Source organism: Terasakiella sp. SH-1 (assembly GCF_004564135.1).
Classification (GTDB): Bacteria; Pseudomonadota; Alphaproteobacteria; order Rhodospirillales; family Terasakiellaceae; genus Terasakiella.
In genome coordinates, this window is sequence record NZ_CP038255.1 from 3,108,289 (window position 1) to 3,223,631 (window position 115,343).

The 115,343-nt window shown below is 48.8% G+C and carries 103 protein-coding genes and 1 riboswitch (2 of these 104 only partly in view); of the genes, 51 read left to right on the plus strand and 52 right to left on the minus strand.

Annotation, left to right across the window (positions count from 1 at the left end):
* Positions 1-1,402 carry the 5' portion of a nitronate monooxygenase gene (locus tag E4K71_RS14670; protein WP_135080883.1) on the minus strand. It extends 5 nt beyond the left edge of the window, so 1,402 of the gene's 1,407 nt are visible here — the first part of the coding sequence; the start codon lies at positions 1,400-1,402; its stop codon lies off the left edge, out of view.
* A 279-nt stretch (positions 1,403-1,681) separates the two neighbouring features.
* Between E4K71_RS14670 and E4K71_RS14675 the strand changes: the two genes are divergently transcribed.
* Positions 1,682-2,110, plus strand: a complete 429-nt coding sequence (locus tag E4K71_RS14675) for a thioesterase family protein (protein WP_135080885.1) — start codon at positions 1,682-1,684, stop codon at positions 2,108-2,110.
* Between the two features lie 10 nt (positions 2,111-2,120).
* Here E4K71_RS14675 and E4K71_RS14680 read toward each other — a convergent pair whose 3' ends face one another.
* The gene (locus E4K71_RS14680) at positions 2,121-5,705 is read right to left on the minus strand and encodes an AsmA family protein (protein WP_167730604.1); all 3,585 of its coding nucleotides are present in this window, start codon (positions 5,703-5,705) and stop codon (positions 2,121-2,123) included.
* 234 nt (positions 5,706-5,939) lie between these two features.
* Between E4K71_RS14680 and E4K71_RS14685 the strand changes: the two genes are divergently transcribed.
* The 4 genes from E4K71_RS14685 to E4K71_RS14700 all read left to right on the plus strand — a co-directional run bounded on the left by E4K71_RS14685 (position 5,940) and on the right by E4K71_RS14700 (position 12,010).
* On the plus strand, positions 5,940-7,640 hold the full coding sequence (locus E4K71_RS14685; protein ID WP_135080889.1) for a hypothetical protein: 1,701 nt from the start codon (positions 5,940-5,942) through the stop codon (positions 7,638-7,640).
* 462 nt (positions 7,641-8,102) lie between these two features.
* Complete coding sequence (locus E4K71_RS14690) at positions 8,103-9,959, plus strand: ribonucleoside-diphosphate reductase subunit alpha (RefSeq protein WP_135082089.1); 1,857 nt, start codon at positions 8,103-8,105, stop codon at positions 9,957-9,959.
* Positions 9,960-10,045: 86 nt separating this feature from the next.
* Positions 10,046-11,005, plus strand: a complete 960-nt coding sequence (locus E4K71_RS14695; protein ID WP_135080891.1) for a ribonucleotide-diphosphate reductase subunit beta — start codon at positions 10,046-10,048, stop codon at positions 11,003-11,005.
* A 114-nt stretch (positions 11,006-11,119) separates the two neighbouring features.
* The gene (locus E4K71_RS14700; protein ID WP_135080893.1) at positions 11,120-12,010 is read left to right on the plus strand and encodes a type IV pili methyl-accepting chemotaxis transducer N-terminal domain-containing protein; all 891 of its coding nucleotides are present in this window, start codon (positions 11,120-11,122) and stop codon (positions 12,008-12,010) included.
* On the opposite strand, the gene E4K71_RS14705 is transcribed toward E4K71_RS14700, so the two are convergent.
* Complete coding sequence (locus tag E4K71_RS14705; protein ID WP_135080895.1) at positions 12,007-13,401, minus strand: FAD-linked oxidase C-terminal domain-containing protein; 1,395 nt, start codon at positions 13,399-13,401, stop codon at positions 12,007-12,009. The two genes, E4K71_RS14700 and E4K71_RS14705, sit on opposite strands and share 4 nt — an antisense overlap.
* A 145-nt stretch (positions 13,402-13,546) precedes the next feature.
* On the opposite strand from E4K71_RS14705, the gene E4K71_RS14710 reads away from it, so the two are divergent.
* Both E4K71_RS14710 and E4K71_RS14715 read left to right on the plus strand, forming a co-directional pair.
* Positions 13,547-14,290: an MBL fold metallo-hydrolase gene (locus tag E4K71_RS14710; RefSeq protein ID WP_135080897.1), complete on the plus strand. Its 744-nt coding sequence runs from the start codon at positions 13,547-13,549 to the stop codon at positions 14,288-14,290.
* A gap of 72 nt (positions 14,291-14,362) precedes the next feature.
* On the plus strand, positions 14,363-16,165 hold the full coding sequence (locus E4K71_RS14715) for an ATP-binding cassette domain-containing protein (protein ID WP_135080899.1): 1,803 nt from the start codon (positions 14,363-14,365) through the stop codon (positions 16,163-16,165).
* A gap of 65 nt (positions 16,166-16,230) precedes the next feature.
* Here the strand turns inward: E4K71_RS14715 and E4K71_RS14720 are convergent, their stop codons facing one another.
* The 3 genes from E4K71_RS14720 to fdxA form a co-directional block, all read right to left on the minus strand.
* Positions 16,231-17,031 carry a hypothetical protein gene (locus E4K71_RS14720; RefSeq protein ID WP_135080901.1) on the minus strand — a complete coding sequence of 267 codons (801 nt, stop codon included), beginning with the start codon at positions 17,029-17,031 and terminating at the stop codon, positions 16,231-16,233.
* An 83-nt stretch (positions 17,032-17,114) separates the two neighbouring features.
* Positions 17,115-17,621, minus strand: coding sequence for a CarD family transcriptional regulator (locus tag E4K71_RS14725; RefSeq protein WP_135080903.1), 507 nt, complete (start codon positions 17,619-17,621; stop codon positions 17,115-17,117).
* Between the two features lie 376 nt (positions 17,622-17,997).
* Positions 17,998-18,333, minus strand: a complete 336-nt coding sequence (gene fdxA / locus E4K71_RS14730) for a ferredoxin FdxA (protein ID WP_135080905.1) — start codon at positions 18,331-18,333, stop codon at positions 17,998-18,000.
* 247 nt (positions 18,334-18,580) lie between these two features.
* On the opposite strand from fdxA, the gene E4K71_RS14735 reads away from it, so the two are divergent.
* Positions 18,581-19,183 carry a DUF938 domain-containing protein gene (locus E4K71_RS14735; protein WP_135080907.1) on the plus strand — a complete coding sequence of 201 codons (603 nt, stop codon included), beginning with the start codon at positions 18,581-18,583 and terminating at the stop codon, positions 19,181-19,183.
* A gap of 17 nt (positions 19,184-19,200) precedes the next feature.
* Positions 19,201-19,428, plus strand: a complete 228-nt coding sequence (locus tag E4K71_RS14740) for a hypothetical protein (protein ID WP_135080909.1) — start codon at positions 19,201-19,203, stop codon at positions 19,426-19,428.
* A 67-nt stretch (positions 19,429-19,495) separates the two neighbouring features.
* Here E4K71_RS14740 and E4K71_RS14745 read toward each other — a convergent pair whose 3' ends face one another.
* Positions 19,496-19,924, minus strand: a complete 429-nt coding sequence (locus E4K71_RS14745; RefSeq protein WP_135080911.1) for a MaoC family dehydratase — start codon at positions 19,922-19,924, stop codon at positions 19,496-19,498.
* Between the two features lie 102 nt (positions 19,925-20,026).
* On the opposite strand from E4K71_RS14745, the gene E4K71_RS14750 reads away from it, so the two are divergent.
* Positions 20,027-21,085: a M23 family metallopeptidase gene (locus E4K71_RS14750; RefSeq protein WP_135080913.1), complete on the plus strand. Its 1,059-nt coding sequence runs from the start codon at positions 20,027-20,029 to the stop codon at positions 21,083-21,085.
* A 74-nt stretch (positions 21,086-21,159) separates the two neighbouring features.
* Positions 21,160-21,513 (plus strand): carboxymuconolactone decarboxylase family protein, encoded by a 354-nt coding sequence (locus tag E4K71_RS14755; RefSeq protein WP_135080915.1) that lies wholly within the window; start codon positions 21,160-21,162, stop codon positions 21,511-21,513.
* A gap of 38 nt (positions 21,514-21,551) precedes the next feature.
* On the opposite strand, the gene E4K71_RS14760 is transcribed toward E4K71_RS14755, so the two are convergent.
* The 6 genes from E4K71_RS14760 to E4K71_RS14785 form a co-directional block, all read right to left on the minus strand.
* Entirely contained in the window at positions 21,552-22,856 is a 1,305-nt protein-coding gene (locus E4K71_RS14760) for a pitrilysin family protein (RefSeq protein ID WP_135080917.1), read from the minus strand.
* Between the two features lie 2 nt (positions 22,857-22,858).
* Entirely contained in the window at positions 22,859-24,187 is a 1,329-nt protein-coding gene (locus tag E4K71_RS14765; RefSeq protein ID WP_240796821.1) for a pitrilysin family protein, read from the minus strand.
* 84 nt (positions 24,188-24,271) lie between these two features.
* Positions 24,272-24,847: a DUF3035 domain-containing protein gene (locus tag E4K71_RS14770; RefSeq protein WP_135080919.1), complete on the minus strand. Its 576-nt coding sequence runs from the start codon at positions 24,845-24,847 to the stop codon at positions 24,272-24,274.
* A gap of 17 nt (positions 24,848-24,864) precedes the next feature.
* The gene (gene lspA, locus E4K71_RS14775) at positions 24,865-25,383 is read right to left on the minus strand and encodes a signal peptidase II (protein WP_135080921.1); all 519 of its coding nucleotides are present in this window, start codon (positions 25,381-25,383) and stop codon (positions 24,865-24,867) included.
* 85 nt (positions 25,384-25,468) lie between these two features.
* Positions 25,469-28,258 (minus strand): isoleucine--tRNA ligase, encoded by a 2,790-nt coding sequence (gene ileS / locus E4K71_RS14780; RefSeq protein ID WP_135080923.1) that lies wholly within the window; start codon positions 28,256-28,258, stop codon positions 25,469-25,471.
* Between the two features lie 19 nt (positions 28,259-28,277).
* On the minus strand, positions 28,278-29,228 hold the full coding sequence (locus E4K71_RS14785) for a bifunctional riboflavin kinase/FAD synthetase (RefSeq protein ID WP_135080925.1): 951 nt from the start codon (positions 29,226-29,228) through the stop codon (positions 28,278-28,280).
* A 128-nt stretch (positions 29,229-29,356) separates the two neighbouring features.
* On the opposite strand from E4K71_RS14785, the gene serA reads away from it, so the two are divergent.
* The 7 genes from serA (at position 29,357) to infC (ending at position 37,025) form a co-directional block, all read left to right on the plus strand.
* Positions 29,357-30,592, plus strand: coding sequence for a phosphoglycerate dehydrogenase (serA, locus tag E4K71_RS14790; protein ID WP_135080927.1), 1,236 nt, complete (start codon positions 29,357-29,359; stop codon positions 30,590-30,592).
* A gap of 185 nt (positions 30,593-30,777) precedes the next feature.
* The gene (folE, locus tag E4K71_RS14795) at positions 30,778-31,407 is read left to right on the plus strand and encodes a GTP cyclohydrolase I FolE (RefSeq protein ID WP_240796822.1); all 630 of its coding nucleotides are present in this window, start codon (positions 30,778-30,780) and stop codon (positions 31,405-31,407) included.
* A 160-nt stretch (positions 31,408-31,567) separates the two neighbouring features.
* A complete protein-coding gene (locus tag E4K71_RS14800) occupies positions 31,568-32,536 on the plus strand; it encodes an ABC transporter substrate-binding protein (protein WP_276321843.1) in 969 nt (322 codons plus the stop codon).
* Positions 32,537-32,627: 91 nt separating this feature from the next.
* A complete protein-coding gene (locus E4K71_RS14805) occupies positions 32,628-33,530 on the plus strand; it encodes an ABC transporter permease (RefSeq protein ID WP_135080931.1) in 903 nt (300 codons plus the stop codon).
* Positions 33,531-33,536: 6 nt separating this feature from the next.
* Entirely contained in the window at positions 33,537-34,331 is a 795-nt protein-coding gene (locus E4K71_RS14810) for an ABC transporter ATP-binding protein (protein WP_135080932.1), read from the plus strand.
* A 177-nt stretch (positions 34,332-34,508) separates the two neighbouring features.
* Positions 34,509-36,425: a threonine--tRNA ligase gene (gene thrS, locus E4K71_RS14815; protein ID WP_135080934.1), complete on the plus strand. Its 1,917-nt coding sequence runs from the start codon at positions 34,509-34,511 to the stop codon at positions 36,423-36,425.
* Positions 36,426-36,488: 63 nt separating this feature from the next.
* Complete coding sequence (gene infC, locus E4K71_RS14820) at positions 36,489-37,025, plus strand: translation initiation factor IF-3 (protein WP_135080936.1); 537 nt, start codon at positions 36,489-36,491, stop codon at positions 37,023-37,025.
* Positions 37,026-37,091: 66 nt separating this feature from the next.
* Here the strand turns inward: infC and E4K71_RS14825 are convergent, their stop codons facing one another.
* Both E4K71_RS14825 and E4K71_RS14830 read right to left on the minus strand, forming a co-directional pair.
* Positions 37,092-37,484 (minus strand): RNA-binding S4 domain-containing protein, encoded by a 393-nt coding sequence (locus E4K71_RS14825; protein WP_135080938.1) that lies wholly within the window; start codon positions 37,482-37,484, stop codon positions 37,092-37,094.
* Positions 37,481-39,979 carry a helicase-related protein gene (locus tag E4K71_RS14830; protein WP_135080940.1) on the minus strand — a complete coding sequence of 833 codons (2,499 nt, stop codon included), beginning with the start codon at positions 39,977-39,979 and terminating at the stop codon, positions 37,481-37,483. The genes E4K71_RS14825 and E4K71_RS14830 overlap by 4 nt, the downstream gene beginning before the upstream one ends.
* Before the next feature lie 152 nt (positions 39,980-40,131).
* Here E4K71_RS14830 and E4K71_RS14835 point away from each other — a divergent pair, with 152 nt between their 5' ends.
* Positions 40,132-40,761, plus strand: a complete 630-nt coding sequence (locus E4K71_RS14835) for an outer membrane beta-barrel protein (protein WP_135080942.1) — start codon at positions 40,132-40,134, stop codon at positions 40,759-40,761.
* Positions 40,762-40,904: 143 nt separating this feature from the next.
* Here E4K71_RS14835 and E4K71_RS14840 read toward each other — a convergent pair whose 3' ends face one another.
* The 3 genes from E4K71_RS14840 to E4K71_RS14850 form a co-directional block, all read right to left on the minus strand.
* Positions 40,905-41,309: a hypothetical protein gene (locus tag E4K71_RS14840; RefSeq protein ID WP_135080944.1), complete on the minus strand. Its 405-nt coding sequence runs from the start codon at positions 41,307-41,309 to the stop codon at positions 40,905-40,907.
* Positions 41,310-41,475: 166 nt separating this feature from the next.
* Positions 41,476-42,249 (minus strand): ferredoxin--NADP reductase, encoded by a 774-nt coding sequence (locus tag E4K71_RS14845; RefSeq protein WP_135080946.1) that lies wholly within the window; start codon positions 42,247-42,249, stop codon positions 41,476-41,478.
* A 267-nt stretch (positions 42,250-42,516) separates the two neighbouring features.
* A complete protein-coding gene (locus E4K71_RS14850; protein WP_135080948.1) occupies positions 42,517-42,876 on the minus strand; it encodes an HPF/RaiA family ribosome-associated protein in 360 nt (119 codons plus the stop codon).
* Between the two features lie 224 nt (positions 42,877-43,100).
* Here E4K71_RS14850 and htpG point away from each other — a divergent pair, with 224 nt between their 5' ends.
* Entirely contained in the window at positions 43,101-44,966 is a 1,866-nt protein-coding gene (gene htpG, locus E4K71_RS14855; RefSeq protein WP_135080950.1) for a molecular chaperone HtpG, read from the plus strand.
* Positions 44,967-45,025: 59 nt separating this feature from the next.
* Here the strand turns inward: htpG and E4K71_RS14860 are convergent, their stop codons facing one another.
* Entirely contained in the window at positions 45,026-45,700 is a 675-nt protein-coding gene (locus tag E4K71_RS14860) for a DUF1223 domain-containing protein (RefSeq protein ID WP_167730607.1), read from the minus strand.
* A 95-nt stretch (positions 45,701-45,795) separates the two neighbouring features.
* Between E4K71_RS14860 and E4K71_RS14865 the strand changes: the two genes are divergently transcribed.
* Positions 45,796-46,833, plus strand: a complete 1,038-nt coding sequence (locus tag E4K71_RS14865) for a hypothetical protein (RefSeq protein ID WP_135080954.1) — start codon at positions 45,796-45,798, stop codon at positions 46,831-46,833.
* On the opposite strand, the gene E4K71_RS14870 is transcribed toward E4K71_RS14865, so the two are convergent.
* The 10 genes from E4K71_RS14870 to pyrF form a co-directional block, all read right to left on the minus strand.
* Positions 46,830-48,134 (minus strand): hypothetical protein, encoded by a 1,305-nt coding sequence (locus tag E4K71_RS14870; protein WP_135080956.1) that lies wholly within the window; start codon positions 48,132-48,134, stop codon positions 46,830-46,832. The genes E4K71_RS14865 and E4K71_RS14870 overlap by 4 nt on opposite strands.
* Positions 48,131-49,129, minus strand: coding sequence for an ATP-grasp domain-containing protein (locus E4K71_RS14875; protein WP_135080958.1), 999 nt, complete (start codon positions 49,127-49,129; stop codon positions 48,131-48,133). The genes E4K71_RS14870 and E4K71_RS14875 overlap by 4 nt, the downstream gene beginning before the upstream one ends.
* Complete coding sequence (locus E4K71_RS14880) at positions 49,122-50,399, minus strand: folylpolyglutamate synthase/dihydrofolate synthase family protein (protein ID WP_167730609.1); 1,278 nt, start codon at positions 50,397-50,399, stop codon at positions 49,122-49,124. The genes E4K71_RS14875 and E4K71_RS14880 overlap by 8 nt, the downstream gene beginning before the upstream one ends.
* Positions 50,377-51,402 (minus strand): acetyl-CoA carboxylase, carboxyltransferase subunit beta, encoded by a 1,026-nt coding sequence (gene accD / locus E4K71_RS14885; RefSeq protein ID WP_135080962.1) that lies wholly within the window; start codon positions 51,400-51,402, stop codon positions 50,377-50,379. Before accD ends, E4K71_RS14880 begins: the two co-directional genes overlap by 23 nt.
* Positions 51,403-51,412: 10 nt before the next feature.
* Positions 51,413-52,240, minus strand: a complete 828-nt coding sequence (trpA, locus tag E4K71_RS14890; RefSeq protein WP_135080964.1) for a tryptophan synthase subunit alpha — start codon at positions 52,238-52,240, stop codon at positions 51,413-51,415.
* A complete protein-coding gene (gene trpB, locus E4K71_RS14895) occupies positions 52,237-53,448 on the minus strand; it encodes a tryptophan synthase subunit beta (RefSeq protein WP_167730611.1) in 1,212 nt (403 codons plus the stop codon). Before trpB ends, trpA begins: the two co-directional genes overlap by 4 nt.
* A gap of 156 nt (positions 53,449-53,604) precedes the next feature.
* Positions 53,605-54,246, minus strand: a complete 642-nt coding sequence (locus tag E4K71_RS14900; protein WP_135080966.1) for a phosphoribosylanthranilate isomerase — start codon at positions 54,244-54,246, stop codon at positions 53,605-53,607.
* Positions 54,230-55,057 carry a hypothetical protein gene (locus E4K71_RS14905; protein ID WP_135080968.1) on the minus strand — a complete coding sequence of 276 codons (828 nt, stop codon included), beginning with the start codon at positions 55,055-55,057 and terminating at the stop codon, positions 54,230-54,232. Before E4K71_RS14905 ends, E4K71_RS14900 begins: the two co-directional genes overlap by 17 nt.
* 6 nt (positions 55,058-55,063) lie before the next feature.
* Positions 55,064-55,771 (minus strand): hypothetical protein, encoded by a 708-nt coding sequence (locus E4K71_RS14910; protein ID WP_135080970.1) that lies wholly within the window; start codon positions 55,769-55,771, stop codon positions 55,064-55,066.
* Positions 55,771-56,469: an orotidine-5'-phosphate decarboxylase gene (pyrF, locus tag E4K71_RS14915; protein ID WP_135080972.1), complete on the minus strand. Its 699-nt coding sequence runs from the start codon at positions 56,467-56,469 to the stop codon at positions 55,771-55,773. The genes E4K71_RS14910 and pyrF overlap by 1 nt, the downstream gene beginning before the upstream one ends.
* A gap of 207 nt (positions 56,470-56,676) precedes the next feature.
* On the opposite strand from pyrF, the gene E4K71_RS14920 reads away from it, so the two are divergent.
* Positions 56,677-58,317: a SulP family inorganic anion transporter gene (locus E4K71_RS14920; RefSeq protein WP_135080974.1), complete on the plus strand. Its 1,641-nt coding sequence runs from the start codon at positions 56,677-56,679 to the stop codon at positions 58,315-58,317.
* Positions 58,318-58,500: 183 nt separating this feature from the next.
* Here the strand turns inward: E4K71_RS14920 and E4K71_RS14925 are convergent, their stop codons facing one another.
* Positions 58,501-59,589, minus strand: a complete 1,089-nt coding sequence (locus E4K71_RS14925) for a site-specific DNA-methyltransferase (RefSeq protein ID WP_135080976.1) — start codon at positions 59,587-59,589, stop codon at positions 58,501-58,503.
* Positions 59,590-59,705: 116 nt separating this feature from the next.
* Positions 59,706-63,440, minus strand: a complete 3,735-nt coding sequence (gene cobN / locus E4K71_RS14930) for a cobaltochelatase subunit CobN (RefSeq protein ID WP_135080978.1) — start codon at positions 63,438-63,440, stop codon at positions 59,706-59,708.
* Positions 63,441-63,502: 62 nt separating this feature from the next.
* Between cobN and E4K71_RS14935 the strand changes: the two genes are divergently transcribed.
* The 3 genes from E4K71_RS14935 to E4K71_RS14945 all read left to right on the plus strand — a co-directional run bounded on the left by E4K71_RS14935 (position 63,503) and on the right by E4K71_RS14945 (position 65,694).
* Positions 63,503-64,024, plus strand: a complete 522-nt coding sequence (locus tag E4K71_RS14935; RefSeq protein ID WP_135080980.1) for an N-acetyltransferase — start codon at positions 63,503-63,505, stop codon at positions 64,022-64,024.
* A 150-nt stretch (positions 64,025-64,174) separates the two neighbouring features.
* Positions 64,175-64,954, plus strand: coding sequence for a toll/interleukin-1 receptor domain-containing protein (locus tag E4K71_RS14940; RefSeq protein ID WP_135080982.1), 780 nt, complete (start codon positions 64,175-64,177; stop codon positions 64,952-64,954).
* 152 nt (positions 64,955-65,106) lie between these two features.
* Entirely contained in the window at positions 65,107-65,694 is a 588-nt protein-coding gene (locus tag E4K71_RS14945) for a rhodanese-like domain-containing protein (RefSeq protein WP_135080984.1), read from the plus strand.
* Positions 65,695-65,744: 50 nt separating this feature from the next.
* Here E4K71_RS14945 and E4K71_RS14950 read toward each other — a convergent pair whose 3' ends face one another.
* Genes E4K71_RS14950 through E4K71_RS14960 form a run of 3 tightly spaced genes read right to left on the minus strand, consistent with a single transcriptional unit; the run spans position 65,745 to position 69,470 of the window.
* The gene (locus tag E4K71_RS14950) at positions 65,745-67,358 is read right to left on the minus strand and encodes an ABC transporter ATP-binding protein (protein WP_135080986.1); all 1,614 of its coding nucleotides are present in this window, start codon (positions 67,356-67,358) and stop codon (positions 65,745-65,747) included.
* The gene (locus tag E4K71_RS14955) at positions 67,355-68,377 is read right to left on the minus strand and encodes an ABC transporter permease (RefSeq protein WP_135080988.1); all 1,023 of its coding nucleotides are present in this window, start codon (positions 68,375-68,377) and stop codon (positions 67,355-67,357) included. The genes E4K71_RS14950 and E4K71_RS14955 overlap by 4 nt, the downstream gene beginning before the upstream one ends.
* A 4-nt stretch (positions 68,378-68,381) precedes the next feature.
* Positions 68,382-69,470 (minus strand): microcin C ABC transporter permease YejB, encoded by a 1,089-nt coding sequence (locus E4K71_RS14960; RefSeq protein ID WP_135080990.1) that lies wholly within the window; start codon positions 69,468-69,470, stop codon positions 68,382-68,384.
* Positions 69,471-69,613: 143 nt separating this feature from the next.
* Between E4K71_RS14960 and E4K71_RS14965 the strand changes: the two genes are divergently transcribed.
* The 3 genes from E4K71_RS14965 to E4K71_RS14975 are packed head-to-tail and all read left to right on the plus strand — an operon-like array spanning position 69,614 to position 72,361.
* Positions 69,614-71,020 (plus strand): DNA-3-methyladenine glycosylase 2 family protein, encoded by a 1,407-nt coding sequence (locus E4K71_RS14965; protein ID WP_135080992.1) that lies wholly within the window; start codon positions 69,614-69,616, stop codon positions 71,018-71,020.
* Positions 71,021-71,524 (plus strand): methylated-DNA--[protein]-cysteine S-methyltransferase, encoded by a 504-nt coding sequence (locus tag E4K71_RS14970; RefSeq protein ID WP_135080994.1) that lies wholly within the window; start codon positions 71,021-71,023, stop codon positions 71,522-71,524.
* 45 nt (positions 71,525-71,569) lie between these two features.
* Positions 71,570-72,361 (plus strand): hypothetical protein, encoded by a 792-nt coding sequence (locus E4K71_RS14975; protein ID WP_135080997.1) that lies wholly within the window; start codon positions 71,570-71,572, stop codon positions 72,359-72,361.
* Between the two features lie 57 nt (positions 72,362-72,418).
* Here the strand turns inward: E4K71_RS14975 and E4K71_RS14980 are convergent, their stop codons facing one another.
* From E4K71_RS14980 to E4K71_RS15015, 8 genes are all read right to left on the minus strand, one after another.
* Positions 72,419-72,805 carry a polymer-forming cytoskeletal protein gene (locus E4K71_RS14980; RefSeq protein WP_135080999.1) on the minus strand — a complete coding sequence of 129 codons (387 nt, stop codon included), beginning with the start codon at positions 72,803-72,805 and terminating at the stop codon, positions 72,419-72,421.
* Positions 72,806-72,944: 139 nt separating this feature from the next.
* The gene (locus E4K71_RS14985) at positions 72,945-74,345 is read right to left on the minus strand and encodes a methyl-accepting chemotaxis protein (RefSeq protein WP_135081001.1); all 1,401 of its coding nucleotides are present in this window, start codon (positions 74,343-74,345) and stop codon (positions 72,945-72,947) included.
* Positions 74,346-74,528: 183 nt separating this feature from the next.
* Complete coding sequence (locus E4K71_RS14990; protein ID WP_167730613.1) at positions 74,529-75,926, minus strand: methyl-accepting chemotaxis protein; 1,398 nt, start codon at positions 75,924-75,926, stop codon at positions 74,529-74,531.
* A gap of 253 nt (positions 75,927-76,179) precedes the next feature.
* Positions 76,180-76,959 carry a succinate dehydrogenase iron-sulfur subunit gene (locus tag E4K71_RS14995; RefSeq protein ID WP_135081005.1) on the minus strand — a complete coding sequence of 260 codons (780 nt, stop codon included), beginning with the start codon at positions 76,957-76,959 and terminating at the stop codon, positions 76,180-76,182.
* A gap of 14 nt (positions 76,960-76,973) precedes the next feature.
* On the minus strand, positions 76,974-78,764 hold the full coding sequence (sdhA, locus tag E4K71_RS15000; RefSeq protein ID WP_135081007.1) for a succinate dehydrogenase flavoprotein subunit: 1,791 nt from the start codon (positions 78,762-78,764) through the stop codon (positions 76,974-76,976).
* A 6-nt stretch (positions 78,765-78,770) separates the two neighbouring features.
* Positions 78,771-79,151, minus strand: a complete 381-nt coding sequence (sdhD, locus tag E4K71_RS15005; protein WP_135081009.1) for a succinate dehydrogenase, hydrophobic membrane anchor protein — start codon at positions 79,149-79,151, stop codon at positions 78,771-78,773.
* Between the two features lie 10 nt (positions 79,152-79,161).
* Positions 79,162-79,542 carry a succinate dehydrogenase, cytochrome b556 subunit gene (gene sdhC / locus E4K71_RS15010; protein ID WP_135081011.1) on the minus strand — a complete coding sequence of 127 codons (381 nt, stop codon included), beginning with the start codon at positions 79,540-79,542 and terminating at the stop codon, positions 79,162-79,164.
* A 238-nt stretch (positions 79,543-79,780) separates the two neighbouring features.
* Entirely contained in the window at positions 79,781-80,356 is a 576-nt protein-coding gene (locus E4K71_RS15015) for an RNA methyltransferase (protein ID WP_135081013.1), read from the minus strand.
* Positions 80,357-80,489: 133 nt separating this feature from the next.
* Between E4K71_RS15015 and E4K71_RS15020 the strand changes: the two genes are divergently transcribed.
* Both E4K71_RS15020 and E4K71_RS15025 read left to right on the plus strand, forming a co-directional pair.
* The gene (locus E4K71_RS15020) at positions 80,490-81,464 is read left to right on the plus strand and encodes an NADPH:quinone oxidoreductase family protein (protein ID WP_135081015.1); all 975 of its coding nucleotides are present in this window, start codon (positions 80,490-80,492) and stop codon (positions 81,462-81,464) included.
* Positions 81,465-81,609: 145 nt separating this feature from the next.
* Complete coding sequence (locus E4K71_RS15025) at positions 81,610-82,974, plus strand: TrpB-like pyridoxal phosphate-dependent enzyme (RefSeq protein WP_135081017.1); 1,365 nt, start codon at positions 81,610-81,612, stop codon at positions 82,972-82,974.
* 44 nt (positions 82,975-83,018) lie between these two features.
* Here E4K71_RS15025 and arsC read toward each other — a convergent pair whose 3' ends face one another.
* A complete protein-coding gene (gene arsC, locus E4K71_RS15030) occupies positions 83,019-83,360 on the minus strand; it encodes an arsenate reductase (glutaredoxin) (protein WP_135081019.1) in 342 nt (113 codons plus the stop codon).
* A gap of 325 nt (positions 83,361-83,685) precedes the next feature.
* On the opposite strand from arsC, the gene E4K71_RS15035 reads away from it, so the two are divergent.
* The 10 genes from E4K71_RS15035 (at position 83,686) to ccmB (ending at position 96,482) form a co-directional block, all read left to right on the plus strand.
* A complete protein-coding gene (locus E4K71_RS15035; RefSeq protein ID WP_135081021.1) occupies positions 83,686-84,510 on the plus strand; it encodes a hypothetical protein in 825 nt (274 codons plus the stop codon).
* Positions 84,511-84,656: 146 nt separating this feature from the next.
* Positions 84,657-86,051: an argininosuccinate lyase gene (gene argH, locus E4K71_RS15040; protein ID WP_135081023.1), complete on the plus strand. Its 1,395-nt coding sequence runs from the start codon at positions 84,657-84,659 to the stop codon at positions 86,049-86,051.
* Between the two features lie 12 nt (positions 86,052-86,063).
* Entirely contained in the window at positions 86,064-86,228 is a 165-nt protein-coding gene (locus tag E4K71_RS18285; RefSeq protein ID WP_167730615.1) for a hypothetical protein, read from the plus strand.
* An 11-nt stretch (positions 86,229-86,239) separates the two neighbouring features.
* Complete coding sequence (lysA, locus tag E4K71_RS15045; RefSeq protein ID WP_135081025.1) at positions 86,240-87,502, plus strand: diaminopimelate decarboxylase; 1,263 nt, start codon at positions 86,240-86,242, stop codon at positions 87,500-87,502.
* Between the two features lie 58 nt (positions 87,503-87,560).
* Positions 87,561-87,670: riboswitch (TPP riboswitch) on the plus strand.
* A gap of 54 nt (positions 87,671-87,724) precedes the next feature.
* Positions 87,725-89,515 (plus strand): phosphomethylpyrimidine synthase ThiC, encoded by a 1,791-nt coding sequence (thiC, locus tag E4K71_RS15050; RefSeq protein WP_135081027.1) that lies wholly within the window; start codon positions 87,725-87,727, stop codon positions 89,513-89,515.
* Between the two features lie 290 nt (positions 89,516-89,805).
* On the plus strand, positions 89,806-90,960 hold the full coding sequence (locus E4K71_RS15055; RefSeq protein ID WP_135081030.1) for a patatin-like phospholipase family protein: 1,155 nt from the start codon (positions 89,806-89,808) through the stop codon (positions 90,958-90,960).
* Between the two features lie 118 nt (positions 90,961-91,078).
* Positions 91,079-91,813: a transporter substrate-binding domain-containing protein gene (locus E4K71_RS15060; RefSeq protein WP_135081032.1), complete on the plus strand. Its 735-nt coding sequence runs from the start codon at positions 91,079-91,081 to the stop codon at positions 91,811-91,813.
* 55 nt (positions 91,814-91,868) lie between these two features.
* Positions 91,869-94,853, plus strand: coding sequence for a bifunctional proline dehydrogenase/L-glutamate gamma-semialdehyde dehydrogenase PutA (gene putA, locus E4K71_RS15065; protein WP_135081033.1), 2,985 nt, complete (start codon positions 91,869-91,871; stop codon positions 94,851-94,853).
* A gap of 286 nt (positions 94,854-95,139) precedes the next feature.
* The gene (gene ccmA / locus E4K71_RS15070) at positions 95,140-95,811 is read left to right on the plus strand and encodes a cytochrome c biogenesis heme-transporting ATPase CcmA (protein ID WP_135081035.1); all 672 of its coding nucleotides are present in this window, start codon (positions 95,140-95,142) and stop codon (positions 95,809-95,811) included.
* 5 nt (positions 95,812-95,816) lie between these two features.
* Positions 95,817-96,482: a heme exporter protein CcmB gene (gene ccmB, locus E4K71_RS15075; protein ID WP_135081037.1), complete on the plus strand. Its 666-nt coding sequence runs from the start codon at positions 95,817-95,819 to the stop codon at positions 96,480-96,482.
* On the opposite strand, the gene E4K71_RS15080 is transcribed toward ccmB, so the two are convergent.
* The 4 genes from E4K71_RS15080 to E4K71_RS18480 form a co-directional block, all read right to left on the minus strand.
* Entirely contained in the window at positions 96,483-96,905 is a 423-nt protein-coding gene (locus E4K71_RS15080) for a rhodanese-like domain-containing protein (protein ID WP_135081039.1), read from the minus strand.
* A 49-nt stretch (positions 96,906-96,954) separates the two neighbouring features.
* Positions 96,955-98,577, minus strand: coding sequence for an indolepyruvate/phenylpyruvate decarboxylase (gene ipdC, locus E4K71_RS15085; RefSeq protein WP_135081041.1), 1,623 nt, complete (start codon positions 98,575-98,577; stop codon positions 96,955-96,957).
* 85 nt (positions 98,578-98,662) lie between these two features.
* Complete coding sequence (locus E4K71_RS15090; RefSeq protein ID WP_240796823.1) at positions 98,663-99,262, minus strand: LysR substrate-binding domain-containing protein; 600 nt, start codon at positions 99,260-99,262, stop codon at positions 98,663-98,665.
* Positions 99,263-99,297: 35 nt separating this feature from the next.
* Entirely contained in the window at positions 99,298-99,564 is a 267-nt protein-coding gene (locus tag E4K71_RS18480) for a LysR family transcriptional regulator (RefSeq protein ID WP_240796824.1), read from the minus strand.
* A gap of 149 nt (positions 99,565-99,713) precedes the next feature.
* On the opposite strand from E4K71_RS18480, the gene E4K71_RS15095 reads away from it, so the two are divergent.
* The 3 genes from E4K71_RS15095 to E4K71_RS15105 all read left to right on the plus strand — a co-directional run bounded on the left by E4K71_RS15095 (position 99,714) and on the right by E4K71_RS15105 (position 102,267).
* Positions 99,714-99,947, plus strand: coding sequence for a DUF1127 domain-containing protein (locus tag E4K71_RS15095; protein WP_206201917.1), 234 nt, complete (start codon positions 99,714-99,716; stop codon positions 99,945-99,947).
* Positions 99,948-100,064: 117 nt separating this feature from the next.
* Positions 100,065-100,979, plus strand: a complete 915-nt coding sequence (locus E4K71_RS15100; RefSeq protein ID WP_135081043.1) for a DMT family transporter — start codon at positions 100,065-100,067, stop codon at positions 100,977-100,979.
* A gap of 85 nt (positions 100,980-101,064) precedes the next feature.
* Positions 101,065-102,267, plus strand: a complete 1,203-nt coding sequence (locus tag E4K71_RS15105; RefSeq protein ID WP_240796825.1) for an MFS transporter — start codon at positions 101,065-101,067, stop codon at positions 102,265-102,267.
* 64 nt (positions 102,268-102,331) lie between these two features.
* On the opposite strand, the gene E4K71_RS15110 is transcribed toward E4K71_RS15105, so the two are convergent.
* The 4 genes from E4K71_RS15110 to hflK form a co-directional block, all read right to left on the minus strand.
* On the minus strand, positions 102,332-103,822 hold the full coding sequence (locus tag E4K71_RS15110; protein WP_135081047.1) for a DegQ family serine endoprotease: 1,491 nt from the start codon (positions 103,820-103,822) through the stop codon (positions 102,332-102,334).
* A gap of 146 nt (positions 103,823-103,968) precedes the next feature.
* On the minus strand, positions 103,969-104,160 hold the full coding sequence (locus tag E4K71_RS15115; RefSeq protein ID WP_135082094.1) for a DUF2065 domain-containing protein: 192 nt from the start codon (positions 104,158-104,160) through the stop codon (positions 103,969-103,971).
* A gap of 133 nt (positions 104,161-104,293) precedes the next feature.
* A complete protein-coding gene (locus E4K71_RS15120; protein WP_135081049.1) occupies positions 104,294-105,157 on the minus strand; it encodes a protease modulator HflC in 864 nt (287 codons plus the stop codon).
* Positions 105,157-106,269 (minus strand): FtsH protease activity modulator HflK, encoded by a 1,113-nt coding sequence (hflK, locus tag E4K71_RS15125; RefSeq protein ID WP_135081051.1) that lies wholly within the window; start codon positions 106,267-106,269, stop codon positions 105,157-105,159. The genes E4K71_RS15120 and hflK overlap by 1 nt, the downstream gene beginning before the upstream one ends.
* A gap of 154 nt (positions 106,270-106,423) precedes the next feature.
* On the opposite strand from hflK, the gene apbC reads away from it, so the two are divergent.
* The 8 genes from apbC (at position 106,424) to E4K71_RS15165 (ending at position 114,849) form a co-directional block, all read left to right on the plus strand.
* Positions 106,424-107,527, plus strand: a complete 1,104-nt coding sequence (gene apbC, locus E4K71_RS15130; protein WP_135081053.1) for an iron-sulfur cluster carrier protein ApbC — start codon at positions 106,424-106,426, stop codon at positions 107,525-107,527.
* Between the two features lie 129 nt (positions 107,528-107,656).
* Entirely contained in the window at positions 107,657-108,922 is a 1,266-nt protein-coding gene (locus E4K71_RS15135) for an MFS transporter (protein WP_135081055.1), read from the plus strand.
* Between the two features lie 20 nt (positions 108,923-108,942).
* Positions 108,943-110,142 carry an aminotransferase class I/II-fold pyridoxal phosphate-dependent enzyme gene (locus tag E4K71_RS15140; RefSeq protein ID WP_135081057.1) on the plus strand — a complete coding sequence of 400 codons (1,200 nt, stop codon included), beginning with the start codon at positions 108,943-108,945 and terminating at the stop codon, positions 110,140-110,142.
* The gene (locus E4K71_RS15145) at positions 110,143-111,024 is read left to right on the plus strand and encodes a DUF1848 domain-containing protein (RefSeq protein WP_135081059.1); all 882 of its coding nucleotides are present in this window, start codon (positions 110,143-110,145) and stop codon (positions 111,022-111,024) included. It begins immediately after the preceding gene.
* Between the two features lie 160 nt (positions 111,025-111,184).
* The gene (locus E4K71_RS15150; RefSeq protein WP_135081061.1) at positions 111,185-111,550 is read left to right on the plus strand and encodes a response regulator; all 366 of its coding nucleotides are present in this window, start codon (positions 111,185-111,187) and stop codon (positions 111,548-111,550) included.
* A gap of 232 nt (positions 111,551-111,782) precedes the next feature.
* Entirely contained in the window at positions 111,783-112,838 is a 1,056-nt protein-coding gene (locus E4K71_RS15155; protein WP_135081063.1) for a MaoC family dehydratase, read from the plus strand.
* A 135-nt stretch (positions 112,839-112,973) separates the two neighbouring features.
* Entirely contained in the window at positions 112,974-113,972 is a 999-nt protein-coding gene (locus E4K71_RS15160; protein ID WP_135081065.1) for a ParA family protein, read from the plus strand.
* A 4-nt stretch (positions 113,973-113,976) separates the two neighbouring features.
* Positions 113,977-114,849, plus strand: a complete 873-nt coding sequence (locus E4K71_RS15165) for a hypothetical protein (protein ID WP_135081067.1) — start codon at positions 113,977-113,979, stop codon at positions 114,847-114,849.
* An 89-nt stretch (positions 114,850-114,938) separates the two neighbouring features.
* Here E4K71_RS15165 and xth read toward each other — a convergent pair whose 3' ends face one another.
* Positions 114,939-115,343: the 3' portion of an exodeoxyribonuclease III gene (gene xth / locus E4K71_RS15170; RefSeq protein WP_240796826.1), read on the minus strand. 423 nt of this gene lie beyond the right edge of the window; only the last 405 of its 828 coding nucleotides appear in the window; its start codon lies off the right edge, out of view; it ends in the stop codon at positions 114,939-114,941.

Consider the following 115,343-nt stretch of genomic DNA (forward strand, 5'->3'; position numbering starts at 1 on the left):
CGCCTTTAAGAATTTGCTCAACCAATTGAGCAACTGTTGGGAAATTACCGTTACGGCCATCCTGGAACAGGGGATCATCAGCAAATTTAAAGGCATTATGCCCCGCAAACGCCAGATTGTTATCAACAGACCCGCCATGAGCAATATCTTGCAGGGTTTTCTGAATACAGAAAGAACGCGGATCCGCCAAACGGCCCGTTGTATTCTTTTCGTTATCCGCCCAGTTGGAGAAACCACAAGCCGACAAACAACCCATACAGCCCGCCTGATCCGCCAGAATTTCCTGCGAACGTTCCGGCGTGACAAAAATCATGGTTTCATCCGGTGTGCGCATGCCTTCTGTAAAGCCTGCTGCAATCCAGCCTTCCACATCGCCTTGCTTATCAGCCGGGACAAAAATGGAACGACCACGTGCGCCGACCTTGACTTCCCCCGTCAACTCTTCTGTTGCCTGACGCGAAAACGCCACCTGACGTGCAGCACGTTCACCAAGTTCTTTCAGGAAGTCGTTATTCAGCTGTGAAGAATAGAAACCTGTCGGGCTGTATTTATTGAGCGATACATCACCTTCTTTCAGGTTCAATAAGCGTTGCTTCCATTCATCCGGCACCGGGCTTTCTTTAGTCAAGAGCGGGCGCGAACCAAACTGGAAGGCCACCGGCCCGATCTCCGGATTATCAATCCATTGATCCCAATCACGCAGATACCAAACACCACCGGCCATCACAACCGGTACATCATTCAAGCCAACTGAATTCATGAACTTGCGGATTTCAGCCACACGTGGATAGGGGTCTTGCGGTTCATCATGACGTTCTGCATTAGACAGGCCATTGTGACCACCAGCTTTCCACGGGTCTTCATAAACCACACCGCCAAGCAAGCCGGCATGTTTGGAATAAGACCGTTTCCACAACGCACGAAAAGCCCGCATGCTTGAGACGATCGGGTAATAATACACATTATACTGGGCCGCAATTTCAGCCATTTTATAAGGCATACCCGCACCACAAGTTACCCCGTGGATCAGACCCTTGGCCCCTTCCAGAACACCATGGATGATGCGTTCTGTGCCGCCAGCTTCCCACAAGGTATTCATATGCAAACGGCCTTCACCATTAGACGCTTCATGAGCAATGCGCGCTTGGGCAATGCCGCCTTCAATGGCATAGGCAATCAGTTCTTCAAAACGTTCTTTACGGGTTTTGCTGTGATAAACCTGCGGGATCGCATTGCCGTCCGCATCATAAGAGTCAGGATTCACACCGGAGAATGTGCCCACACAACCTGCTGCGGCAAAGGCACCAGCGCTTCGTCCGTTAGAAACAGCAACGCCTTTCCCCCCTTCGATAATCGGGTGAACTTCGCGTCCGGAAATAAGTACAGGTTTAATCGCCTTCACAGCCTTCTCCAGCTAAAATATGATGCCGCCGCAAGCTGCGGCTATCCCCTAAATTTCATATGATTTATCAGTGTCACAAAACACTCATATTTCTTTGCGCCGGACACTATAGGAAATTCCCCGATTTTACCAGCCTCAAATCACCATTTCATACGATTTAAATGCCCATTTAACAGGAAACATTGCAACTCAAAGCACTTTTATCCTTTTTTGGAAGCGCTACATTCCATATAAACTTCAACTTGAAAGTTTCAAATGATATTGTAGAAAGCGCAAACAATGAGTGATCTAGAACTGACAAACCCGGAAGTCTATACCTACTGGACGGATGAAAAAATCCGCTTTGCCGATCTTGATCGCCTCGGCCATGTCAACAATGCCGCTTTTGCCACCTATTCAGAAAGTGGTCGGGTTGATTTCCTTGAAACCCTTTATCCCGGATGCACTGCAGGAACGGGCATCGGCTGGGTAATTGCCAAACTGACCATCAATTATCTGGCAGCAGCCTATTACCCCGGCGAGGTGCGCATTGGCAATGTGGTGCGCCGCCTTGGGAATTCTTCCGTCGTGATTGAACAAGGCTTATTCTGTAACGACAAATGTTTCAGCACCATCGAAAATGTTCTGGTTTGGGCTGATACTGAAAATGAAAAATCACGGCCCCTCCCCAATGATTTACGCGAAAAGCTTCAAGCTTACGTGAAATAAAGACCGCTTATCATCTGCGCAATAAATCCCCCAAGCCCTGCAATAACTGCTGTTCCATTGAAGGTGGCTGATTTTGTTGTTGTGAAGAAGACGGGGGTGGAGGGGGCGGTGCCATCGTTCCCCCAGATGCCGGTGGCTGAATGGGGGGTGTCTCTTGTTGTGGAGCAGATGTTTTGACCCCGCCTTTACCTAACAGCCCGCGAATAAGAGTCCCATACCCTTTTTGCTCAAGATTATCTGGTAAAGGAATAATCAAGCCCCCCCCACTGGAAACACCCCCTGTATCCAGCTTGACGTTAGGGACATCCAATTGTCCCTTAATGGAAAAAGGATAATCCTGTTTCATCTTCGCCTGTTGAGCGATTAATCCGACCAAGGCATTTTGCTGCATCTTCAACTGGCCTGATACATCCACGAACCAACGTGGCAAATCAACCGACCCTGTAGCCGACCCGTTTGCGATCTTGGATGACAAAACTGCCTGCCTTAACCGGGCCACACCTTGGGTAATATCGACTTTGGCATTCACATCTGCGAGCCCCTTGGCCGGATTTGTCCCGGACAAGACAGCCAAAAGATTCAGAATATCCAGTGGCGAGCCCTGTTTCCCTTTGCCCCCGACCGAGACTTTTTGCAAAGCCAAATCCGCTTGTCCTTTCAGGTTGGACACCAGATCAAACTCGCTTATTCCCACGGTTGATAAATGCGCTGTTCCAGAAACACCACCATCAGCCTGTGTCTTGGAACCTGTTTGCGTTAAGAACTGTTTGAGCTTTATCCCACGGGCCTTGAGCTGTGTTTCAATCTGTGCCTGTTGCTGTCCCACAATTTTGGAAGTGGCTGAAATCTCCCCACCAAAAACATCACCACGAGCCTGTTCAATCACCAGCACACCCTCTTTTTGCTGCGCTTTAATTTCCAGATTTTCCGCCTTCATTTTTTTGCGCAACAAGGCTGCAATTTTCAGATGAATATCCGCATCGACAGAGGACAGCATTGACAGGTCAATCGGCTCTTGCGACCAACGCGACGAAAGATTTGTGCTGCGCGGCACTGTAGAGGTAGAAGAGGGGCGATTATTATGTGCCACAGACCTGTTTTGAGGAACCGATGTTTGTTTTGCCATAAAGGGATCAAGGCGCAACTGCCCCATCTTTAAAGCCATATTAACATAAGGCTTTGTCCCTTGCTTATAAAGCATATCCCCACTTACACTGGTAGGCCCCACTTGCCCGGTGATATTTTTCAAAGAGACCTGTGAAAGATCAAAAATCACATCGCTATTCAGATCAATCCCGCCTACACGAGCAGAAGGCTGATAAGAAAGCCCCAATCCCCTTGTCAATTTTGACAAATCAGCAATTTGCAGGTTCACGCTTGCCTCGCCCTTAGGGACAGGCAAGGCATCTACCTGTCCAGCAACAATGACACTTGTCCCCAGCCCATTCAGATGTAAATCAACATCCGGTGCCAACAGGTTGCCATTCAATGTTGCCTTTGCAGAAAGCGGGCCTATCTTTTTCCAGTTCAGAACCTGCCCAGCCCCAAACATACGCGCAGCCCCGACAAAGCTTTTCCCCGAAGCACTGACACTGAGGTTGTCAGCATTCAAGCCATTTTCGTCCGGCTTTAATGCCCCTGATGCTGCAATCGACACCCCGGCTAAAGAGCCGACAGATGCCTTTTGAATTTCCACCCCGCCATTATAGATTGTCGCATTCAACACGACATTTTTTACATTCTGTTTTTGATAGGTAATCTGACCTGCGGTCAAATTTAAATTCGCATCAAATTCTTTCAGAAGCTTCAGGGCTTTAAACGGAGAAGCCGAAACAGGTGCCTGTTTGACAGAAGTCGGCTCAGCGGTTGTCGACGAACTGGTAACAGAAGAAGGCACCGGTTGAACCGATACGGGCGAAGCCAAATAGGCATCCGCATTTAAACGATCCAATGCAAGGCTTGCCCCAAAAGACGGGCGGCTGCGCAAGGCAATAGTTGAAGCCCCCTTGACTGTGGACCCATCCATCCGGGCCAGTACATCATAGAGACGAATATTCTCGCTATTGGCCGCAATTTGGGACGTCAGGGCCAGTTGTTGCAAACGACCTGCCTGCACAGAAGCAACATCTACATCCAGCCATTTCAACATACCGCGCAAATGGGTGATATTGACATCCAGCGAACCATCAAATTGCAGCTCTCCCTCACGCGCACCGGCCACACCGACCAGATTGACCTCACCAGCACCGGGCAATAGTGCCGAAAATCGTTCCAATGCAACCGCCCCCTCATTCAACGAGGCAGCAACCTGTAACTGACGCACCGCATCATCTTTCAGTATCAAGGCTTCCACATTCAAGGCAAGCCGAGCCTCAAGGTCTGTCGGCAATGAAAAGGAGGAAGCTTCTTTTTTTAGCGCTGGCATTTCACGTTTGGGGCTATCCAAGACAGCAGAAACACGTGAACCTGAACGTCCCTCTGATAAATTGGAAGGGGTAATCACCCTCTTAAGCGGGGCGGGCGCAATGACTTGATAAGGTTTGGCCTCAATCCAGGCATCTGCGTCAATTTTGCTGAAAGACGCTTGAGCCTCAAGGGTCTTTTGCCCCTCCTCCTTATAAGTGAGCTGCAACATCCCCCGGTCTTGCCCAAGGGAAAGCGTCAAACCATCTTCACCAAACGACAGGCTTTTAGAGGTTGCACTGATTTCGCCATCAAGACTAAAGGCACGATTTAAACCACCGGGCTGTTCTGTGCGACCATCAAAGGCGCTTAACATCCCCGCCAGACTTTCCCCTGTCATGGTGATTTTGCCCTTCACCTTCGGCCCCTCAGAAAGATTGACAAATGTTCCGGTAAAACGAGACGACACATTGCCATGTGCAAGCGTGATCTGGCTGGCAAAAGAAGCCGTGCGCCCATAAACAACCTGCCCAACAGACCCTTCAAGCCCCACAGGGATACCCCGGATTTTCATGGTGGCTGCGGCCTCAAACGGCCCGTTCAATGCACCAATGGCAAAACGGCTGTTAATATCAGTAATCTCTTCACGCACGGCTTGTGCCGGGTTGCTGAAAAACAAGGTGCCGTCTTCAATAATGAAGTCATCAATCTGAAGAGGGAGCGAATAATCTTCAACCTTTTCAGCATCCTGAAAAGAAGGTTCATCACTTCTGGTTGGCGTGCTGATCTTATCGCCGACATCAGCGGGCTCAAAGACCCAGTTCCCGCGCCCATCGGCCAAAATTTCCAGATTGATAACCGGCTTGATCATCCGGATGGATTGCACATGAATTGTACCGCCAAGCAGCGGCATCAACGCCACACGCACATCGACCTGACGGGCTGAAAACATATCCGGGCTTTGTGCCCCTTTTGCATTGGCAAAATGGACATCACTGACTTTTAGAACCGGGGAAGGCAGCAAGGAAAGTGAAATATCCCCACCAATCAGCAAATCACGCTGGGTTGCTTTTTTAACTTCCTGCGCGATTTGCGCCCGATAACCGGACCAGTCAATAAATCCGGGAACAACTAAAACAGCGACGGCGAATAAAGCAATAACACTGCCAAGACCAATCAGAATCTTTTTCACTTTTTTATGCATCCTAGCGTGAATATACCAGCGTCAAAACAGCACCCGATTGTGACGCCACTCAGAAAGAGAGTTAGATGATTAAAATCAATTATATACATCAATATTGCGAGAATATATGAATTAATAACTTTTTTCGGAATAAATTACCCGATAATGATCCAGTAAGGGTTGATAAAACCTTGTTTCAAGATCATAATTCTAGAAAACGAGATACTCTTTACAGGGATTGGGATGGAAACGACCACACCAAACGAAGACAAAAAAACGGCTACGCCTGCGTCTTCCGGCAACGGCAATGCAGCCTTTATCTCCCTTGCCAGCCTGCCCCCTGGCACCGACAAAAGCACCCTGATCACAACCATTGATGCTGCGGTCACGCAAGTCTTGTCTGAACTGTCCAATCATGAAGAAGGGGACTTGCCCCCTGCAACCTTGCTTAAGGTCCAAACCTCGCTGGGGTTTCTTGAACAATGCCTGAGTTTTAAAGACAAGGAATTTACCGACTTTGCCAAGAAACGGGCCAATGAACTGGAAATGGGCCTGACCAACACCATTGCCCGCATTCAAGAGGCCAAAAAGGTAGCAGCAGCCAAAGCTGAAGAAGAGAAGGCAAAATCGGCTTCCAACACACCTGAGCAAGAACCCCCTACCGCCGCAAACGAGGGTATAGAAGAAGAGGAAGAAGTTTTTGACCCCAAAGGCTTCCTTTACCCCCGTGAAGAAAAAATCCTCATTGACTACGCCTATAAAAAAATCTGTGAACGCCTTGCCTTCATGCGCGGGGATCATGTTGTTGCAGACGGGCGTAAACAAAAACTGGTCAGCGACATCCATGAAGATGGGGTACCCATTTTCTTTTTACTGTCCCCGGCTTTTCCTGAAATCCTCTATCAACCCTTTGTCGATCTGGTTGAAGAAAAACGCGACCTGTTTAGCCGTCGTGTCTATATTCACACAGACAAGGACGACAGCGATGATGCCATCCGCCAAATGTATAGCGAAGACTATCACCGCGATATTATGGGGATTATCGGTCTGGCCTTTGATGACTGGGCCGGGGAAATCGCACAGGCCGGAATTGCAGGCTTGCCCCAAGAAATTAAAATTATTGGTCCGAAGAAAACGCAGGATTCATCAGGTGGCATTGGCTCCAGCCTGAAAAAAGTCTTCTCCTTTGGGAAAAAGGAAACCAAAAAAGCCCCGGTTAAAAAGGCTGCAAACCTGCCTGATAGAAATCCCATTCGCATTCACAGGGAATGGCAATCTCTTGAGAGCAAGGGTGTCTTTGACCTGACCCAGCATTTCAGTTTCAGTCTGATTTCTTATGCCTTACAGCTCAGTGAAAAACAGTTTAATGCGGAATATGAATGTATTAAGCAGATTGTAAACCAGCAGGAAGAGCCCGATGTCGGCCCGGTGATCACCAATCTGAACCGGCTTTATAAATTCTATGACAACATCTTCTTTGATCTTGTCATTATGACCTTGTTCTGCCGCAAAAATCAGTTTGATGTGAATATGCTGCAAGCCGCCTGCATGTCTCAAAACTTTGTTGTCGACCGCCTGCCCCTGACCATGGATGAGCTGCGCCGTCGCCCCATGGAACATGCCAAATACCTTTTGGCTATTTTAAAATCTATCCCGATCAATTCAGAAACCCTGCATCAGGCCCTGACGGATTATTTCTTTGCCCATGAAACGATCCACTCTTCAAAAGTAGGCAAACGGATTCAGGCATCAGAGAATCTTTTAAAGCGTCAAGGTGAGAAATTAGACGGGAACGCCAAGGAAGTGATCCACGAAATTGACGCAATCCTCAGGGAAGTCGCCAATCTCAAGGTTAAACAGGAAGAAGATGGTGTCTTTTTGGGCGAAGAGATCCAAACAGAGATCGAAGAAGGCATCACACGCGCTGTCGCTCTTTTCAAATAAAGCAATTTTTCAAAACCTCAGGCTTTGTGCGCCCCGTTTTGAAAGCGGAATTTTATTGGCGTCAAAAAAATGGAAACAACCACTATAATTTGTTGACATTAAGCGCTCAGACACACAATATCTAGACATGAGGCCCGTTCATCATATGGACAGAGCAATAGAAAAAACCACCGAATTCCGCCGAATTTGAGTGGCTTTTTCCTTTTCAGATGCGAACATATTCGCGTCGATTAGACGACCGCCGTCTCACCATTTGGGACAGGCGGTCGATGCGTGAATCCAGCCCCCGTATGAACACCCCATAAAAACAATCAAGGTTTCGCCTTAAAACGAAACCACCCTTAAAATTTAGTGTTGCGAAACAAGGTGAATGAGGCGTCATTCATCCAACAGGTCGTTTCGTGCCTATGATTATGAATAAATACGTTATTTTTGCGGAGGCGTAAGATCGTGGAATCAAGTATGCTTGATGTGGTGCAGGTCCAAGGCGGAGCACAGGTTCATGTAGACCATGCTCGGGATGCTCATTTGACTGATTTCGGTAAATCAGTATTGGCAGACCGTTACCTGATGCCGGAAGAAAGCTATCAAGACCTGTTTGGCCGTGTTGCTTCTGCTTACGGCGACAATGATGCCCACGCCCAGCGTATTTATGATTATATGAGCCGCCTGTGGTTCATGCCCTCCACCCCGATCCTGTCCAATGGGGGCACGACACGCGGCTTGCCCATTTCCTGTTTCTTGAACGAAGCCAATGACAGCCTTGATGGTATCGTTGGCCTGTGGACGGAAAATGTCTGGCTCGCAGCCAAAGGGGGCGGCATTGGTTCTTACTGGGGCAATCTGCGTTCCATCGGGGAAAAGGTCGGTCGTGTAGGTAAAACATCCGGTGTGGTCCCCTTCATCCGTGTGATGGATTCCATGACGCTGGCGATTTCCCAGGGGTCCCTTCGTCGTGGTTCTGCGGCTGTGTACCTGCCGGACCACCACCCGGAAATGGAAGAATTCATCGAACTTCGCCGCCCAACGGGTGGCGACCCCAACCGCAAGACCCCAAATCTGCATCATGGCGTCTTGCTGTCTGACAAATTCATGCGCGCCGTTGAAAATGATGAGGAATGGAAACTGATCTCCCCGCATGATGGCACCGTTATGCGCACGGTCAAAGCGCGTGATTTGTGGATTCGTATCCTGACCGCACGCATTGAAACCGGGGAGCCTTATATCGTTTATTCCGATCATGTGAATATGGCCTTGCCGGAACATCACAAGCTGGCGGGCCTGACGGTAAAAACCTCCAACCTGTGTGCTGAAATTACCCTGCCCACCGGGATTGACCATCACGGTGAAGAACGCACAGCTGTTTGCTGCCTGTCTTCACTCAACCTCGCCAATTATGAGGCTTGGAAAGACAATCCACGCTTTATCGAAGATATCATGCGTTTCCTTGATAATGTGCTGGAAGATTTCATCCAGAATGCCCCGAATGAAATGGAACGTGCGAAATATTCCGCCATGCGCGAACGTAGCGTCGGTCTTGGCGTTATGGGCTTCCATTCCCTATTACAAAAAAATAGCGTGCCGTTTGAATCGGCCTTAGCCAAAGCCTGGAACCGCAATATCTTTGCCCATATCCAGAAAAAAGCGGATGAGGCTTCCGAAATTCTGGCTGATGAGCGCGGCTCCTGCCCGGATGCGGAAGAATACGGCATCAAGGCACGTTTTTCCTGTAAAACAGCTATTGCACCAACGGCCTCTATCTCCATCATCTGTGGTGGTTCAAGCCCAGGGATCGAACCAGTTGCAGCCAACAGCTATATGCACAAAACCTTGTCTGGGTCTTTCAATGTACGCAACCCGTATCTTGCCAAGGTTCTGGAAGAACATGGTAAAAATGATGAAGACACCTGGACATCCATCACCGTGAATGAAGGCTCCGTGCAACATCTTGATTTCTTGAGTGACGATGAAAAAGACGTCTTTAAGACATCCTTCGAACTGGATCAAATCTGGGTGGTTGATTTGGCGGCTGATCGTGCACAATTCATTGATCAGGCCCAATCCGTCAACCTGTTCCTGCCCGCTGACATCCACAAACGTGACCTGCATCAACTACATTATCAGGCATGGAAACGGGGCTTGAAGAGCTTGTATTACTGTCGCTCCAAATCCATCCAGCGTGCTGAAGTGGTTGCGACCAAGGATCATATGCCCGATACGCTCAAGACCTTGTTGGAAAAAGTTGAGACACCGGATAATCCGCGCTTGCCTTTAGCCAATGATGACAATAAATACGAAGAATGTCTGGCCTGCCAGTAATGTAAATGTCGCCCTCGTCTATGCGGGGGCCTTCTTCCCTGTTTCACAAGGTCCCCGTATATGCGAGGACGACCTGGAGATTTTCAATGTCCCTTCTGGATGCAAATCCCGTCTATAAGCCGTTCAGCTACCCCTGGTGTTACGAAGCCTGGGAAACCCAGCAGAAAATCCACTGGTTGCCAGAAGAAGTGCCGCTGGCTGACGATGTAAAAGACTGGCATAAAAACCTTTCAGAAGCTGAACGTCATCTGCTGACCCAGATTTTCCGTTTTTTCACCCAAAGCGACATTGAAGTAAACAACTGCTACATGCGTCATTACACCCGCGTGTTCCAACCCACCGAAGTGCAGATGATGCTGGCGGCTTTTTCCAATATGGAGACCATCCATATCGCCGCTTATTCCCACCTGCTGGACACCATCGGTATTCCTGAAGCTGAATATGCCGCCTTCCTTCAATATAAGGAAATGAAGGATAAATATGACTATATGCAAAAATTCGGCGTAGAGTCTAAAATTGATATCGCCACCACACTGGCCGTATTTGGCGGCTTTACCGAAGGGCTGCAACTGTTTGCCAGCTTCGCCATTTTGCTGAACTTCCCACGCCTTAATAAAATGAAGGGCATGGGTCAGATTGTCACCTGGTCGGTACGTGATGAGACCTTGCACTGCAATTCCATCATCAAGCTTTATAAAACCTTCCTCAAAGAAAACCCGGAAATTGATACTGAAGAACTGCATGCCCGCCTTTATGAGGCATGTGCGACCATTATCGAACATGAAGATGCCTTCATCGACCTGTGTTTTGAAATGGGCGCGGTTGAAGGGCTGACAGCTGATGAAGTGAAACAATATATTCGCTACATCGGGGATCGCCGCCTTGAACAATTGGGTCTTGAAGCGCAGCATAATATCGACAAAAACCCACTGCCCTGGCTGGATGCCATGCTCAACGCTGTTGAACATGCCAACTTCTTTGAAAACCGCGCAACGGAATATTCCAAGGCTGCCACCCGTGGCACATGGGATGAAGCGTTCGAATAAAGGGTTTACACCGCAAAGTCACAATCATAAATGGCATATACAGATGGGTAACTTGCTTTGTTTTTCATTTTTGTTAATTTACAAAGATTGGGGAACTTTCAGGGAAATATAGCCATGCGTAAGCTTTTTTTACATTGTGCCATCATTTGCAGTTCATTACTTCTAGGTGATTTTTCAACGCCTGCCAGCGCACAAGATGAAATTCAGATTAAAAAGCTGAACATTGCCGGGCGTCAGCGCATGTTGAGCCAACGCATCGCACGGGCTGCTTGTTTTATCGGGAACTATCATGACTTAAAAGGCCATCGTAAAATGCTGGCCCAAGCTATGAAAACCTTTGATGAAAGCCATGATCTGTTAAAAAATGGTCATGTAGCCGATGGCTTTCCAAAGGAAGCCGATCCCCAAATTCTTGCCGAATTGGAAAAGCTGGACCAACCCTGGACCATGCTTAAATTTGCAGCCTCTGTGTTAAGAGATAGTGCAAGCCAGCCCGGTCTGGATGTTGATATGATTGCTGCCCTGAATATGGCGGCTCTCAAACAAGCCCACAGTGTTGTTGAAACCATGGCCCGAACCTATTCAGGTGATCAAAAAGCAACAGGAAGCAGCCGTTCTATTGACATTGCCGGGCGCCAACGCATGCTGTCACAAAAAGCCGCCAAGGAATTTTGTCTGGTCTCCTATGGACTAAACATTGATCAGAACCGTCAAGACCTCTTAAAAACAGTGCAGATGTTTGACAGCGCACTGGATGATTTACGCAACGGCAACCCTGCCCGTAACATCCCGCCTGCTCCCAGTCTCAATATCCGCACCGAACTGACCCAACTTAAAACCCAATGGCAAACCCCACGCGCCATTATGCTGGCCGTCGCCAATGGAACTGATGCCCGTGAAAAAGACTTCGATGTCATTGCCCAAACCAATGACGATATTTTAAAACAGGCCAACAAGGTTGTTGAAATGCTGGTGGCTTATTATGGCAGGTTCGAAAAATCCTAAAGGCGGACGATCTTACCCGGATTCATAATATTATCCGGGTCCATCGCTTTTTTAATTGAACGCATCAGGTCCAAACCACCTTTCCCAAATTCACTTTCCAGATAATCTATCTTGCCATGACCCACACCATGTTCGCCTGTACAAGTCCCTTCCATGGCAATGGCGCGTTCTACAATACGGCCATTTAAGCGCTTGGCTTCCAATAATTCTTCTTCATTGTCGGGATCAAAAGCGAAAAGCGTATGAAAATTACCATCCCCCACATGGCCGACAATCGTACCATCCAGAAAAGACTCTTCAATGTCTTGCTTGGTTTGCATAATCGCCTCGGCCAAACGGGAGATTGGCACACAGGCATCTGAAGATACCCCCTTACACCCCGGCCTCAAGGCAAGAGCCGCATAATAGGCATTATGACGCGCATTCCACAAACGGTCGCGATCTTCGGCCTGACTGGCCCATTGGAAATTGGTTCCCCCAAATTCATCTGCGATATCTTTAACCAGCTCAACCTGTTCATCCACAGAAGAAGGCGAGCCATGAAATTCAAAGAACAGGGTCGGAGCCACCTCATAATTCAGTTTTGAATATTCATTCACCGCATACATCTGGCGGTCATCCAGCAACTCCATCCGGGCCACCGGAATGCCACATTGAATGGTTGAAATCACCATATTTACAGCGTCTTCCAAGCCGGGAAACGGACAGACAGCCGCCGTAATCTTTTCCGGAATACCATAAAGGCGCAAGGTCACTTCGGTAATAATGCCCAGCGTGCCTTCTGATCCCACATAAAGGTGCGTCAAATCATACCCTGCTGCCGATTTTTTAGATCGCGATGAAGTCCGCACAACATCCCCCGTCGGGGTAACAACGGTTAAGGACAGGACATTCTCACTCATGGTGCCGTAGCGCACCGCATTGGTCCCTGAGGCCCGTGTCGATGCCATTCCACCCAGTGAGGCATCTGCACCGGGGTCAATGGGGAAAAACAAGCCGGTATCGCGCAGATACTCATTCAAGGTCTTGCGCGTCACCCCGGCTTGAACCGTTACATCCAAATCCTGCGGGCGAACCTCCACAATCTCTGTCATTTGCGACAGATCAATACAGACCCCGCCATGCAGGGCAGCAACATGGCCTTCCAGTGAGGTTCCGGTCCCATAAGGGATGATCGGCACTTTCTGTGCAGCACATAATTTCACCACCTCAGCCACTTCTTTTGTAGAAAGTGTGAAGATCACCACATCCGGAGCCTTGGCTGTGTGGTAAGACTCATCAGTGCCATGTTGTTCGCACAAAGCTTGGGACGTTGAAACACGATCAGCGCTGGTCAAGGCCACTAACTGTTCAAGAAAAGCCTGATCAATTTGACCATAAGAAAGAGACATGTTTTACCACCGGGTTATTTCATCTTTTCCCAATAGTAAAATGCCCCCTTTAAAAGAACAACAGAGCATTACTGCGTAGAGAGGCTTGACTTCAAGCCCGGACCATGTTGCATTTAGTAATTAAAGACAAGAGGATAGAGCTGAAATGAGTCTCGTTGACATTCAGTTTTTAGGAACAGGAGACGCCTTTGGGACAGGCGGGCGTTTTAACACCTGTTTTCATGTTGTCGGGGCCAAAAACTCCTTTCTGATTGATTGCGGGGCAACCTCACTTGTCGCGCTTCGCAAATTTGAAATTAACCCAGACAGCATTGATATGATCTTCCTCAGCCATCTTCATGGCGACCACTTTGCCGGAGTGGTCTTCTTTCTGATGGATGCGCGTTATGTCTCTAAACGCAAGAAACCTTTGGTCATTGCCGGCCCCCATGGGGTGAAAAAACGCACTATTGAGGCCATGCAAGCCCTTTACCCTGGTTGCTGGGACAAAGGGATTGATTTCGAACTGATTTTTGTAGAACTCAAAATCGGTCATGAACAAGGAATTGCCGGGGTTAAAGTCCATCCCTATCAAGCCAAACATCTATTAGATGGCAATGATTTTATCTTGCGCTTTGAAGTGGATGGCAAAATCATTACCTACAGCGGTGATACCGGATGGACGGCAGAACTCGCCACCGCAGCCCATGGGGCTGACCTGCTCATTTGTGAATCCTATCACTTTGATGAAAAATGCGAATTCCATCTGGATTATGACACCCTTGTCCAAAATAAAGGCTATCTGCACACCCGCAAGCTGATCCTCACCCATCTTGGCCCCGAAGCCTTGGCACGAAAAGATGAGATGGAATTTGACGTTGCCTTTGACGGTATGCTGATTTCCGTTTAAGACATTTTGTCATATTTTAATGACAAAGGTCCCCGCCTTCGCGAGGACGACGACAGACGGAAATAAAAGACCATGGCCCAGCCTCCCCTTCTGACTTTGCGCGATATCCACGTCACATTTGGGGGCCGCCCAGTGTTTGAAGGGGTAGAATGTGCCATTCACCCCGGTGATCGCATCTGTCTGGTCGGGCGCAATGGTTCCGGCAAATCCACATTAATGAAAGTCATTGCCGGATTGGTGGAAAAAGATGACGGCGAACGGTTTGTTCAACCCGGTGTCACCGTCTCCTATCTGCCTCAGGACCCAATTATGCCCGAAGGTCAAACAGTCCATGATTATGTCCATGCGGGCCTACGCCATGAAGAAGAAGCCCACCGAGTCGATATCTGTCTGGAAGCCATGAAACTGGACGGCAACCGCGACACCTCCACCCTGTCTGGTGGGGAAGGACGCCGTGCGGCCATTGCCCGCGCCCTTGTGTCTGAACCCGATATTTTATTGTTAGATGAGCCGACCAACCACCTTGACCTCCCCACCATCCAATGGCTGGAAGAAGAACTACAATCTTTCCGTGGTGCCATGATGATGATCAGTCACGATCGCACATTCTTGCGTAAACTCTCACGCCAATTGCTGTGGCTGGATCGTTCCAAAATTCGCCGCACCGAACAGGGCTATGAATTTTTTGATGAATGGGTAGAGCAGGTCTTGCTTGAGGAAGAAAAAGAACTGACCCGCATCAATATCCAAATTGCCGAAGAAGAGCGCTATATGCTCAAAGGTGTCACCGCACGGCGCAAACGCAACATGCGCCGGGTGCGCAAACTCGCCGACCTGCGCCAACAAAAGGCTGCGCGCGTTCACATGCAGGGTACAGCCAATCTGAAAGTGGAAAGCGGGGAAAGTTCCGGCAAGCTGGTGATTGAAGCCAAAGACCTGCATAAATCCTTTGGGGACAAGGTCATTGCCAAGGGCTTTTCCACTCGTATTATGCGCGGCGATAAAATCGGTCTGATCGGTCCCAACGGAGCAGGCAAGACCACCTTGCTGAAAATGCTCACAGGTAAACTGGATCCAGATAGTGGCGACATCCGAATCGGCACTAATTTGACAGCGGCCTATTTCGATCAGAAACGCGATAACCTGCCCCAAGATGCCACCCCGTGGGATTACTTGGCCGATATGGGCGGTGATCAAATTATTGTCCATGACCAGCCCAAACATGTGGTCACTTACATGCGTGATTTTCTGTTTGAAGAGCGCCAGGCCCGCCAGCCCATCCATGCGCTCTCAGGTGGGGAAAAAAATCGCCTGATGCTCGCCAAACTGCTGGCAAGCCCGACCAATTTCCTCGTACTTGATGAACCAACCAACGATCTGGATATGGAAACACTGGATTTATTGCAGGAAGTTCTCGCAGAATATGATGGCACACTTTTGCTTGTCAGCCACGATCGTGATTTTCTGGACCGGGTTGTGACCTCCACCATCGCAGTGGAAGGCAATGGCGATGTGCAGGAATACCCCGGTGGGTTTGAAGATTACCTCAGTCAACGCCAAATCAAGGAACAGGCTGTAGCACCTATTAAAACCAAGACGGTTGAAAAACCAAAAGAACAACCGAAAAAGTCCAAAGGCAAACTCAGCTATAAAGACCAGCGTGAACTGGATATGCTGCCTTCAACCATGGAAAAGCTGACAGCAGAGAAAGAACAACTGGAAACCGCTATGGCTGATCCAGACCTGTTTGCGAAAAACCCGGATAAATTCCAAAAAACCAGTGATCGCTTAAATGAAGTCCAAGGCGAGCTTGATCATTGTGAAGAACGCTGGCTGGAACTGGAAATGTTACAGGAAGAATTGGCCGGAAATTAGGGGCAGGACCTATTCATTTACTGACCCTAGAAGATAATCATCATTCCCGCCTTACAAGAAACGAGTTAAACCTCAATCCGCTCAACCAAAGCGCCCTTATCTTCAAAACAGACGCAAACCAGTTTACCACCCAACCCGCAACCACCATCAATACAAAGCTGGTGTTTTGCCATATGGAATCCCTGATGGCGGTGATCATAGCCGCGAATCGTGCGCTCAAATCCATTATAAGGGTGATCCAGTTCACGAAATTCCTGCGTGCCCCACCAAAAGGCATCACTTTGTGCATCCAGCGGCATATCTGGCACCACATTGGCGTTTACAAAAAGAAGCTTCTTGTCTTCGCTGTAAGCAGCCCGCTTTAAAGCATCCATATATTGTTCATGCCCATCCATCTTATGCATGTTGTTTTTGAGCATCCCCATCCAGTTGCTCACGCCTTTCATGCCATCATGGGTGGCAGCAATCCCTTCCTCACAGCTGGTGCCATAAGCCCGAAGGGTGCTATCAACCCCTTGATTTGCCATCCAGACCAAAACTTCTTCCGGTTCCTTGGCAAAGGGGAGATGGCGCAGCTTATAGAGCATTTCTTCCTGACAGCCGCGCAAAAAGATCACATCATCCAGTTCTGCCCCATCCTGAAGAATAACAAGACGGCGAAAGTTGAGAATCTCGTTGATACATCCCGCCACATCCGGGCCACGGCCCATGATGTTTCCGGTATAGATCAACACATCACCGGGCAGGAAATGATTGGCAAGCTGCCCATGCACAGCCTTGAGCTGTTCCAGCTGACCATGCACGGCAGACACGGCCCAAATGCGCCGTTTCCCTACGATTTCTGCAAATTTACTACCCTGTGACATATCCGAATTCATTCACCATAAGAAAAGGCAGGAGGATCATTTGACCCGTCCTGCCCATCCAAAAGACGTTTAGCGTGAGAAGCTTATGCAGCTTTCTCCTTCTGGAGGACGCCTTCCAGTTTCTCAGTTGCTGCAACTTTGTCAATATTTTCAACAGCTGCAACTTCATGCGCCAGACGCTCAAGCGCGGCTTCATAGATTTGACGTTCTGAGAAAGACTGGTCCGGCTGGCCAACATTGCGATAAAGATCGCGAACAACTTCTGCAATCAAAACCGGGTCGCCAGAGTTGATTTTTGCTTCATATTCCTGTGCGCGGCGACTCCACATGGTGCGCTTCACTTTGGCTTTGCCCTTCAGCGTGGTCATGGCATTTTCCATGATTTTACCAGAACTGAGTTTGCGCAAGCCAGCAGCCTTGATTTTGCCAACCGGAACACGCAACGTCATGCGCTCATGTTCAAAGGTAATGACAAACAGCTGCAATTCGTGACCACCAATTTCCTGTGTTTCCACACCAACAACGCGGCCAACGCCATGTGTCGGATACACAACAAAGTCACCAGAATCGAACGGGAGGTTTTGAGCCATATTTTTTTCTCTCTTACTCTTCACACAGGCACTCACAAAACGCTCGTCACCAAAATGGCGACAAAAAAAACCATCTGCACATCTAGGCAGAAGGGTTCAAACGACAGTGAATGTCCATATGTTGTTAGTAGGCCAGTCCAGAATTCAATCAGGTTTGACAGGTCTAATTCGACTCTGGACGGTCAAAAACCGGCCCCCACGGAACCGGCTGTTGGCACAGTATATAGCACAAGATTGGTCAAAAATACAGACCTAAGTTACAAAAACATGACAGAAACCCGCCTTCTTACAGCTCTTTTCTCTAAATCTGAAAAGAGCTGTAGGCGAAAGCGGGGTCATTTTTGTAAAAAATGCTGCAAAGCAATAAACTTAGCGATTAATCGCCTGCACCCGGCTTTTCACTCAGGTCTGCTTTTTTACCAGCTTTACCGTTTTGTTCGTCTGCACCTTCCATCGGCTCTTTCTTCGACGTAATGTTCGGCCAAACTTCAGAGAATTTCTGGTTAATTTCCAGCCATTCTTCAATGCCGTCTTCTGTATCCGGCAAAATTGCTTCCGCCGGGCATTCCGGTTCACACACACCACAGTCGATACATTCATCCGGGTTAATCACCAGCGTGTTTTCACCCTCATAGAAACAATCAACCGGGCAGACCTCCACACAGTCGGTGTATTTACATTTAATACAGTTTTCCACGACAACGTAGGTCATTTATTTCTCCGTTCATAAGATCGTTTGCGCCCGATTCGGCCATGCAAACGAATCGTTGATCCTGTTATTCACCACGGCGAAGCCCGGCAAACAGTGCAATTCAGGTAGCATAATCCGATACACACAGCAACCATATGAATAATGTGGATATTGTTTTTTTGCCTGTATTTGCATTGCCTTAGAAAAGAATAATACTTGAACGAATTTGAACAAGCTCATACCTTTTTGAAAAAGAAGGAATTCATTAATGGCTGAACGACTTTTCTACCCTGCAACTGAACGCAACCGTGAACCGATTTTATCCGTTCTTCAAGAACACCTTCCCCCAAAAGGGCGTATTCTTGAAATTGCCAGCGGCAGTGGTGAACATGTCGTTCATTTTGCAAAATCCTATCCCCATATTACATGGCACCCCAGTGATCTTGGCCCAGATTGCCTCAACAGTATTAAGGCTTGGCGCGATCATTATGGGCTGTCCAATATCGAATCTCCTTTACAGCTGGATACCACCAAAGCTGAAAACTGGCCTGAATTTAAGGTCGATGCACTGATATGTATCAATATGGTCCATATCAGCCCCTGGCCGGCAACAGAAGGCTTGATGAAAAAAGCTTCCCAACTGCTCAAAAAAGAGGGGTTCCTCTATCTCTACGGCCCTTACAAGAAAAATGGTCAACATACCGCCCCCAGTAATGTGGCCTTTGACCAACAGCTTCAGGCCACAGATTCGCGCTTTGGCGTACGTGATATGGAAAGGGTCGTCAACGAAGCTGAAAAAAACGGTCTGAAACTGACACAAACCACCGCAATGCCTGCAAATAATTTTTCCCTATTTTTTCACACAGCGTAACGTTATATGCTTTGGGTATGAGCAAGCACCCCAGTTTCAAAGCCGACATGGCTGTTTTTGCCCTGATTATTTTTCTGCTGGGCAGCGTCTTTTCCTTTTTTGTTTTGGAAAAAGACCCGGATGCCCGGCTGGGCCTGTTTGGCATCAGCATCTGGGTGCTGGTGATTATCGGGGCAATTGTGTTTCGCAAACGTGCCGCCCAGCGCGACGAAGATGAGACAACTCACGACCAGCCCAAAAAATGAAAAGGCCCACCAAAACAGGTGAGCCTCTTTATCTTGATAGAGGTTCTACAGCCCTTGTCTGTAAACCTTAAGAGCGATCGGGAACCATGATGGTTGCCTCACCCTTGATCACAGTTGTGTCGCCAACACTACAGATGGTTTCAAACTTGATCATTTTCTTGGCATCGTCTTTTTCCAGTGCTGTCACACGCGCAACAACCGTATCGCCAATTTTAACAGGGGCTTTGAATTTCAGATTTTGTTCAATGTAAATACAGCCCGGACCAGGCAGCTTTGTCCCAAAAACAGTGGAGATAAAGCCGGAGCTAAGCATGCCATGGGCAATGCGTGTTTTAAACATGGTCTGAGAGGCAAATGCTTCGTCCAAATGAACCGGGTTTGTATCGCCTGATACACCTGCAAAAGCCATGATGTCAGCTTCTGTCACGGTTTTTGAAAAAACATCGGTCATGCCAACGTCGATCTCATCGTATGAATAGCCGTAAAGCTCTTCCATGGTCTTTTCCTCATCAACTTAATTATTAACTTGTGCAGCGCACTATATACGGAAGTAAATTTCTGCCAAAGTGAAAATTCCCCCTTTTCAGGATTGAAAAGAATGTTTCATAATGCGCCCGTTATGCTCAAGAGACCGTTTTTCATATTCGCCCTGATCTTTCTGGCAATCAGTCACCCTGTACAGGCCGAAAAAATATTGCCTGCCCCGTCCATGATCTTGCCCATCGAATGTGAACTGGGCTGGAACTGCTGGATTGCCAATTATGTCGATCATGAGCGCGGGCCACAAACCAAAGACTATACCTGCGGTACACAAACCTACAACGCCCACAAGGGAACGGATTTCATGATCCGGAATTTTCGTGATATGCAGGCCGGTGTCGTGGTGCGTGCCGTCAGCGATGGCATTGTTGTGGGCACACGCGATCACATGAAAGACATCGATTATCGCAAACTGCCTAAAGAAAAAATCGCCAAAAAACAATGTGGCAACGGGGTGCGCCTTGAACATAAAAACGGCTGGATCACCAAATATTGCCATTTGCGCAAAAACAGTGTGAAGGTCAAAAAAGGCGACCAGGTTAAGCAAGGCGATATTATCGGGTTGGTTGGACATTCCGGCATGGCGACCTTTCCCCACCTTCATTTTCAGGTGGAATATATCCCCAAAGGATCAACCCAACGCCAAGGATATGTTGTTGACCCCTTTGTTGGCATTTCACGCAGTGCCCCTTGCGAAATCGGGGCGAAACCTTTATGGCCCCCCTCACTCTTGCATGACCTCACCTATCGCAAACTCGATATTTTTGACATGGGTTTTGCCGCAACACAGCCTAAACAATCTGGCCTTGCCCAGGGTCTTTATGATGATGAAACCCTGTCTATTCGTTCGCCCAAGCTTTTCTTATGGGGGCGCTTTCTTCATGTGAAAAAAGGCGATAGCCTGACGTTTCAAATCACAGCTCCCGACGATTCTGTCTTGCTGGATTACACCAGCACCATTGATAAGGACCAAGCCTACCGCACTCTTCACGCAGGGCTTCGCAAACCTACCCTGAACTGGGATAGCGGGGTTTATCGGGGGTATATCAAACTGGTCCGCCAAGATGAAAACGGTGGACGAATTTATAAATCTGAGACCACAATCACCCTGAAATAAATCAAAATAATTGTTGAACGATCTAACAGTTTAATATATTAGCATATGCAAATATTTAGCGATGGAGATGAATAATGGATAAAAACTACCCCGCAATCGCCAAGGACCTGACAGGCGCAATCCGCACCCTGCGCGGTGCAATCCCCGATACAATGGCCGCCTTTTCCAATCTGGCGCAAACGGCCAGTGCCGATAGCGTTCTGGACCCAAAAGCCAAAGAACTTCTTGCCATTGCCATCGCCATCACCACACGCTGTGACGGCTGTATTGCGTTTCATGTCAAAGCGGCAATCAAATACGGTGCCACCCGTGAAGAAATTGCAGAAACAGTTGGCATGGCTGTTTATATGGGCGGTGGCCCTTCCATGATTTACGGTGCACAAACACTTGAAGCTTTTGACCAGTTTATGGAAAAAAAGGCCAAATAATCAAAAAAGCCCCTGTGAAATCAGGGGCTTTTTTGTTATCAGAACGGGAGCCCTTCCGGCTGGCCGACCACTACGGCTTTTAATTTGTCCGGTGTTAACAAAGACTTTGCAACCCGGTTCACATCTTCAACACTCACCGCCTCAACCTGCTGGTTTCGTGTTTCCAGAAAATCAATCGGCAAACGATCGCGCTGCATGCCTGCTAAAATACTGGCAATCCGATCACTAGATTTAAAACGCAACGGGAAAGACCCTGTCAGATAGGTCTTGGCATCGGCCACTTCCTCTGCACTAAAACCACTTTCCAATGCCTTTTGCCATTCTTCACGCACCACACCCAGCGTCTCTTTCACGCGGGCATTTTGCGTTCCTGCCCCCACCAGCCAAAGGGCTGCCTTGTCATAATTCACCAAATAGCTATAGACCGAATAAACCAATCCACGTTTTTCACGCACTTCTTCATACAGACGCGATGCAAAACCGCCGCCGCCCAGCATATAGTTCAAGACATAGGCCGGATAAAAATCCTCATGGTGGCGATCAATGCCCCCTTGAACCATCATAATACTGCTTTGCGGTATCGGCTTTGAAATCACCTGTGTCTTCTTATTCAAGGTCAACGATGCCTCAGGTAACTGCCACGCGGCTGCTTTATCCGGCAAAGAACCGAAAGTTTCGTCCAACAATTTTTGCAATGCCTGCGCGGTGATATCCCCGGATACGCCAATCACCAGATTGTCTTTCCCCAGACGCGTCTTTACAAAATGAGCTAAATCTTCCCGACTGACGTTTTGAATACCTGTAATTGTCCCTTTCGAACCACGTCCATAAGGGTGGAAACCTAAAACAGACTTGTAAAGCGCCAATGTCCCAAGTGTTGCCGGGTCTTCCTGACGCTGTCTCAGATCAGCCAGAATTTGCGAGCGCATACGTTCAACAGGCTCCCCATCAAAACGTGGGTGCATCAAGGCTGTTTTCAGCATGTCCATCGCCGCATCCATATTTTCACGCAGTGTCAAAACCCGCCCATTAAAATTATCCATCCCAGCCTCAAAGCGCAGGGTAATGGACAAAGCTTCAAGACGGGACTGAAAAGCCTGAGAATCCCATTTTCCGGCCCCTTCATCCATCGTGGCAGAGGCCAAACGCGCCAGCCCTTCTTTCCCGACAGGATCAAGGGCAGCGCCCCCGCGAAAGGAAAAATGCAAGGAAACAATCGGGTTGGTGTGATCTTCAATCAACCATGCCGTCACACCACTGCTGGATTTCACCTCCTGCACCGGAGCCAATGCATGGGCTGGAAGGCTGAACAAAAAGCCAAGGATCAAAAAAAGCAACCGCATGATTATTTATCCTCCAATCCCAGTAACAGGCCGGTCACTGTTTTCTGGTCTTTCAACACAGTGCGCAAAGCCCGATTCACATCCTCAACCGTGATGGCCTGAATGGCATCGGGCCAGCTTTCAATTTGATCAACTGAAAGACCAATCGCCATCGCCCCGCCAATCACTTGTGCCGCTGTCCCAAGATTATCCCGTGCAAAAACAGCATCATTAACCAAAGACTTTTGTGCACGTGCGACTTCATCAAAACTTACGCCTTTTTCAAGCAACACACTGATCTCTTTTAAAAGCGCCTCTTCCAGCACCGCCATGGAAACACCGGCCTGCGGGCTGGCCCAGAACGTCAATTCCGACATATCCAAACGACTGGGTGAATAGGACATTCCAGCAGAAACCGCCAGTTTCTGATCAATCACAAGCGAGGTATAGAGCCTGCTGGTCGCTGCCCCCCCCATGATATTTTCCAGAATTTCCAAGGCATAGGGCGCTTTGTCATCTTCTGTGCTGGTGCGATAGCTCGGCGCAAGATATGTCCGTTGCAAGCTGGGTTGACGCACCCGCTGGTCCCGTTTAATCACCCGGCGATCAGCATGGGCAGGGGGTTCAGTTGGGCGCAGGCGTATCATTTCTGGCCCACGGGGAATGCTGCCATAATGTTTTTCAGCCAGCGGCTTAAGTTCTGCCATGCTGACATCCCCTTCCACAATCAAGATGGCATTATTGGGCGCATACCAAGCCTTATAAAAACGATTAAGGTCTTCCAGGCTCAGGGCTTTAATCTCATGAGCCCAGCCAATAACAGGAATACGATAAGGGTGGTTCATATATTGAACCGTATCAATTTGTTCGCGCAACTGTGCCCCCGGATTATTATCCGTGCGTTGGCGGCGTTCTTCCAAAATGACCTGACGTTCTGGCTCAATCACCTCTTTGGTCAGGCTCAAATTGGTCATGCGATCCGCTTCCATCTCCATGACCAGCCCGAGGCGGTCTTTGGCAACGGTTTGGTAATAAGCGGTGTAATCATATGAGGTAAAGGCGTTATCCTGCCCACCGTTTTTTGCCACAATTTTGGAAAACTCACCTGCAGCCAGTTTCTTGGTGGCCTTGAACATCAAATGTTCAAAATAATGGGCAATACCGGACTTACCCGCAGGTTCATCGGCGGACCCTACCTTATACCACACCATATGGCGCACCACAGGCACCCGGTTGTTTTCGATAAGAACGACCTCCATCCCGTTATCCAGCGTGAAGGTCTTGGGATTAAACACACCCGCAGAAACAGGAAAGGCCAAAAGAAGACCGAGAATAACAAGCAGATAACGCAACGCGAACCTCACTACCCAATATAGAAATGACGTTCTTTTGATGTAATCTGAGAATATGGCTGCACAAGGGCACAGACTGTTCGATTAATCGAATAAGCCTTCAAGAATCGCTTTTTCTTTACGTTCAATCACAACGGAGCCACCGCCATCAACCGTTTCCCCCAAAGCCTGAGCTTCACGGATACGCTGCGCTTCCTTGGCCGCATCAATTTTGGAACCAAACGCTTCCTTATCGCGCCAAAACATCAGATCTTCGGTAAATGTTTCAGATTCAGCAATAAATGCACTGGTCTCACGATCAAGAGTTTGGCGAATGGACGGGTCCGCATTCAGCGCACCCGTTTGCTGCAACAAAGACTGCAGCCCCGGTGACATATTGGAATAAGATCCGGTCATATCTGTTTTTGCCGGCGCACGACGCCCTGTTAAGGCACGTTGCGCCTTATCACGCTGGTCTTCCACATCGGGACGCTCTGCCCCCGGTGTCGGCGGCTTAAGGGCATAATCCGGCGGCAAGCTTAGCGGTGCGCGCGAATAAACAGAAAATTCATCCGGTGCTGTTTTTTCCAGCCCCATCATTTCTTTTGCACCACTACATGCGCCCAACGTGACTGCCATAACAGCCAAAGCGCAGAGTTTTTGAAGGTTCGTCACAGACATGCTCATCGCCGTAAACTTCAATCCAGTTTGTCACTATCTTCTGTTTTAGAGGAATCTTCCTTACTAAACAAGCTATCTAAAATCAAAAAACACGCCCCACAGGTGATTCCGATATCTGCCACATTAAAGGCAGGCCAGTGATAACCGGCAATATGGAAGTCCAAAAAGTCAGCAACCGCCCCCCAATGCAGACGATCAATCCCGTTGCCAATGGCCCCACCGATAATGGCCCCGCACGGAATAGCAAAGACAATGCGCCCTTCACGGACCATCCAGATAATCAAACCAACAGCGGCAATAAAGGCCATCGCCGCCAGCACATAGATTTTAATTTCTGAATCCCAGCCGAACATGCCAAAAGACACACCCCGGTTCCAGGCCATGACGATATTAAAAAAGGATGTGACCTCAATAATACGGGGCGGCATCATGACGTCATAGACGATCTCCATCTTGGACCACTGGTCTAAAAGAAAGATGATCAAGGCCACGAGAAGGCCCGCCACATAGGGCTTTTTTTGAAAGAGTTGATTCATGATACACCGTCATTCCCAACTTGATTGGGAATCCAGAAAAACACGAGAAAAGACTGGATCCCCGTTTTCACGGGGATGACAGTTATTAGCCAATCGCGTCTTCACAACGTTTACAGATCGCACCTTCACCAGAAACTTCCGGCAGGATTTGCCAGCAACGCTCGCACTTGCCCCCGATAGCTTCTTTAAAGACAACGCCAACGCCAGCCACATCTTCCATAGTGAAAGACCCTTCTGGCACGTCACCTTCGCTCAAGCTTGCAGCTGAGGTAATGGAGATTTCCGCCAGATCAATGCCATTCATGGCGTCAATAAAATCAGCTGTGGCAAAAACTTCCGGTGCAGCTTGCAAAGAAGACCCGATGGTCTTTTCTTTACGTTTCAGCTCCAACGCACCTGTGACCACTTTACGCAGATCACGCACTTTCGCCCATTTAGCCGCCAGTGCCTCATCCTGCCAGCTTGCCGGAATATCCGGGAATTGACGCAAGTGAACAGAATCGGCATCTGCACCGAAGCGACAAGTCCAGGCTTCTTCACATGTAAACACCATGAACGGGGCCAGCCATGCGGTCAGTGTGTTGAACAATGTATCCAAAACCGTGCGCGCAGCACGGCGACGGATGCTATCGCCCGCATCACAATAAACCGCATCTTTACGGATATCGAAATAGAAGGCTGACAGTTCAACCGCACAGAAGTTATGCAGTTCAGCAAAGGCCTTGTGGAAAACAAAATCGTTACAAGCCCCGCGCAGCTGCTGATCCAGCTCAAACAGGCGATGTAAGACCCAGCGCTCCAGTTCCGGCATTTCTTCAAATGGCAGACGTTCTTCTTCGCTGAAACCTTCCAGATTGCCCAGCATGTAACGCAGTGTGTTGCGCAGGCGACGATACACATCAGACTGCTGCTTGATGATTTCCGGGCCGATGCGCAGGTCATCTGCGGTATCTGCTGAAACCACCCACAAACGCAGGATATCAGCACCATATTGATTATTCACATCTTGCGGAGAGGTCACATTGCCCAAGGATTTGGACATTTTGAAGCCTTTTTCATCCAGCACAAACCCATGTGTCAGCACCGCATCATAAGGGGCGCGATCACGGGTCCCACAAGAAGCCAGCAAGGAAGAATGGAACCAGCCACGGTGTTGGTCAGACCCTTCAAGGTACAAAGACGCAGGCCAGCTCAAGTCATCACGTTCTTCCATCACGAAGGCATGGGTCACGCCGGAATCGAACCATACGTCCAGAATATCCATGACCTGATCGTAATCTTCTGACCTGTACTTATCACCGAGGAAATCTTGCGGGTCACGACTGTACCATGCATCTGCGCCTTCTTCTTCGAAGGCTGCCACAATACGATCCACAACCTCTTGATCGCGCAGGGGTTCACCAGTTTTTTTGTCCACAAAGACAGTGATCGGCACACCCCAGGCACGCTGGCGCGACACACACCAGTCCGGGCGATCCTTGATCATGCCACCGATACGGTTACGACCGATTTCCGGCACAAAACGCGTATCATCAATGGCTTTCAAGGCTTTATCGCGCAGCTCGTTCGTCTCCATAGAGATAAACCACTGCGGTGTGTTACGGAAAATCAGCTTGGCTTTTGAACGCCACGAACAAGGATAGCTGTGGGTAATTTTACCAGAGGCGAGAAGGGAGCCCACTTCGGTCAATTGCTCCAACACATGCGGAGCAACTTTATAAACATGTTCGCCTGCAAAGATCGGCACATGCTCATAATAGCAGCCATCCGGGCCCACCGTATCAGGTACCGCAATGCCATATTCCATGGAGACTTCCCAGTCTTCCTGACCATGGCCCGGTGCGGTGTGAACGAAACCTGTACCAGCTTCTGTGGTGACGTGATCACCTGCAATACAAGGCACATCAAAGTCATAATCACGACCGCGCCATGGGTGGCTACAAATCGTGCCTTCCAATTCTTTACCCTTGAACTGGGCAACCTGTTTGAAGTCAGCCACTTTGGCGTCACCCATAACTTCGGCCACCAAGGCTTCGGCCACAGCGATTTTTTCACCCACACGTGCGAGCGAGCCATCATGAACGTCCACAACCTCGTAAACGCCATAATCAATCTCGTTACCATAAGCAACGGCACGGTTGCCCGGAATGGTCCAGGGTGTGGTTGTCCAGATCACGATTGTGGCATCTTTCACCGCATCCAGCTTGGTTTCTTCCACGCGGAAACGCACATGAATGGTGACGGATTCGTGATCGAAATATTCCACTTCGGCTTCGGCCAGTGCGGTTTTTTCAACCGGGGACCACATGACGGGCTTTGCGCCCTTATAAAGGCCACCGTTCATCAAGAAACGACACAGTTCCTTGGCAATAATAGATTCGGCCTTATTGGTCATGGTCAGATACGGGTCTTCCCAGTTGCCGACAACACCCAAACGTTTGAATTCTTCGCGCTGCACATCAATCCACTGTTTGGCGAACTGGCGGCATTCTTCGCGAAATTCCAGAACGGGAACCTGATCCTTGTCTTTCTTTTTCTTGCGATATTTTTCTTCGATCTTCCATTCAATCGGCAGACCGTGACAATCCCAACCCGGAACATAGTTGGCGTTTTTGCCCATCATCTGCTGGGAACGCACGATGATGTCTTTCAAAATCTTGTTCAGTGCGTGACCAATATGCAAGTGACCATTGGCGTAAGGAGGGCCATCGTGAAGCACGAACGGCTCACGGCCTTCGCCTGCTTTGCGCAATTGTTCATACAGACCAATTTTTTCCCACTTTTCCAGAATCTGCGGCTCTTTCTTGGCAAGGCCGGCACGCATCGGGAAGTCGGTTTTAGGAAGGAATACAGTCGATTTATAGTCCACAGTCATGGTCTGCTCGTCATATGGGTTAAAAAGGTTCGGTCTTCTTTAATATTTCTTTGGCCGAGATGCAATCTTTTGCGATCTGCGCTTTAATTTCATCTAAGCCATCAAATTTCTGTTCATGGCGGATAAATTCCACCAAGGCCACCCGAAGGTGTTTGCCATAAAGATCACCGTCAAAATCAAACAGGTGAGCTTCCAGCATAATATCGCGTTTATCAAAGGTCGGGCGCTTGCCGATATTGGCAACTCCATCATGCCAAACGGTCTTGGTGCCATCATCAACACCTGCACGAATGGCATACACCCCGAAAGAGGGTTTCAGATATTCATTCAGTTCCACATTACAGGTGGGAAAGCCGATATCGCGCCCGCGTTTATCGCCATCAACCACCCGGCCTTCAATCTCAAAAGGGCGCCCCAGCAAATCCCAGGCTTGGCGCGGGCCTGCGTTGGTCAGATATTCACGCACACGTGTTGAAGAATAAACCGTCCCGCCTGTATCTGAAACGGGGTTCACACAGGTAAAACCAAAGCCATGATCACGCCCCTTGTGCAGCAACATGTCCGGATTACCTTGGCGCTTGGCCCCAAAATAGAAGTCATAGCCACAAACCACATGTTTGGCCGCGAGCCCATCCACCAATACTTTTTGGATAAATTCTTCGGCCGGAAGTTTGGCAAAATCCATATCAAATTGCAGACAGACAAGATGATCAACTTCCAATTCTTCGATATGGCGGGCCTTGATACGAAACGGTGTGATGCGAAACGGGTCTTGATCCGGCATAAAAACCATGCGCGGATGGGGCTCAAACGTCAACACCACCCAAGGAATCCGATGGGCCTTGGCGATCCATCCGGCCTCGCCAATAACTTCCCTGTGTCCCAGGTGTACACCGTCAAAGTTGCCAATCGCGACTGCGCCCCCTTTGACCTCGGGCGGCAAGTCCTCAAAATGTCTGAAAATGCGCATGGCGCGAAGGTAGCGCGATTGTTCGCAGAATCAAGTAGAAAAGTGTTTTTCAAATTAATCATTGCCCAAAATGGACGGACCACTTAAAAAAGCTGTCCAAATTCCCTGTTTTGCTTAGGAGAAGTTCGTTGAGCAACCTGTCTCTGTCAAAAGATAAAATCCGTATTCTCTTGTTGGAAGGCGTGCATGAAAATGCCGTGCGTATTTTCGAAAATGCAGGCTATAAAAACATTGAGTTCCACAAGAAAGCACTTGATGAAGACGTTCTGAAAGAAAAGATTAAAGACGCCCATATCGTCGGCATCCGTTCCAGAACGCAATTGACAGAAGAAGTCATCAACTCCGCAGAAAAACTCTTCTCCATTGGCTGTTTTTGTATCGGCACCAATCAGGTTAGCCTGCGCACCGCCCTGTCCAAAGGCGTTCCGGTCTTTAATGCGCCTTATTCCAATACCCGATCTGTGGCCGAACTGGTTTTGGGTGAAGCCATCATGTTGATGCGCGGCATTCCGGCGAAATCTGCAAGCTGTCACAAAGGTGGCTGGATCAAATCTGCTACGGGTTCTTATGAAGTGCGTGGTAAAACACTGGGCATCATTGGTTATGGTCATATCGGTAGCCAGCTGTCCATTCTGGCCGAAGCCATCGGTTTGAAAGTGGTCTATTACGATGTGGTCAATAAACTGCCACTGGGTAACGCCACACCATGTGAAAGCATGGATCAACTGCTACAAATGTCTGATATTGTCAGCCTGCATGTGCCAGACACCGCGCAAACACGCAACATGATCGGCGCACGTGAGCTGGGCGAAATGAAAAAGGGCGCTCATTTGATCAACGCGGCACGTGGTCAGGTTGTCGACATCCCGGCATTAGCAGATGCGATCAAGGATGAACATCTCGCAGGTGCGGCACTGGACGTCTTCCCGGTTGAACCTAAAGGAGCTGATGACGAATTTGTGTCTGAACTGCGTGGTCTGGACAATGTGATCCTGACCCCCCATATCGGTGGTTCTACACAAGAAGCCCAAGCCAATATTGGTACAGAAGTGGCTGAAAAACTGGTCAAATATTCCGATGATGGCTCCACATTGGGCGCGGTTAACTTCATGGAAGTCTCCTTGCCGGTTAAAGGCGCAGGGACACGTTTCATGCATATCCATGAAAATAAGCCGGGTGTCATGGCTGCAATCGCTGAAATCATGGCCGAACACGGCTTTAACATCACAGGTCAATTCCTGCAAACCGATGGTGAATTCGGTTATGTGGTTGTGGATGTAGACGCTGATATCGCTCAGGGCCAAGGCATTCGCCAAGCGCTGAAAGATATTCCGGGCACCATCCGCCTTCGTTTCCTGCGCTAAGCCAAACAATCACTTCTCTATCATCCCTGTAAACAGCAGGGGTGATAGAGTGACCCAAATGAAGCCTTTACATTTACAGTGCATCGCAATAACACCTTAAGGAAGTACTTGATAAATTCCATCAGGTATTGTAATTCGTATCTGAACGACATACGTAAAGAATGTCCAAAAGAAAGGAATGTTTCGTGAGCACCAAGCCCAAATTAAATATTGTCGGTGGTAAACCCACCCGTGAAGAAGCCGAAGAAGCTGTTCGCACGCTGATCCGCTGGGCCGGAGATGATCACACTCGTGAAGGGTTGTTGGGCACACCAGACCGTGTGGTGCGTTCTTTCGAAGAATTTTTTGCCGGATACGACCAAAACCCGGAAGATATCCTGAAACGCACCTTTGAAGAAACCGACGGCTACGATGAAATGGTGCTGTTGCGCGATATCCGTTTTGAATCCCATTGCGAACATCATATGGTGCCGATCCTGGGTAAAGCCCATATCGCCTATATGCCAAAAAAACGTGTCGTTGGCATTTCAAAACTGGCCCGCATTGTCGAAGTCTATGCCAAGCGCCTGCAAATTCAGGAAAAAATGACCGCCCAGATTGCCAATGTCATTCAGGATGTTCTGGAACCCCACGGTGTTGCCGTCGTCATCGAAGCCCAACACCAATGTATGACCACACGCGGTGTTTATAAACCGGGCGTCACCATGGTGACATCACGTATGCTCGGGGCCTTTCGTGAGAATTCAGCAACCCGCAAGGAATTCCTCTCCATGATCGGCAATCCGGCCAATGGACAGTCGGTTAGTCCTTACTAAACAACGTCATTCCCAACTTGATTGGGGATCTTTATCTCCCCTGCAAAAGATCCCCGCTTTCTCGAAGGTGACGTCACGTTAAGAATTTCTTGCATCATTCGTTCAACTGTCTAACAATGGCAAAAAACTGACCATATAGACAATTTAGTAACTGGGATGAATGATGAAAAAAATTTTTACGGCAATGATGGGTGCTGCCCTGCTTGCAACGTCTGCAACAGCTGCGTTTGCTGACAGCAAAACGGTTAAAATCACCTCTATCGTTGAACACCCGGCTCTTGATGCCGCACGCAAAGGGGTCAAGGATGTTCTGGCTGAAAACGGCTATGTTGACGGCAAAAGCCTGAACTGGGAATTCCAAAGTGCCCAGGGTGATGTGGGCATCGCAGGTCAAATTGCCAAAAAATTCGTCGGGGCCGCCCCTGATGTCATCGTTGCCATTGCCACACCATCAGCTCAAGCTGCCGTGGCCGCTGCACGTGGTCGTATCCCGGTTGTCTTTTCTGCGGTGACGGATCCGGTATCGGCCAAACTGGTTAAACAATGGGAAAAGCCCGGTGGTGCCGTTACAGGGGTCAGCGACATGTTGCCGCTTGAAAAACATCTTGGTTTGATTACCGATGCCCTGCCTCATGCCAAAACCGTTGGCGTGCCGTATAATCCGGGTGAAACCAATGCGGTTGTTTTGGTCGAAGGCTTTAAGAAAATCGCTGAAAGCAAAGGCATCAAGGTGGTTACAGCCTCTGCCCCCTCCAGCGGGGATGTGTTAATGGCTGTGCGCAGTCTGGTGGGCAAGGTCGATGCGATTTATGTCACCACAGACAACACCATCGTCAGTGCCTTTGAGTCTGTTGTAAAAGTCGGTATGGATGCCAAAATTCCGGTTTTTGCTGGTGATACGGGTTCTGTTGAACGCGGTGCTGCGGCGGCCTTGGGCTTTAATTATTACGACATTGGTCGCCAAACAGGCCAGATTGTACTGGATATCCTCAATGGTAAAAAGGCAGGCGACATCAATGTTCAGGGTGTTGAAAAAACCAACCTGCATGTCAATACAGAGTCGGCTGCTAAAATGGGCCTGAGCCTGAGTGATGCCATGGTAAAAAAGGCCGAAAAGGTCGTTAAGTAATAAAAAGGTCCCCGCTTTCGCGAGGACGACACTTGCTTTTGTCATCCCCGACTTGATCGGGGATCTTTTTCCATTTTAAGGATAGAATGCCATGAGCTTGATTGCCTTTTTAGGCGCGATTGAAACCGGACTGCTGTTCGGTATTGTCGCCCTTGGTGTCTTCATCAGCTTTCGCGTACTGGATTTCCCGGACCTGACCGTCGATGGCAGCTTGCCACTTGGTGCCGCCACCGCTGCCACCTTGATTGTCAACGGTATGAACCCCTTTGCCGCCTGCCTCGCTGCGATGGCCGCAGGGGCTGCTGCCGGATTAGTGACCGCATGGCTGAATGTACGTTTGGGCATTCTCCACCTGCTGGCCTCTATCCTGACCATGATTGCGCTTTATTCAGTCAACTTGCGCGTCATGGGCAAACCCAATCAGGCCCTTTTAGGCGAAGAAACGGTCTTTACCCCGTTTGAAAATATGATCGACCTACCGTATTATTGGGTCACACCAATGGTCCTGCTTGGGATCATTCTGCTTATCCTTATTCTGCTGAACCTGTTTCTATCTTCTGAAATGGGTCTGGGCATGCGTGCCACAGGCGTTAATGGCCGTATGGCCGAAGCTCAAGGTATTAACACCAGCACCATGAAACTAACCGGCATTGCGTTGTCCAATGCCATGGTTGCCTTGGCTGGAGCCCTTTTTGCCCAAATTCAAGGCGGGGCCGATATCACCATGGGTGTGGGTGTCATCGTTGTCGGATTGGCAGCGGTCATTCTGGGTGAAGCCACCATTTCAACCCGCACCATTATTTTAGCCACCATTGGCTGTGTGGTGGGCTCCATCCTTTATCGTGTGGTGGTCGCCTTAGCCCTGAATGCCGATTTCATTGGCTTGCAGGCTCAGGACCTGAAACTGGTCACTGCTGTGTTGGTCGTGCTTGCCATGACCTTACCCGGTGCGCGCCAGAAATGGGCCAAACGTAAATCCATCAAGGGGGCGTAAAAGACCATGATCGAAGCCAAAGATATACGCGTCACCTTTAACCCCGGTACCGCCATTGAAAACAAGGCCCTGCGCGGTCTGAACCTGAGTATCCCGCAAAGCCAGTTTGTCACTGTCATCGGATCAAACGGGGCAGGAAAATCCACCTTTCTGAATGTGCTGGCTGGTGAGATCAAGACCGATAGTGGCACCATCAATATTGATGGGGAAGACGTCACCCGCTGGTCCACGGCCAAACGCTCCGGCCTTGTGGCTCGCGTTTTCCAAGACCCCTTGGCCGGGACCTGTGCCAGCCTGACCATTGAAGAAAACCTTGCCCTTGCCTTGGGTCGCGGGGCGAAACGGGGATTGGGCCATGCCGTAACAGCAGAGCGTAAAGAGCTGTTTCGTGAAAAAATTTCCGTCCTTGGCCTTAATCTGGAAAACCGCCTGGAAGACAAGATGGGACTTCTCTCTGGCGGGCAACGTCAAGCCGTCAGCCTTGTCATGGCAACCCTCAACCCTATGAAAATCCTGCTGCTCGATGAACATACCGCCGCGCTTGACCCCAAAACAGCAGCCTTTGTTCTGGAACTAACAGAAAAGCTGGTCAATGAAGGTCAACTCACCACCATGATGGTGACACATTCCATGCGCCAAGCCCTTGATCACGGCCAACGCACCGTCATGTTGCATGAAGGCCAGGTCGTACTAGATGTGGAAGGCGACCAACGCAAAGGCATGAAAGTCGAAGACTTGCTGCATATGTTTGAAAAAGTGCGCGGCGAAGAAGTCGATGATGATAAGCTCCTGTTGAGCTAATCAAGCCCCGTCATTCCCGCAAAAGCGGGAATCTCCCTCCCTGTCTGACAAAGATCCCCGATCCAGTCGGGGATGACGATAGAATATGTAAACTCCACAGTTTACCTTGACACAGTGCACAATCGCGTTACTTTGCCCCTCTTAATGTAATTCTAAATGTGAGTGAGTGCGAAACCCATGGTCGCGATTACGTTGCCTGATGGCTCTGTCCGTGAATTTGATGGTTCTGTAACTGGTGCGCAAGTTGCCGCCGATATTGGTGCGGGTCTGGCCAAAGCGGCTTTGGCTGTACGGATCAATGGTGAAATGAAGGACCTGTCTTTGGAAATTACCGAAGATGTGGAAATGTCCATTGTCACGGCCAAGGACGAAGATGCACTTGAACTGCTGCGCCATGACGCTGCTCACATTATGGCACAAGCCGTACAAGAACTGTTCGATGATGTACAAGTCACCATCGGCCCGGCGATTGAAAATGGCTACTACTACGATTTTGCCACCAAAAAGCCCTTCACCGAAGACGATCTGGCAAAAATCCAGAAAAAAATGGAAGAGATCGTTGATCGCGACTTGCCGATTGAACGCGAAGTCTGGGAACGTGACGAACTGATTGCCAAGTTCAAAGACATGGGCGAACTTTACAAAGCTGAGATCATTGAAAGCATTCCGGCTGGCGAAGACGTGACCGTTTATCGTCAAGGCGACTGGTTTGATATGTGTCGTGGGCCGCACCTGCCGTCCACAGGCAAGCTGGGCAAAGCGTTCAAACTGATGAAAGTGGCTGGTGCTTACTGGCGCGGTGATTCCAATAATGAAATGCTGCAACGGATTTACGGAACAGCCTGGGCAGATAAAAAGGCACTGCGTCAATACCTGCATATGTTGGAAGAAGCTGAAAAACGTGACCACCGTAAGCTCGGTAAGGAAATGCAGCTCTTTCATTTTCAGGAAGAAGCTGTTGGTTCTGTTTTCTGGCACCCCCATGGCTGGTCGATCTACCGCAAGGTTCAAGACTATATGCGCACCCGTTTGGAAGAAAACGGCTATGTCGAAGTCAACACCCCACAAATGGTAGACCGCAAGCTGTGGGAAGATTCAGGTCACTGGGAAAAATTCCGCGAAAACATGTTCATCACAGGTGCAGAAGACAAGGTTCTCGCCATCAAACCGATGAACTGCCCCTGTCACGTTCAAATCTTTAACCAGGGCTTGAAGTCTTATCGTGACCTGCCGTTACGTATGGCGGAATTTGGCTCCTGTTTCCGTAACGAACCGTCTGGTGCCTTGCATGGCTTGATGCGTGTGCGTTCCTTTACTCAAGATGATGCCCATATTTTCTGTAGCCCGGATCAAATCATTTCTGAAACCAAGATTTTCTGTGACCTGTTGAAATCCATCTATAAAGATTTTGGCTTTGAAGACGTCAAAGTGAAATTCTCAGACCGCCCAGAAGTGCGTGCCGGATCAGACGAGACTTGGGATAAAGCGGAAAGTGCTTTGAAAGAAGCCACTGAAGCCGCTGGTCTGGAATGGACATTAAACCCCGGTGAAGGTGCGTTCTATGGCCCGAAACTGGAATTCGTCTTGCGTGATGCCATTGGCCGGGATTGGCAGTGTGGTACGCTGCAAGTGGACTTCGTTTTGCCAGAGCGCCTTAATGCGGATTATATCGGTGAAGACGGCCAAAAACACAAACCTGTGATGCTGCACCGTGCGATTCTCGGCTCATTTGAGCGTTTCATCGGGATTTTGATCGAAAACTTTGCAGGTCGCTTCCCCTTATGGCTCGCCCCGCAGCAAATCATTGTCGCGTCCATCACATCTGACTTTAATGAATATGCTCAAGAAGTCTGTGATCAGCTAAAAGCCAAGGGTTTGTCTTGCGATACGGACTTTAGAAATGAGTCCATCAACTATAAAATTCGTGAACACAGCCACGCAAAAGTGCCTGTTATTCTGGTTGTTGGCGGCAAAGAAGCTGAAAACCGTACCGTTGCCATGCGTCGTTTGGGTGGAAAAACGCAAGAAATTCTTGCACTTGACGAAGTGGTAGCTAAACTAGAAGACGAAGCAGCAAGCCCTTCTTCAAAGTAGGGCGCGCTTTTGTGCATTTTGACGTAGGCAAATTATAGGAGAATTTCAATAGCTCGTCGTCCGATGAAGGCGCAACCGACCTCAGAAGGTCCACGCGTCAATAGAGAAATCAACGCCCCGCAAGTTCGGCTCGTAGATGAAAATGGTGAAATGGTTGGTGTGGTCTCAGTTGATGAGGCTTTAAAACGTGCGCGTAGCGCGGGCACAGACCTGATTGAAGTATCCCCGAACGCGGAACCGCCGGTTTGTAAAATCCTGGATGCCGGGAAATACAAATACGAAGCGCAAAAGCGTAAAGCCGAAGCCAAGAAAAAGCAAAAAGTCGTACAGGTTAAAGAAATCAAGATGCGCCCCGGCATCGACCAGCACGACTACGATGTTAAAATGCGCAATGTCTTCAAGTTTTTGGATAATGGCGACAAGGTGAAAGTCACCCTGCGTTACCGTGGCCGTGAAATGGCCCACCAGGAACTGGGTATGGAAATCCTCAACCGTGTGAAAGAAGATACGGTTGAAGTGGCAAAGGTTGAACACCAGCCGAAAATGGAAGGCCGTCAGATGATCATGATCCTCGGCCCAATCCCGGCAGGTGCCAAATAAGCCTGAAGCACTGCTTTACAGGTTTTAAAAACCCGATGATGGAAACGTCATCGGGTTTTTTGTTCCCTATTTTGTCTCAGTTCGCCATTGATCCATTTTGCGCCGTTCACGCTTGGTTGGGCGACCTGATCCCGGTTCACGTTCGGCCACCTTGGGCTCTTTGGGTTTCTTCGCCTTGGGCTGTGGTGGGTCCAGATCTTCATAAAGGGTTCTGGCCTCCGTCGCTGGACCACGGCGTAGTCCCATCTGGATGACACGGATCAGACGGATATGCGGACCAAGGGGGAAGGTCAAAACATCTTCGGACTTAAGCTGGACATGAGCCTTGGAAATCAAAGAGCCATTGACGCGTAATTTACCGGAAGTCACAAATTTCGCGGCCAGGGTGCGGCTTTTAAAAAATCGGGCGTGCCAAAGCCATTTATCGACACGTAAGCTTTCAGGGGCTTCTTTAGTCATGCTTTCCAGTTCTTTAATTGAGCAAACGGTGAATCTTCGTTGATTTTCACAGGGCGTTTCTTTTTCATCGTTTTCTTCTTTTTTATATGGGACTTCTTGCGTTTGACTTTAAGGTCATCGCCAGACTTTTCAATATGATAGCCGAGTCGTTTCAGAATATCGGCCATCACCTCATGAGAACATCCCGCCAAAGAGGTAAAATCCCCATCAATCAGGCTGGCAACTTTCTTGGTCCGCTCCCACGCAAGATCAGCGATACGTTCCACCATGTCAATGCGCACACATCGGCCATTAAAATTACGATACCCCAATGTCCGGTAAAACCCATCGGGCATGCCTTTTTCCGCCACAAAAGACATAAGTCCCTCACCGGGGTAAACTGGTGTAATTTCCGGCTGATAAAATAAAACCCAAAGGTCCGCACGCAAACGAATAGCTGCTGCCTTGAGCAGTTTGGGACAATAGATGGTGTGACGACCAATAATCACACCGTTTTGGCGCAATATTTTACGGACCTTTTGATCAATCTGGCCGACCAGTTCACTGACCTTTTTGCGTGGGATCGAACCAAGATGTTCACGAAGTTGAAACACAAGCCCACGCGCCGCCCCTTTAAGGTCGGCACGTTCCAGATCAAACAGGGGTTTAAATATTTTCCCGATATGATTTTCCAGCCACCGGCCCAAGCGCACCTTAACCCGTTGGCGCAAAGGTTCATCAATCAGGTCAAAGGGCAAACATTCAAGACGAGGGTGCAACATATCATGACCTTTAAACAGGCGTGCACAAGGATAATCCCGCCATAAAACCCGCCCGTCATCGCGTAACGTAAACGCCTCATCCCCTTCTTCTTCGAAAGCTGTGACCCGACGTTCCATTTCCTGACGCAAGGCTTTCAAAGCAGCGGAATTGACTGCCCGTTTGGCATGGGCATTATCAGCTTCATCAGCAGCAAAATGGAACCCTTCCAGGCGCCCAACAAAATGACCTTCCACCAGCACGTCACCGGATTTGGTCACTGCGGCAAGCAAATCATCCTGGTCCTTGAGCTTTTTCATCAACGTTGAGGTCCGGCGATCAACAAATCGTTTGGTCAGTTGTTCATGCAGCGCATCGGACAATTTATCTTCAATGCTGCGCGTCACATTCTGCCAGTGTTCAGGATCACGCAGCCATTTCGCCCGCTGGGAAATATAGGTCCAGGTGCGGATATTGGACAAACGCTGGGTCAGCGTGTCGATATCCCCATCGGTGCGATCCAGTCGCTGCACATGGCCTGCTACCCAATCGGTAGGCAGGGTATTTTTATTGGTGCGCAGATGAATAAAGATTTGGCCCAACAAACGCGGATGACTGTCAGACATGGTCTTGGCAAAATCCGGGATTTGGCAAACTTCCCACAGCAACTGTACGGCTTGCGGATTTTTGGCCAATGCCATCACATCCGGATTTTTCGCCAGAAACTCCAATGTGATTTCATCTTCACAAATACGTGGGCGGATCAAGCCACGGGTCTGCGGGCTCTTGCGCAAATCCATCTGCAAGACCTCAACCGAGGTAAAACGCAATCGTGAATTGCGCCAATAAATCTGTTCGAGACGATCAAATTCATGAGCCTCAAGGCGATCCACAATTTCTGGATCCATAATGGGACAATCAGCTGTCACGCCAAAGGTGCCATCGCGCATATAACGCCCGGCACGCCCGGCAATCTGTGCCATCTCACTGGCCTGAAGCCCACGCATCTGATGACCATCAAATTTGGACAGGGAGGCAAAGGCCACATGGTCCACATCCATATTCAGCCCCATACCGATGGCATCCGTTGCCACGATATAATCAACCTCGCCTTCTTGATAAAGTCCCACTTGTGCATTGCGCGTGCGTGGCGAGAGTGCGCCAAGCACAACAGCAGCCCCGCCTTTTTGGCGGCGGATGAGTTCTGCAATGGAATACACTTCGGAAGCTGAAAAAGCCACAATGGCACTGCGATTAGGCAAGCGGGTAATTTTTTTGGACCCGTTGTACGTCAGTTTGGAAAAGCGTGGCCGTTCTTCAAATTCCACCCCCTCAACCAAATGACGGATCAGCGGGGCAATGGACTGAGACCCCATAAACATGGTTTCTGAACGTCCACGGGCATTGAGCAAACGATCCGTAAAAATATGCCCCCGATCCGGGTCCGAACACAGTTGAATTTCATCAATGGCGATAAAATCCACATCGCGTTCCAACGGCATAGATTCAACGGTGCAGAGAAAATAACGCGCATGAGGCGGAACGATTCTTTCTTCCCCTGTGATCAGAGCCACTTGCTGGGGGCCTTTAATACTAACAACCCGATCATAGTTTTCACGCGCAAGCAGACGCAAGGGAAAGCCAATAATGCCACTGCCATGCGCCATCATACGCTCAAGGGCGAGATAGGTTTTTCCGGTATTGGTGGGGCCAAGCACGGCAGAAATACGTGCGCGTTGTGATGTGTCAATCTGCATAACGGCGACACAATGGCCCAGTTTTAAAAGATAGGCAAGGCAGACTTAAATGACACAATCAAAAGAAATATAATTGGATACATAAACATTTTATTGACGCATTCCCTATAACCTGAGAAACATCTTTTAGATGTAATTAATGGAATGATGTTATGAAAAATATACAGCGTTATTTGATCGCAGGCGCGATTGCATCAATGATTGGTGGCCAAGCTCTTGCTGATGATCATAAAACGATGGGTCCGCGCTTCTATGTCGGCGGGGCTGTTGGTAAAGCCAGTATTGATACTGGTGTGAGTGGTCTAACAGGCTCAGCAAAACTGGATGAAGATGATACTGGTTTTAAACTTTATGGCGGGGCCGACCTTAACCAGCTCTTTGGGATAGAAGCGCATTATGCCAATTTCGGTGAAGCGGTCTTAACGGGTAGCAACGGGGATAACTTTAACTATAAGGGTGCAACCTACGCCATAATAGCCGATGGCGTAAAAATTTCTGCATCTGCCAAATCGTTAGGGGCAGCAGTAACCGCTGGGGTAAACGTTACAAAATGGCTACGCCCGATGGCGAAGTTGGGTCTGCATCGTTGGGATTTAGATGCCAATGTGACCAGCAGTGCTGGTAGTGCATCTTTAAACGATAGCGGCACTGATGCCTTTTTTGGTTTAGGTCTAGAAGCAAATATTTATCAAGATCTCACCGTGCGTGTTGAAGCCGAACGCTTTAAATTCGAGGATGAAGACGTTGATTTCGTTTCTTTGGGTCTGAAGTACAAGTTCTAATTTTGACCTAAATATCTTTGAGAAAAGAGGGGTGTGCATAGGGGAAGCACACCCCTCTTTTCTTAGGTCTCACATAGATGAAATGCGCCTTAAAGAGGTGGCAAAAAGTTAAGGCCCTCTCACCTATAAGAGAGGGGAAAACCTTAACGAAAGGGCGGGGCGCGTGGAGCAGAGGGACGGGCCTTCAAGGCCGTTAAGAGACGCTCTGCATCAATTCCTTCATAGAGCTGGGGGAGCCCGTCTAGAGGATTGTGAAAAACGACATCGGGAAGGAAGTCGATCTCTTTAGGGGTGTCAATAGAACAGAGAATGCAAAGCTCACACACAAAACCATCGGTATGGCTAGGGGCTTTAGCCGGGTCGTCTGCGTTTAAAACATCAACACGGCAGATACTGGCACGCATCTGCGCTTCAAAATCACTGATTTCAGACCGTTCACCTGCCAGAACGACAACAGGGGTCAACAACTGAAACAGAAAGGCAATCAACAGCAGCGCAGAAATATCCGCACGCATTGCCTTGATCATTCTGTTTACAGTGAAAGACATTCAACATTCCAGCAAGAGTAACGTTAGAACTGCCTTATATAGGAAGCGGAGGAACTTATCAAGAAAAACACCCCGCCAACTCAAAGAGTGACGGGGTGTTGTCAAGAGTGACCTGAGGGGTATGAAGGGGGGAAGGGTTCAGGCCACCCTCTTTTTGAAATCTTGATCAGCGTTCCACGAAAGCACGCTCTAAAACATACTCAGCCGCATCACCGGTATGTTCCGAGGCACGAAAGCCCAGTTTATCCAGCAACGCACAGGTATCTTCATTCATCACCTGACTGCCACAAATCATGGCGCGGTCTGTTTCTGGATTCAATTGCGGCAGACCGATGTCTTCACACAGCTTGCCGTTCTCAATCAAATGCGTCAAGCGACCCTGGTTCTTATAGGGTTCGCGTGTCACAGTCGGGTAATAAATCAACTGGTTTGACACCATCTCGCCCAGATATTCATCGTTGGGCAGCTCGTTCATAATATAATCCTGATAGGCCAGTTCATTCACATAACGCACACCATGACACAGGATTACTTTTTCAAAGCGCTCATATGTGTTGAAATCACGAATGATGCTCAGGAACGGTGCCAGGCCCGTCCCTGTTGCCAGTAGATAGAGGTTCTTGGCCGGTGTCAGATCATCAATCACCAATGTACCGACGGGCTTTTTACTGACCAGAAGCTTGTCATCTTTTTTCAGATGCTGCAAACGCGATGTCAGCGGGCCATCCTGGACTTTAATGGAGAAGAATTCAAGATGTTCGGCGTAGTTCGGGCTGGCGATACTATAGGCACGCATTAACGGCTTTCCTTCAACTTCCAGGCCGATCATAACAAAGTGACCGTTCTCGAATTTCAGTGCATCCGGACGTGTGGTTTTGAAGCTGAACAAGGTATCGTTCCAGTGTTTAACTTCTAAGACGTCCTCTTGATAAAAAGCCATTTCTATTCTCTTAAAGTTTGCAAGTCTGCGGTTATACCAAAGCAGGCTCAATCGAATCGCCTGCTGCAAATCTATATTCACAATAATACGTGTTAATTAAAAGTCAATTACAAATATTTTGTGTTTTATATTTTATTTCGAAACAGAATATTCCTACCGCCTTCCTTATTTTATGTAAAGTTAATATAAGGCATGTTGCAGGAAAGAAAAAAGCCTGCATCCCTATCGGACACAGGCTTTTTAATTCTTTGATCAGCGCAAGGGCACTTAGCCGACGGCAGCTTCGCCGTGGTTTTTCACTTCGCCACGGTTGCGTTGAACCCATTCTTTGATCTGACGACGCGCCGCATCAAATGCGTCGCGGATTGTCACGTATACATCTTCGTGAGAGTGATCGTCATTATGTGTTTTGTTCACAACGATCTCTTCACCCGGCAATGTAATGTCGAGGCGGATATCGTAGAAGTTACCTTTTGTCTTGCTTTTGTGCGGCGCGCTGACTGTTACGCGGCAAGCAACGATCTTGTCGGAGTGTTTTTCCAACATTTCAACTTTTTCGCGGATGCGTGATTCAACCGCATCAGAGTGATCTACGTCGCGGAAAACAATTTGCAAAGGAGACTGCATTTAACTCGAGCCCTATTTATTTTGTCAAGATGGCGATCTGATTCGCCCCCTTATGGTGCGAAGATCAATGAAAACTTTTCTTCTCATACCTTCTTCTTCATCGAAGTGCAACATAAGAGATCAATGTTTTGCAGATTCTTTACAAGAAGGTCTTGCATGATCGGTGATTTTCTAACATATCCTCTTCCATCCATTTTAAAACTAGGGACATTTATATTAGAGCCATGACTGAAGAAAAACTTTCGTTTCAGGCAGAAGTCAGCAAGCTTCTGCATATCGTTACTCATTCACTTTACAGTAACAAAGAGATCTTCCTGCGCGAATTGATCTCCAACGCCTCTGATGCGTGCGACAAGTTGCGTTATGAGTCTCAAACCGATTCTTCCCTGCTGGATGGGGATTCGGAATTCAAGATCTCACTGGCTGTTGATAAAGAGGCCAAGACCCTGACCATTACTGATAACGGCATCGGTATGAATCACGAAGACCTGATTAATAACCTGGGCACCATTGCCAAATCAGGGACAGAGGCTTTCTTAAAAGCGGCTGAAGAATCCGGCAATTCCGATGTCAACCTGATCGGCCAGTTCGGTGTAGGTTTCTATTCCTCCTTCATGGTTGCCAGCGAAGTGACTGTGACCACGCGCAAGGCTGGTGAAGATAAAGCCTGGGTCTGGGTCAGCAATGGCGAAGGCAATTACACCATTTCCGATGGTCAGCGCGAAGGTCGCGGCACAACCATCACCATGAAAATGCGCGAAGATCAGGAAGAGTTCCTGGAAGACACGCGCATTCGCACCATCGTGCGCACCTATTCTGATCATATTGATATTCCTGTCACCCTTAAGGGTGAAGAAGAGGAAGAAACGCTTAATTCCGCCTCTGCCATTTGGGCACGTTCCAAAAGCGATATTTCCGAAGAACAATATAAAGAATTCTATCACCATGTGGCCCATGCCTTTGATGATCCGTGGCTGACCATGCACAACCGCGTGGAAGGGGTGATTGAATATACCAACTTGTTGTTCATTCCGGGTTCACGCCCCATGGACCTGTTCACACCGGAACGCAAAAACCACCTGAAACTTTACGTCAACCGCGTGTTCATTACAGATGATTGCGATGAAGTCATCCCGCAATATCTGCGTTTTGTACGCGGCGTGGTGGACAGTGGCGATCTGCCGCTCAACGTGTCGCGTGAAATGCTGCAACACAATCCGGTGCTGGCCAAGATCAAAGCTGGCCTGACCAAGAAGGTTCTGGGCGAGCTGAAGAAAAAGGCTGAAAAAGATGCCGAAGGCTATGCATCTTTCTGGGAAAACTTCGGTGCGGTGATGAAAGAAGGCATCTACGAAGATTTCGCCCATCAAAAAGACTGTCTGGCCCTTGCCCGTTTCAAATCCACTAATGGGGATGACTGGGTATCCTTGGCTGATTATGTGGAGCGCATGAAAGAAGGTCAGGACCAGATTTACTATATTTCCGGTGATGATCTCGATGCGCTGAAACGTTCCCCACAGCTGGAAGGCTTTAAAGCCAAAGGTGTGGAAGTTCTGTTGATGACCGACCCTATTGATGAATTCTGGATTCCGGCCGTTGGTCAGTTTGAAGAGAAAAACTTCCAATCCATCACCAAAGGTGGGGCCGACCTGTCCAAAATCAAAAAGGATGGCGAGAGCGAAGACGAAACCAAAGAAGACAGCGCAGATAAAGACGGCGTGGACCGCCTGTGCGCAGCCTTCAAGGTGGCCCTTGGCGAATCGGTTCAGGAAGTCCGTTCCACAGACCGCCTGACAGATAGTGCAGTTTGTATCGTGGCTTCTGACAGTGCCATGGATCGTAACTTACAACGTATGCTCAAACAACATGGTCAGGCCGTGCCGGATGAAGCACCGATTTTGGAAGTCAACCCGACCCACAGCCTGATCAAAAAGCTGGTCGACCTGTCTGCTGAGGGCACAAATGCCACATTGGACGATGCTGCCCATTTGTTGCTGGATCAAGCGCGCATCATTGAAGGCGAAACCATCCCGGACATGACCGCCTTTGCCCGTCGCATGACAAGTGCGATGGAAAAAGGACTGGTGTAAGGAACCCATCTACCTTTTTAAAAGCGCCATTCCCAGACAAGTTGGGAATGGCGCTTTTTTTATAGCTTCAACACCGCAATGATTTTCATATCTGAGGTACGTTGTAAAAAGATGGCATGGCCTTGGTTTTCTTTCAGTCTTCTATTTGTTAAGTCAAATTGCGCAGGTCCACCTGACCATTTCCCAATAGGCACCAAATCAGTCACAATGTGATAATCGGTCAAAGTTTTCCCCCTGTTTTCACCTCGGCGCACCTTGGTTTCTGTCTCTTTCAGGTAACGTACATAAAAAACTTCTGCATGATCATTATGATTGCTTTTGATATGCAGGCTTCCGTCTCGAACAACGAGGGAAACGTCAACGCCCGGTGTGTTACCCTGCCCAATTGCCCGCACAATATTGCGACGACGATTACCGCTGTCTTGATAGGTTCCATCCACAATCATTTGCGGCGTATAGACATAACGCAACTCAAACTGGCGGGCATATTGACGCTGGCGATCAGAAAATTCTGATTTCGCATAAATATCTTTCCAGCCAATATAGTCCCAATAATCCACATGATAGGCCAAAGCCAAAACATCTGGGCGCAGCGCTAGTTCCCCCAAAAAAGCATCAGCCGGTGGACAGCTGGAACAGCCTTGGGACGTAAACAGTTCCACCACATGAACACGCGAATTAGCCTGAACATGAAAAGACCATAATAAGGCAAAAAGAATAAGAACAATGCGCATCTTAACTTCCATTTTAGGTGATGGTTCCGTTAAGATTACGCGTTTGATCAATCACAGACCAATCACATCATGGTGATTTAGGGCCTAAGCTCAGAATGAACGACCATTACGCATTTATTTGTACATCATGGGACCAACTGTCCCCGCAAGCCTGTGCTTTCTTTCAAAGCGAACCAGACTATGCCAAACAGAAGCTTGAGCAATGTACATATGGCTATCGCATCAAATGGGGCGAGGTTTTTACAAAATCCATCCACCTTGAAGGACTGGATGACCAGCCCCTATCCGTTTTAGGCACCGACTTAAAAATTGTAAAAGCCATGCTGACCTTTGGACGCGATAAGGCAGATGATCCCAATAGTACGCCGGACCTGTTTTTAAGCCTGATTGTACACTCACCAACCCCTATTGAGATTAATCACACCAGCGGTACAAAGATGGCGCTTGAGTTTCGAAACCAGATCAACGCCATATCCAGTGATCAATGGGGGCTTGGCAGTTTAGAACATAGTCGCAAAAAACAAGGCTGGAAGATTTATACATTAAATGACAGTGCTGCCCATTTAGAGACAGACCCAACCCCGTGGCTCTTTGCCTATACATTGATGTATCAGGGAAAGCTGACCTACTGGCGGATCAACCGCCAAATCTCCGTTGTTGAAGCCCATGAAACGGTGAAAGGATATCGTGAGGCAGCCCGTGCACAAAACCGTATCCGCCAGAAACTCATTGATATTCACCGATTACACCTCAGCGGCAATATATCGAATTTTGACGCCTGGAAAACCGCCAACCAGCAGGCAATTGAACAAACAAACCTGAGGAATGTCGCTGAACAAGCCGCATCCGTCATGCAAATGCTGGATCAGCATATTGACCGGGTGGAAAAGTTACGGGCCGACATTGCTCAAAGCCAAACCAATCGAATTTTACAAATCATGACGATTGTCGGCGTGCCTGTTGCCTTGCTGACATTGGCCTTCACAATCTCAGACAGCGCCTTAATCTGGGACAAAACACCCGCAAAAAATATGACGCTTAAGGAATTAATCGAATATGTGATTCTTCTCGGCTTTATTCCTTTTATCCTTTTGCTGGGGCTTTACGGTTTCTTTCAAGCCCGACGCGATTAAAGATAAACAGCATCATCAGGTGAAATCCCCTTAAGAATACGGGTTACATCAGCACTGAAAAACAGACTTCCCAAAACAAAAACTGTTTTTTGCTCACGCTGTGCAATGTCTTTGACCTGTTGCACCGCTGAATAAATATCAGGGATCAGGCTTGTCTCCTTGCCCTGTTCCCTAAAATATCCCGCAATGATTTCTCCTTGCTCGCCCCCACGTAGAGACGTGGTGACATAAAAATCAACAGGAAGCTCAGATAGTTCCTGTACAATTTCAACAACCGCTTTTGGTTTTGAAATGCCACATAAAACAATAAACTCATCGGGTTGATAGGTGGCGTTAATATAGCTGACCACTTCTTTCATCGCACAAGGCGTATGGGCCGATTCCACAATGAATTTTGGGCTGTCATGTACCACTTCCCCCCGTCCGGGAATCTGGGTTTGAGACAAGGCACAATCAATTTCATTTTGGCTCAGCCGTGTCATTTGTCTTTGTTGAAGGAGATGATCACAAGCCGTGACTGCCAGCGCACTGTTCTCAATCTGCCATTGACCAATTGGGGCCGGGCGCAGATGCACCTCTTGACCATCATACAGACCACGGGCCTCATTCTTAGCCAAATCAAAAGACAGTTCTGTCCAGCGTGTCTTTAACAGCTGCCAGTCAAAGCCGCCCATCTTCGCAATATGGCCTCCGGTTTGGACGAGCCTTGTCTCTGGGGGCAGATTGGCAAGGCAGCACCCTTTCGGGGCTGTAATGGCGATTTTCTCCACCAAAATTTGATCAAGGCTTGTTCCCAAAACAGAGGTATGTTCCAGCTCAAGAGAAGGCAAAACGGTCAATCTCGGCATCGCAATTCGGGTTGTATCCAAACGCCCCCCGATCCCGGCTTCAATGATTTGGCAGGAAACATCATGGCGTTGAAAACAAAGCCAGGCCGCTGCTGTTAAAATTTCAAAGCGGACAAAGGTATATCCCTTTTCCTTTGCGATCACCTGACTGGCCTGCATGACCTCTCCAATCAGGTCATTCAATTGCGTCAAGGCAATAGGCGTACCATTAATCCGAATACGCTCATTTGGCTCCAGAAAATGGGGGGAGGTATAGGTACCAACCGTTAAATTCTTTTGTTTCAGTAGCTCTGTACAATAAAGGGCGGTTGACCCTTTCCCATTTGTACCAATCAAGGAAATATCGCACTTGGGGGTAATGTTCAAACGGTCCAAAAGCGCCTGCATGCGCACAAAACCAATGCCATCGCCATATTGGGGAAGGTTTGCAAGTTGTTCTATGTGGGTCTTCATTCTTCTAATGCTTTTTGCAACGCCTCTTTATAAAGGGACACAATCAAGTCCAGATGTCCGGCCTTTTCCAAAGCAGTAACAGCTGGATTGCCATTTATTTCCAAAACAAATAAGTGTCCTGTTTGATGGCATTGAATTATATCAACACCGGCAATACGCAAGCCCAATGCCTGCGCAGCCTGTTTGGCAACACAAGCCAGCGCATCCTCAACCTCAAAGGACAAATTGTCATAATCCCCCCCGGCACTGAGATTGGCCCGTGAACTCAGCGTCACCACTGTTCCGTGCGCCAAGACAGTTTCAAGCGTTGCCCCCATCTGGGTAAGATCAGCCACAAGCTGTTCAGATTGCAGATTAACAGGATCAAGACCATAGCCCCACATCCTGTCATTATAAGCATTCAGAAGTTCTGAAACCGTTTGCTTGCCATCCGCCGTAATTGTTGGGAATTTTTTACTGACACTATATTTAATGTCATCATCCAAAACGAAAACCCGATATTCCGTTCCCTCAACATACTCTTGCAACAAGGCAATTTCAAACCTGGCTGCCATAGCTTTCAGAAAACGTCGTACCTCGTCATTGTTATAGGCAACATTCACATGGGCACCCAAGGCCCCATTCAATGGCTTGACGATAATTTTCTCCGCCCCTTGGGAGAACCTATCGAAATAAGGGGTCTCATCCAGATCAAAGCCTTGGTTGCGAATGGCTTTATAGCGTGAAGACAAAAAAACTTTTTGATAGCGCGGTGTCGCGATACCAGCACGTTCTAAAAGATCGGCACAAAATGCCTTGTCTGTTGCCAGCCCCGCCGCCACAGCTCCATTTAACGGCCAGCCGTGGGCACTGCCCCCACCAATATATGTTTTGCGATCCCCGTTTGATATTTCACACAGATAGCCACTATGTTCATCAATTAAGTCAAACTGATAGGAAAGAGCCTCTGCGGCGAGTTGTGCATAACGCACCGCAGGGCAATATATATTAGTCATAAAATGTTCCGAGAAGATAAAGCGACCCACACACCAGCACACGCCCCGGCTTGTCGCATTCAGCCTTAATCAATTCAAAGGCCAAAGACAAGTCTTCACATGCTGTGGCATTTCCCCCTGCATCCAAAACCTGATTGGCAAGCTTTTCCGGTTTTTTAGAGGGCTGGTTATCAATGGGCACGGTATAAACATGATCGGCCAACCCGGCAATATGGGACAGGAATGCCTTGCTATCTTTGCGTTTCATCATCCCCATCACCAGATAAAGCGGCTTGTCATTCCATTTTTTAATTTGGCTTCTCAAAGCTTGGGCCGCCGATTCATTATGACCGCCATCCAGCCACAGCTCCCACCCTTCAGCCAGCAACTGGGCCGTTTCAACCTGTTCCAAACGCCCCGGCCAGTGAACCGACTGCAAGCCGTTCAAAATCACTTCATTGGGAAAATGATACGTTGCTTTCAAAGCTTCAAGGCAAGCCAGTGCCAGTCCAGCATTGCTGATTTGATGATCCCCGCTTAACCCTGGGCGCGGCCAAGCGCTATCACCGTCCCAGCCTTCAAAAATCATCTGCTTGCCTGCTTTCTTGACAAACCATTCCCGGCCCTCACGATACCAGGCAATATCTAACTCTTTGGCTTTTTCTCGGATAGACTGATATGCTTCTTCATCCTGTTTTGCCATCACGCAGGGCACATCGGGTTTCAGGATCCCCGCCTTATGGGCTGCAATTTCGCCCAAAGACTTCCCTAAGAATTCCATGTGATCATAAGAAATCGGCGTCAGCACCGTCAGGAGCGGTTTTGCCACCACATTGGTGGTATCGCCCAAACCGCCCAAGCCTGTCTCCAGCAACACGATATGGCCTCGGCTACGTGAAAAGGCAAGAAAGGCTGCTGCTGTAATGGCTTCAAAAACCGTCAGAGCCGCACCGTCATTGGCATTGATGGTTTCTTCCAAAAGCTCTTTGAAGAACTCTTCTGAAATATCTTCGCCATCCAGATTGATACATTCATGGGGGCGAATAAGATGCGGGGAGGTAAAACTGTGGACACGATAGCCTGCGGTTTCAAACAGGCTACGCAAAAAAGCAATGGTGGAGCCTTTGCCATTGGTCCCTGCGACATGAATGATCGGTGGAATTTTATCCTGTGGGTTATCCAGACGCGACAAAAGGGCCTGAAAACGATCCAGGCCCAAATCAATGTCCTTGGTGTGGAGTTTCTCCACATCCTTGAGGAGCTGACTGCTACTCAGCGGGAGTCTCCTCATCTTTCTTGGGTTTATCCGCGGGTGTCTCTTCACTAATCGGGGCACCATCAGGGCGGCGGATGTCTGGCGGTGGCGGGATATCATTGATGTTATCAACCACTTCGCTCTCAACCGGGCTATCTTCGCTAGATAGTTCAACCACATCGGCAGCAGGCTTGGTATTGCGCAACAAACTCAAGACATTAATCAAGGTCGGGCGCAGCTCATGACGGCGCACCACCATATCAACCATGCCATGCTCATAGAGATATTCCGCCGTCTGGAAATCATCAGGCAGCTGCTCACGAATGGTTTGTTCAATCACGCGACGCCCGGCAAAACCGATGACCGCCCCGCTTTCTGCAATCGCCACATCACCAAGCATGGCAAAAGAGGCAGATACCCCACCTGTTGTCGGGTCTGTCAAAACAACGATATACGGCAGGCCCGCTTCTTTAACACGTTCTACACCAATGGTCGTGCGCGCCATTTGCATCAAAGATAAAATCCCTTCCTGCATGCGCGCCCCACCAGAAGCCGGAACCACAATCAAGGCTGCATCCTGAACGATGGCAAGCTTAGAGGCCGCAACCAGACCTTCCCCCACGGCTGTCCCCATGGATCCGCCCATATAGGCAAAGTTAAAGGCCGCAATCACCACATTTTGCCCCCCCATCTTACCATGGGCCACGATCAAGGCATCTTCTTCCTTGGTCTTGGCATTGGCTTCTTTGATGCGGTCCTTATATTTGCGACGGTCTGTAAATTTCAGCGGGTCACTGGGAACATCCGGCAGTTCTGCACGGGTGTATTCCCCCTCATCAAACAGCAGCTCCAAACGTTTTGTCACGCTCAGGCGCATGTGATGGCCGCAATGTTGACAGACCTGATGGTTCTTATCCAGATCACGATGGAAGATCATCTGACCGCATTTGGTACATTTATGCCAAAGGTTATCCGGGATTTCCTTTTGGCGGACCAAATCACGCAGTTTCGGTTTGACGTAGTTTGTTAACCAGTTCATTTCATCTTCCTTATTTAGCGGCGCGAACGCCTTGGGCTAAATCATTCACATAAGACAGTACAGCATCCACCAAACCGTCTTTGGCCTTACCGTTTTCATCCAGATTATCCGCAATGCGCTTTACAATCGCAGACCCAACAACAGCGGCATCACTGATGCCAGCCATGGTTTTGGCCTGATCCGGTGTGTTAATGCCAAAACCGATGGCAACGGGCAAGTCTGTATGTTTGCGAATAGTGTTTACAGCAGCATCCACATCAGATGTCTGTGCCGATGCCGTGCCTGTCACCCCGGTGATGGACACATAATAAATGAAACCGCTGGCTTTGGATGTAATCTTTTGTAAACGGGCATCATCTGCTGTCGGTGTGGTCAGATAGATAAAGTCCAACCCTGCCTCTTGAGCCGGAACGGCAAATTCGCGTTCTTCTTCTGGCGGCAGGTCCACAATGATAAAGCCATCGACACCTGCCTCTTTGGCATCAGCCAAAAACGGCTCCACCCCATAAGAATAAACCGGGTTGAAATAGCCCATCAACACGATCGGTGTATCATTATCGCCTTCGCGAAATTCACGCACCATGGCAAGTACGCCCTTAAGCGTCATACCCCCAGCCAGTGCGCGTTGGGACCCGAGCTGGATCGCGGGGCCATCGGCCATAGGATCAGAAAAAGGCATGCCCAGTTCAATCACATCAGCACCCGCATTGGCCATACCGCCGAGCAGTTTTTTTGATGTTTCCAGATCCGGATCACCCGCAGAAATAAAGGTCACCAGTGCAGAACGACCTTCTGCTTTCAAATCAGCAAAGCGTTTTCCAAGACGTGTCTGGCTCATAGTTCTGTCCCCATCGCTTTGGCAATTGTGTTGACGTCTTTATCACCACGACCGGACATATTGACCACAAGGATTTCATCCTTGCCCATTTGCTTCGCCATTTTCTCAGCCTCAGCCAAGGCATGGGAAGATTCCAGCGCCGGGATAATACCTTCTAACTTAGTGCAAAGCTGGAACGCCGCCACCGCTTCATCGTCGGTGATCGGGTGATATTCCACCCGGCCCTGTTCATAAAGCCAGCTGTGTTCCGGCCCGATGCCCGGATAATCCAACCCAGCAGAAATGGAATGAGCCTCATTAATCTGACCATCATCATCTTGCAGCAAATAAGTGCGGTTGCCATGCAACACACCCGGGCGCCCCCCGGCCAGTGAACAGGCATGTTCATCGGTATCAACGCCATGACCGGCTGCTTCTACACCAATGATGCGCACATCCTTATCATCCAAAAACGGATAGAACAGCCCCATGGCGTTAGAGCCGCCACCAACACAAGCCACCAAAGCATCCGGCAAGCGGCCTTCTTGTTCCATGATCTGTTCGCGAACTTCTTCGCCAATAATTTTTTGGAATTCGCGCACCATCACCGGATAAGGGTGTGGGCCAGCCACCGTCCCGATCAGATAAAAAGTATCATGAACATTTGCCACCCAATCACGCAGGGCTTCGTTCATCGCATCTTTCAGTGTGCCAGAACCAGCTGTCACCGGGCGAACTTCTGCACCCAGCAGTTTCATGCGAAAGACGTTGGGCTGTTGGCGTTCAATATCGGTTGCACCCATGAAAATGGTACAGTCCAGACCGAACAGCGCACAAACCGTCGCCGTTGCCACCCCATGCTGGCCCGCACCTGTTTCGGCAATAATGCGTTTTTTGCCCATGCGTCGTGCCAGCAAAATCTGCGCAATACAGCTGTTGATCTTGTGCGCACCGGTATGGTTCAAATCTTCACGTTTGAAATAAACCTTGGCCCCACCGCAATGTTCAGTGAAACGTTCGGCAAAATACAGCGGGCTTGGGCGACCAACATATTGTTTCAGATAGCCTTGAACCTCGGCCTGAAAATCCGGGTCATCCTTGACTTCATTAAAATGTTTTTCAACATCCAGAATCAAAGGCATCAGGGTTTCAGCCACAAAACGGCCCCCGAAAATGCCAAAACGACCATCTTCGTCCGGGCCGCTCATAAATGTATTGGGTGTATTCATCAGATCATTCACTTCAAACGGTGAGAATTTGCATGTCTTATAGCCCATGAACAAAAGGGCTGGCAAAGGAAAAAGACGTTTTCAAACGGTGTCATTCCTGTGCAGGCAGGAATCTATTGGAAAGAGGTCCCCGCATTCGCGAGGACGACGATAATATCAGCCCTTGGCCGCCTGAATAAACTTTTCAATCAGCTCGGGACTTTTCACCCCTTTTTCAGCCTCAACCCCACTGGATACATCCACACCCGCTGCCCCGCTTTGTTCCAACGCATCCGCCACATTATCCACCGTTAATCCACCGGCAAGCAACCATGGCACGTTCCATTTTGTATCGGTCAACAAGTTCCAGTCAAAAGCAATGGCATTGCCGCCGGGGCGCGTCGCACCCTTGGGCGGTTTGGCATCAAAGAGTAAACGGTCCGCCACACTGTCATAAGCACGTGCGGCTTCTACATCTTCCTGGGTTTCAATGGGCAGGGCCTTCATCACAGGCAGGCCAAAATTCAGACGAACCTCTTCCACACGCTCTGGCGTTTCATGACCATGAAGCTGGATAATGTCCAGACGGGCATGTTGGATCACGTTCATTAGCTCCTCATCTGTCGGATCAACAAACAGGCCAACCCGTTCCACATCCGCATCGCCAATCATATCGAAGACTTCAGCTGCGGTGTGCGGGTCCACATGGCGAGGACTTGGCGGGAAAAACACACAGCCCAGCAGGTCAGCACCCGCCTGAATAGCCACATGGGCATCTTCCGGCGTTTTAAGACCACAAATTTTAACTAAAACAGACATCGCGTTTTCTCCAACGACCATAAGCCAAGGCCCATAATACGGCCAACAATCCACCACCCACAAAAACCTTAAGGGTTTCAAGGGCTAAGAACATCAAATTCCACGCCAGTGCCGAAGCCTCATCCCCCATTGCCATTTGGGTGAAAAACGGCATATGCAGCATCAAACGCAAGATAAAGACCAGCCCCCACAGCGGCAACACAACCAAGATGGAAGCCGCAAACAAGCGGGAAAAATCCTTGCGTAATCCACTAAAGGAAGCTGCCAGCAAACTTTTGATCGAACGCGGATCATCTTCGGCAATCGCAGGCAGGCTATAGGCCATCAATTGGGTGAACCACCCCAGGAACAAACTGGCATACAAATGCCCGCTGATCCCATCAAGCGCCGTAATCCCGCCCATGACCAATAAGTCTGGCTGATGGAAAAACAAAGGCTGGTCAAACCAAAAGGCAAAACCTGTTAAAGGAAGGAACACAAGGCTTGAAGTCAGAGCATATTTCCATTCCCGGCCATTCAGCTTTGGTAAAAAAGAAACCTGCGCTGCCATTGCCCCTTTTAAGACAAAGCGCTGTAATTGCCCGGCATAAAACGTCCACAAACCAATGATCAGCAACCATTCAACAACACGCAAACCATAATAGCCCGACTGTCCCCATTCCTGCGGTGTTTGCCAAAGGCTGAGCAAAAAAACCAGCGCAAAAGGGAAAAGCCCGGCACGTACCATGACCATGGGATTGCGCATCAAAACGGCATACACCCCGTTGACCGTTGCCAAAATCGGCAATTTATCCTCTATTTTAATATCCATGAGGTTCTATTTAGACGCCGGGCGCCCCAATACAATGGTTTCATACAGTTTTGCCAACACCACCGACGACCACATCATGGAAAAGACAATCAAAATATCAGAAAAGACCATCTGCGGCAGACTTGCCCAGAAATCGTCGGGGTCCGGCATCATGCCCGGCACCTGCATCAACATCATGGTAAAAAAGATGACAGGACAGTAACACACCAGGAAAGCAGCCACGATGCGAAAGCCATGACCACGGGTCCATTCAAAAGAGGCGATGACATTATCCCAGACAGAACCGGGATGGCCCAAGGCAATGGCAGGAAAAGCCAAACAGATTTTCAGATTGATCCAGATACCTAAAATCATCCAGACCATCATCCCGCCTTGGTATTCCTTGGGCAACAGCGTGAAAACTTCGGCCATATGGCCCAAAAAAGTCATACAGAATGTCAGAAAAAAGAACCGGGCAAAGGGGCGATTGGCCCCATCAGCCACTGTTTCGGGATTACGCAATAAATAAAACCGCGTCGCCGACACCCCTAACAAAGCCATCGCCAAAGAATTGGACACCGTTGCCAAAGCCAGCCCGAGGCCGGGGGTTTCCACCAAAAACAGCGACGCCAATGAAAAAACAATCGGCAAGAACAGATATTTGCGAAAAACCTTGGCATTTTCACGGATAAAGGCCAGCGCATCAAACACCAGCGTGTGAACAGGAACGTCCATTATAACCCTTCCAGTTCCGCAGCAATTTTGCGTGCTGCGTCCACCGGGTCCTCAGCCTGTGTGATCGGGCGACCAATCACCAGAATATCGGCCCCTTCACGCACGGCATCTGCCGGTGTCATAATGCGTTTTTGATCCCCCTTGGCCGCCCAGGCCGGACGGATACCCGGCACAATCAGCTTGAAATCCGCCCCGCAAGCCTCACGGATTGGTTTAATTTCCTTGGCGGAACAAACCACCCCGTCCAAGCCATTTTCCTGTGTCAGCTTGGCAAGACGGACCACCTGGTCTTCAACACTATTGTTAATCCCCACTGCTGTTAAATCATCTTGATCCAGTGCCGTCAAAATCGTCACCGCAATGGTCAGATTAATACCTGCCTCACGTCCCGCTAGGGCTGCTTGTTTCAACATTTCTGGCCCGCCTTGGGCATGAACGTTGATAATTTCCGGCTGAATCGGGCCTGCCGCACGAATGGCAGAGGCCACCGTGTTGGGGATATCATGAAATTTCAGATCCAGAAAAACAGGCATGCCGACATCACGAATGGCACTGACGCCTTGCGGGCCATTGGCAGTGAAAAATTCTTTCCCCACCTTCATCCCACCAACGAGCCCCTTAAGCTTTTCTGCCAATTTAACGGCATATTCCACATCGGTGGTATCAAGGGCGACATAAATACGTTCATACGCTTTCATCTTAAAAGACTCGCTTTTCATATAAGAGATCATTGATTTTGGATTAGGGGATTTAAGGGGGGATGTCAAATCCCTCTTTTGTCCCCTTTATGAAAAGCAAAAATGATAATTGGCCTTTAGAAGCAAATTTCATAATTCTCATCTCCCGGAAAATCGCCAAATATGGCATAATCGAACAGGCTGTTTTGTTGGATATGGAGCGATGCAATGCTGGCAACGTTTCGCTTTGACAATATTCGTGGGGATATTTATGGCGGTGTAACTGCGGCTGTTGTTGCACTTCCTTTAGCTTTGGCTTTTGGGGTTGCCAGTGGGGCCGGAGCCATGGCCGGGCTTTATGGGGCCATCATCGTTGGCTTTTTTGCCTCCCTTTTTGGAGGAACACCTGCTCAAGTCTCTGGCCCAACCGGTCCTATGACAGTCGTTATGAGCGCAGTGGTCATGCAATATATTGATCAACCTGCCGTAGCCTTTAGCATTGTCATGATGGGGGGCCTGTTTCAAATCGGTTTTGGACTGGCGAAAATCGGAAAATATATCAGCTTTGTACCATTTTCTGTGATTTCCGGCTTCATGAGTGGCATTGGGATCATCATCATTTTAATCCAGCTCGCCCCCCTATTGGGCCATTCAGTTGCAACAGGGGGCACGGTCGGGGCCTTGGCCTATCTGCCGACATTACTGGGCAATATTCACATAAATTCAGCCATCATTGGAGTGCTAAGCCTTACCATTATGATTTTTTGCCCCAAAGCGGTGGCAAATTTGATCCCCCCTGCCCTTGTCGCGCTGATCAGCTGCACCATTTTGGTCTTTATACTGGATAATGGCGTGCCGATTATCGGGGATATCCCCACGGGTCTGCCCAGCCTTATCCTCCCAACCTTTATCGGTTCCCAGTTTATCGAGATGGTAACAGCCGCCTTGATGCTGGCCTTGCTTGGCACGGTGGATAGCCTGCTGACCTCACTGATTGCCGATAATATGACCAAGACCAAACATAAAGCCAATCAAGAACTCATCGCCCAAGGCATCGGCAATACACTGGCCGGCCTGTTCGGTGCCATCCCCGGTGCAGGGGCCACCATGCGCACAGTGGTCAATATCCGCGCCGGTGGTAAAACACCCCTGTCAGGTTTGCTCCATTCTGCCATTTTATTCGCCATCGTGCTGGGGTTAGGCGGCTTTGCCAGCCATATCCCCCATGCGGTTTTGGCGGGCATTCTCATTAAGGTCGGCTGGGATATTATCGACTGGCCATTCCTTAAGGTCATGAAAAAAGCACCGGGCACCACGGTCTTCCTGACTTGTTCCGTCCTCACCCTCACCGTCTTTGTCGATTTGGTCATTGCTGTGGGCTTTGGTGTAGTGGCGGCCAGCCTGATCACCTTGCAACATCTCACCAGTTTTCAGCTTGATAGTATGCGCGAACAAAATGGTAAAGGTCATCTCAGTGATCAAGAAAGTGACGAGCTGGAAGCCTTGGGTGATCGCGTCTTTTATTGCCATTTTGGCGGGCATGTCACCTTTGGTGCCGCCCATGGCATTATGGAACGCCTCGTGCCTGAAGATAAATGCGATGCCGTGATTTTAGATTTAAGTGATATCAAAAATCTCGACATCACCGCTGCTTACGCCCTTCAGGAAATCATTGATGCAGCACGCGATCATGACGTGCTGGTCATGATGGTCGGCATGCAGGCCCATGTGGCACAAAAATTGGAAAAGATCGGTGTCTTGGAACAAGTCGATGATGTGCATATTCATCTGGCGCGATCTGACTGTTTTGTCTGCGCCAATGATATTTTATCCATTCAGAATAATGGCAATAAAAACCCCCGGCCTTAGTGCGCACAAGCGGCCGGGGGGTTTTCAATGCCCTGTTATGATGAAAACGCTGTTACAGGGCATCAAAACAATCCAAACATTTATCCAGCGTTATAAATGTTCTTCTATCAATCTGTCGTCCTCGCGAAAACGGGGACCTTTCTCTTTATTGGAAAGAGATCCCCGATCGAGCCAGGGATGACATTAACTGGCAAGTTCGGCGCGAACCTGTTCACGCAGTTCGTCGATACAAACGCGCTCACTGCCTTTTTCCATATGCCAGAAGGTCCAGCCGTTACAGGCTTGCGCATTTTGCACACGTGCGCCAACTTGGTGGATAGAACCCCTAAAATCAGAGGCACTGAGCGTCCCATCGGCACGCACTTGTGCTTCATAACGCCCTTTGACATCAGTCAATTTCGTGCCCGGTTCCAACAGGCCGCGTTCCAGCAACGTCCCAAACGGAATGCGCGGGGCCTGACGTTTGGCCGGTGTGGTCAGCAAAGACGTATCAATTTCGCCCTTAATGGACTTAATGCGTTTTTCAGCCACTTTGATATAATCGGTTTCGCGTTCCAGACCGATGAAGTTGCGGCCCAGTTTCTTGGCAACGGCACCTGTTGTGCCCGTACCAAAGAACGGATCAAGCACCACATCACCGGGTTTGCTTGAGGCCATGATCACGCGATAAAGCAGGCTTTCCGGCTTTTGTGTCGGATGCGCTTTTTGGCCTTCATCATTTTTCAGGCGCTCGCCCCCATTACAGATGGGCAGCAGCCAGTCTGAACGCATTTGAACGTCATCGTTAAAAGCCTTCATCGCTTCGTAATTGAAGTTATATTTGGCTTTTTCAGACTTCGAACACCAGATCATGGTTTCATGCGCATTGGTGAAACGACGACCACGGAAGTTCGGCATCGGGTTGGTTTTGCGCCAAATCACGTCATTGAGCATCCAATAGCCCAAATCCTGAAGCGTCACACCCACACGGAAAATATTATGATACGACCCAATCACCCAAATCGTGCCATCGTCTTTTAGAATACGACGGGCCGCTTTCAGCCAGGCTTTGGAGAAATCATCATAAGCCTTGAAGCTGTCAAACTGATCCCAGTGATCATCGCAGGCATCGACTTTGGTGTTGTTGGGGCGGTGCAAATCACCACCGAGTTGCAAGTTATAAGGCGGGTCCGCAAAAATCAGATCGACTGACTTTTCCGGAAGGCTGTTCATCAGTTCAATACAGTCACCCTGCAAGATCTGATTCAGCGGAATTGTTTGTAGCGTTTTCATGCCCAAAGAGTAGAGCGAATCGGGTTAAAAAAAGTTTAACTCATTGAAAATAAATAAAAATTTACCTTTTGTTAACTTTTAGAAACACACCTCAAAAGCGCTCAAACCCAAGGGATTTAAAGCTCTTGAATCATCTCTTCGATCATAAATCGGGCCGAATTTGACCGTGGATTCCACAAGCCCCGCTCTTGTGCCTCTTGAAAACGTTCCAGCATTTCTTTTAATGCCGCTGGATTATTCTCTTTAAGGAAGTGATAATTTTCCTCCTCCATCACATAAGCCTCAAACACAGCATCAAAATGATGGTGCTTTACACAATTGGCTGTGGCCGCAAAGGCAAACATGTAATCCACAGTCGCCACCATTTCAAAGGCACCCTTATAACCATGACGTTTTACGCCCTCAATCCATTTTGGGTTCACTACACGGGCACGAACCACACGGGCGATTTCTTCTTCCAATGTGCGAATACGCGGGCTTTCCGGGCGGGAATGGTCATTGTGATAGACTGTGGGGGCTTCGCCGCCTTTCAGGCTGCGGATGGCGGCGCTCATGCCGCCTTCAAACTGGTAATAATCATCACTATCGAGCAAATCATGTTCCCGGTTATCCTGATTTTGCACCACGGCTTCCACGTTGGATAAACGTTCTTCAAACAAACCATGAGCAGTTTCCCCGCCACTGCCCTGACCATAGGCATATCCGCCCCAGGCCACATAGGCACGCGCCAGATCATCTGCTGTGTCCCAACCTTTTTCATCAATCAATGCCTGCAAGCCAGCACCATATGCGCCGGGTTTGGAGCCAAAGACACGATAGCCTGCCCGTTTCACCGCCTCTTCTTCACTGACCCCTTGCGCCATCATCTGGGCTTTTTCTGCACGCACACGTGCAGCCAACGGGTTCACATCATCTGCTTCATCCAGCTCAGCCACTGCCCGTGCGGCACTGTCAAAGAGATCAATCAGCCCTGCAAAAGCATCACGGAAGAAACCGGACACGCGCAAGGTCACATCCACACGTGGGCGCCCCAGCGATGTTTGCGGCATAATTTCAAACCCGGTAATGCGACGCGAGACACTATCCCATGTGGGCTGCACCCCCATAAGCGCGAGGCCCTGTGCAATATCATCCCCGCCTGTACGCATATTAGACGTGCCCCAAGCGGTTAAAGCCATGGTACGCGGCCAGTCCCCATGATCCTGCATATAGCGTTCAATCATCAAGCTGGCCGATTTCCAACCCAAGGTCCAGGCCGCAGGCGTCGGGACCGTGCGGGTATCAACGGAATAAAAGTTTTTCCCTGTGGGCAGGATTTCCGGGCGCCCCCGTGTCGGCGCCCCACTGGCACCGGGCAGAACAAATCCACCGTCCAGCCCTTTTAAGATCGCTGCAATTTCTTCATCACCACAAGATTGCACATTGGGTCGAACGACCTCGTCCACATAAGACAGCACCTCTTTTGTGCGTGTCATATAAGGGGAAACATCAATATCATTACTGATTATTTTTGCAGCCAAAATTTCAAGACGTTCCACCGTATCGCCATTGGTGCGCCATGCCCCATCGCCTTGCAGGATTTCAGGTTTCAACCCCGCCCAAGGGCCTGCCATATCACACTCGAGCGGATCAAAATTCAAATCCAGATCATCGGCTAAGGCGCGAATAAGGGAGGCATCACGCCCTTCCCCTTTGTTGCGCGGCACACGTACAAGGGCGACTAGCAGGTCATTGAGTTGACGATCAAGTGGGCTTTCCCCAAAGATATGTAACCCGTCACGAATTTGCAGCTCTTTTAGCTCACACAGGTGATTATCCAGCTTGGCCAGTGCCTCTTCTTCATCATCATCGCGAGCAATGCCGCAATCTTCATCCAGACCCGTTGTGCGCGATAGGGCGAGGATTTCTTTTTTCAACACTTTCAGGCGACGTGGATCAACCCCGGCAGCCTCGTAATATTCATCCACCAACTGTTCCAAATCCTTTAAGGGACCGTAGCTTTCTGCACGCGTTAGCGGTGGGGTGAGATGGTCGATAATCACAGCTTGGGATCGACGCTTGGCCTGCGTACCTTCGCCCGGATCATTGATAATGAAGGGATAAAGATGAACCAGCGGACCAAAAATGGCTTCGGGGAAACACTCTTCTGAAAGCGCAATGGACTTACCGGGCAACCATTCCAAATTGCCATGCTTGCCCATATGGATCAGCGCATGGGCGTTAAACTGCGTGCGCACCCAGGCATAAAAGGCGAGGTAGTTATGCGGCGGGACAAGATCCGGGCTGTGATAGCTTTCCACCGGATCAATATTATAACCCCGCGCCGGCTGCAAACAAACCGCCACATTGCCACAGCGATAAGCAGGCAAAACAAAACTGTCGTCACGATAAAATGGATCATTCGCCGGTTCACCCCAGCGCGCGCTCACCGCATCCTGTACCGATTGCGGCAAGCTATTGAAAAATGACACATAATCATCCACGGATAAACGCTCAATCACATCGCGTTCATCCAGCTTGGTGAAATCGTTAGTCACGCCCGCTTGTAAGCGTTCAATCAGCTCATTGCCATCAGCTGGAATATTGTCCAGATGATAGCCCGCACCCGCCATGGCATTCAGCACATTGACCGAACCTGCAGGCGTATCCAGTCCCACCCCATTGCCCATGCGCCCATCCTTGTTGGGATAGTTCGCCAGCACAAGAGCCACGCGTCTTTTTGCTGCATCCATGTTGCGCAGCAAAGCCCAGTTTGCCGCCAGTTTGGCCGTAAACTCAAGACGATCAGAAACAGGTTGGTACGTGACAATATCACATTGGGTGAGTTCGTCTTTTTGTGCCAAACCTTTAAAGGACACCGCACGTGATAAAATCCGGCCATCAACTTCGGGCAAGGCCACATTCATGGCAATATCGCGTGCAGACAACCCATTGGTGCCGTCTCGCCAGACGTCTTCATTTGAACCGGCAAAGACCACTTGCAGCACCGGGCAATCCACCACATCGAACGGTGTCTTGGTACGTTCTGCATTGGGTTTGGAAAGGGCAAAACCTGTCCCGTTCAAAATCACCGATGTCTTGCTTTGGGCAAGCAGTTCTTCAATCGTACTCGCTGCCACTTCATCTTTTAAACTGGCCGCATAAAGAGGTAAGGGATTAATGCCTTGTTTTTTCAACGCCTCAAGCAACCCATCAATCACCGCCGTGTTGCCTGCCTGCATCAAGGCCCGATAAAAAGTGATGGCCGCAACAGGCTGACCGTCGATCCAATGGGCCTTTCGCAATTCGTCCAGACTGCTGGCCCCATAAATCCCGGCACGCAGTAAAGGGGCAGGCTCTGCCCATTGTGCCTTGCGGCCCAACAGATGGTGGGCAAAATTCAAAAATTCAACGCCATTTTCTGTGCCGCCATGCACACAATATTGCCACAGGCGATGGGTGTCTTCGGCACTGAGAGAAGACAGATTGGTCAGTTCCGCATCCGGTTGATCATCACCGGGTAGCAAGGCCAGTGGAATATTTTTCTCCACACAGGTCCGGGCAATTTCATCAACGCCATATTCCCAATAGCTTTTCCCGCCAAGCAGGCGCACGACCACCAGTTTAGCATGCTGGATAATATCATCAACATACAGGTCCACCGACATATTGTGGCCCATATGAAGAAGGGAGGCGAGCCGCAAGGTCGGGATGGAACGGTCTTGTTCATATAAACGTTTATGAGCCAAGGCTAGACAGGCGAGTTCAGTATCCGCAGCTGATAAAACAACAATATCAGCAGGGTCCTGACCCAGGTCAATCGCCTCAGACCCATCAGAAATCGCACCGGGGGTTGCTGCCAGAAGATGCATTTTTACGTTCCATTTTCCTGAATTTCCTGTTTTATAGAGCAGGCATTAAAGGAAGACAAATCATGATCCGCAAAGCAATTGAAAAAGATCTTAAAGACATTCTTGAAATTCATCGCCTTGCCTTTGGCGAAGAAGATGAAGCCAAACTGGTGGATAACCTGCTCAAAGATGACAGCGCCCAGCCGTGCCTGTCCATGGTCGCAGAACAAGACGGCCAAATCATCGGCCATATTCTTTTCACCAAAGCTGGCATTAAAGGCACAAAGCTGAACGCCTCCCTACTGGCCCCGCTGGCCGTTCATCCTGATTTTCATTTTAAAGGGACCGGGCGACGCCTGATTAAAGCGGGGTTTAAGGAACTGGCTGACCAACACGTCGATCTCGTCTTCGTCCTTGGCGATCCGAATTACTACACAAAATCCGGCTTTAGCCTGAATGCAGGCGCACAAGGCTACCCTACTCCTGTTCCCATCCCACCAAAATGGGCTGATGCCTGGATGGTCAGGAAACTGTCAGACTGCGAAGAGAGCGGCCAAGTCCAGGTCGCCAAAGAAATCAGTGCACCAGAATTTTGGAGCGATTGAGCACAAATAGTCATTCCGCACTTGATGCGGAATCTTTTTCCCCTTGGAACAAGATCCCCGCATGCGCGAGGATGACGACTATTGACTACTTTAACGTCGAAAAATAAAATCAGTAAAATCTTAATAAATCAGACTTGAAGAAGCCCAAGAATGCCTCAAACTCCCCCAAAAGTCTTTATCTCATATTCTCATGATTCAGCCGCCCACAAGCGTTGGGTCGCTTGGTTTGCCGAAACCCTTTGCACAAATGGCATCGACACGACACTTGATCAATGGGACTTGACTGCCGGGGGCGACGTACCAGCTTTTATGGAAAAACAGCTTAAAGAGTCCGATTTTATCCTTCTAATCTGCACAGAAAACTATGTCACCAAAGCTAACGAAGGTCTTGGGGGTGTGGGTTATGAGAAAATGATCGTTACATCTGAATTAATATCCAATATTAATCAGAAAAAATTCATACCCATTGTCAGACAACAAAGTGCGACAAATGTACCAACGTTTATTTCAAGCAAACTATATGTCGACTTTTCCGATGATGAGCACATTGAAAACAGCCTGTCTGAACTTCTTCAAGCAATCCATCACGATAAAGTTGAACGAAAACCCCACATCGGCTCTTTTGCCGGAATATCAAATATTAAAATTCCACACCAAAATTCAAATAGTTCAGTTCCAGTAAAAACGCAGAATAACCTCACAAATGAAGAAATGAAAATTTTCTCTTATATTGTTGTAAGATATGATCAGCATAGAGAAAATTATTGGGATGAGGGCAAGGCCCTTCAAGCCTCCGGCACAGGAAAAATAAGGGCTGAAGTAGCCATAAAATCCTTAATTCAAAAAGATCTACTTACATATGGTTACAATAACAACTTACTACTAACTGACAACGGAAAAGCCTATGCAATCGAACATTCGATTATTTAGTTAGTAATACCACTGTTATTATCTCTTTGAAGTTCCTATGCCTAAATGCTTGAGCGATTGACGCTACATTAGATTTTAATAATTTTATATAGACAAGGCAAGTTCAATACATTAGAAACAACTAAACTTAAATAACAATGAGGATAGTTGTGATGAAAAAACTCGCCCTTTTAGCATTTGGCGCGGCCTGTCTTTCCCTGTCATTTCAAGCCAACGCAGCCCCGGAACCGAAAAAAGCAACGGCACAAGTTGAATCCAAGCTCTATGTCACCGCTTCTGAAGCCTGGGAGATGATGCAAAAAGATGCGTCCGTTATCCTGATTGATGTGCGCGATCCCATCGAAGTGATGTTCACAGGTTTCACAGATGAAGCCGATATGCATGTCCCGTTTCTGTTAAGTGATCGCAGCAAAAAGCACCCAAAGAAACCTGTCTATAATATGGTGAAAAACCCCAAGTTTCTGGAACAGGTTGAAGCAAAACTCACTGAAATGAAAGTCAGCAAAGATACAGCCATTATCATGATGTGTCGTTCCGGCAGCACACGCAGTGCGCCTGCGGCTAACATGCTTTATAAAAAAGGCTGGAAAAACACCTATACAATGGTTGATGGCTTTGAAGGGGGTAAATCCAAGGAAGGTAACTCTAAAGGCGTGCGTGCTGTAAATGGCTGGCGCAACTCCGGCCTGCCTTGGGGCTATAAGCTGAACATGGACAAAATGTATTTTGCCCAACAGTAAAGCCTGCATTGCAAAGACGTGAAAAAAGGCTGGCCTTGTGCTGGCCTTTTTTATGGATGGACCACATCCATCTCATCTGCCTGAATATCAAAGGCAGCAGCCATCAGCGCCTTGGTATAGGCCGTTTGCGGCGCATCAAAAATATCGTCACACCCGCCCTGTTCGACCACGGCCCCATTTTGCATAACCATGACCTTATGACTCATAGCGCGCACAACTTTCAGATCATGACTAATGAAAATATAGGCGAGATTATGTTTGGTTTGTAGATCGCGCAACAGCTCAACAATTTGCGCCTGCACGGACATATCGAGCGCACTGGTGGGTTCATCCAGAATGATCAAGCGGGGCTTTAAAACAACAGCACGCGCAATGGCAATACGTTGGCGTTGCCCACCGGAAAATTCATGAGGATAACGGTCCTGAGCCTGACGCGGTAGTCCAACCTCTTCCAGCACATCCCCAATCAATTGACGGCGTTCTTCGTAAGTGCCACCCATTTTATGAACGAGCAAACCTTCTTCGACAATCTGATGAACAGACATACGTGGAGACATGGAGCCAAAGGGGTCTTGGAACACCATCTGCATTTCTTTGCGCAAAGGGCGTAGCTCTTTCTGGCTCAAGACTTGAAGATCCGCCCCATCAAACACCAAGCCACCATTACTATCTTCCAACCGCAAAATAGCACGACCCAGAGTGGATTTTCCCGACCCGGATTCTCCAACTACTCCCAAGGTCTCACCTTGGCGCACGGTTAAGGAAATGCCATTTACCGCCTTGACATGACCAACGGTGCGCTTAATCACCCCACGTTTAATCGGATACCAAACCTTAAAATCTTCCACACGCAAAATCTCTTTTGCAATCTGATCATAATCCGGCTCCCCACTGGGTTCTGCGGCCAAAAGCTTTTGGGTATAGGCATGCTGGGGACGTTCAAATATCTCCACACAGTGTCCGCTTTCCACAATCTGTCCCGCATTCATGACACAGACCCGATCGGCCATATGACGCACAATGCCCAGATCATGAGTAATCATTAAAATTGCCATGCCAAGCTTTTCTTGCAGCTCTTTCAGCAACTTCAAAATTTGCGCCTGAACCGTTACATCCAAGGCTGTTGTGGGCTCATCTGCGATCAGGATATCCGGTTCATTGGCCAATGCCATCGCGATCATAATGCGCTGCTGCTGTCCCCCGCTAAATTGATGGGGTAAGGCTTTCAGGCGATCTTCTGTTGTGGCCTCTTCCAACCCAACCAGTTTGAGTAGCTCAATCACCCGTTCACGCGCCTGACGTTTGGTCATTAATTTGTGCACAAACAGCACTTCGGAAATCTGGCGCTCAATAGAGTGCAGCGGATTAAGCGAGGTCAGCGGTTCCTGAAAAATCATGGCAATACGATTGCCACGGATAGAGCGGATTTTACGTTCCTCACGATCAAGTAACTCTTCACCATCAAAGATGATGGAACCACGCGGATGATGGGCACGCGGATAGGGCAGCAGTTTCAAAATAGAAAGGGCACTGACCGATTTACCGGAACCTGACTCTCCCACCAAGGCCAACGTCTCACCTTTCTCCACAGAAAAAGACACACCGCGCACCGCTGGGGCATCACCGAAAGACACATGCAAATCTTTGATCTCTAACAGGCTCATTGCAGGGTCTTCCTTGGATCAAAGGCATCACGCACGGCTTCCCCGATAAAGATCAGTAAAGACAACATCACAGACAGCACAAAAAAGGCCGTCAGCCCCAGCCAGGGCGCTTGCAGATTATTCTTGCCCTGGTTCAACATTTCCCCCAGTGACGGGCTTCCCGGTGGCAAGCCAAAGCCAAGAAAATCCAGCGCTGTCAGCGTGGTGATGGACCCATTCAGAATGAAAGGCAAGAAGGTAAAAGTCGCCACCATCGCATTGGGCAACACATGGCGGATAATAATGGTTTTATCATCCACACCCAACGCCTTGGCAGCACGCACAAAATCAAAGTTACGTGCGCGCAAAAATTCTGCCCGCACCACACTGACCAAAGAGACCCAGCTAAACAGTAACATCAAGCCCAGCAACCACCAGAAATTCGGTTCCACCAGTGAGGCCAAAATAATCAGTAAGAATAACGTGGGCAGGCCGGACCAAATTTCGATAAAACGCTGCCCGACCAGATCAATCACCCCGCCAAAATAGCCCTGCACAGCCCCTGCGGCCACGCCGATAATAGAACTGGCAATCGTCAAGATTAGACCAAACAGGACAGAAATGCGAAAACCATATATAAGGCGAGCCACCACATCGCGGCCCTGATCATCGGTACCCAGCCAGTTTTCCTCACTGGGCGGGGCAGGTGTGGGGACATTTAGATCATAATTGATACTATCATAGCTATAACGCACCATAGGCCAGACAATCCAGCCCCCTGCATCGGTAATCAGGCTTTGGACTTCCGGGTCGCGATACTCCGCCTCGGTCTCAAAAAAACCGCCAAAGGTGGTTTCAGGGTATTCGGTCATAAAGGGCGTATAAAGACTGCCCTCATAAGAAATCAACAAAGGCTTGTCATTGGCGATCAGTTCTGCAAACAGCGACACCCCAAACAAAATTAAGAACAGCCACAGGGACCAAAAGCCCCGTCTGTTCTTTTTAAAATTTTCCCAGCGGCGTTGATTAAGCGGTGTCATGGCTCTACCTCGACTCAAAATCAACGCGCGGGTCAATAATGTGATACATCACATCACCGATCAAATTCATAATCAACCCGAGCAAGGTAAAGAAATAGAGCGTACCAAACAGCACCGGATAATCCCGGTTGATCGCCGCTTCAAACCCCAGCAAACCCAACCCGTCAAGGGAGAAAATAATCTCCGTCAGCATGGAGCCTGTGAAAAACACCCCGATAAAAGTGGCCGGAAAACCTGCGATGACAATCAACATGGCATTGCGAAACACATGACCATAAAGCACCCGATTTTCATGCAAGCCCTTGGCACGTGCGGTAATGACATATTGCTTGTTAATCTCTTCTAAAAAAGAATTCTTGGTCAACATGGTCAGACTGGCAAAACCGCCGATGACCATGGACAAGACCGGCAAGGCCATATGCCAGAAATAATCCAGGACTTTATCCAGTGTATTGAGTTCCGCCCAGTTATCGGACACAAGCCCACGAAGGGGGAACCAGTCGAGATAACGCCCGCCGGCAAAAACAACAATCAATAAAATGGCAAAAAGAAAACTCGGGATCGCATTGCCCAAAATCACCAGACCACTGGACCAGACATCAAACTTTGATCCATCGCGCACCGCCTTTTTAATGCCCAAGGGTATGGAGATGAGATAGACCAGCAAGGTCGTCCAGATCCCCAGTGAAATGGACACAGGCATTTTATCCAGCACCAGATCGACCACACTGTCATCACGATAGAAACTATTACCGAAATCAAAGCGGATATAGTTGCCCATCATGATGAAAAAGCGCTCGTACGCAGGCTTATCAAAACCAAACTGCTGTTCAATCTCTTCAATCAATTCCGGTGGTACACCTTGGGCACCGCGATATTTGGAACTTTGCGCACCAGAGCCACTGCTTTGAACTTCCGATCCCCCCGTGCCAGAAACACGGGCTGTCGCATCAACGGCTTCACCCTGAATTTTTGCCAGCATCTGTTCGACCGGGCCACCGGGGGCTGCCTGAATAATCACAAAATTCAACACCATAATGCCCAGCAAAGTTGGCACAATCAGAAGCAGGCGTCGAATAATATAAGCAAGCATGAAAAACAAAAACCTTGGTTTCGATCCAAACAGTTGTATGAAAGCTCACCTCTAACGTCAAGCTGCGTCTCCCTGTCCAGTGGAAAACACATCCATGTCCGAAAATGGCGAGTGTTTGCCCAAAGATCATGTAGACTACTTCCATGACACATCTTGACCATGACATATGCTATCAGGCGCTCAAAACCCGTGATGTCCGTTTTGACGGACGTTTCTTCACAGGGGTGACATCCACCGGGATTTTCTGCCGACCGGTCTGCCCAGCCAATACACCAAAGCCTGAAAATTGTACGTTTTTCCCTTCTGCCAGTGCAGCTCTTAATGCCGGGTTTCGCCCATGCTTGCGCTGTCGCCCGGAAAGCGCACCGGCCAGTGCGGCTTGGCGGGGGACAGAAACAACAGTGCGTCGTGCCTTGCGCCTGATTGAAAACGGTGTTCTGGATGAAGGCAATAAACTGGAAACCTTATGTGAGCGCTTAGGCATTGGTGAACGTCACCTGCGTCGCCTGTTTCAACAACATCTGGGGGCTTCGCCCAAACAAATTGCCCAGACCCGGCGTTTAATGTTTGCCAAGAAATTACTGGTTCAAACCGATATCTCCATTACAGAGGTCGCACTGGCTTCCGGTTTTAATAGCCAGCGTCGTTTTAATGATGCCTACCAGAAAACATTCGGCTTTCCCCCCAGTCACGAACGTAAAACCTTACAATCAAGACCCCAGACAACAAAAGAAACCATTCTTTATTTCAGTTATCGCCCCCCCTATGACTGGCAGGGCCTACTGGCTTTTTTCAAAGAACGGGCAATTGACGGGATTGAACAGGTTACAGATCACGCCTACAGCCGTCATATTTCCATTGATGGTCATCACGGTGACATCACCCTGACATGTGAGGCAGATAAACATCGCCTTAAAGCCAGCATCCGTCATATCCCCGTGCAATATTTGCGAGATCTTTCGCTTAAAATTCGTCGCATGTTTGATATTGATGCAGACCCTGATGCCATTGCCCATGATCTCAGCCATGATGAAGCACTTGCCCCGCTTATTGCGCAAACCCCTGGTCTGCGCCTGCCCGGTGCCTGGGACAGTTTTGAAATTGCGGTTCGTGCGATCATCGGTCAACAGATCAGTGTAAAAGGGGCACGCACCATTTGTTCGCGTCTGGTTGGCCGCATCAACACGGGCCTTTTCCCCACGCCTCAAGATATTTCAGAGGCAAATCTTGATGGACTGGGGTTAACCGGGCGACGGATCACCACCTTGAAAACACTGGCGCAAAATTGGCAAGAACTGGATGGGGCCGCCCCTTTGGAAAAAACCCTACAAGATTTATGCAGCCTGCCCGGTATTGGCCCGTGGACAGCCCATTACATTATCATGCGCAGTTTTTGCGAACCAGATATTTACCCGCTAGACGATCTCGCCCTGTTGCGCGGACTAGAAAAGCTTGGCCTGCCTGCAACAAAAAAAGATTTACACATGCGTGCAGAAAACTGGCGCCCGTGGCGGGCTTATGGTGCGCTTTATCTGTGGAAGGCTTCTTAAATGATACAGCTTTATAGTGAAACGTTCCCAAGTCCGTGCGGGGAACTGTCCATTGTTTTTAATGAACAGGAAACCCTTCTTCATCTTGATTTTCCTGACCAAGGAACGCGACAGGAAAAATTGCTGACAAAACGGTTTGGTCGCTTTGAGATGAGCAAAGGGGAAAGCCATCTAATCAAAACACAGATTTTGGCCTATCTGACAGGTGATCTGACAGCCCTGGACGAAATTCCCTGTCAAACAGAGGGCACAGATTTTCAAAAACAGGTTTGGCATGCCTTAAAGGCTATCCCTTGTGGCCAAACATGGAGCTATAAACAACTGGCCCAGCACATTAACAACCCCAAAGCCATCCGCGCCGTTGCCCGTGCCAATGCACTCAACCCCATTTCTCTGATCTATCCCTGTCATCGCGTCATTGGATCAAACGGCACCTTAACCGGATATGCAGGAGGTCTCAAACGCAAAGAGTGGCTGTTGCGCCACGAAGGGGCCTACCCATAAATACGCAATTGCAAAATCTGTCGCCTTTATAGATGATGCCGCCCTATGACGCTGATTCTGATTAAAATATTTGTGACTGTTTCCATTGTCCTGGGGTTGTCCTTTGTGGCTGAACGGATCAGTCCGCGTTGGGCGGGGCTATTAGGCGGCTATCCATTGGGAACAGCCATTGTGCTGATCTTCATCACCTATCAGGAAGGCGAAATCTTTGGAGCACAAAGTGCCGTTCATACAATAGCAGGTCTCACAGCCAATCTGGCGGTGTTTGTTGCTTATGGGCTTACGCTGACCCTGCGCCCTCAGGCCAGCTTTCTTCTGCCCAGTCTAAGTGCCATTGCTGCTTTTTTTGCCGTTGGCCTGCCCCTGAGCCTCATTGATTTTAGCCTGTGGACAGCGACAGGGTTTCTTCTGGTTATCATCACCCTGTGCCTGTTTGGCTTCAAGAAGTTTGAAGAAATCAAAATCAAAAATGCCGTCCGTTTGGGCCTGTGGGTCACAGGTGTACGCGCTGCCACGGCTTGTTTTGTCGTGCTGTCCATTACCGGACTCGCTCATATCATGGGGCCAAAAATGGCAGGCGTCATGGCAAGCTTCCCCTCCACCGTATTTCCCATGATCGTTATTATGCATTTCACCTATGGGCGTGGTCCGGTGCTGACCATTATCAAACATTTCCCCAAGGGTCTGGGCGCGATGATCTGTTTTGCCCTGAGTTATGCCCTTTATCTGGAAGAAACCGGCCTGTTGTGGGGAACCCTTTTCGCATTTGGGATCGCGACCCTCTATCTTTTAGCCTATTCCATCCTGCAACAAAAAATACGCCCGACTGAACTGTAAGCCAGCGGGCGCAAAAAAACATCAGATCTGAATTTTTTGATTTAAAAGGTCCTGACCCTAAGCAACCGCTCGTAAATCAGCGAGTACTTCCTCAACCGGTTTGCGTTTTTTCAGCAGTTTCAACAGTGGCCGCGGCGTCAATTTTGCCACCACATCGGCCTTTGGGGCCACAGACAGCTGTTCATAAGTCAGCTCCCCTTCCACATGGGCGCCTTTTTCAACAATGACCTGGCGAGCTTGAATATTGCCTTTGACAAAACCTAAAATCCGGACTGTTTCAGCGACAACAGTTCCCTTAACACAGCCTTTGCGACCGATCACAAGGTTATCAACTTCGATATTTCCTTCAACATTACCGCGCAGGTCCAATTCCCCCTGCCCTTTAATGTCAGCATGAATAATGCGATTGCGTTTTACGATCGCTTTTCTTGGTTTTAAAAACATGGCTTCAGACCTTTCTATTCCAATTCTTTTTTAGGTTCTCGCCATAGTATCTGAAGGACGTAAACAAGCGGTTAACAGCATGAAAAAAAAGACATATCAATTGATATGTCTTTTTGAAGATTTTTATTTTGTCAGGCTTTTAGCCGTTATCGCCTACAAAAGCAATCAATTCATCAAGATATTTTTGTACTTCTTTTGACGGCTCTTCAACTTGCTCGACTAAAGAAATTGCCTCATCCAAGTCATGGTTGTTATATGCCCGTGCAGCGGCAATCCCCAACGCATGTACACGCTCATGCGGCGGATCAATGGCAGCAAAGGCTGGGTGAGATTTCACCACTTCATCCTGATCGCCGAAATACCATTTACCCAAACGACAATGCTGATGATCAGCCAACTCGTTGGGATCAAGCTTGGCACGGCCCACCAACATATCGGCCAATTTTTTGCGCCAAACCATATGGTCGGCCTTGGCACGGATCAAATCACGGGCACTGAACTTATTGCGCATCAACGCGTCCATCTGTTCGGTCAACAGCGTTTCTGTATGATCCATCTGATCCAGAACATTGGTATTGGCCTCAACATTTTCACCGGCCATCTCAGCAATGAGAGAAGCATGACGTGATGTTTCACCAATAACGGCCTGTTGCTGTTCAAGAACATTGGCAACTTCCTGCATGTCACAGGTTACACTATCCACACCCTGGTCAATCTCTTCCATATTTTTCAGGGTCGAGGTGATAATCTGCTGACCATTTTCAACGGCTTCTGCCCCTTCTGACATGGAAGTTGTGATTTCCTCCATCTCATAGCGCAACCGTTCAATACGATCATTGATATCCCCTGTGGCACGCTCCGTCTGATTGGCAAGATTTTTCACCTCAGAGGCCACAACCGCAAAACCTTTACCGGCTTCGCCTGCGCGTGCAGCCTCAATTGTTGCGTTCAGGGCCAACAGGTTGGTTTGGGATGCAATATTATTGATCAGGCCAACCACTTCACCAATTTGGCTGGAAGCTTCTGCCAGATCTTTCAATTTATCGACACCGTGGCTTACAGACTGGGAAATCGCATTAATCGCATTGATGGCTTCCTGCGACCCTTCCATACTTTGTTGCACAATGCCCTGCAAGGTGGTGGCTTCTTCAGAACTGTGATGGGTATTGCCTGCAATTTCACGAATGGAGGCTGTCATCTCTTCCATTGCCGTTGCCAGGCTTTCTGAAACTTCATTGAGCTGTTTGAGGCTTCGTGCAGAATGGGCAACGGAAATAACCGTACTGTTATTGGAAATAGACAGACTGACTGAACGTTTCAACTGACCTTCAGAACGTTGTGCATTTTCATTGGCCAGAATTTTCAATTTTTGTGTCAGCTCGTCACGACCTTCCGGGACTTTGGTAAAGTCACGATCCAACATGGCATTAACTTGCTGCAATGCCAATGTCAGTTCACAATGTTCAGCCTCAGCCACTGATACATCAATATTTGTCTGCTCAACAGCAGGTTCCGTCTTCCTGTTCCCAAAGATCGACATTGCACCCTCACTACCCAGAATTTTCACTTTCTACAAAATTTTGTGTGAAAAATTGCATACTCCTGAAGGCTATACAATAAGATTAGGCATCTGTAAGTGACAATACGTAAGTATAAAGAGTAAAAAGGGGACCAAACCCAGCCCCCTTTTCAATGTTAGATTTCAGATAAAGAAAAAATTCAATTAAGAATACAGGGTCGAAACATATTCGATCAGCTCATCGAGATATTTTTGCACCTGTTCAGACGGGCCTGTAATGGCCTCCACCAATTGGATCGCCCCGGCCATATCCCCTTCGTTATACGCTTTAGCCGCCGCAATCCCTTTGGCATGAACTTCTTCGTGGGGTGCATCAATCGCAGCAAAAGACGGATGGCTTTTGACACGTTCGTCATGTTCCCCAAAGTACCATTTGCCCAAACGGCAATGTTGGTGGCTGGCCAACTCGTCCGGGTTCAGGCTGACACGGCCAAACAGCATATCGGCCAGTTTACGACGCCAGATCATATGGTCGGATTTTGCCCGGATCAAATCACGTTCAGGGAAATCATGACGCATCAAGGCTTCCATCTGTTCGGTCAACATGGTTTCAGCATGGTCAATTTCTTCCATGATCTCCACGTTGGCCTGAACGTTTTCATCCGTCATCAACGCCATACGATTGGCGTTCTCAGCCGTGCGTTCGCTGATATTCTTCTGTTCGTTCAGAGCATTGGCGATTTGTTGCATATCGGTTGTGACACGGTTCACACCAGAATCAATTTCTTCCATCCCTTTCAGGGTTGAAGTAATAATCTGCTGGCCTGTTTCAACCGCTTCCACCCCACGCGACATGGAACTGGTGATAATGTCCATTTCCTGACTTAAACGGTCAATACGTTCATTAATATCGCTGGTGGCCCGTTCTGTTTGATTGGCAAGGTTCTTCACCTCAGAGGCCACAACGGCAAAACCTTTACCAGCTTCACCTGCACGTGCCGCCTCAATAGTCGCATTCAAGGCCAGCATATTGGTTTGGGCTGCAATATCATTGATTAGCCCAACAACTTCACTGATTTGACGAGAAGCTTCGGCCAGGTCTTTTAATTGTGCGACTGCCTGATGGACAGACTCAGAGATATTATTGATCGCGCTGATCGCCTGTTGTGATTCCTGCATGCTCTGATGCACAATGGTTCGAACATGTTCGGCTTCTTCTGTGCTGTGCTGCGTATCCTGTGTAATCACGCTGACCTGTTGAGACGCCTGTCCCATAGAACCGGCCATTTCTTGCGAGATACCATTAAGTTCACGCAACGAGCGGGCTGATTTGGCAACCGCAATAACGGTATGGTTATTGTAAATCGACAAATCCACAGAACGCTGCAACTGGGTTTTGGCCCGGCGTTGGTTTTCCTGTGCGATCTTTTTCAGGTCATCCGTCAACTCATCATTGCCGTTTGGAACACCGCTGTAATCACGTTCCAGAATGGCACTAACTTGTTGACGCATCAGATTCATATCCGAGGCCACATCCTGTGCCACTGTCGTCAGAACTTCAGAAACTTTAACTTCTGTTTGTTTTTTACCAAACCAGGTCATATTCCACCAATGATTGCTATTTGACATGTTTTTTTTGGAAATTATCACACGAGATATGAATATCAATACATTATTCTTTGCTCATAAGTATTATAAACAAAAGACTTATAAGCATTGCACTAAAGTATAATGATTATCACTCTTAATTTCAATATCTAAATAGTTGAATTATATTATTCTAATACAATGCGTATAAAAAAAGAGCTAGAAAGATATGCCCTTCCAGCTCTTTTTATAGAATATGCAAGAAAGCCTATTGGCGTTCAAACTGCAATTTCTTGATCTCTGCAATCGCTTTACCCGGATTCAAACCTTTCGGGCAAGTGTTGGTACAGTTCATGATCGTATGACAACGGTACACTTTGAACGGATCATTCAGATCGTCCAGACGTTTACCAGTTGCTTCGTCACGCGAATCTGCAATCCAGCGATATGCTTGCAGCAGAACAGCCGGGCCGAGGTAACGGTCGCCGTTCCACCAGTAAGACGGACAAGACGTCTGACAAGAGAAACACAGGATACATTCCCACAGACCATCAAGCTTTTCACGCTCTTCGATAGACTGAAGACGCTCTTGGTTGGCAGGGGCCGGTGTATCGGCTTGCATCCAAGGTTCAACAGAACGAAGCTGCGCATACGGCAGGTTCAGGTCAGGAACAAGGTCCTTGATCACTGGCATGTGCGGCAGTGGATAGATAGCACAATCGCCAGCAACCTCAGCAATCGGCTTCAAACACGCCAATGTGTTTGTGCCGTCGATGTTCATCGCACAAGAACCACAGATCCCTTCACGACAAGAGCGACGGAATGTCAGTGTCGCATCCACTTCGTTTTTGATCTTGATCAGCGCGTCCAGAATCATCGGGCCGCAATCATCCAGATCAATCTCAAACGTATCCAGACGCGGGTTTTCACCAGAATCCGGGTCGTAACGGTAGATCTTGAACTTTTTAACGTTCTTCGCCCCAGAAGGAGCTTTGAAGATCTTGCCTTCTTTAACCACCGAATTGGCGGGTAGAGAAAATTCAGCCATTTTCCAAGCTCCTCTTAGTAGACACGTTCTTTAGGTTCGATGTACTCAACTTCGTCCGTCAGCGTCCATGTGTGGACCGGGCGGTAGTCAAGTTCAACGGAACCGTCAGCTTTAACGTAAGCCAAAGAGTGTTTCATCCACTCTTCATCATCACGCTTCGGATAATCTTCGTGTGCGTGTGCACCGCGTGACTCTTTACGTGCTTCGGCAGAAACGATTGTCGCTTTCGCACAAGTCATGAGGTTTTCAAGCTCAAGGGTCTCAACCAGATCAGAGTTCCAAACCAGTGAACGGTCAGAAACATGCAGGCTGTCCAATTTCTTCGCCGTTTCGAAGACCTTGTCGACACCTTCTTTAAGGCTTGCACCTTCACGGAAGACTGCCGCGTGAGCCTGCATTGTTTTTTGCAGCTCAAGACGAACGTCAGCTGTTTTATGCTCACCATTGGCATTACGAAGCGCATCAAAGCGTTCCATAATTTTATCAGTGACGCTTTCATCCAGCTTCTTGTGCGTTTGACCAGCTTCCATTGTTTCAGAACAACGGATCGCAGCCGCACGACCGAAGACAACGATATCCAGCAAGGAGTTTGTACCCAGACGGTTCGCACCGTGTACGGAAGCAGAGGCACATTCACCGATCGCCATCAGACCTTCACAAACCGCATCCGGGTCGTCTTTGGTCGGACGAATTACTTCGCCGTGATGGTTTGTCGGAATGCCACCCATGTTGTAGTGAACTGTCGGCAGAACCGGAATCGGCTCTTTAGACGCATCCACGCCAGCAAAGATTTTCGCCGTTTCTGTAATACCTGGCAGACGCTTAAGAAGTTCTTCTTTCGGCAGGTGCTCAAGGTGCAGATAGATATGGTCGTTTTCTTTACCAACACCGCGGCCTTCACGAATTTCCATCGCCATGGAACGTGACACAACGTCACGAGAGGCAAGGTCTTTCGCCGTCGGCGCGTAGTTCGGCATGAAACGTTCGCCTTCAGAGTTGGTCAGGTAACCACCTTCACCACGTGCACCCTCTGTAATCAAACAGCCAGAGCCGTAGATACCAGTTGGGTGGAACTGAACGAATTCATGATCTTGCAGCGGAATGCCTGCACGCGCAGCCATACCGTTACCGTCACCTGTACATGTGTGTGCAGATGTACAGGAGAACCAGGCACGACCATACCCACCAGAAGCCAGAACGACTTTATGGGCACGGAAGCGGTGCATCGTCCCTGTATCGAGATCCCATGCGATCAGACCGCGACAAACGCCATCGTCGTCCATGAGCAGGTCGATACCGATATATTCAACAAAGAAAGTCGCATCATGCTTCAGACACTGGGAATAGAGTGTGTGCAAAATCGCATGACCTGTACGGTCAGCTGCGGCACAAGCGCGTTGTACAGTTTTCTCACCGAAGTTGGCCATGTGACCACCGAACGGACGCTGGTAGATTTTACCTTCTTCCGTACGAGAGAACGGTACACCGAAATGTTCCAGTTCCTGAATAGCCGGAATAGCGTTACGACACATATATTCGATGGCGTCCTGGTCACCGAGCCAGTCGGAACCTTTCACCGTATCATACATGTGCCATTCCCATTTATCCTCAGCCATGTTGCCAAGAGCAGCGCCAACGCCGCCCTGTGCCGCAACCGTATGAGAACGGGTTGGGAATACTTTTGTGATACAGGCTGTTTTCAAGCCTGTCGCAGCCATACCAAGTGTCGCGCGCAGACCTGCACCACCAGCACCCAATACGACTACGTCATATTCGTGTTCTTTAATTTCGTAGGCGTTTGCCATGGTTCATTAGCCTCCAAAGGCGACGCGCAGAACGGCTGTAATGGATGCGAAACCCATCAGCGCTGCGATCAGTTTGACAAAGACAAGAAGGAAAACCTTCTTTGCTTCACAGGACACATAGTCTTCAATCACGACCTGCAGGCCGAGAACGGCGTGGTAGAACATCACAAAGATGAACAGACACGTGAAGACCATATTGCCGTGCTCACCAATCCATGCTTTGTAAGCATCATAGTCAGCACCAGCGAGGCCAATGATAGAGAATACGAACCAAAGAGCCAGCGGCACAAGGGCAATCGCGGTCAAACGCTGATGCCACCAGTGGTGTACGCCGTTCTTTGTAGAGCCCAGTGCGCGAGCCTGGCCCAAATAGCTTTGCATCTTCATTCGCTTATCCTCAAATCAACGCAAAAATCCAGAAAGCGACTGTCAGGATAACAGCCAGACCGATCGTGACACGACCGGATGCGATAAGGTCTTCTTTTTCAAGACCGTTGACTGTATCCCAGCGCATGTGACGGATCCCGTTCACGAGGTGATAGAACAGGCTAGCTGTCCAGCCGAAAATAATCAGCAGGCCAAACCATGAATGCATGACGGCTTGTGCTGTTTCGAACGCCTCAGGACCGTAAGCGGCTGAGCAAATCCAATATGTGAAAAACACCAGACCCAGGGACATAATAATCCCGGTCATCCGGTGGGTGATAGACATTTTACCTGCCATAGGCAGTTTATAAATCTGTAGGTGCGGCGATAACGGCCGATTTCCCGTTGTCATGGAGCGGTTCCTTTAACCATGATTAAGAGGGATTATGAAAAACATTTCGGGTTTACCTTCCCCTCGCGCCGAAGTCAATCTTCAGGCGCGTTTTCCCCCTAAATTCCCTAAAATAAAGGTGATTTACCCCTAGTGGTATGACCGATACAGGCAATTTTCATACGATTTTTGCTTGTTTGGCGAACAAAATCGGTACTGCGATGCGGATTTACGGTTCGATTCGCACTTTGGAACGATTTTATTCGTCCCATTTCTGCGCAACAGAGGGCGGGGCTTCTTCAAAAGGAGAGCCTTTTCTGAAAATCGGGCTACCATGGGAATGAGCTGCCAATTCTTCTGTCGGCCCACCGGCACGTACCGGACGCGGGGCAAAACGGCCCATGGATTGCACCCGGTCATACATAACCAAGGCGCCAGCCACCCCGACATTCACACAAAACTTCATCGGGATCTTAATCACATGATCACAGCGCTCTAACGTTGTATGAGGCAGGCTGGAACGTTCTGGCCCTAGAATATAGGCCGCATTGGTAGGGTGGCGAAAACTCGGCAGTTCAATGGAATCTTCGGTCAGTTCTACACCAACCAGTTGACACCCCTGAGGCAGAACCATCTCATCTAAAGAAGGAAATGCATAAAAAGGCGTATGTTCCAGCGCCTTGGACGTATCGGTTTTATGGCCTTTGTTTTTGGAATATTTCGCATCCACCGTATAGACAAAGCTCGCGCCAAAGGCATGGGCGGTGCGATAGAGGTTACCAATATTAAACGGTTTATTCACCCCATGAATACCAATTCCGAAATATCCCCGCATGGTTTCTTTCTCCATATATTAAAGCCATTTCGTCATTCCCGACTTGATCGGGAATCTCTTTCCATGTCAAAAAGATTCCACCTTCACCAAAGATGACGGACGTTAACGGCTATATAGCAAATGGAGTTCTGAGATGAAAGCGGCAGTTTGTACCTCCCTAGACGGATATGAATCCCTTGAAATCATGGATGTGGACATCCCAACGCCCAAGGCAAATCAAGTCTTGATCCGCGTGCAGGCCAGTGCCTTGAATTTTGCCGACAGCCTGATCGTGAAAGGTAAATATCAGGTCAAGCCACCCCTGCCCTTTTCCCCCGGTCTGGAATGCGCAGGCGTGATTGAACAAGTCGGAAGTGACGTCACGAACTTCAAAGTCGGTGATCGGGTCATGGCCATTCTGGATTGGGGTGGCTTTGCCGAATATGCCGTGGCCGCAGAACATGATGTGTTCCCCATTGCCGATAATCTGGATTTCACCACAGCCGCTGCCATTCCGGTGGCATATGGTACATCCCACCATGGCTTGCGCATGAAAGCCGGTTTGAAGAAAGGCGAAACTCTGGTCGTGCACGGAGCGGCTGGGGGCGTGGGTCTGACCGCTGTTGAAATCGGCAAACGCGTGGGCGCAACCGTCATTGCCACAGCGGGCGGGGCTGAAAAACTTGCCATTTGTAAAGAACATGGCGCAGATCATCTGATTGATTATCGCGACGGCGGTGTGCGTGAAAAAATCAAGGAACTGACCGATGGGCTCGGTGCGCATGTGGCCTACGATCCAGTTGGCGGCGATCTCTTTACCGAGACCCTGCGCTCCACCCGCCAAGATGGGCGCATTCTGGTTGTGGGATTTGCCAGTGGCGATATCCCGCAAATTCCGGCCAATATCATGATGGTCAAAAACATCACCTGCATTGGCTATCACTGGGGGGCCTATCGCACGCTTGATCCAGATTCTTTACGCACTTCGTTTGCAGAACTGATGGGCTGGATTGAAGACGGCAGTCTCAAGCCCCATGTGTCCATGACTTTTGGTTTGGACAACATCAAAGAAGCCTATGCGGCCTTGGTCGGGCGCAAATCAACTGGCAAGGTTGTTGTAACCCTGTAGCCTGCACATATTACAAGAGGCTTTCTTTATCAAAACACAAGTGGCAACGGCACTTGATTGCCTTCCCAACAGTTTCTCTAGAAACCATATTGCTCAGTGAGCGAACAATTGATACTCTCCTGCCAAATATTGGGAAGGAGACATTATGTCTGATGAAACTGTAAAATATCTTTTGCCGGAAAACCGGATTCCAAAAGCTTGGTACAACATCGTGGCTGATCTGCCGCAGATGCCGGAACCTGTGCTTCACCCGGGTACAAAAGAACCTGTCGGTCCGTCTGATCTGGAACCGTTGTTCCCCATGTCAATTATCGAGCAGGAAGTCTCAGCTGAGCGCGATATCGAAATTCCTGAGCCTGTTCGCGAGGTTTATAAACAATGGCGTCCGGCCCCGCTTTATCGTGCTCGCCGTCTGGAAAAGGCACTGGGGACTACGGCGAAGATTTTTTATAAATATGAAGGTGTCAGCCCCTCAGGTTCGCACAAGCCAAATACATCGGTTGCTCAAGCCTTCTATAATAAAGAAGCCGGTATCAAAAAACTGACAACCGAGACAGGCGCAGGCCAGTGGGGCTGTTCCCTGGCCTTTGCCGCATCCTTGTTCGGTCTGGATGTGGATGTCTATATGGTGAAAGTCTCTTACGGCCAAAAACCATACCGTCGTGCCTTGATGGAAACTTATGGAGCACGCTGTGTCGCCTCCCCATCGACAGAGACAAATGCCGGGCGTACCATCCTGGAACAGGACCCCGATAGCCGGGGCTCCCTTGGTATTGCGATTTCCGAGGCTGTCGAATTGGCCGCACAACGCGATGACACCAAATATGCACTGGGGTCTGTGTTGAACCACGTCTTGCTGCATCAAACCGTCATCGGTATTGAGGCCATGGAACAGATGGAAATGGCCGATGCGGACCCAGATGTGGTCATTGGTTGTGCTGGTGGCGGTTCCAACTTCGGCGGTATTGCCTTCCCCTATATCGGGCGTAACTTGCGCGAAGGTAAAAACACCCGCATTGTGGCAGTGGAACCTGCGGCCTGTCCGACACTGACACGTGGCACATATGCCTATGATTTTGGTGATACGGCGTCACTGACCCCCCTGACCAAAATGCATACCCTTGGCGCATCCTTCATGCCACCAGGTTTCCATGCAGGCGGTTTGCGCTATCACGGTATGAGCCCACTGGTCAGCCAATGTAAAGAATTAGGTCTGATGGATGCGGTTGCTTACAATCAGGTAGAATGTTTTACAGCCGCGACTGAATTTGCCCGCGCTGAAGGTATTGTTCCCGCCCCGGAATCCAGCCATGCGGTAAAAGCAGCAATTGCAGAAGCATTGGATGCCAAGGAAAAAGGGGAAGAGCGCACCATCCTCTTCTGTCTCTCCGGTCACGGCCATTTTGATATGCAAGCCTATACGGACTTCTTTGATGGCAAGCTTGAAGACAAAACATATGACGAAGCCTTGCTTCAGGAAGCCTTGTCCAAACTTCCAGACGTTGGTTGATAACAGAAAAAAGGGTGCCCTATGTTTGGCACCCTTTTTTTTATTTAAAGCAAATCCAGCACATTTTCTGGTGGGCGACCCAGAACGGCTTTTTCCTCTTTCACCACAATCGGGCGTTCAATTGTACGCGGATTCGCGATCATTCCCTTGATAAGCTCATCATCACTAAGGCTATCATCATTTAGCCCTGCTTCTTTGGCTTCTTTTTTGCGCAGCAATTCACGCGGTGAAATGCCCAGCTTGGCAATAATGTCTTTTAGTTCCTCAACAGCAGGGGGCGTCTCCAGATACAGGATAACCTCAGGCTCAACACCTTTTTCTTCAATGAGTTGAAGAGTTTGACGCGATTTACTGCAACGTGGATTATGATAGATAACAACAGACATGCTGATCCTTATTCTTACTTTGAGTCGTGATTCTATTTATATGAGGCCCTGACCCTAACATCCTTTCCCATAGATTGGAACTATTCAAGAATCCCTGTTTCAAAAAATTGAAGACCCTGGCCTTATTTTAAATTTTCACGACTATTGCGGGCAAATATCACGGAAGTTTGATGTTTTTTTTATGAATTTCGTAAATAAATCGGGACAATAGAAAATAATTTTTATAAATTTCTCACACTGGGTTTAATCTTTGTATATTATCTGTCGAGATAAGCACATCTGGAATTAGAAACCTTATTTAAGGTCATATCAGGAGAGTATAAGTATGACATCGGGAGCTCCAAAACGCCTTTTTAGCGCTGAGCGAAAATTACAAGAACGCTTGGCTGCAAAAAATGGTGCACCAGTTGCCGCTGCAATTGCTGCTGATACATCAGGCATTACCAACGAAGACCTGATGACAGCGATCAAGGCTTTACAGTCTGAAGTGATGATGCGTGCAGCCCAGGCGATGGAAGTAAGCCATCAGCAACAGGAGCAAGTCCTTGGCCATAGCGGTGCTCAACGGGCCACCCAAACCGAAATTGATGAAGCTCAGGAAGAGTTGGACACCAAACTGGATGAAGTTAACCTGCTTCGTACAGAAGTTCGCGCCCTGTCTCGCAGTATTCATGATACTAAACGCGAAATTAAAGCGTTAAGCATGAGCGAAGAAGACAAGTTTTCTATCGTCACCAATGAACTGGACCAAATTGTTGGGGCGACAGAACGCGCAACAGTACAGATTTTGAATTCTGCAGAACGAATTGATGATTTGGCACAACAGTTACGCCAACATTCTCCTGACCAGTTTGTTACCCAGTTAACCGATGAAATTCTGGAAAATACCATTGGTATGTTTGAAGCCTGTAACTTCCAGGATTTGTGTGGTCAGCGCACAACCAAAGTGGTCAATGCCCTGAAATTTATCGAAGAACGTGTGGAACGTATGATGGAAATCTGGGGTGAAGATAACTTTGATACGGTTGATCAACCCGATGAAGTTCTGGCTGCAGAAGCTGATCGTGCCCCTATGGGGGAAGAATTGCACGGTCCGGCCAGCCATGGCGGCGGGATTTCACAGGCCGACATCGACGCCCTGTTCGATTAATCAGCCTTGTGCAAAACAACTTACAAAGAACCATCGGCTTTGGTCGGTGGTTTTTTTGTCTGTAAAAGGGCCTTTTGCTTTACAGCCCCCCGGCAAAGCGCATAAATTGGGGCAAATTTATTTCTTTTCGTTTTTGATGGTTCGTTATGACTAAATCTTCTGACACAAACGCAATGTGGGGCGGACGCTTTTCCGGTGGTCCCAGTGCAATCATGGAAAAAATCAATGCCTCGATTGATTTTGACAAGCGCTTTTATGCGCAAGATATCGCAGGTTCCAAAGCCCATTGCGCCATGTTGGTTAAACAGGGGATTTTAACGGCTGATGATGGCACAGCCATCACCGAAGGACTTGATAAAGTTCTGGCTGAGATCGAAGCGGGCGATTTTGTTTTTTCTGCCGCCCTTGAAGATATCCATATGAATGTGGAAAATCGTCTGCGTGAATTAATTGGCGATGCCGCCGGGCGTTTGCATACCGCACGTTCGCGTAACGATCAGGTGGCAACCGATTTCCGCCTGTGGGTGCGCGATGCCATGGACCGCCTTGACGAAGGGTTGAAAGTATTACAGCAAGCCCTCATTGAACGGGCTGAAGAACAAGTTGATACCATCCTGCCGGGCTTTACTCATTTGCAAGCCGCCCAGCCTGTGTCTCTGGGCCATCACCTGTTGGCCTATGTAGAAATGGTGGGCCGTGATCGCTCCCGTATTCGTGATGCGCGTGCCCGCTTAAATGAATCTCCCTTGGGGTCAGCAGCATTGGCGGGCACACCTTATCCCATTGATCGCCACCACACAGCTGAATTGTTGGGCTTTGATGGGCCTATGCGCAATTCGCTGGATGGGGTGTCTGATCGTGACTTTGCGTTGGAATATCTCTCTGCGGCGTCCATCTGTGCCGTACACCTGTCACGTATGGCCGAAGAGCTGGTGATCTGGTCCTCAGCGCAATTTGGTTTTGTGCGTATGTCTGATAGCTTCTCCACAGGTTCCTCCATCATGCCGCAAAAGAAAAATCCAGATGCGGCTGAATTGATCCGTTCCAAGATCGGTCGTGTGGTTGGGGACCTCAATAGCCTGATGATCTCTATGAAAGGGTTGCCGCTGGCTTATTCCAAAGATATGCAGGAAGATAAAGAACCTGTCTTTGATGCGGCGGATACCATTGAACTGAGTGTGGCCGTCATGACGGGCATGATTGCAGAAATGAAGGTCAATAAAGAGAAAATGCGCGAAAGTGCAGGTTGGGGTTTTACCACCGCAACGGATTTGGCCGACTGGCTGGTGCGTGAGCTTGGCATGCCGTTTCGCAATGCCCACCATGTGACAGGTGCAATTGTGAAAATGGCCGAAGATAAAGGCTGTGATCTGGCCGACCTGTCACTGGAAGAAATGCAAACTGTAGATGACGGCATTACCGAAGCGGTCTTTGATGTGCTGACCTTGGAAGCTTCTGTGGGATCGCGTACCTCTTATGGTGGGACAGCGCCTGTGAATGTGCGTGAACAAATTGTCGAAGCACGTAAGCGCTTTCTGTAAAGGATCAGGGTGATGATGGGACGTAAACTTCTTTTGGTGTTATTATTCGTGGCTTTCAGTGCAAGCCTGAGTGCCTGTGGCCGTAAAAATGCAATTGTCGCCCCAGAAGGGGTCGACCCGCAATATCCCCGCACTTACCCGGCCCCAACGCCTGTTCCCGGTGAAAAGAAAAATTAAAGAAGAAAATCATGGATCATTTTAATTATAAAAACGGCGAACTTTTTGCCGAAGATGTTGCAATTAACGAAATTGCTAAAGAAGTCGGCACCCCGTTTTATGTCTATTCCCAAGCGACACTGGAGCGCCACTATCAAGTCTTTGCCGAAGCGGTAAAAGATATTGATGCAACCATCTGTTTTGCAGTGAAGGCCAATTCAAATGTGGCTGTGATCAAAACCTTGTCTGATCTGGGTGCAGGCGCTGATGTGGTTTCTGTTGGGGAATTAAAGCGCGCTCTTAGAGCAGGCGTTCCAGCAGAAAAGATCGTATATTCCGGTGTGGGCAAAAGTCGCAGTGATCTTGATTTTGCCGTTGAAACAGGCATTCGCCAGATCAATGTGGAATCGGAAGAAGAACTGGAAGTCTTAAGCGAAGTCGCTGCGGCACGAGGTAAACGCATGCCGATCGTGCTGCGCGTTAATCCCGATGTGGACGCCAAAACCCATGCCAAAATTTCCACAGGCAAAAGCGATAACAAGTTTGGAATCGACTGGACACGCGCCATTGAAGTCTATCAACGTGCCAGTAATATGGCAGGTGTCGCCCCAAAAGGGCTGGCCTGTCACATCGGCTCACAACTTACAGACCTTGAACCCTTTCGTGCAGCCTTTCGCCGTATGAAAGAAATGGTTGGCGAATTGCGCGGCCTTGGTTTGGAAGTCACCCGCGTTGATCTGGGCGGTGGCTTGGGTATTCCTTATGATGAGCGTGAAACACCGCTTCCTGTTGAATATGGCAAGCTGGTGGTGGAAGAATTGGGCGATCTCGGTGTTGAATTTGAGTTTGAACCAGGCCGTATGATTGCGGGGAACGCCGGATTACTGGTAAGTGAAGTGGTCTATGTCAAACGTGGGCCGAGCAAGACATTTGCCATTATTGATTCAGCCATGAATGACCTGATGCGCCCCTCTTTGTATGATGCCTATCACGCTATTGTCCCCGTGATTGAGCCCGAACATGTAGATGATATGGAATCTTATGACATTGTTGGCCCGATCTGTGAAACGGGTGATACCTTTGCCAAAGACCGCCAGCTGACCAAGCTTGCCAGCGGGGATTTAATCGCCTTTCGAACTGCGGGTGCTTACGGTGCAACCATGTCCAACACTTATAACTCACGTGCGTTGGTGCCAGAGGTGATGGTCAACGGAAATAAATTTGCCGTCATCCGCCGCCGGATTGATATTGAAGAACAAATGGATATGGAAAGTCTGGCAGACTGGCAGGGGTAAAGGAGGCACAGGGAATAGAATTTGGTTCTTGACCTTTTTGCTCAACTATCCACTTATAGAACATTCCAAGGGGTGCCCGCGTTACGGGCTGAGAGTTTGTGTATGTACAAACAACCCTGAGAACCTGATCCGGGTCGTGCCGGCGTAGGGATGGATATTCATTTCCCCCAACAGCCTTTATCCCGGATCTCCTTGACACCTTTATTTAGGAGATCCCTAATCATGACGAAACTTGATGTGACCACAGGCCCTTTGCCGGGTTCTGAAAAAGTCTATTTTGGTTCTGACACTCATGACGATTTGAATGTAGCCATGCGCTGTATTCACCTTGAAGGCGGGGAACGCCCGGTGGTGGCCTATGACACATCCGGTCCCTATTCCGATCCAAATGCTGAAATTGATATTAACAAAGGTCTCACCAAACTGCGTCGTGACTGGATTTTGGCCCGTGGTGATGTTGAAGAATATGAAGGCCGCGATGTTAAGCCGGAAGATAACGGGCTTAAAAATGACGGCGACCAGCCCGGTGTGGAACCCTTCCCACGCGACGGTCTAAAACCACTACGTTCCAAAGATGGCGTGGCTGTGACACAGCTGGCCTACGCCAAACGCGGGATTGTCACCCCTGAAATGGAATATGTCGCCATTCGTGAAAACGAAGGTCGCAAAGAAGCGTACTTGCGCGATGGCGACCCGATGGGTGCAGAAATTCCTGATGTGTGTACAGGGGAATTTGTCCGTTCTGAAATCGCACGTGGTCGTGCGGTATTGGTGTCAAACGTCAACCACCCGGAACTGGAGCCCATGATCATCGGGCGTAATTTCCTGACCAAGATTAATGCCAATATCGGCAATTCAGCTGTTACCTCGTCTGTGGCCGAAGAAGTTGATAAAATGGTCTGGGCAACCCGCTGGGGGGCCGATACGGTGATGGACCTGTCCACAGGCACAGATATTCACAATATCCGCGAATGGATTTTGCGTAACTCCCCTGTACCCATTGGTACAGTGCCGATTTACCAAGCCCTGGAAAAATGTCGCGGTATTGCCGAAGAACTAACCTGGGATATTTTTAAAGACACATTGATCGAACAGGCTGAACAAGGGGTTTCTTACTGGACCATCCATGCTGGTTTGTTGCTGTCTCACATTCCATTGACCGTTAACCGAGTGACCGGGATTGTATCACGTGGTGGCTCCATCATGGCGAAATGGTGCTTGCATTATCACAAGGAAAACTTTTTGTGGGATCATTTTGATGACATCTGCGAAATTGCCAAACAATATGACGTGGCAATTTCTTTGGGCGATGGCTTGCGCCCCGGTTCTATTGCCGATGCCAATGACGAGGCCCAGTTTGCCGAACTGCGCGCCCTTGGCGAATTACAGAAAAAATGTATGGCCCATGATGTTCAATGCTTTATCGAAGGGCCGGGCCATGTGCCCATGCACAAGATCAAAGAGAATATGGACCTTCAGCTTGAAGTCTGTAACGAAGCGCCGTTTTACACCCTCGGCCCGTTGGTGACAGATATTGCAGCTGGTCATGACCATCTCGCTTCAGCCATCGGGGCAGCAATGATCGGCTGGTACGGCTGTGCCATGCTGTGTTACGTCACACCCAAAGAACATCTGGGCTTGCCTAATCGCGATGACGTAAAAGAAGGCGTGATGGCTTACAAAGTCTCTGCCCATGCAGCAGATCTGGCAAAAGGCCATCCCGGTGCACGTCTGCGTGATGACGCCATGTCCAAAGCACGTTTTGAATTTCGCTGGAAAGACCAGTTCAATCTGGCCCTTGATAGTGAAAAAGCCCTTCAATTCCACGATGAAACATTGCCGGCAGAAGGGGCGAAAATTGCCCATTTCTGTTCCATGTGCGGGCCGAAGTTCTGTTCCATGCGTATCAGCCATGAGGTCAAGGAAGAAGCGAAAAAAGGCATGAGCGAAATGGCAGAGAAGTTTAAGGAAGAAGGTGGCGAAATTTATAAGAAAATTGATGCTGCCCAGTAATCCCCGATTCTGTTTTCAAGACATGATAAAAGGCCCCCTTAGTGGGGTCTTTTTTCATATATGGCTTGAAATACACAAAAAATAGTGTATCGACGTGTATCTTAGACGAGTATTTTAAAATATTTTTCAACCTGTATTTTCGTGACTTTTTAAGGGGTTAGTCCTTGATAAAGGGCTTGCGGCTTGTGCATTGCACAAAAATAGCTTGCCCTTTACTTAAATTTATAGTTGTATCGCGATGGTAAGTAAATTTTCTCCTATGAACATCTATAAATTGTGAGGATCGGGGCATGAAAGAAATTAAACGTGCGATTACATTTGCTGGTGGTGGACCAGCTGTTGGCTTGAGCATTGGTTTGCTTAAGCGTTTGGAAGAAAACCCAGAAATCAAATTTGACGTTTGGTCGTCTGCTTGTATCGGGGCATGGTTGACCGTTGCCTATCAACAGGCTGACGAAGGTAAGGAACTGGAACAGACAATTGATTTCTTTAAACAATTGTTCCGCCCGGATGCAACTTATGAACGCTTCCCGGTTGCCAGCTGTTTTGCACCAAACTTCCTGGAAGATATGAATAATCTGGTTGGCTATATGACCAACCCGGCAAGCTATCAGGGTCTGATTGTACCAGAAGCCATTCAGGATGCCGCTGAATTTGCCATGGGATATCTGACAGATCCAAAACAGTGGAATGTGGCAAACTTTAACAGCTTCTTGCTCAACGGTTTGATGGCAGCAAACCCGTTTGCACGTTTCATGATGGGTGCCCTTTATCAAACACCGACAAAAGGCATGGCGACGATCTATTATCCGGACAGCAAGTTCCTGAATGATCTGAAATTTGAACGTCTGTATGACGAAGGCAAGCCTGCAATTTATCATAATGCCTATAACCTGACACGCCAGCGTCTGGAATTGTTCACAAACCGCCCGTTGCAGTTTAACCTGCCGAAAATGACACGTGAGACATTATGTGCCTGTTCTGCACTGCCTTATATCGAAACACCTGTTAAAATCGGTGGCGATACTTATTGTGAAGGTGCAACTGTTGATACGGTGAACTTCGAAGACCTGATGCGTTATCACCCGGATCTGGATGAAGTCTGGGTCAGCCGTATTCTGGACTTGCACCAAATTCGTCGCCCGGAAAACCTGTATGATGCCCTGAACAATCTGGTCATGTTGTTTGCAGCCAGCACCAGTGAAGATGATGTGCGCCTGTTCAAACATCATATCAAGGATAAAGGCTATGATGTAAAAGTGATCGAAGTACCGGTTGCCGCCAACATCAACTATGACTGGAACTATTCAAATCTGGAACGTTCCATCAATGATGGCTACGCTGCTGCGGATTACACCATTAAGCAATACCTTAAAGGTGAATACGTAACCCTGAATGACGTAAAGGACGCTTCACCCAAAAGCGCTGCAAATGCTGCTGAATAAGCTTTTGCTCTTCTCAGGTAAGTAAAAAAGGAAGGGTCGTGTTGTCACGGCCCTTTCTTTTATCCAGTTCCTTCATGTATAATAAGTCGCAATATAAAAAACATAATGGCGCGTTGAAATGAATGGTCGGTTCGGAATCTTCCTGACGGTGGTGATGGGTATCCTGTTTCATGGTCCCTTCGTTTCCCTTGCCTATGGGGAACAATGGGTGATGTCGGTGCAACATGCAGACCTCAGCCCATTTAAACATCGCAATGGCCACGGCCCCGGCGGGATTAATGTGGATATTCTGGATGCCATTGCAAACGAGGTTGGTGCCGATCTTATCTTTCGTGACTTCACGATTGCACAGGGGCGTGAAAAATTCCAACAAGGCCAAGTCACCGTTGATTGCTGTCTCAATAAAATCTGGTTTCCCGACCAAGATAATATCCAGCTGTTCAGTGATCCCATTTACCGTTTGATTGAAGTGTTTGTTTTCCCCAAAGACAAAGCCTTCCCTGTCCCTGACACCACCGTGTTGCGCGATAAAAAAGTTGCCGGGATCAAAGGATTTACCTATCCCGGACAAGAAAACTACGGCACCCGAATTGATGGAGATAACCCCTTGGAGGTGCTGAAAATGGTCGAACAAGGGCTTGTGGATGTGGCCGTACTGGAACGCCATGCGGCTTCTTTCTACATCAATCACAATGAGATGAAGGTCCAGTTTGGTGATCTTTATTATTCTGTCGATGTCTCGGTGCGTTTACATAAATCATTATCTCATCGCCTTGATGAGGTGAATAAAGCCATTGCAAAGCTGAAGAAAACGGGCCGGATATCAGCCATTATTCAACGCAATATCAGATAGTTAGCCCTTGAAATCAGAGGGTAATTCCCCACATCTCCATAAGAAGGGGGATGTGATGATTTTCCATAAAAACTACCCACCATTTCCTGTTTGGGCCAAAGACCTGAACCAAAATTATCGCTGCGATGAAGAAGGGCTTATCCACGATTTGATGGATCAAGCCCGTTTACCTACAAGGCGATTAGCCAAGATTCGCAGGCAAGCCCACCAGTATGTTGAGGTCATTCGCCAGAACAGACGCAATCAAGGCGGTATTGATTCTTTTATGCAGCAATATGACCTGTCCACACAGGAAGGGCTTGTGTTGATGTGTCTGGCCGAAGCGTTGTTGCGCATTCCCGACACAAAAACGGTTGATGATTTTATCGAAGACAAATTAAGCGACGCCCATTGGGAGAACTATTTGGGCAAAAGCGATTCCCTGTTTGTAAATGCCTCAACTTTCGGCCTAATGATTTCCGGTAAAATTATCGCTGAAACAAATCATCACAGTATTTTCCACGATCTTTTAAAACGCTCTGGCGAACCTTTAATCCGTCAGGCGTTGCGCCAAGCGATGAAAATCATGGGATCGCAATTTGTGTTTGGACGCACCATTGAAGAAGCTCTCGCCCGCACGGGAAATGAATATCGCTATTCCTTTGATATGTTAGGTGAGGCTGCGCGCACCCGTGACGATGCCGACCGATATTTCAATGCCTATAAAAGTGCAATTCAGGCTTTAACACGTCAGCAACGCGGACGTGGCCCCATAGAAGAAAACGGGATTTCCATCAAGCTCTCGGCCTTACACCCCCGTTATGAAATGGCCAAGCGCGAACGGGTGCTTGAAGAACTTGTGCCGCTGGTGCTGGATTTGGCACGCGATGCGGCCGCTGCTCATCTTAATTTCACCATTGATGCAGAAGAATCCTATCGTTTGGAGCTGTCTTTGGAAGTCATTGAGCAGGTTTTCTCAGATCCCTGTTTAGCAGGCTGGAATGGCTTTGGTCTCGCGGTTCAAGCCTATCAAAAACGTGCTTTGGATGTGATTGACCTGCTGGCTTCTTTTGCACAAAAAACCGGACGTAAAATAATGGTCCGTCTGGTTAAGGGGGCCTATTGGGACAGCGAGATTAAATGGGCACAGGAACAAGGGCAATCTGACTACCCTGTCTTTACCCGCAAGGCAGCTACAGATGTATCTTATATGGCCTGCATGAAAAAATTACTGGCCTGTCACGAATATCTCTTTGCCCAGTTTGCAAGCCATAATGCGTACACGGTCGCCTGTGTTCAAGAAATAGCTGGAGACATCCCCTTTGAATTTCAACGCCTGCACGGCATGGGAGATGGTTTGTTTGATCAGATCAAGGCCCATCACCCGGTGCGGGTCTATGCGCCAGTTGGATCGCACGAAGACCTGTTGTCTTATCTGGTGCGCCGACTGTTGGAAAATGGGGCCAATTCGTCTTTTGTAAACCGCTTGGTCGATGATGCCACCTCGATTGAAGAGATCACCCAAAACCCCGTGGAGATTATGGAAAGGGAGGAGCCAAAACGTCATCCCCATATCCCTCTCCCCATTGATTTATTTGGGAAAGAAAGACGCAACTCAACCGGGCTGGATTTAAGTGAGAGTCAGACCTTATTGCGCCTGCAACAACAACTTGAAAAAAATATCTCCCCAAAAACTATTTCAATAGATGTGGAAGACGCCATCATTCGCGCACAAAAGGTCCAGCCTGAGTGGAATAACTGTGGCGTGGCAAAGCGGGCTGATTTGTTGCGCAAAACAGCAGACCTGATGGAAGAAAACCGTGAACAATTTCTCACCTTATCTATGACTGAAGCGAAAAAGACAGTGGCTGACAGCCTGGGTGAATTTCGCGAGGCTGTGGATTTTCTGCATTATTATGCGGCCCAAGGCGAAAAGCTAATGAGCACGCCCACTGTTATGGCCGGGCCAACGGGGGAATATAATGAATTACAACTTCATGGGCGGGGGGTCTTTGCCTGTATCAGCCCCTGGAATTTTCCCTTAGCCATTTTTCTGGGCCAAGTCAGTGCTGCGCTTATTACGGGCAATACAGTCTTAGCCAAACCTGCCGATCAAACACCAAAGATTGCCCAATTGGCTATAGAATGTCTACACCACGCAGGCGTACCTGATGATGTGGTCCAGCTTATTTGTGGCAAAGGATCAGTGGTCGGTCAGCAGATGGTCGCGGATGAACGTATCAATGGCGTATGTTTTACCGGGTCAAACGAAACAGCCAAACGGATTAACCGGACTTTGGCCGCCCGCACAGGGGCAATAGTCCCCTTAATTGCAGAAACTGGCGGGCAAAATGCCATGATTATAGATTCCACTGCCTTGTTGGAAGCCAGCGTTCAGGATGTGTTGACCTCTGCATTTGGGGCGGCAGGGCAGCGGTGTTCAGCCTTGCGTGTTCTTTATCTTCAACATGATATCGCAGATGGTTTTATCAGCTTGTTAAAAGGGGCTATGGCAGAACTGATCATCGGTGATCCAACCAATTTGACAACAGATATCGGACCACTCATTGATCAAGCTGCCTGTGATAATATTCAATCCCATATTAATCGCATGAACACAGAGGCCCGATTGCTGGCAAAATGCCAAGCAAAGGCCCAAGGAACATTCATTGCCCCCCATGTTTTTGAAATTGACCATATTTCAGACATTCAACGCGAAGTCTTTGGTCCTGTGCTGCATATCATTCGCTATGATGCCCATAAACTAGATCAGGTGATTGAAGAGATTAACTCCACAGGTTTTGGCCTGACCTGTTCGCTCCATTCACGTATTGATCATAAGGCCCGAAATGTCCAGTCTCGCATCAAGGCGGGAAACTGTTACATCAATCGCAACATGATCGGCGCTGTAGTCGGGGTAAACCCCTTTGGCGGGGAAGGTTTGTCAGGAACCGGTCCCAAAGCTGGCGGGCCGCATTATTTGCTGCGTTTTGTGACAGAACGCACGTTGACCATTAATGTGACGGCTTCAGGTGGCAATGCCTCGTTACTCAGCCTTTAATTACAATTTTATCTAATTAAGGCAAAAAAAGGCAAAAAGGGCGCATAATCCTGCCCAAATTAGGGTGCTTAATAACAAACATGGAAGGGACGATGTGGTGAAGAGCATTCCCCCTCTCGATTACCCCAAGTGTCGAGATACCTCCTTGGTTCATGTTTTACCCGCTCTTCTTCGTTTCGACCCGATCCAAATTGAATCGATCATGCTAGAATTCTTATCATCCTCGGACTTGCCCCCCGAGGATGATTTGTTTTATCAATAGGGCACATAGGTAAGGGGGAACCAGATGGCTATTTTTGCAGGACAGGACCTGCTTTGCATTCGCGGCGAACGCCTTGTGTTTGCCCAGCTGAATTTTTCCATGAAAAGTGGTGGTTGCCTTACTCTGATCGGCCATAATGGTGCGGGGAAATCCTCCCTATTACGCATGATGGCCGGCTTGCTCTCCCCAGCCGCAGGTCAGATGTTCTGGGATGAACAACCCGTTCAAGACGATATGGACGAACACCGCGAACGATTGCATTATGTGGGCCACCATGATGCGATTAAGCCTGTCTTGAGTGTGGAAGAAAATCTGAAGTTCTGGGCGGGCCTGCGCAGTGACCCATCAGAAGCTCAGGCCAATTTTAAAGAAGCCCTGGATATTTTTTCCATCGGTCATCTCATTGATGTCCCAGGGCGTTTTTTATCCGCCGGACAAAAACGCCGGGCCAATCTGGCACGCATCATTGCCTCAAAATCCCCGCTATGGCTGTTGGATGAGCCTACCACCGCGTTGGATAAAGACTCCATTAAAAAGCTGGAAGCCGTAATTGAAAGCCACCGTGAAAATGGGGGTATGGTAGTTCTTTCCACCCATTCCGACATGAATTTGAAAAATCAGCAGGTGCTGGATGTCAGCACATTCGCCGCCAAGCGCGGTCAGGAAAGTGCCTCCTTACTGGCAGAAGGGATATAAGGCTTATGGGACGTTTTCTTTCAATCGTGCGTCGTGACCTGCGCCTTGCGCTTCGCCAAGGCAGTGACAGTGTGATGGTGGTGATGTTCTTTGTTCTGACCGTCGTGCTGTTTCCTTTCGGGATCGGACCGGAAGGCAATATTTTGGCCCGTGTCGCCAGCGGGGTCATTTTTGTGGCAGCCCTTTTGGCCTCCATGCTGTCGTTGGAGCGACTGTTTCAAACCGATTATGAGGATGGATCGCTGGAACTGCTCACGCTTTCACCCATGCCGCTGGAAATCATTGTGCTGGCAAAAGTGATCGCACACTGGCTGACTACAGGTTTGCCTTTGATGATTGCCTCGCCCTTGCTTGCCATTCTCATGAATATGGATGGCAATGGCTTTTCCATGCTCATGCTCGCCCTTTTGCTGGGCACCCCAGCACTGAGTCTCATTGGAGCGATTGGGGCAGCACTGGTTTTAGGATCGCGCCGGGGCGGTGTGCTGATCTCGCTTTTGGTTTTACCCCTGTTTGTCCCGATCCTAATCTTTGGGGTGGGACTGATCGAAGCCGCTATTGGAGGTTTTGCGGTGAAATCACAAATCCTGATCCTGTCCGGGATTCTATTTGCCTGTTTGGCGCTATGCCCCTTTGCCGCAGCAGCCGCTGTACGCCAATCGGTGGAATAATTATCCCTGCACCCAAGGTAAGCCAGCAACTTTCCAGCCATTGACGGTTCCGCGATGGTGATCACCGTTCTTATCGCCTTCAAACCCGCCTGAAATGTTATAGCAGGTCTTAAACCCGGCAGCGGTTAGGGCAATGGCCGCATGTTTGGAACGTACACCGGATCGACATAGCATCAGCAGCTCGGCTTCTTTGTCAGCCACCAGTTTTTCCACCTCGCTGACAAAATATTCATTCTGCACACCACCGGGAAAGCGGTTCCATTCCACACAGAAATGTTGCTTGGAAAGGGAAGACAGATCCACTTGCCCCACCCATGCCCATTCAGCAGCTGTGCGCACGTCAATTAAGACAGCAGATGGTTTTTCTGTAAGAATATCCCAGGTTTCTTGTGCGGTGATATCGCCAGCATATTGTTCAGACATGGCCTTTGCCCCTTTTACGAAAGACGTCAGTTCAACGCTGTTTTACCATCTATTTCCCTGAACTCAAGCGCTTTACGGCATTCACAAACCGATTCAACGTTTGTGAAATTTCACCACGTTCCAGCATAATTTCAATCAGATGGAATTTCGAGGTGTCTTTCTGCGCCACTTCAAGAGCCGTGATCAGTTCTTTATGTGTCGTCACGCGTGTGCCGTTGCCGCCCATAGGTCCTGCCATTTTCGCAAAGCCCCAGTCATCAAGGTCGTGATAATCTGGTCCCGGCTGAAAGGTACGCAACATTTCCCAACTTCTGTTATTGAATAAAAGAACAATGGGATTCCAGCCGTATGTTCGACAATTGCCAAGTTCCCAACCTGTCATTTGAAAAGCACCATCCCCCACCATGATCAAGGGACGTTCCCCCGATGTGGCCTGAATCGCCAACCCCGCAGGCACACCCGGCCCCATAGAGGCATAATAGCCCGGTGCGATCAGGGCCGTGTTTTCAATATCCATGGCGGTAAAGAGACAATCCCCCATATCCGAGGCAATCGGCATGCGACCATGCTGGGCAAACATATCATTGATGGCACAAGCCACATCTGTGGGCGCAATGGGACGGTCATCCCCCTTAAGCCCATGGGGGTAGGTCGGTGCGGGCAATTTCTGGGCATCCCCAATGGGCTGGGCAATCTCAATCAAGGCTTCAATCAAAGCTTCAAGGGAGATATGGGGATAGGTATGATGGGCAAAATTGACTTCACGATCAAAGGCATGCACAACCCGGCGCATGTCGATTTCCCGTTTGGAGACGCCGAAATTGGTATCAGACAAAATCACCCCAAGCATAAGCAAACCATCTGATCGTTCAACGGTTTTGCGCACTTCTTCTGTACCGGCCAGCCCCAGATAAGTCCCGATCAGAGGGGCATCGGCATGGGCTAAAATGCCACGTGCCATAAAAGAGGTGACGACAGGAATACCTAAAATCGTGGTCAGTTCAGCCAGTTTATCTTCCAGACCAAAACGGCGCACTTCAACCCCGGCCATAATGCAGGGCTGTTTGGCAGTTTCTAAATGGCGAAACACTTCTTTCGCACAGGCACGTGCGCCCTCCATATCGGTGCAGCTGGGGTGAAAAGCAGGCACAGGGTCCACATCAACACCCACCATGTCACGGGGAAATTCAATATAGACGGGACGGGATTGTTCAATACAACGGTCCAAAGCCTGTGCAATCAATTGAGGGCCTGTTTTGGCATCATCAAGGATAATTTGTGCACAGGTGATTTCTTCAAAAATCTTATATTGGGAATCAATCCGCTTCACCTGATGATGCAAACCAAGGCCCCGCTGACTTTCCAGTTTGCCCGGTGCCCCGGAAATCACCACCAACGGGGACTTTTCCACATAGGCTTGGGCCACCGGATTAACCATATTCAACGCCCCAGCCCCATATGTCACCGCCGCCACACCCAGACGGGAATTGAACCGCCCGGCTGCATCTGCTGCAAAACCCACACCGGGTTCATGACTGAGGGTATGAAGCGGCAGGATTTTACTGTCTTCCAAAATTTTAAAATAAGGAAGGGCGAAATCACCAGGAATACCGAAAACTTCACGTGCACCACGATCTTTTAAGGCGTGGAAAAGCGCTTCTGCCAATTGCATTTTAGGGCCTCTCTGTTCATTTGCTTTCTTTTATATATATGTTTCATTTGAAACAATTCTAGCAAAGAAGAAGAGAAATTTTCGCTTAAACTTCTTCAATTTCGGATAATAACCAATCACGAAATGCCCTAATCTTGAACCTTTCAACCGATTCTGGCGGACAGACGAAACAAACCTGAATGCCTGTGGGTACACTGATATTAAATAACCGCAACAACCGCCCAGCTTGCAGTTCTGAAGAAATCATCGAAGAATGGCCAAGCGCAATCCCTTCACCGGAAAGGCAAGCCTGCATGGCCATATGGGTATGGGAAAATTTGGGACCTCGGGTATGATCAACTCCTTCGATTTTGGCGTGTTTTAGCCAATATTCCCAGGTTTCAGCCTCTGACAAGACGGCATAATCATGCAACAAGGTATGATGTTTTAATCCTTCCGGGGTGATAATGGACGGATGACGTTCCAGATAATGCGGTGCGCAAACCGGGAACATCTCATCATCCATAATATGTTCCACATGTAGATTGCCCCAGCTGCCCCGGCCATAACGAATGGCACAATCCACATCATCACGATCAAAATCAGCCAAGGTATCATAGGCCGCAATCCGGATATCAATATCGGGATGCTGATCGGTAAATTGTTGCAAGTGGGGCACCAGCCACAAGGAAGCAAAAGATGGCATGACCGATACCGTCAACACACCGCTACTATCTGCCTTCAATAGATTATTTGTGGCGATGTCGAGCTGATCCAATGCATCACGTACATCAGGGAAATAGCGCTGTCCCTCATCAGTGAGGAGAAGAGCGCGATTAAGACGCTTAAAAAGCTCTTTAACCCCAGATATTCTTCCAACCCCTTAACCTGGTGGGAAACTGCGGCTTGGGTGACAAAAAGCTCATCTGCTGCACGGGTAAAACTGAGATGACGTGCCGCTGCTTCAAAGGCACGCAAAGCATTTAGCGGAGGAAGCTTTCGGGGCATTGTGTCGATACAATCCATCTATTCAGATTAGAAAAACTAATTTATACTAACAAAAAACCTCGTTTGTGCATAGGCGAAAAGCCACGTATAAAAGACACCATAAGAGGCGCGCCTCTATTGGTATGAACTTTAACGTGATGAGGTTGGTTATGTCAGTAGAGACTCTTAACATCGACAATTGTTGTTCAGTAGAAACAACTCATAAACTTGAGACACGTTTGGTTAACATGCCGAAAATGGTGTCTGAAACAATCGGCCAGTGGCTGCAACGCCAGCGCAAGCGCCGTGAACTTGCCCAGCTTGATGACCGTATTCTTGAGGATATCGGGCTGACACAAAAAGAAATAGAAGCTGAAATTTCCAAACCATTTTGGGTTAAATAATTTCATGCTTACGATTACGTCATTGCGGTGATCATTGATTTTTAAACGAAAATCTCCCGTGATCTAAATCCCTAACCAAGTGCCGCAATGACGTTCCCTTTGTGATAGGGTCAGGCTATGCCTAACAGCTTTCTATATGTCGTGACGGTATTGATCTGGGGGTCAACCTGGCTTGCGATTAAATATCAGCTTGGTGTGGTGGCGATAGAAGTATCCATCGCCTATCGCTTTGCCTTAGCCAGCCTTATCTTGCTGGCCTTTTGCCTTTTAACCGGAAAAAAATTAGCATTTGATCTAAAGGCTCATATAGGAATGGCGTCTTTAGGTGCCTTTCTTTTCTCCGGCAATTACGTTTTTATGTATTGGGCCACTGGCTATATCACGACAGGGCTGGTTTCTGTGGTGTTTTGCGCCATGGTTGTCATCAATATCAGTTTAAGCCGCCTGTTTTTCAAAACAGAAATCACCCGGCGTGGATTGCTTGGCGCTACATTGGGAATGGCTGGAATTTGTCTGGTCTTTTGGCCAGAGGTCGAAACGTTTGATTTATCCGATCAAGGCTTCTTTGGCATGATGCTGGCTTTTATCGGTACGGTGTCGGCCTCTTTTGGAAATATCGTTTCAGCCCATAATCAAAAAAAGGGCCTTCCGGTTATACAAGCCAATGCCTGGGGAATGGCCTATGGCACGCTTTTCATGACGCTGGCCGCATTGGGCCAAGGGCATGAATTTACCTTTGACAGTCGATTTGAATATCTTTGCTCCCTGTTGTACTTGTCGGTCTTTGGCTCGGTTCTTGGGTTTGGCTGCTATCTCACATTGCTGGGCAATATTGGGGCAGATAAGGCAGTTTACAGTGTTATTCTTTTCCCACTGGTTGCCCTTAGCCTTTCAACTTATTTTGAGGACTATCAATGGCCACTGGCAGCAGTTGTCGGGGTGCCACTGGTTTTATGGGGAAATATTCTGGTCCTGAGCAAACCGGACAGAATGACCTTAATGTGGCAAAAGATCGCTTCTAAACGAGTCTGAATTGTCACGGTGACAATGTTTTAATTGTTCCCCTATCAAACATTATTTATTCTGGAATAACTTTAAATCTGTGAGGATGTTCACCATGGGCAAACGAGCATGGACAATTATTATTTGTGGGGCATTGATTCTCGCCATCGGTATGGGCATGCGCCAGAACCACGGCCTGTTCATCGAACCCATGCGCATGGATCTGGGCTGGCAGCTTGGTGTATTTGCCATGGCACTAGCGGTCCAAAACCTCATGTGGGGGGTTGCCCAGCCTTTTGCCGGAGCCTTGGCTGATAAATATGGCTCACGCCCTGTCTTGCTGGGCGGTGTCTTTGTTTACGTCCTTGGTCTTTTGGGCATGGCCTTTCCTCAAGGCCCAATGATGCTGCATATGAGTGCCGGTGTTTTGGTTGGCCTCGGTGTGGCGGCAATGGGCTTGCCTGTGGTTTTGGGTGCCGTGGCCCGCATGGTGTCTGAAGAAAAGCGCAGTACAGCCTTGGGCATTGCTTCCATGGGGGGCTCTTTTGGACAGTTCTTATTCGCCCCTGTGTCTCAAGGGCTGATCAATGAATATGGCTGGTCCATTGCCTTGACCGCACTGGCTGCGATTGCCGCACTTGGTGTTTTTCTGGCCTTGCAGGTTAATGCGAAACCCAATGAAGAAGAGTTTCATCCCAATCAAGCCGCACAAACATTATCTCAAGCCATTCATGAAGCTTTTGGCACCAATAGCTATATTCTCTTGAACCTTGGCTTTTTTGTATGTGGGTTCCATATTGCCTTTATCGTCACCCACCTGCCCATGTTCCTGTCCACCTGTAATATCGCCCCGGAAGTCGGTGCAACCGCTTTGGCTGTAATCGGCGTATCTAATATGGCCGGGACTTATCTTGCGGGCGTTCTGGGCGGGAAATATTCCAAGAAATATCTTCTAAGCCTGATTTATCTAAGCCGGGCACTGGCGATCCTTGTCTACATGCTGATGCCCGTCACGGTCTTTTCCACGCTGGCCTTTTCAGTTGCCATGGGTGCGTTATGGCTGTCCACCGTGCCCTTAACCAGCGGGTTGGTCGGCGTGATGTTTGGGACCCGATATATGGGAACACTGTTTGCCATTACCCTTTTCACCCATCAGGTCGGTGCCTTTTTCGGTGCATGGCTGGGTGGCTATTTCTTTGATCTGACAGGATCATTTGATGGCGCGTGGATTGCCTCAATTGCACTGGGCGTCTTTTCCGCAGTGGTCCATCTGCCCATTAAAGAAGTCGCCGTAGAACGCGCAACGCAGGCCGCCTAGATACAAAATGGGGTTATAGAGCACCTAAAAAGTGCCCTATAACCCCACAAGCATTACAAGGTCTTTATTTCTTCTTCAACTTCACCGCCACAAAACGCAAGCCCTCTTCTCCGTCGATAAGGAGCAACAGGGATTTGTTTTTACGTGTCTTGGCTTTCTTCACCGCCTGTTTGATCTCTTCCGGGCTGGTGACTTCTTTTTGGCTGACTTCAACGATCAGCTCACCTGGACGAATGCCTTTTTCCGCTGCTGGGCTTTCAGCAACCACATCAAGAACCACCACACCTGTGGCTTCTTCGGGCAGTTTGAACCGTTCACGAGCCGCATCATTCAAACGGCCCAAAGACAGGCCAAGTTCTTCAATCGTCGCCGATGTTTTCGTGACCTTTGCCGGACCTGCGGAGCCATTCTTTTCTGCAACTTCCAGCTCACCAACTTTAACACTCAGTTTCTTGAGCTTCCCTTTGCGCCATACTTCCATGGGTACAGAATTACCGACTTCGGTTTCTGCCACAATGCGTGGCAGTTTGCGCATTTCGGAAACTTCCTTGCCGTTAAAGGTCAAAATCACATCACCTTTATTGACCTTGGCTTTTTCTGCCGGTCCCCCTTCGGCCACACTGGTGACTAAGGCACCACGTGGTCCATCAAGGCCAAGGCTTTCTGCAATTTCTTCAGACACATTCTGAATACGCACACCCAGCCAGCCCCGGCGGGTGCGGCCATATTCTTGCAAATCCGCAATTACGGTTTTGGCAATATTGGCCGGAACGGAAAAACCAATGCCGACAGACCCGCCACTGGGAGAATAGATCGCTGTGTTAATCCCGATCACATCACCCTCCAGATTAAATAACGGTCCACCGGAATTCCCCTTGTTAATAGAGGCATCCGTCTGGATAAAATCATCATAGGGCCCCGCCTGAATGTTGCGACCACGCGCAGATACGATCCCGGCAGTGACAGACCCGCCCAGACCGAACGGATTCCCGATAGCAACAACCCAGTCACCCACACGGATTTTATCAGAATTACCCAGACGGACTTCTTTCAGCTTCACGCCTTTTTTGATGGTTACTTTCAACAAGGCAATATCGGTTTTGGGGTCTTTGCCCAGAAGTTCTGCATCAAGAGAGGTGTTATCCTGCAAGATAACTTTGATTTCTTCGGCATCCTGAATGACATGGTTGTTTGTCACCACCAGACCTTTTACCGCATCAATCACAAAGCCGGAGCCCAAAGAGGTCGCTTGACGAGAACGTGGCTGTGGCACCTGCCCCCCGCGACGTTCAAAAAATTCACGAAAAAAATCCGGCACACCTTGGGGCAATTGACCATGGGCAGAATTCACCGTCTGGGTCGTGGAAATATTCACCACCGCAGGCAGAAGTTCTTCGGCCAAATCCGCAAAACTATCGGGTGCTGAACGGGCCTGACTTTGTGCAATAAGCGCAATCATCAAGCCAAAAGCCATGAGGGCGAGGATCACCCATTGTGTGGAGTTGATCGCTTTTGTTTGTGTGTATGTTTGACGGTTTCTCGTGATCTTGTTCATTTTTCTGTCATCACCTCTTTTAGGTCTGTCTATTGCCATTAATGTATCTTCTTGCGAGGATTTCGCAAGTTTCCCATAACGTTAACCATCATTCGCGATAAATATGCCGCGAGAATGGCAAAATTGTAACCAACTGTTACCCCCTGTTACAGGGCGCCGCGCACCAACCAGACCAGTACCACCCCGATCATGGCCGCTGTTAATCCAGCGGTGCGTACAGATTGGGTCGGCATCGCCAAAATCTGCATCATCATTTTTTTCATACCATCGGGAAACAGGGCATAAAGCATCCCTTCAATAGCAATAGCGAGACCGATTGCGACAAAAAAATCTGACATCTTTTTAATACTCACGTCATTCCCAACTTGATTGGGAATCTCTATCCAATTGAAAAGACCCCCGCATAGGCGAGGGTGACAAAAAGAAAAGCCCCATCACGAAAATCGCAACGGGGCTTTTAGACCTTACAGCTTACTTGCGTGTACCGAAGTAGCTGAAGAACTCGCTATCCGGGGACAGAACCATGGAGGTCCCTTCACCCAAAGCTTCGCGGTAGGCTTCCATGGAACGGTAGAAACGGAAGAATTCCGGGTCCTTGCCATAAGCGTCGCCCAAAACGTTATTTCGCTGGGCATCGCCTTCACCGCGCAGGATGTTGGACGAACGACGTGCTTCGGCGAGAATAACCGTCTTTTCACGTTCAGCTTCCGCTTCAATACGTTGTTTGATCTCATCACCTTCGGCGCGCAGACGGTTAGCCACCTGCACACGGTCGGTACGCATACGATCAAATACGTTGTTGGAAATCTGTGCCGGCAAATCGGCACGGCCGATACGTACATCCACAATCGTCACACCATAATCAGATTCGGCCTTGCGAACCGTGCCAACGATCTCGTTCATGACTTCCACACGTTTGTCAGACAGCAGGTCACCCATGCCGACTTTCGCAATGGAGTTACGAACAGCAGTATTCAGGATACGACCAAAGGCATCGGCAAACTGACGCTCAGAGCCCTGAACCGCCTGGAAATATTTCAGCGGATCGGTAATGCGATAGCGTGCATAAGAATCCACGATGATACGCTTTTGGTCAGCCAACGGCAGTTCGGCAGGCTGCGGATCAAGGTTCAGGATACGTTTATCAAAATAACGCACTTCCTGAATGAAGGGGATTTTCCAGTTCAGACCCGGTTCCTGGATCACACGACGCGGATCACCAAATTGGAAAACAATCGCCTGTACAGGTTCAGCTACCTTAAACAAAGTGCCAGAGGCCAGACCAGCGGCACCGACGACCAACAAAATAAGAGCAATAAGTTTCTTCGGTATCATTAGTTTGCTCCTTTATTGCGTTTTTGCAGCTCAGGCAGGGGCAGGTACGGCACAACGCCTGCACCTTTGTCATTATCAACGATGACTTTTTCAGAGCCTTTCAACACTTCCTGCATGGTCTCCAGATAGAGGCGCTCACGCGTTACATCTTTATTGGCGGCGTAAGATTCGTAAACAGAGTTAAAGCGTTTGGCCTCACCTTCGGCATCCTTGATCACACGCTCTTTATAGGCTTCGGCATCCTGGATCAGCTTTTGCGCCTCACCACGTGCGGTCGGAACGATCTTGTTACGATAGGCTTCGGCTTCGTTTTGCTTACGCTCTTTATCCTGACGGGCAGATTGCACGTCGTTAAAGGCTTCGATAACCGCTTGGGGTGGGTCGGCTTTCGCCAACTGCACACCTGTCACCCGAATGCCGGACTTATAATCATCCAGAATTTGCTGGATCAAATCTTGGGCACCTTGAGCAATTTGACCACGGCCTTCGGTGTTAATCTTTTCAAGGTTCATCTGACCGATCACTTCACGCATGGCCGATTGAGCTGCGGCAGAAACGGTTGTTTCCGGATCGCGAATGTTAAACAGGAAGCTTGCCGCATCCTTTACATTCCAGAGAACAGCGAATTCAACATCGGCGATGTTCTGGTCACCCGTCAACATCAAGCTTTCACCTGTGCCACCACGTGTGCGCGTCGTTGTTGCACCGATATCAATTTTACGAACAGTGGTCACTTCCGGTGTCAGGACAGTCCCGATAGGTGCCGGAAAATTCCAATGCAGGCCCGGCCCTGTAGAAGAGACATATTTACCAAACATCAGCTGAACGCCTTGTTGGTTGGTTTGCACCTTATAAAAACCAGAGGCAATCCAGGCACCCACGAGCAGGATCAGGCCAAAGGCAAGCAACTTGCCGCCGCCCATACCGCCGGGTGCGAACTTTTTCAAATTCTCCTGGCTTTTGCGCAGCATTTCTTCCAGATCGGGAGGTGTGGGGCCACCGCCGCCGTTTCCACCGCCACCATTGGGTTTTTTCGGTCCTTGTCCCCAGGGGCCTTGGTTATTTCCACCACCACTGCCCCACGGGCCACCGCCCTGATTGTTCCATGACATATTGGGTTTTTCCCTTTAAGAGTCGAGTAAGTCAAAGGTCTAAGATACTTGCACTTGGCAAACGTCGTGTAACAGTCTTATATGACACAAACAGCTTTTGCAACGTGCGAGCCATTAAAGATTACATTTATCCGATGTGAAGGAGATTTCAAGGATGTCCGCCCAATTAGAACAAAAAGTTCTCGACACGCTTAAAACCATTAAAGACCCGGCTAAAGATGTGGACATTGTCACTGCTGGCATGGTCATTGGCCTGCAATCCAAAGACGGCCATATTGCCTTCACCATTGATATCGCAGATCCGGCGCGTGCCAAAGAATTTGAACCCATCCGCAAGGCCGCAGAAGATGCTGTTCACGCCATGGACGGTGTACTCAGTGTCACTGCTGTCCTCACCGCAGAACGCCCAGCCCAACCGCAACAACAAGCCCCCGGCGTTGCCCCGCAAGACCAAGCTTTGATGCCCGGTGTGAAATCCATCGTGGCAGTTTCTTCTGGTAAAGGGGGGGTGGGGAAATCCACCACCTCTGTGAACCTCGCCTTGGCCTTAGCCGCAAAAGGGCTGTCCGTCGGTTTGCTGGATGCTGATATTTATGGCCCGTCCATTCCGCGTATGCTCGGCATTACAGGTCAACCTGTCAGCCATGATGGCAAAACACTGGAACCCATGGAAAATCATGGCATTAAATGTATGTCCATCGGCTTTTTGGTTGAAGAAGACACCGCTATGATCTGGCGCGGCCCCATGGTGATGGGGGCTCTTGAACAGTTGATGCGTGATGTCAATTGGGGTGAACTGGATGTACTGGTCGTTGATATGCCACCGGGCACAGGCGATGTGCAGCTGACCATGGCTCAAAAAGTGCCACTGACGGGTTCTGTCATTGTGTCCACCCCGCAAGATATTGCCCTTTTGGACACGCGCAAAGGTTTGAACATGTTCCGCAAGGTAGAAATTCCAGTCTTCGGTATTGTGGAAAACATGAGCTATTTCTCCTGCCCCCACTGTGGGGAACGCACCGATGTCTTTAGCCACGGCGGCGCACGCGAAACCGCAGAAGCTCAAGGCGCAGATTTCCTTGGCGAAATTCCGCTGGATATTAAAATCCGTGAAACATCTGATGGGGGCCATCCGATTGTTACCTCTCATCCTGATAGCGAACATGCCAAAGCCTATGCAGGTATCGCTGACAAGGTTTGGGCCAAGGTGGAAGATCAACTGGGTGACTCTCAAGGGCCAAAGATTGTGTTTGATTAACAGAACTGTTACTAGATTCCCGATCAAGTCGGGAATGACGCCACCTTTATCGTCATCCCCAACTTGATTGGGAATCTCTTTTCCGTTTCATGAGAGTCCTAGTTTTAAGGGGATGACAATAGAGGCAACATGCCAGCCACACGTTTTCAGCAAACTTCCTGGGCCTTGTTTGACTTTGCGAATTCCGCTTTTCCCACAGTCATCACCACCTTTGTCTTTGCCGCCTATTTTTCAAAAGGCATTGCACCGGATGAAGTGAGCGGGACCTCGCTGTGGGGCTATACGACGGGAATAGCGGCTTTTTTCATTGCGCTGTGTGCCCCTGTTTTTGGGGCCATTGCCGATCACAGCGGGGCGCGAAAACCGTGGATTTTCCTGTTTTCCTTTCTGTGTATCACAGGCTCAGCCTTGTTATGGTTTGCCACACCGGAAGAAAGTTCCATCATCTGGGCCCTTGTATGCGTGGGGGTGGCGACCTTTGGCTTTGAAATGGCAATGGTATTTTACAATGCCATGTTGCCCGGTCTTGCCACACCTGGAAAAGAGGGACTGCTCTCTGGGCTTTCCTGGGGGCTGGGATATCTTGGGGGCCTGTTGGGGTTGGCCCTTGTGCTGGTTCTTTTTGTCCAGACCGACACCCCGCTTTTCGGGCTAAATAAAGAACTCGCAGAACATGTGCGTATTTCCGGTCCCTTTGTAGCCGTTTGGTATAGTGTCTTTGCCTTGTTTTTGTTCCTGTTTGTCCCAGACCATCAACCAAAGAAATCCATCCTACAGGCCGCACACCACGGTCTTTCAAGCTTGAAAAATACTGTGGCAAACTGGCGCAAGCAGCCGGACATTTTCTCTTACCTGCTGACCCGCATGATTTATACCGATGGGCTTAATACGCTGTTTGCCTTTGGGGGTATTTATGCTGCGGGCACTTTTGGCATGAGCTTTTCTGAGCTGATTATCTTCGGCATCGGCATCAATGTGACCGCAGGGCTTGGGGCGGCTCTCTTTGGCTGGCTGGATGATCGCTGGGGGCCAAAGCGTGTCATTATGATCGCGTTGATCTGTCTGCTTGGGTTTGGCAGTGCAACCCTACTGGTTGATGACAAGACCCACTTCTTGATCCTCGGGCTGTGTCTTGGTTTGTTTATGGGACCGACCCAAGCGGCAAGTCGAACCTATATGGCCCATATTTCCCCCAAAGACAGCCGAACAGAACTGTTCGGACTTTATGCGTTATCAGGCAAAGCCACAGCATTTCTTGGTCCTTTGCTGGTTGCTTTTGTGACAGACCTGTTCCTTTCCCAACGTGCAGGCATGGCGACCATTTTGCTGTTTCTTGTGATCGGACTTGCATGTATGGCGCGCTTGCCCGATATAAGAGGGCAAGAACAGACATAAAATACAAAGGCCCGTGCGATATGGTGAATTCATCCCTTTCTCTTTTAAGTGATTATCCGTTTCAGCGTTTGCGTGACCTGCTGGATCACCACGCAACCCCACAAGGTTTGCAAACACTCGCCATGTCCATTGGGGAACCACAGCATCAACCGCCGAAATTGTTGCAAGATGCCATCACTGAAAATGCCCATCTGTGGAATAAATATCCCCCCATTGCGGGAACACCGGACTTACGAGCCTCGATCAAGGGCTTTCTGGATCGCCGTTATGGTTTGAAAGACGATTTCCTCAGCACCGATCATGTCCTTCCGGTCTGTGGCACACGCGAAGCCCTGTTTATGGTTGGTAATCTGCTGATTGAACGCGTTGCCAAGGATGAAGAAAAGCCGCTCGTCCTCGTACCCAATCCGTTTTATCAGGTCTATGTGGGGGCGGCTGTCATGAACGAAGCCACACCTGTTTATCTGCCTGCTGGTCCTGACAATGGTTTCATGCCGGATTTGAATGCTGTCAGTCACGACATGTGGGATAAAACGGCCCTGCTTTTCCTCTGTTCACCGGGTAATCCACAAGGCATGGTCGCTGATCTGGACTATCTGAAAAAAGCACTGGAACTGGCACGACGCCATGACTTCATCTTGTTAATGGATGAATGTTACGCGGAACTTTATGACGATGAAAAACCCCACGGGGCCTTGGAAGTCGCCCAAGACAGTGGGGCGCTGAAAAACCTGCTGGTGTTTCATTCCCTGTCCAAGCGCTCCAGTGCAGCCGGTTTGCGTTCCGGCTTTGTCGCAGGCGATATGGACCTGATCAAAGCTTTCACGGGCTTGCGCAATTATGGCGGGGCTTCCATGCCCTTGCCCCTGCAAGCCGCCAGTGTGGCCCTGTGGGATGATGATGATCATGTGGCTGAAAACCGCCGCCTTTATAAGATGAAAATTGATGCGGCCGAACGTCACTTGGGCGACCGTCTCGGATTTTATCGCCCCGCAGGCGGATTCTTCCTGTGGCTGGATGTGTCTGAACGTTGGGAAAATGGCGAAGCCGCTGCCCTTGAGATTTGGCAAAAATGCGCGGTGCGCGTCATCCCCGGTGAATATCTTGCCAAAACAGATGACACAGGGGAAAACCCCGGCCAGAAATACATCCGCTTGGCCTTGGTGCATGAACAAAGCATCATCGAAGAAGCCATGGAACGCATTGCCGCCATTTTATAAATGATCATCAGCGCGTCCAGACGAACCGATATCCCGGCCTTTTATAGTAACTGGTTTATGAACCGGATACGGGCCGGGTTTGTGAAAACGCGCAACCCCTTTAATGCCAAACGAGTCCGGACCATCTCGCTTTCCCCGCTAGATGTGGATGTGATTGTCTTTTGGACACGTAATCCTTCTGCACTGATGAAACATCTAACTGAACTGGATAAACGCGGTTTTCGCTATTATTTTCACTATACCATCACAGGTTATCCCCGGATTTTAGAAAGAAAAACACCCGATCTAAACACCGCTATCCAAACCTTTCAGGCTCTTTCTGATCAGCTTGGGCCACATCGGGTCATCTGGCGCTATGATCCGGTTTTTCTATCCAGTCACAGCCCTCTTGAACATCATATCCAGACCTTTTCAACCATCGCCCAATCCTTGGAAGGATACACCAATCGCGTGGTAATCAGTCTGATTGATCTTTATGCCAAAACCACCCGAAATCTTGATAAAATTGAACAGCTTAGTTTTACGGACTTAAAGGTGTATAATCAGATTCGTGATGACCTGTTACATCCTTTAAAAGAGATTGCTCATACCCATCAGATCAACATGCAGTCCTGTGCAGAAGAAACCAATTTAAGCTCACTTTCAATTCCAGCGGGTAAGTGCATTGATGATGATCTCATTTTCCAAGACTTCAACATAAGGCTTTGTAACAAAAAAGATAAAGGGCAAAGAAAAGCCTGTAGATGTATTCCTTCAGTGGATATCGGAGTCTATAACAGTTGCTTGCATGGCTGTGAATATTGTTATGCGACCTCTAATGCGAATCGGGCACAACATAATTACCAAAAGCATGACCCAAACGGACCCTTTCTGATTGAATAAGGGAAATACAATCCATTGGATGCAGAAAGGTAAATACTTCTTAACTTACAATCATCACGGACGGGATTTTTTCGATTCTTCCCCCTCATTTGGGTGACGCAACACAACCAAAAATTACTTATAATTTTATAAAAAATAAAATTATATCTAGGAGAGACTAATGGCCAAGATTTTGATTGCCGAAGATGTCGATGAAATCCGTTTTGCCTATGAAGCCATTTTATCATCAGAAGGTCATGACATCACATGTGCCCATAATGGTCGCGAAGCCACCGACCTGATCAATTCATCACAGTTTGATCTGGTCCTTACAGACATGATGATGCCCGAAGGTGATGGTCTATGCGTTGCCAGTGCAGCTCATAAACTGGAAAACCGCCCCAAACTTCTGGTGATCACAGGCGGCGGTGAGCGTATTTCCCCTTATGAAGCCCTGAAAATGGGGGAATTCCTGTTTGATGTGTCCATGGTCAAACCTGTTAATGCGCAGGATTTATTAAAGACCGTGCGTAAAATGATCAACTGATCACGCCTGCACACCATTGAAATAAAGTTTCAACATTACCAGCGATAAAATGCCTTTTATTGCGCTGCAAAAGATGTTAAAAAACGTCCAAATCGACACATCATTAAACCAATTCCTTTTGACCAATTGGTTTAATGATAATTCTGTGATTTTACGCAAATACGTCGTCGTAATTTTTAATCAAAATTACTCGGGATTTGCTATGAACCAGTCATTAAAGGACGTTTAAGTTATGACAAAAACAAATCCGGGCAACTTCTTTGAAGACTTCTCCCTCGGTCAGGAAATCGTTCATGCCACACCACGCACGGTGACAGAAGGCGATGTGTCCATGTACACGTCTCTTTATGGTTTCCGTCACATGCCGCATTCTTCTGAACCCAATGCACGTGAACTTGGTTTTGAAGCCATGCCGCTGGATGACCTGCTGGCTTTCCACATGGTCTTTGGCAAGACGGTACCGGATGTATCCTTGAACGCCGTTGCCAACCTTGGTTATGCAGAAGGACGTTTTGGTGCCCCGGTTTATCCCGGTGATACCGTTCGCACGACTTCCACTGTGATTGGCTTGAAAGAAAACTCAAACGGCAAAACCGGCGTTGTTTATGTCAATTCTGTTGGTGTCAACCAGGATGATGAAGTCGTTCTGGATTATGTTCGCTGGGTGATGGTGAAAAAGAAAAATCTTGATGCCCCGACACCAGAAGCCAAAATCCCGGATCTGGCTAAAGTTGTAGCCGTTGATGATCTGGTCATCCCAGCTGGTTTGGATTTCTCCAACTATGATACAGACCTTGCGGGCTCCCCCCACCTGTGGGAAGACTACGAAGTGGGTGAAAAAATCGACCATATCGACGGCATGACCATTGAAGAAGCCGAACACCAGATGGCGACACGCCTGTATCAAAATACAGCGAAGGTTCACTTTGATCAGTTTGCCGCCAAAGACAATCGTTTTGGCAAGCGCTTGATCTATGGCGGTCACATTATTTCCCTGGCACGCGGCCTGTCATTTAACGGTTTGGGCAACGCGTTTAAAGTGGCTGCGATCAACGCGGGTGCACATGCCAACCCGACGTTCTCCGGCAACACAATCTTTGCCTGGTCAGAAGTGCTGGATAAACAGGAAATCAAAGGCCGCACAGACATGGGGGCTCTGCGCCTGCGTCTGGTTGCAACCAAAGACCACCCGGCTGACGACTTCCCCTATAAAGGCGAAGATGGCAAATATAACCTGGATGTGGTTCTGGATCTGGATTACTGGGTCTTGATGCCGCGCCGTGGCTAACCCTCTTTTCACATTGTGTGATAAAAAAGCCATCATGGGGCAACCTGTGATGGCTTTTTTTTGATTTCTTCCTTTGCATTCAAGCTTATTGACCGTACTGTGAAAAAGACGCAGGGATGGAAATGAGCAAAACGAATGAGCGCGATAATCGCTGTCATGAATCACAAGGGCGGGGTGGGTAAGACCACAACGACTCTTAATCTTGCCAGTGCCCTGGCTGCTGGGGGCAAATCCGTGTTGATTATCGACATGGACCCGCAAAGCAATGCGGCCACAGGGTTGGGTCTGGACCTTAAGTCCATTTCAAAGGGCAGTTATGAATTGGTCCTGAGCGATCATGCCACCCATGAACTTGCCTTGAAAACAGACCTGCCCCATGTATCCATCATCCCGGCGACCTTCCATCTCGCCGCCCTGAGCACTGTCTCCCCGGAAACCGAAGACCCGGAATTTTGGTTACGTGAAAGCCTGCAAAATGAAACGCTGGGCTATGACTATATTCTGATTGATTGCCCGCCCTCTTTCGGGATGCTGAGCCTTAACGCTCTGGTGGCTGCCCAAAAAGTCATTATCCCGGTTCAAAGCGAAAGCTTCGCCATTGCAGGGCTGCAACAGATGGAAAAGTCGATCAGCGATATTCGACAAGAAGCCGAACATGAACTGGATTTTCGCATCTTGTTGACCCTGACAGATGCCTCACAAAAATTACACCAGCTGGTTGATCAGGAAGTCCGCGCCCATTTTGACAATCAAGTCTTTCTCAGCGCCATTCCAGTGGAACCCAAAATTGCTGAAAGTGCGTTTTTAGGACGCCCGGTCGTTGTCCATTCCCCCAATGCACGTGGGGCCAAGGCGTATGTGCGAGCCTGTGCGGAATGTATCCAATGGATTGAAGGCGGGGAGCAACGCACTCATCAAGAGATCATCGTAAACGGGCTAAAAGAGTGGTTGAATGATGATTCTATTACCGCTGCCAATGAACCTATGCATCTTGATACACCACAAAATACAGCCCCTCATCCCCTTCCTATGGAACATGATGACCCCAATGCCTTTCGCATCAGTATTCGAAACGGCGTTATCCTCGCCCTTGCCTTAACAGCAGGCATGGCACTGGCATTTCTAGGATTATAAACAGATGCCTTTTCTTGCCCTTGTCTTTGCCCTTTTGCTGTTGCCCGCCAGCCTACAGGCCAAAGAACGGCTGATCTGGTTTATCTGGGACCTGCCACCTGAATTTGTTAAATCAGGCCCCTGGGCAAACCAAGGTTATGGCGATAAATTTCTCAAATATTTTATCGACCATATGCCACAATATGATCACAAGGTGCAACGGGTCAACATCCCCCGCTGGAGCAGTGAGGCCCTGCGCCCCAATCGGTGTTCCGCCCACATTTGGGGTGGCTTTTTCCCCGACCAATTAATTGAATCAAAACCTTATTCGTTCACCCCACCCCATGTCTTAATCGCGCCCAAACGCCATCAGGAACGCTTAGGCCCACCGGGAAGCACGGTGTCTTTAGGCCAAATTCTGGCCAAAGGGGAAATGCGACTGATTGCACAAAAAGTTAATTTCAACGAAAGCGCAAAACAAAGCCGCTACCCAGTCCTTTTCCCGTTTCTCAAACCTTATATGGGCAAAAAAAATCTGGTCGAACTCAGCGGTGGGCGCAATGATGTGGATTTACGATTATTAGAACATGGTCGTGGTGACATCACCATCGGCTATCCCACCACCATCACGACCCAACAACGGGTTTTTAACCTTGGGGACAACTTCGTCAGCTATAATCTGCGCGAACATTATTTCTATAAAAAGGTCTATGTCGCCTGCAACAACACACCCTTTGGACAAAAGGTTATTGCCCAGATTAACCAGCTGTTGACCCCACAAACCCTAAAAACCTTCCTCGCTTATCACGAAGAATGGAATGATGGGGCACCTCATTTTCGCAAAACCTATCTGGATTATTTCATTCACGGCAAAGAATTGGGCCGGGTGATTGATTAATCCCTGTTTGTCGTCCTCGCGCAGGCGGGGACCTCTAAAAGTTAAAGAGATCCCCAGTCAAGCTGAGGATGACGAATACAAATGACTGATTAAACAGCCAATTCCACCAAAACAGGGGCATGATCGCTGGGCTTTTCCAAACCACGCAAATCCAGCAAGACCTCACAACTTTTTACCATATCCTGTAAAGCAGGTGTCACCCACACATGGTCAAGACGACGCCCCTTGTTGGACGCCCGCCAGTCACGCGCACGATAGCTCCACCAGGTAAAGCATTTCTCTTCGGGCAGGATATGCATGCGCATGGCATCTACCCAATGGCCTGCTGCCTGTAATTTATCCAGACGATCAATTTCCGTTTGCGTATGGGTGATGATGTTTTTCAGCTTCTTATGATCCCACACATCAGTTTCCAGCGGGGCGATATTGAAATCTCCCACCATGATACGTTTTTTGCCATCATCCACGCGCCCTGCACACCAAGCAGTCATTTC

Excerpts from the sequence above, each read along its gene's own strand:
- E4K71_RS14920 (WP_135080974.1), top strand. The coding sequence starts at position 56,677 with ATGCTGGCAACGTTTCGCTTTGACAATATTCGTGGGGATATTTATGGC.
- E4K71_RS15015 (WP_135081013.1), bottom strand. The coding sequence starts at position 80,356 with ATGCGGGGATATTTCGGAATTGGTATTCATGGGGTGAATAAACCGTTT.
- E4K71_RS14695 (WP_135080891.1), top strand. The coding sequence starts at position 10,046 with ATGTCCCTTCTGGATGCAAATCCCGTCTATAAGCCGTTCAGCTACCCC.
- trpA (WP_135080964.1), bottom strand. The coding sequence starts at position 52,240 with ATGAGCCAGACACGTCTTGGAAAACGCTTTGCTGATTTGAAAGCAGAA.
- E4K71_RS14940 (WP_135080982.1), top strand. The coding sequence starts at position 64,175 with ATGCCTCAAACTCCCCCAAAAGTCTTTATCTCATATTCTCATGATTCA.
- E4K71_RS14960 (WP_135080990.1), bottom strand. The coding sequence starts at position 69,470 with ATGCTTGCTTATATTATTCGACGCCTGCTTCTGATTGTGCCAACTTTG.
- E4K71_RS14785 (WP_135080925.1), bottom strand. The coding sequence starts at position 29,228 with ATGCGCATTTTCAGACATTTTGAGGACTTGCCGCCCGAGGTCAAAGGG.
- E4K71_RS15090 (WP_240796823.1), bottom strand. The coding sequence starts at position 99,262 with ATGCCATCTTTTGCTTCCTTGTGGCTGGTGCCCCACTTGCAACAATTT.
- E4K71_RS15055 (WP_135081030.1), top strand. The coding sequence starts at position 89,806 with ATGAAAGAAATTAAACGTGCGATTACATTTGCTGGTGGTGGACCAGCT.
- E4K71_RS14935 (WP_135080980.1), top strand. The coding sequence starts at position 63,503 with ATGATCCGCAAAGCAATTGAAAAAGATCTTAAAGACATTCTTGAAATT.
- E4K71_RS15100 (WP_135081043.1), top strand. The coding sequence starts at position 100,065 with ATGCCTAACAGCTTTCTATATGTCGTGACGGTATTGATCTGGGGGTCA.
- apbC (WP_135081053.1), top strand. The coding sequence starts at position 106,424 with ATGTCCGCCCAATTAGAACAAAAAGTTCTCGACACGCTTAAAACCATT.
- E4K71_RS15020 (WP_135081015.1), top strand. The coding sequence starts at position 80,490 with ATGAAAGCGGCAGTTTGTACCTCCCTAGACGGATATGAATCCCTTGAA.
- E4K71_RS15155 (WP_135081063.1), top strand. The coding sequence starts at position 111,783 with ATGACAAAAACAAATCCGGGCAACTTCTTTGAAGACTTCTCCCTCGGT.
- E4K71_RS14875 (WP_135080958.1), bottom strand. The coding sequence starts at position 49,129 with ATGACTAATATATATTGCCCTGCGGTGCGTTATGCACAACTCGCCGCA.
- E4K71_RS14840 (WP_135080944.1), bottom strand. The coding sequence starts at position 41,309 with ATGTCTTTCACTGTAAACAGAATGATCAAGGCAATGCGTGCGGATATT.
- arsC (WP_135081019.1), bottom strand. The coding sequence starts at position 83,360 with ATGTCTGTTGTTATCTATCATAATCCACGTTGCAGTAAATCGCGTCAA.
- E4K71_RS14995 (WP_135081005.1), bottom strand. The coding sequence starts at position 76,959 with ATGGCTGAATTTTCTCTACCCGCCAATTCGGTGGTTAAAGAAGGCAAG.
- E4K71_RS15160 (WP_135081065.1), top strand. The coding sequence starts at position 112,974 with ATGAGCGCGATAATCGCTGTCATGAATCACAAGGGCGGGGTGGGTAAG.
- thrS (WP_135080934.1), top strand. The coding sequence starts at position 34,509 with ATGGTCGCGATTACGTTGCCTGATGGCTCTGTCCGTGAATTTGATGGT.
- lspA (WP_135080921.1), bottom strand. The coding sequence starts at position 25,383 with ATGAATCAACTCTTTCAAAAAAAGCCCTATGTGGCGGGCCTTCTCGTG.
- E4K71_RS15145 (WP_135081059.1), top strand. The coding sequence starts at position 110,143 with ATGATCATCAGCGCGTCCAGACGAACCGATATCCCGGCCTTTTATAGT.
- E4K71_RS14870 (WP_135080956.1), bottom strand. The coding sequence starts at position 48,134 with ATGAAGACCCACATAGAACAACTTGCAAACCTTCCCCAATATGGCGAT.
- E4K71_RS14715 (WP_135080899.1), top strand. The coding sequence starts at position 14,363 with ATGGCCCAGCCTCCCCTTCTGACTTTGCGCGATATCCACGTCACATTT.
- E4K71_RS14805 (WP_135080931.1), top strand. The coding sequence starts at position 32,628 with ATGAGCTTGATTGCCTTTTTAGGCGCGATTGAAACCGGACTGCTGTTC.
- E4K71_RS14905 (WP_135080968.1), bottom strand. The coding sequence starts at position 55,057 with ATGGATATTAAAATAGAGGATAAATTGCCGATTTTGGCAACGGTCAAC.
- E4K71_RS14955 (WP_135080988.1), bottom strand. The coding sequence starts at position 68,377 with ATGACACCGCTTAATCAACGCCGCTGGGAAAATTTTAAAAAGAACAGA.
- E4K71_RS15060 (WP_135081032.1), top strand. The coding sequence starts at position 91,079 with ATGAATGGTCGGTTCGGAATCTTCCTGACGGTGGTGATGGGTATCCTG.
- E4K71_RS15105 (WP_240796825.1), top strand. The coding sequence starts at position 101,065 with ATGGGCAAACGAGCATGGACAATTATTATTTGTGGGGCATTGATTCTC.
- E4K71_RS15135 (WP_135081055.1), top strand. The coding sequence starts at position 107,657 with ATGCCAGCCACACGTTTTCAGCAAACTTCCTGGGCCTTGTTTGACTTT.
- E4K71_RS14675 (WP_135080885.1), top strand. The coding sequence starts at position 1,682 with ATGAGTGATCTAGAACTGACAAACCCGGAAGTCTATACCTACTGGACG.
- E4K71_RS14985 (WP_135081001.1), bottom strand. The coding sequence starts at position 74,345 with ATGTCGATCTTTGGGAACAGGAAGACGGAACCTGCTGTTGAGCAGACA.
- E4K71_RS14710 (WP_135080897.1), top strand. The coding sequence starts at position 13,547 with ATGAGTCTCGTTGACATTCAGTTTTTAGGAACAGGAGACGCCTTTGGG.
- E4K71_RS14845 (WP_135080946.1), bottom strand. The coding sequence starts at position 42,249 with ATGGCTTTTTATCAAGAGGACGTCTTAGAAGTTAAACACTGGAACGAT.
- E4K71_RS15150 (WP_135081061.1), top strand. The coding sequence starts at position 111,185 with ATGGCCAAGATTTTGATTGCCGAAGATGTCGATGAAATCCGTTTTGCC.
- E4K71_RS18480 (WP_240796824.1), bottom strand. The coding sequence starts at position 99,564 with ATGCCCCGAAAGCTTCCTCCGCTAAATGCTTTGCGTGCCTTTGAAGCA.
- E4K71_RS14910 (WP_135080970.1), bottom strand. The coding sequence starts at position 55,771 with ATGGACGTTCCTGTTCACACGCTGGTGTTTGATGCGCTGGCCTTTATC.
- E4K71_RS15025 (WP_135081017.1), top strand. The coding sequence starts at position 81,610 with ATGTCTGATGAAACTGTAAAATATCTTTTGCCGGAAAACCGGATTCCA.
- E4K71_RS14700 (WP_135080893.1), top strand. The coding sequence starts at position 11,120 with ATGCGTAAGCTTTTTTTACATTGTGCCATCATTTGCAGTTCATTACTT.
- E4K71_RS15110 (WP_135081047.1), bottom strand. The coding sequence starts at position 103,822 with ATGAACAAGATCACGAGAAACCGTCAAACATACACACAAACAAAAGCG.
- infC (WP_135080936.1), top strand. The coding sequence starts at position 36,489 with ATGAAGGCGCAACCGACCTCAGAAGGTCCACGCGTCAATAGAGAAATC.
- E4K71_RS14755 (WP_135080915.1), top strand. The coding sequence starts at position 21,160 with ATGGATAAAAACTACCCCGCAATCGCCAAGGACCTGACAGGCGCAATC.
- E4K71_RS15095 (WP_206201917.1), top strand. The coding sequence starts at position 99,714 with ATGTCAGTAGAGACTCTTAACATCGACAATTGTTGTTCAGTAGAAACA.
- E4K71_RS14980 (WP_135080999.1), bottom strand. The coding sequence starts at position 72,805 with ATGTTTTTAAAACCAAGAAAAGCGATCGTAAAACGCAATCGCATTATT.
- E4K71_RS14830 (WP_135080940.1), bottom strand. The coding sequence starts at position 39,979 with ATGCAGATTGACACATCACAACGCGCACGTATTTCTGCCGTGCTTGGC.
- E4K71_RS14990 (WP_167730613.1), bottom strand. The coding sequence starts at position 75,926 with ATGACCTGGTTTGGTAAAAAACAAACAGAAGTTAAAGTTTCTGAAGTT.
- ileS (WP_135080923.1), bottom strand. The coding sequence starts at position 28,258 with ATGACTGTGGACTATAAATCGACTGTATTCCTTCCTAAAACCGACTTC.
- argH (WP_135081023.1), top strand. The coding sequence starts at position 84,657 with ATGACTAAATCTTCTGACACAAACGCAATGTGGGGCGGACGCTTTTCC.
- fdxA (WP_135080905.1), bottom strand. The coding sequence starts at position 18,333 with ATGACCTACGTTGTCGTGGAAAACTGTATTAAATGTAAATACACCGAC.
- E4K71_RS14745 (WP_135080911.1), bottom strand. The coding sequence starts at position 19,924 with ATGGAAGAGCTTTACGGCTATTCATACGATGAGATCGACGTTGGCATG.
- E4K71_RS14690 (WP_135082089.1), top strand. The coding sequence starts at position 8,103 with ATGCTTGATGTGGTGCAGGTCCAAGGCGGAGCACAGGTTCATGTAGAC.
- lysA (WP_135081025.1), top strand. The coding sequence starts at position 86,240 with ATGGATCATTTTAATTATAAAAACGGCGAACTTTTTGCCGAAGATGTT.
- cobN (WP_135080978.1), bottom strand. The coding sequence starts at position 63,440 with ATGCATCTTCTGGCAGCAACCCCCGGTGCGATTTCTGATGGGTCTGAG.
- E4K71_RS14770 (WP_135080919.1), bottom strand. The coding sequence starts at position 24,847 with ATGTCTGTGACGAACCTTCAAAAACTCTGCGCTTTGGCTGTTATGGCA.
- ccmA (WP_135081035.1), top strand. The coding sequence starts at position 95,140 with ATGGCTATTTTTGCAGGACAGGACCTGCTTTGCATTCGCGGCGAACGC.
- E4K71_RS14835 (WP_135080942.1), top strand. The coding sequence starts at position 40,132 with ATGAAAAATATACAGCGTTATTTGATCGCAGGCGCGATTGCATCAATG.
- pyrF (WP_135080972.1), bottom strand. The coding sequence starts at position 56,469 with ATGAAAGCGTATGAACGTATTTATGTCGCCCTTGATACCACCGATGTG.
- E4K71_RS14760 (WP_135080917.1), bottom strand. The coding sequence starts at position 22,856 with ATGCGGTTGCTTTTTTTGATCCTTGGCTTTTTGTTCAGCCTTCCAGCC.
- E4K71_RS14850 (WP_135080948.1), bottom strand. The coding sequence starts at position 42,876 with ATGCAGTCTCCTTTGCAAATTGTTTTCCGCGACGTAGATCACTCTGAT.
- hflK (WP_135081051.1), bottom strand. The coding sequence starts at position 106,269 with ATGTCATGGAACAATCAGGGCGGTGGCCCGTGGGGCAGTGGTGGTGGA.
- E4K71_RS14705 (WP_135080895.1), bottom strand. The coding sequence starts at position 13,401 with ATGTCTCTTTCTTATGGTCAAATTGATCAGGCTTTTCTTGAACAGTTA.
- putA (WP_135081033.1), top strand. The coding sequence starts at position 91,869 with ATGATTTTCCATAAAAACTACCCACCATTTCCTGTTTGGGCCAAAGAC.
- E4K71_RS14825 (WP_135080938.1), bottom strand. The coding sequence starts at position 37,484 with ATGACTAAAGAAGCCCCTGAAAGCTTACGTGTCGATAAATGGCTTTGG.
- thiC (WP_135081027.1), top strand. The coding sequence starts at position 87,725 with ATGACGAAACTTGATGTGACCACAGGCCCTTTGCCGGGTTCTGAAAAA.
- E4K71_RS18285 (WP_167730615.1), top strand. The coding sequence starts at position 86,064 with ATGATGGGACGTAAACTTCTTTTGGTGTTATTATTCGTGGCTTTCAGT.
- E4K71_RS15115 (WP_135082094.1), bottom strand. The coding sequence starts at position 104,160 with ATGTCAGATTTTTTTGTCGCAATCGGTCTCGCTATTGCTATTGAAGGG.
- E4K71_RS15035 (WP_135081021.1), top strand. The coding sequence starts at position 83,686 with ATGACATCGGGAGCTCCAAAACGCCTTTTTAGCGCTGAGCGAAAATTA.
- htpG (WP_135080950.1), top strand. The coding sequence starts at position 43,101 with ATGACTGAAGAAAAACTTTCGTTTCAGGCAGAAGTCAGCAAGCTTCTG.
- E4K71_RS14740 (WP_135080909.1), top strand. The coding sequence starts at position 19,201 with ATGAGCAAGCACCCCAGTTTCAAAGCCGACATGGCTGTTTTTGCCCTG.
- E4K71_RS14945 (WP_135080984.1), top strand. The coding sequence starts at position 65,107 with ATGAAAAAACTCGCCCTTTTAGCATTTGGCGCGGCCTGTCTTTCCCTG.
- E4K71_RS14685 (WP_135080889.1), top strand. The coding sequence starts at position 5,940 with ATGGAAACGACCACACCAAACGAAGACAAAAAAACGGCTACGCCTGCG.
- accD (WP_135080962.1), bottom strand. The coding sequence starts at position 51,402 with ATGAACTGGTTAACAAACTACGTCAAACCGAAACTGCGTGATTTGGTC.
- E4K71_RS14865 (WP_135080954.1), top strand. The coding sequence starts at position 45,796 with ATGAACGACCATTACGCATTTATTTGTACATCATGGGACCAACTGTCC.
- E4K71_RS14925 (WP_135080976.1), bottom strand. The coding sequence starts at position 59,589 with ATGAAAACGCTACAAACAATTCCGCTGAATCAGATCTTGCAGGGTGAC.
- E4K71_RS15165 (WP_135081067.1), top strand. The coding sequence starts at position 113,977 with ATGCCTTTTCTTGCCCTTGTCTTTGCCCTTTTGCTGTTGCCCGCCAGC.
- E4K71_RS15120 (WP_135081049.1), bottom strand. The coding sequence starts at position 105,157 with ATGATACCGAAGAAACTTATTGCTCTTATTTTGTTGGTCGTCGGTGCC.
- E4K71_RS14720 (WP_135080901.1), bottom strand. The coding sequence starts at position 17,031 with ATGTCACAGGGTAGTAAATTTGCAGAAATCGTAGGGAAACGGCGCATT.
- E4K71_RS14965 (WP_135080992.1), top strand. The coding sequence starts at position 69,614 with ATGACACATCTTGACCATGACATATGCTATCAGGCGCTCAAAACCCGT.
- E4K71_RS14970 (WP_135080994.1), top strand. The coding sequence starts at position 71,021 with ATGATACAGCTTTATAGTGAAACGTTCCCAAGTCCGTGCGGGGAACTG.
- E4K71_RS15080 (WP_135081039.1), bottom strand. The coding sequence starts at position 96,905 with ATGTCTGAACAATATGCTGGCGATATCACCGCACAAGAAACCTGGGAT.
- E4K71_RS14900 (WP_135080966.1), bottom strand. The coding sequence starts at position 54,246 with ATGTCTGTTTTAGTTAAAATTTGTGGTCTTAAAACGCCGGAAGATGCC.
- E4K71_RS14950 (WP_135080986.1), bottom strand. The coding sequence starts at position 67,358 with ATGAGCCTGTTAGAGATCAAAGATTTGCATGTGTCTTTCGGTGATGCC.
- trpB (WP_167730611.1), bottom strand. The coding sequence starts at position 53,448 with ATGAATACACCCAATACATTTATGAGCGGCCCGGACGAAGATGGTCGT.
- E4K71_RS15140 (WP_135081057.1), top strand. The coding sequence starts at position 108,943 with ATGGTGAATTCATCCCTTTCTCTTTTAAGTGATTATCCGTTTCAGCGT.
- E4K71_RS14725 (WP_135080903.1), bottom strand. The coding sequence starts at position 17,621 with ATGGCTCAAAACCTCCCGTTCGATTCTGGTGACTTTGTTGTGTATCCG.
- E4K71_RS14975 (WP_135080997.1), top strand. The coding sequence starts at position 71,570 with ATGACGCTGATTCTGATTAAAATATTTGTGACTGTTTCCATTGTCCTG.
- E4K71_RS14880 (WP_167730609.1), bottom strand. The coding sequence starts at position 50,399 with ATGAGGAGACTCCCGCTGAGTAGCAGTCAGCTCCTCAAGGATGTGGAG.
- sdhA (WP_135081007.1), bottom strand. The coding sequence starts at position 78,764 with ATGGCAAACGCCTACGAAATTAAAGAACACGAATATGACGTAGTCGTA.
- ipdC (WP_135081041.1), bottom strand. The coding sequence starts at position 98,577 with ATGCAATTGGCAGAAGCGCTTTTCCACGCCTTAAAAGATCGTGGTGCA.
- E4K71_RS14800 (WP_276321843.1), top strand. The coding sequence starts at position 31,568 with ATGATGAAAAAAATTTTTACGGCAATGATGGGTGCTGCCCTGCTTGCA.
- E4K71_RS14750 (WP_135080913.1), top strand. The coding sequence starts at position 20,027 with ATGTTTCATAATGCGCCCGTTATGCTCAAGAGACCGTTTTTCATATTC.
- E4K71_RS14860 (WP_167730607.1), bottom strand. The coding sequence starts at position 45,700 with ATGCGCATTGTTCTTATTCTTTTTGCCTTATTATGGTCTTTTCATGTT.
- sdhD (WP_135081009.1), bottom strand. The coding sequence starts at position 79,151 with ATGAAGATGCAAAGCTATTTGGGCCAGGCTCGCGCACTGGGCTCTACA.
- E4K71_RS14735 (WP_135080907.1), top strand. The coding sequence starts at position 18,581 with ATGGCTGAACGACTTTTCTACCCTGCAACTGAACGCAACCGTGAACCG.
- E4K71_RS14810 (WP_135080932.1), top strand. The coding sequence starts at position 33,537 with ATGATCGAAGCCAAAGATATACGCGTCACCTTTAACCCCGGTACCGCC.
- ccmB (WP_135081037.1), top strand. The coding sequence starts at position 95,817 with ATGGGACGTTTTCTTTCAATCGTGCGTCGTGACCTGCGCCTTGCGCTT.
- sdhC (WP_135081011.1), bottom strand. The coding sequence starts at position 79,542 with ATGACAACGGGAAATCGGCCGTTATCGCCGCACCTACAGATTTATAAA.